This window comes from Gordonia sp. IITR100 (genome assembly GCF_002009645.1).
Lineage (GTDB): Bacteria > Actinomycetota > Actinomycetes > Mycobacteriales > Mycobacteriaceae > Gordonia > Gordonia hongkongensis.
This window is the reverse complement of sequence record NZ_MVKV01000012.1, coordinates 1-114,777: the sequence shown is the minus strand read 5'-3', so window position 1 is coordinate 114,777 and position 114,777 is coordinate 1. Positions and strand designations below refer to the sequence as shown.

Genomic DNA, 114,777 nt, shown 5'->3' with positions numbered 1-114,777 from the left:
CCTGCCCGCCGGTGCCGACGGGCGGACCGCCGCCGCGCAGGACCCGGAACGTCTTGCGGGCCCGGTCGGTGAACGGGCCGCCCTGGGGCAGCGTCCCGGCGGGCAGCGCGGCCGCCTGGATGTCGCCGGTGGGGGCACCGATCGGGCGGGTCTCCTTGCTGATGTCGGTGTTGCGCGCCGCGGAGTCGGGGCTGGCGGCCGCCGCCGGCTCGAGCGCATCGGTCCGGCCGTCCCGGATGGTGACGACGATCAGCGCGATCGTCAGGATCGTGAGCACCGGGATCGCATAGGCACGCCACCCATAGGTCGAGACGAACCGCCCGAGCGCCGACTGCTTCTTGTATTCCGGCTGGGCATCGCGGTCGACGCGGGGACGTCCGCTGTCGTCGGTCGGGTCCCAGCGCGCTCGTAGCGGCTGGTCCGGTCTGGGGCGTCCCGACGATCTCGGGCCGACATCCTTGGCACGCACCCGGCCACGCTCGGACCCGGGGCCACCGTCCTCTGTGCGGCTCACCGGTCAACTTTCTCACAGCAGACCACCGATACTGCGCAGGAAGCTCCGCCGAGTACTCTCTTGGGCATGTCGACCGCAACCAACGCGTCCGCCGTGCCCGGCCGCAGCACTCGCCTGCCGCGCAGCGCACGACGTATGCAGTTGCTCGACGCGGCCAGTGAGATCTTCGTCGAACGCGGCTACCACGCGGCCGGCATGGATGAGATCGCGGTGCACGCGGGAGTGAGCAAACCCGTTCTGTATCAACACTTCCCGTCGAAGCTCGACCTCTACATCGCGGTCGTGGACAGCCACGCCGAGAAGCTGGTCAGCGACGTCAACACCGCCCTGCGGACGACCACCGACAACCGCAAGCGCGTCCGTGCCGCGGTCCAGGCCTTCTTCGACTTCATCGATCAGGACAACTCGGGCTACCGGTTGATCTTCTCCTCCGACGCCTCCGATCCCGCCGTCATCCGCCGGGTGGAGGGCGCGACCGAGGCGTGCGTCGACGCCGTGTACGGCTTGGTCATGCACGATTCCGGTCTCGATCCGTACCGTTCGCGGATGCTCGCGTCGGGGCTCGTCGGTGCCAGCCAGGTCAACGCCCGCTACTGGCTCGAGGCCAAGCGCCCGGTCGACAAGCAGACCGCCGTGGACACCACGGTCGCCCTCCTCTGGGGCGGGTTGTCGCACTTCCCGCGACAGACGGCGTCGGCTGACGCGCAGCCGGTTGTCGAGCCGAGTGTGGCCGACGCGCAGCCGGATGCGACCGGCGCCGGGAGCGAAGCGAGCGGGCCGACTGTCAACGGCACTGCCTGAACCACTTGCGACACGAGAAGGGGCCTGCACGCCATCCGGCGTACAGGCCCCTTCTCGTCGATCTGGTTGCGCGGCCGGTCAGGAACCGAATCCGACGCGGCGGTTCTCCGACGCACCCACCTCGACATAGGCGATCTTGGTGACCGGGATCAGGTAGCGGGCGCCCTTGTCGTCCACGAGGGACAACAGCTGCTGCTTGCCACCCAGTGCCGCCTCGACCTCGGCGAAGGCCTTGTCGCTGGTCAGGGTCGACGCGATGGTCAGCTCCCGCGGGCTGTCGGTGATGCCGATCTTCACTTCCACGGCCATGTGCCGCCCTCCTCGGTGTCTGTCAACGCTTGCCGCACAAGGCTAGTGCAGCCGGGGTGCGGCGGGACAGCCACTCCGCTCAGAGCGAAACACCGTCGGCCTACTCCGCCGTGGTCAGGTCCGGCTCAGGCTAGGCCGAGGTCGGCCATCCGCTCGGCGTGTTTGCCGGCGACGACGTCGAAGAACCCGGCGACGCCGGTCAGCGAACTGGCCCCGGCGAAGAGCAGATCGGTGACCTCTTCCTCGGCGGCGAGAACCCACTGCGCATGGGTGATGGCCTCGCCGAGCAGCCGGCGGCCCCACAACACCAGGGCCGATTTGATCGACGGGTCGGCCTCGACGGCCGCCCGGACCTGTTCACGGGCGAACTGGGAGTTGGCGGTTTCCGACATCACCTCGGCCATCACGGCCTGCGAGTCCGGCGGCAGCATGTCGGAGAGCTCGGCGTAGAAGTCGGCCGCGAGTCCGTCGCCGACATACGCCTTGACCAGCGCCTCGTACCAGGTCTTCGGCGTCGTCGCGCGGTGATACTGATCGAACACCGAACGGTAGCGCTCGACGGCTTCCGCGGCGCCGAGGCCGGTCATCGCCTCCACCCGCTCGGCGAGCCGGTCGAAGTGGCCGACCTCGGAGGCCGCCATCCGGGCGATCGCGATGCGGCTGGGCACATCCGGCGCCATCGCCGACTCCTCGATGAGCCGGTGGAACGCGGCGAATTCGCCGGCGAGCAGCACGGCGAACAGCTTCCCGATCGCCGAATCCCGCATCTCGGCCGACGCCACCGAGGTGGACGTCGCAGGTGACGGGGTCGACTCGGACGGGTCGGATGCAGGCGCCATGAGGTGATGGTAGCGGGCCGCCGCGGGGCACCAAGTACACTCGACGGCGGTGCACTCCGACGGGACCCCCCGTCGCTTGCCCGCTGAGCTGCGCGTGGAGCGCGTGCTCGCCGGCGCGAGCGTGTGGATGTGACGACGGCGTTGCTCGCCGAACTGCGAGTTCCTCGCGATACCCGGTCACATCCCCGGTGCCACTACGACATATGCGCGTGCACTTTCGAGCCTTCTCCGTGCGCGCACCGAAACACATCGCGCGCAGACCGGCCCAGAAAGGCACACAACCGCACATGAGCGATTCCGCCGTGCAGACGACCATCGTCGACGACACCCACACCGCCCCCACCTTCGCCGAGCTCGGCGTCGACGACCGTATCGTCTCGGCCCTCGCCGCAGACGGCAAGACCCACACCTTCGCGATCCAGGAACTGACCCTGCCGCTGGCGCTCGAAGGCCACGACCTCATCGGCCAGGCCCGCACCGGCATGGGCAAGACCTTCGGTTTCGGCATCCCGCTGCTGCACCGGCTCGCCCATGCCGAGGAGTCCGGGGTCCGTCCGCTGGACAACACGCCCCGCGCGCTGATCATCGTGCCCACGCGCGAGCTGTGCGTGCAGGTGACCGGCGATCTCCAGGTGGCGGCGCCGTCGCTCGAGGTCACCCTGGCCGATGGCACGAAGCGTCCCCTGAAGGTCACCTCGATCTACGGTGGCCGTCCGTACGAGTCGCAGATCGCCGAGCTGCAGTCCGGCGTCGATGTCGTGGTCGGCACCCCGGGCCGGCTCCTCGACCTCGCCCAGCAGGGCCACCTCGTCCTCGGCAAGGTGTCGATCCTGGTTCTCGACGAGGCCGACGAGATGCTCGACCTCGGCTTCCTGCCCGACATCGAGCGCATCATGTCCGCACTACCGACGCCTCGTCAGACGATGCTGTTCTCGGCGACCATGCCCGGTCCGATCGTCACCCTGGCCCGCACGTTCCTGAACCGGCCGACCCACATCCGGGCCGAGAACGCCAACGACTCCGCGGTCCACGACCGCACCAAGCAGTACGCCTATCGGGCGCACGCGCTGGACAAGGCCGAGCTCGTCGCCCGCATCCTGCAGGCCGAGGGTCGCGGCGCCACGATGATCTTCACCCGCACCAAGCGCACCGCGCAGAAGGTCGCCGACGATCTCGCCGAGCGCGGCTTCAAGGTCGGCGCGGTCCACGGCGATCTCGGCCAGGTCGCCCGCGAGAAGGCGCTCAAGCGGTTCCGCGACGGCACCATCGACGTGCTGGTCGCCACTGACGTGGCCGCCCGCGGCATCGACATCGACGACGTCACCCATGTCATCAACTACCAGTGCCCCGAAGACGACAAGACCTACGTGCACCGCATCGGCCGTACCGGTCGCGCCGGGCGCACGGGCATCGCGGTGACCCTCGTCGACTGGGATGAGCTGCACCGCTGGGAGCTCATCGACAAGGCGCTGAATCTAGGTATCCCCGATCCGCCGGAGACCTACTCGACGTCGGAACACCTCCGGTCGGACCTGTCGATCGACGAGTCGAAGACGGGCCGGATCGCCGCCGCCAAGCCGCCGCGCGACCCCGACGAGACGCGGGAGACGCGCGCGGACCGCGAGCCGCGCAAGCGCTCGACCCGCACCCGCCGTCGCACCCGGGGCGGGCAGACGGACGCCACTGGGACGTCCACCGAATCGGCCGCCGAGACCACGACAACCGAGACCACGACGACCGAGTCCGGCGCCGACGCCGGAACGCCTGCCGCTGACGGCACCGCGAAGCCGCGCCGCCGTCGTCGCCGTCGAGGTGGCGCCAACCGCAAGCCCGCCGGCGAGCAGACCGCCGCGTCCGACGCCGGCGCGTCGGAGTCCACAGCAGCTGTCGCCGACTGACCACCGGCTGACCCGCGTGGCACGAGTCAGGCCCGAACGGCGCCGCCCGATCGATCTCGCGGTCACCGCGGCCATCGTGGTCGTCGTCGCGGCCCTGTGCGTCACCGCCTGGGCCCTCAGCCCGGTTCGCCAGACCGCGAGCGTGCCGGCCGCGGCCGAGCCCGCCGCGGTGCAGCCGGCACAGTCCGTGCCCGCGAGTTTCGTCGCGCGCTGGCGGGCCGACTCCGACGCCACCCGCGCCCCGGCGATCGGCACCTCCGCCGTCGTCACCGGGAACGGCGGACGGGTGGTCGGGCACGACCCGGCCACCGGTCGCGAACTCTGGTCGTACAGCCGCGATCTCGACCTGTGTGCGGTCGGCACCGCCTGGACCGGGAGCGCCGATCTGGCGCTGGCCGTGTACCGCAACAGCCGCGGCTGCTCTGAGGTGACCGCGCTCGATGCGGGCACCGGCAGCCGGAAGGGCGCCCGCACCAGCGACGCCGACCCGGAGGTCCGGCTCGCGACCGACTCGGGGTACGTCGTCGCGCAGGGCCCCCGCCGGATGGAGACCTGGGGTTCCAATCTCGTTCGCGGAATCGAATACGGCCGGGTCGAGGCGCCGGTCCGACCGGAGGACGCGCCCGATCGCGTCGACTGCGAGCTGTTCTCGTCGGTGGTGTCGGGAGATCGCGTGGCCGTCGTCGAACGCTGCGCCGACGACCCCGGGTATCGGCTCACGGTCCTCGGCGCGGTACTCGGCGACGACGAGAAGGTCGAACAGTACGGGTCGACCCTCATCACCGGCGACGTGAGCGGACCGCCGCCCGTGGTCATCGCGATGTCGTCGTCGGGGATCGCCGTGTACGACGGTGGCGCCGCACCGGCCGAACCGCCCACGTTCGACGCCGAGAGCGGGCCGGCGATCCGCCGGTTCGACACCGACGCGAACGCGGCGGGGACCAACACCGTCGCAGGCGACTCGACGCCACCCGCCGGCAGCGCCCCGATCTCCTCCGACGGGATCGTCACCTACTGGACCGGGAAGGCGACCGTCGTCCTGAATGCCCAGACACTGAATCCGATCTACCAGGTCCCCGGCACATTGGGACCCGGCCAGACGATGGCGGGACAACTCCTGCTGCCGAGCACGACCGGGATCAGCGTCCGCGATGTCGCGACCGGCCGGGAGATCCGGTCCATCCCGCTCGCCCGGAGCGAAACGGCCGCGCCCGTGGTGAGTCTGCGTGTTCTCGGCGACATCGTCGTCGAGCAGCACGGACCCCGGATCGAGGCGTTCGGTCCGGGCTGACCCCCACGGCCCCCGGACCTCAGACCCGACTCAGACCTCGAAGGTGCCGACCTCGGCGCCCGCCTCCCAGTGCTTCCACAGATTCTCGGCGAGCGCGCGATATGCCGTCGCGCCCTTGTTCTTTCGCCCCCGCATGACCGACGTTCCGGATGCGGAGGCCTCGGCGAAACGCACTGTGCGCGGGATTGGCGGGTCGAGCACCGGCAGGTCGTACCGATCGGCGACGTCGGCGAGAACGTCGCGGCTGTGCGTGGTCCGGGCGTCGAAGAGGGTGGCCACCGCACCCAACATCGTGAGGTTCGGGTTGGTGATCTGCTGGACCTCCCGGACCGTGCGCAACAGCTGCCCGACGCCACGATGGGCGAGCGTCTCGCACTGCAGCGGCACGATCACCTCGTCCGCCGCGGTGAGACCGTTCAGGGTGAGCACGCCGAGCGACGGCGGGCAGTCGACGATGACGACGTCGAAGTCCTCGCTCACCTCCGCGAGTGCACGCTTGAGGGCATACTCCCGCCCCGGGCGCATCAACAGCAGCGCCTCGGCGCCGGCCAGGTCGATGGTCGCCGGCAGCAGGGTGACCTTGTCCTCGGTGTCGAGCAGGACATCGGCGATCTCCTCGTCACCGAGCAACACGTCGTGGACCGAGGAGGTGAGCTGATCGGGATCGTGCCCGAGCGAGAAGGTGAGACACCCTTGCGGGTCGAGATCGACGACGAGGACCGAGACGTCGAGATCGGCGAGGGCGGCACCGAGGGACTCCACCGTGGTGGTCTTGGCGACCCCACCCTTCTGATTGGCAATCGCGAGGATGCGCGTCATGCGCCCTACTGTACGACCGCCCGGGCGTGGATCGTCGGATGAGAGTCCAGCTCGGCTGCGCGGCGTACCCGGACGGAGGAGGACCGGCCGGAGGAGGATGTCAGCGCTCGGGTTCGAGTTCGTCGGCGAGCCACCTCATGGACGCCGGACTGAACAGCATCACCAGGACCGCGAGCGCCGCGAGTGCCAGCGGCACGCCGAACACCGGCCATCCGCTCGTGAACAGGTAATACGCCACCGGCAGCAGCAGGATCTGCGCCACCATGGCGATCGAGCGTCCCCACCGCCGCCCCGAGAGCAGCGCCAGACCGCCGACCAGCACTCCCCCGCCGATGATGCCGAACCAGGCCGCGGTGCCGTAGCCGCTGATGGTGGTCTCCTCGTGCCCGGCCAGGCCGCGCACCACCAGGATCACCGCGACCGCAACACCGGCCAGCCCCTGCAGCGTGGTCACCGCACCCGCGATCTTGATCTGGCGCGGGGTCACCGACGGATCGGTGTCGGACTCCGGACGGCCGTTCTCGGTGCTCACCGTCCCAGGATATTTGGTCCTCTCGCGTGGACCTCCGCGGGTGTGCGCACCGGAGCGATGGCGCCGTACACATCCGCACGATTACGCGCGGGCGGCGACGACCCCATATCCTCGGGTGTCGTGCGTGTCATGCTGATCGTCAACCCGTTCGCCACCGCGACCAGTCCGGCCGGCCGCGACGCGCTGGCGCACACCCTGAGCGCGCATTTCCACCTCGACGTCGAACTCACCACGCACCGCGGGCATGCGTTCGAGCTCGCCGCGCGCGCCGCGGCCGAGGACTTCGACACCGTCATCGTGCACGGCGGCGACGGATCGGTGAACGAGGCCGCCAACGGACTGCTCGACCCGCCGTCGAGCAGCGATCCCGACCGGCGGCGGCCCGCCCTGGCCGTGATCCCCGGCGGTAGCGCCAACGTCTTCGCCCGCACGCTGGGGATCGATCCCGACCCGCTGCTCGCGACACAGCAGATCATCACCCTCCTCGACGCGGGACAGAGTCGCCGGATCGGACTCGGCCACACCGATGACCGCTGGTTCCTGTTCAACACGGGCATGGGCATGGACGCGGTCGTCATCCACGCGATGGAGGACAAGCGGCACGCGGGCAAGACCGCGACGCCGGCCCGATACCTGTGGACCACGATCACCAGCTTCCTGAAGCAGTCCGGTTCGTCGGCCACGTTCGACGTCGAGATCCCCGGCCGGGACCGGATCGTCGGCGCGCGTTACGGTTTCGTGTCCAACACCAGCCCGTGGACCTATCTCGGACCGCGCGAGATCCGCACCAACCCCGGCACCGGTTTCCACACCGGCCTCGGGGTGTTCGTGGCGACCTCCACCGGCGTGTTCCGTAACCTCCCACTGGCGACGCGACTCCTGTCACAGGCAGATCCCAAGGCACGCCACCTCTTTCGGGATGACGACGTCGACGAGGTGTGCTTCCGCGCGGAGGCCCCGATCGACGTACAGATGGACGGCGATTACATCGGGGCGTTCCGCGACATACGTTTTCGTCATCGCCGCGACGCCCTCACGGTCATCGCACCGCCGATCAGCACCGCCGACATCACGACGTAGGGCAGCGCCGCCGCCGCGAAGAGCCCGGCCGGACCCAGCCATGTCGACCCCAGCGCCCAGCCGGCGAAGGCCAGGATCGCGACCACCTCCTCGCCCATCCCGGCCAGCGAGGTGACGGTGGCCCGCGATGCCGCACTCAGATGGTCCTGCAGTTCGGCGTCGGCCACGACCCGCGCCCACCCCAGGATCCCGAACGCCGTCGCGACGCCCGCGGCGCCCACCGGGTGCCCCCACAGCGCCGACCCGATGAGCACGACCGCGCCCACCCCCACCGCCGGCCCGATCGCGTCGACCGACCGGAACCGCCCCGCCGCGAGCGCGCCGCCGATGTCACCGGCCGACACCACGATCATGAGCAGCGCGACCGCCGCCGGATCGGGCTCGGCGGCGGCGTCGACCACGAACGACGCGATCAGCAACGGGAGATACTCGTCGAGCGCCGCGACCCAGGTCAGCGCCACACCCAGCAGCAACATGCGCCGTGCGACCGGCTGCGTCCGCACCGAGCCCCAGCCGTGGCGGACGATCTCCCGCCAACCGAGGTCGAGGTCCGCGTCCTCGGGTTCCGGTGGATCGGCGGCGGCCTCTCGACCCTCGGGCAGCATCGCCGACATCACCGAACACAACACGCAGGCGACGACGCTGGCGGCGCCCGCGGCGTCGTAACCGCCCCACGCGAACAACGGTGCGGCCGCCGCGGTGCCGCCGATCACTCCGATGGCCCCGGCCGCCCGCATGAGCCCGGTCAGTCGGGCGTAGTCCTGCGAGCGCCCCAGCCGGTTCAGCTCGTCGTAGACCAGCGCCTGTGTCGTGCCGGACCGCAACGCGCCACCGAGGGCCCACAGGACGAATCCGGCGGCGAAGGCGACGAACGACGGCGCCACCGTCCACAGCGCGAAACCCGACGCGGTGATCAGCGGACCGGCAACCAGCAGCTTCCGTCGGGACACGCGGTCGGCCAGCACACCGGTGGGGACCTCGACGATCACCGACGACACCGACCAGATGACGAACAGCGCCGAGATCTCGGCGGGCCCGAGCCCGGCGCCCGGGATCCCGGGGTCGGCGAACAGGACGGCGTACAGCGGGTAGAGCGGGATGAGGTCTTCGAGGAGGGCGGAGCCCACCGCCGCGGCTGTCAGCCTGCGGTGGGGCCGCCGGGGCGGTGTGGATCAACATCGTCGGCGCATGTGGTGAACACTACCCTCGGCGTCCGGCCACGTCACGAGCGTTTTCACCGGCGGCGGGGTCGCGACCTGCAGAAAGTCGTCGACAGTACCGCCGCGAGACGCGTAGGCTACAACAAGGCCGTGAGACAAAGTGCCCGGACCCCCCTTCGGGAGTCCGCGACCGGAGTGCTAGGCGGGCGACGTGATGTTGCCCACGTGTGAAGCAAACCCATTGACTTCGGCCCGATTCGTGAAAGTATTCACAAGCAACAACGCGGAAACATTTGGTGCGCCGCGTGAACTGAGAGTTACAGCCGACAATCACCAGCAAGACGATCGAGTGGTGCGAACGCGCCCGAAGGAGTAGTGGAATGGACTGGCGTCACAAGGCCATCTGTCGCGACGAGGATCCGGAACTGTTCTTCCCCGTGGGGACCAGCGGCCCGGCCATCGCACAGGTCGCCGACGCGAAGCTCGTCTGCGCGCGGTGCCCCGTCACCGCCGACTGCCTGTCGTGGGCCCTCGAGTCCGGCCAGGATGCCGGAGTGTGGGGCGGCATGAGCGAGGACGAGCGACGCGCACTCAAGCGCCGTACCGCACGTACGCGTACCCGGAGCAGCGTCTAGGCCTCGACGGCCGGCGTCGTCCCGGACTCGAAGAAACCCGGCCACGGCCGGGTTTTTTCGTGCACTCGTCCCCACTGTCCGGCGGAAACCGCTGTCAGACAATGCGGTCCGCGACCACGGCTCACGAGCGCAGCGGAATGTAGACACCCACTTCGGTCCCCGGGCCACCCGGATTGGACCGGACATCGAGTTCACCGCCCAGTTCGATGGACACCAAGGTCTTGACGATCTGCAGGCCGAGATGGTCGGACGTGGCCAGATCGAAATGCTCCGGAAGACCGGAACCGTTGTCGCGGACCGCTATTCGAAGGCCGCGCACATCCCGTTCGGCGACGACCGCGATCTCGGCGTCATCGTGCGGCGCGCCGTCGAAGCCGTGTTCGATCGCGTTCTGGATGAGTTCCGTGAGGACCATCACCAGCGGCATCGCGAGTTCGGCGGTCAGCACGCCGAGCCGATCGCGGTGGCGCACAGCCACCCTCGCCTCCCCCGACGCGACATCGACCAGGATCGGGACCAGACGATCGACGACCTCGTCGAGGTCGACCTCCTCGTCCACGCTGCCCGACAACAACTCGTGGACGAGCGCGATGGAGGCCACTCGGCGCACCGCCTCGTTGAGCGCCTCGCGGGCATCGGAGTTCGACGTGCGCCGCGCCTGTAGTCGCAACAGCGCCGAGACCGACTGCAGGTTGTTCTTCACCCGGTGGTGGATCTCGCGGATGGTGGCGTCTTTGCTGATGAGTGCGCGGTCGCGTCGCTTGACCTCGGTGACGTCCCGGATCAGGACGACGGTCCCGGTGGTCTCGCCGCGCGGACGGAGCGGCACGGCGCGGATCAGGGCCGTCGCCCGGCGGGCGTCTGCCTCCACCCGCATCCCGATGTCGCGGTAGGGGCCGGTCGGGATCTCGGCCACGCCGGCCGCGATGTCGAGCATCAGTGCGACGTCGTCGGCCTCGAACGGTTCGGTGATGAGTTGCTTGACGACGTCGGACAAGCGGGTGTGATTGAGTTCGGCGGTCCACCCCATCCGGTGGAAGGCCGACAGCGCGTTCGGGCTGGTGTAGGTGACGAGTCCCTGTCCGTCGAGACGGACGAAACCGTCGCCGGCGCGGGGCGTCGACAGCCCGCGCGGATTCCCCTCCTCGTGCGGAAACGTGCCGTCGGCGACCATCTGGCACAGGTCGTCGGCCGAGTCCTGATAGGCGAGTTCGAGCGGCGACGGCAGGCGCGGGTGGGTGAGGTCGACAGCTCGGGTCGCCACGGCGATCACCTCGCCGTCGAAGCCGACCGGAACCGCTTCCTGCCGCATGGCCGTCGCGCCGAACCAGGTGGGGTCCTCGTCGCGCAGGATGCGGGCGGAGGTGAAGGCGCGCAACACCTGTGGATGGGCTTCGGTGTCGATGACGCGGCCGACCTCGTCGGTCGGGAAGACCGTCGAGGCCGTGTTGGGACGGCATTGCGCGACCGTGACGACCGCGCCCGCCTCCGTGCGCACCGACAACAGGAGGTCGGCGAACGAGAGGTCGGCGAGCAGTTGCCATTCGGCGACGAGGCGCTGCAGATGCGCGGCTGCCGAGTCGGACAGCGTGGTGTGTTCGGCGAGCAGGTCGGAGAGGGTGGACATCTCAGGACACGGGGGCGACGACGGGCCGGGGCCGGTTCACTACTCGAAGACGGCGATCACATCGCCGGCCTGGATGACGTCGCCGACCTCGACCTTGACCTCGGCGAGCGTGCCCGGCTCCTCGGCCAGCACGGGGATCTCCATCTTCATCGACTCCAGCAGGACCAGGGTGTCGCCGACCTCGATCTGCTCCCCCGCGGCGACGCGCACCTCGAGGACACTCGCGACGATCTCTGCCACAACGTCTTCTGCCATGCACCCAAATTAGCCCACGGCGTCGTACCCGGAGGTCCCGGTGCCGGGGGCGTCAGCAGAGGTGTTTTTGGTACGTGGGAGAATCCCTGAGACACTGTGATGTCCCGATCACCAGGGATGTCTTCCCCGGATGACACCAGGGATGTCCTCCCCGGCCGATGCCAGGGTTGTCTCAGCACAGCTGAACCAGTACACGGCGGGCCCGGTCCCACGGCGCCCGCCCCGCAATGAAGGAGATGCGTCATGGGAAAGCGCGGACGCAAGAAGCGTGCTCGTAAGAAGAACGCTGCCAACCACGGCAAGCGCCCCAACGCCTGATCACCGCACCACGCGGTCTCGGCGAGCGAGCAAGCCAAAAAGCCCGGGTACGGCCTTCACAGGCCGCCCGGGCTTTTTCGTGTGGTCTCGACGCGATCAGCGATCGGATTCGGAGACCTCGTGCACGATCACGGTCTTGCGGATCTCGATGCGCAGACGGTCGCGCAGGCTCTGCGGCGCCTGGTCGCCGCCGCACTTCCGGTTGACGAGCGCCTTGAGCTGCTGTTCGATGCCGTAGTGCGCCAGGCACGACGGGCAGGAGTCGAGATGGCCCTGGAGTCGTTCCCGGGCGTTCTGGTCGCACTCGTTGTCCAGCAGGAGCCAGACATCGGCGATGACGGCCGAGCAGTCGAGCTGGGTCAGCTCCGGATCGACGTCGCTCATCGCGCCACCTCCGCATCCGCCGCCGCACGTGCGGAACGATTGAACCCGCGCTCACGCGCGACGTCGGCCAGCAGCTCGCGCAGCTGACGGCGACCGCGGTGCAGTCGGGACATGACGGTACCGATCGGGGTGTCCATGATCTCGGCGATCTCCTTGTACGGCAGGCCTTCCACATCGGCGTAGTAGACGGCCATCCGGAAGTCTTCCGGCAATTCCTGCAGCGCGGCCTTGATCTCGTCGTCGGGGAGGGCGTCGAGCGCCTCGATCTCCGCCGACCGCAGCCCCTGCGAGGTGTGCTCGGCGGTCGCCGCGATCTGCCAGTCGGTGATCTCGTCGGTCGGGTACTGCGCGGGCTGACGCTGCTTCTTGCGGTAGCCGTTGATGTAGGTGTTGGTGAGAATCCGGTAGAGCCAGGCCTTGAGGTTGGTGCCCTCCCGGAACGACGCGAACGCGGTGAACGCCTTGATGTAGGTCTCCTGGACCAGGTCCTCGGCGTCGGCGGGATTGCGGGTCATCCGCAGCGCGGCACCGTACATCTGGTCGAGCAGCGGCAGCGCGTCGCGCTCGAACCGCTCGGTCAGCTGTTCCGGCGACTCGTTCGGATCGGCCCGGCGAGGCGCCTTGGCGGTCCCGGTACGGCCGGCATCGGGTGACTCTGTGTCGGATGCTTCTGTGTCGGACACTACGATCCCTTCGATGGGAGGCATCACGGAGATGTTGTCGATCAAGCTTACCGACCCGTCCCCCACCGAGAGAGGCCTCGGTTCGACGCGCTGCGGGAGCTCCATCACGGCCGCTGTGCTCATATGCCTCTGACCTCCTTCGTGTCCGTCTTCATACGTCCGTTGTCCGATCAGTCCCAACAGAGCGCACCGCGCGGTTTGTTCCCGGCCCGCCCCCGCGATCGTCTCGGCCCGGATCACCGCGGCCTCGTGCGCACGCGCGCAGCCGCTACCCCGCTCACGACCAGGAGGTAACCGACCATGGCGTCCACCCCGGCGATCGCCGCGCTCGAACGCGCCCGGATCGACCACTCGGTGCACCGGTACGCGCACGACCCCCGATCGGAGGCCTACGGCGCGGAGGCGGTCGCCGCCCTCGCCGAAACCCTCGGTGTCCGTGCCGAGCAGATCTTCAAGACGCTGGTCATCGAACTCTTTGGCGGGGACCGGCCCGGCCTGGCGGTGGCGGTGGTCCCGGTGCCGGCCAAGCTGTCGCTCAAATCGGCGGCCGCCGCACTCGGCGCGTCGAAGGCGAAGATGGCCGACGCCAAGGCGGTCACCCGGACCACCGGCTACGTTCTCGGCGGCGTGTCCCCGGTCGGCCAGCGGACCCTGTTGCCGACCGTCGTCGACTCCTCGGCCACGCATTTCGACCGGGTGCTGTGCAGCGCCGGCAAGCGCGGGCTCGAGATCGAGCTGGCCCCGGCCGATCTGGTGTCCGTCACCGAGGCCGTCGTCGCCGACATCGCCGTCGGCTGATCGTCGGCTGTCGGAACGGCCACTCATCCCGGTGGCGGGGCACCCACTAGGGCAGCATGGACACCATGTGCGGACGCTATGCGGTGACCACCGACCCGGCGAAGCTGGCAGCCGAGATCGATGCGGTCAACGAGGTACCCCAGCCGGCGGGTGCGGACTCCACCGATCTCGACGCGGCGCCCCGGTCACCGGGCGTGAACTACAACGTCGCGCCCACCACGACCGTGATGACCGTCGTGAAGCGACACTCGCCCGACGATCCCGACGACGATCCGCTGCTCCGCGTCCGCGCGATGCGCTGGGGGCTGGTGCCGCCGTGGGCCAAGGAGGTCGGGAAGGGGCCGCTGCTGTTCAACGCGCGCGCCGAGAGCGCCGCGGAGAAGAGTTCGTTCCGTTCGTCGGTCAAGTCGCGGCGTTGCCTCGTGCCGATGGACGGCTGGTACGAGTGGAAGAAGGGTCCGGCCGACAGCAAGGGCAAACCCACCAAGATCCCGTTCTTCATGTCGCCGCAGGACGGGACCCGGCTCTTCATGGCCGGGTTGTGGTCGGTCTGGCACCCCAAGACCGACCCCGAGTCGTCCGAGAAGGCCGCCCAGCCGCTGCTCAGTTGTTCCATCCTCACCACCGACGCGGTCGGGGAGCTGCGCGACGTCCACGACCGGATGCCGCTGATCATGCCGTACGAGCACTGGGATGCCTGGCTCGACCCGGACGGCCGGGCACCCGATGAGCTGTTCGCCCCACCCGCCGAGTCGCTGGTCGATGCGATCGCGATCCGCGAGGTCGCCCCGCTGGTCAACCGCGTCGCCAACAACGGGCCGGAGTTGCTGAACCCTTCGTGACGCGCCTTCCGCAAGCTCCGGGCGCTCCTCAGGGAGCAAGGGGTGAGGGCGCGCCTTCCGCAAGCTCCGGGCGCTCCTCAGGGAGCAAGGGGTGAGGGCGCGCCCTCCGCAAGCTCCGGGCGCTCCTCAGGGAGCAAGGGGTGAGGGCGCGCCTTCCGCAAGCTCCGGGCGCTCCTCAGGGAGCAAGGGGTGAGGGCGCGCCCTCCGCAAGCTCCGGGCGCTCCTCAGGGAGCAAGGGGTGAGGGCGCGCCTTCCGCAAGCTCCGGGCGCTCCTCAGGGAGCAAGGGGTGAGGGCGCGCCCTCCGCAAGCTCCGGGCGCTCCTCAGGGAGCAAGGGGTGAGGGCGCGCCTTCCGCAAGCTCCGGGCGCTCCTCAGGGAGCTGTCGGAGCGGAGCGCTCAGCTGAACTCGTAGTCGCGCAACGGGAACGAGTCCATCTCGCGGAGAGTTCGCAGCGTCGAGGCCGGGCGGAGCAGCGTCGCCTCGCCGTGCTGGTTGAAGTAGTAACTGCGTGACGTCGCGCAGTCCCCGTTGTAGAACACCGAGGACTGCAGACGATCGGTCACCTCGTCGAGGAAGGCGTCGTTGGCCTCCTCGGTCACCTCGAACGTCCGTTGCCCGCGGCGGCGCAGTTCTCCGAAGAGGCGGGCGATATGCTTCATCTGCCCTTCGATGGTCGTGAAGTACGACAGGCCGCTGTAGGAGTAAGGACTGTTGAGGGACAACAGGTTCGGGAACTTCGGGACGGTGACGCCCTCGTAGGCCTGGAAGCGGTTCTCGCGCCAGAACTCGCCGAGGTTGCGCCCGTCCCGGCCGACGATGTCGAAGGCCGGGAAGTTGGTGTCCCAGAGGTTGAACCCGGTGGCGAGAACGAGGGTGTCGATCTCGGTCCGGGTGCCGTCCGCGGCGAGGATCGCACCGGCTTCGAGGCGGGCGATGCCACTGGTCTGCAGGGTCACGTTCGGCTGGGCGAAGCTGGCGAAGTAGGTGTTGGAGAAGGTGGGGCGTTTGCAGCCGAAGTCGTAGTCCGGGGTGAGCTTCCGCCGTAGTTCCGGGTCGGCGATCTGGCGCCGCAGGTGCGCCTGGGCCAGTCGGGCGGCGAGTTTGTTGCCGGGCTTCACCTGCTTGTAGTGCAGGACGCCGAACACCATCAGCAGTTCGAGAAGCGACGAGTTCACCAGTCGCGCAGCACGCTGGGTGAGCGGGAACCGGCCGAACAGTTGCTGGACGAGCGGCGGGATCGCGAAGTCGATCTTGGGCACCACCCAGATCGCGGTGCGCTGGAAGACGGTCAGGGCCTCGGCGCGGGCGGCGATCTCGGGGATGAGCTGCACCGCGGTCGCACCGGTACCGATCACGGCGACCTTCTTACCGGTGAAGTCGAACCCGTCCTGCCAGTCCGCGGTGTGCAGGATCGTGCCCGCGAAGTTCTTGATGCCCGGGAACTCCGGGACGTGCGGCTGGGACAGGAACCCGGTCGCGGTCACCAGATAACGCGCCGTGCGTTCGGTGCCGGACGCGGTGCGGACGCGCCACAGCTGCTCGTCGGGGTCCCAGGTCGCGGACTCGACGACCGTTCCGAATTCCATGTGCCGCTTGAGGTCGTACTTGTCGGCGACGTGGTGGGCGTAACGCTTCAGCTCTGCTCCGGGGGCGAACAGCCGGGACCAGTACGGGTTGGGCTCGAAGGAATAGGAGTAGGTGACCGACGCGATGTCGACGGCGAGTCCCGGGTAGTGGTTCACGTGCCACGTCCCGCCCAGGTCGTCCTCCCGCTCGAGGATCGCGATGTTGTCCAAGCCCTGTCGCTTCAGTTCGATCGCGGCACCCATCCCGCCGAAGCCGGCACCCACGATCACGACGTCGAGTTCTGGTTGCATCCGACACCCCCCTCTTCGCTCACCCTGAATTACCGTTACCGACAGTTACCGTAACCCAGCACACAGCCGGGAGACCAGGGCCGAACCCTCCCGGACGCGGCGGTAGCGTGTCAGCTGCCATGTCTGACCGTTCGCATACCCCCGCCTCCCCTGCGCCGACCGGCGCATCCTTCGCCGCGGCGGTCTACGCCTTCGCCGTGATCATGCTGGGCACCACGCTGCCCACACCGCTCTACGCGATCTACGGCGAGGAACTCGGTTTCGGCGTGACCACCACGACCGTGATCTTCGCCGTGTACGCGGCCGGCGTCATCGCCGCGCTGATCGGCTTCGGACGCTGGTCCGACGTCATCGGCCGGCGCAAGATGCTCATCGCCGGCGCGATCCTGTCGGCGGTCAGCGCCGTCGTCTTCCTCACGGCGGGCCCGGTCTGGCAGTTGCTGCTGGGCCGGGTGCTGTCGGGTCTGTCCGCGGGTATCTACGCCGGCGCCGCCACCACCGCGGTCATCGAACTGGCCCCCGCGTCGTGGCGGGGACGCGCTCCGGCCGTGGCGACCGCGGCCAACATCGGCGGCCTGGGGCTCGGACCGCTGATCGCGGGGCTTCTCGCGGAGTACGCCCCGTCCCCGCTGCACACCCCGTTCGTACTCGATCTGGCGCTACTGGTGCTGGTCTTCATCGGCATCTGGCGTCTGCCCGAGACGGTGGAGGTCGTCCCCGGCGCCCGGTTGAGCATCCAGCGACTGTCGGTCCCCGCCGACATCCGCGGCGTGTTCGTCCGGGCGTCGATCGCGGCCTTCGCGGGGTTCGCGGTGATGGGCACCTTCACCGGCGTGATGCCGTCTTTCGTCACGAACATCCTCGGCATCGACGACCACGCATTCACCGGTTTCCTGGTGTTCGTACTGTTCGCGTCCTCGGCGGTCACCCAGATCGTCGTGCGCCGGATGCCGACCGAACCGGCACAGATCGCCGGCTGCGCCATCCTCATCCTCGGGACCGGCCTGTCGATCCTGGGCCTGGTCGCCGCATCGACCCCGGCGTTGCTCGGCGGAGCGGTGATCTGCGGTGTGGGGCAGGGTATGTCGTTCAGCAAGGGACTGGCGTCGGTGGTCGCGGCGACCCCGGCGGGACGCAAGGCCGAGGTCACCTCGACCTACTTCGTCGTCGCCTACGTCGCGATCTCGATCCCGATCGTCGGCCAGGGAATCACCGCGCAGCACTGGGGTCTCCGGCCCGCCGGGATCGCCTTCAACATCGGGGTCGCCGTGCTGGCCCTCATCGCACTCGTACTGACCATCGTCTCGGTCAGGAACCTGGCACGCCCGACTCGTTGAGCACCGAGATGAGGCGGCGGAAGCGCACGCTGCTGACGAGGTCCTCGACGAGCACGACGTCGCCCTCCGAATTGGCCAGCGGGACACACCAGTTCGGGTACTGACTGCTGTCGGTACCCGGCTGGTTCTGGATTCGCCGCTCCCCCACCGCATCCACGAGGGCCACGCTCAGCAGTACCGACGGGCTGCGGGCGATCACCGCATACAACGCATCGACGACCTTCGGGTCGGTCAGCGGGGTATCCCGGGACAGCAGGCCGCGTTCGTAGGCGAGTTCGAGGACGGCGTCGCGTTCACGCGCATCGCGCGCCCGCTCCGCGTCCTCCCCGGAGGCGAGCAGTCCCAGCCGCGATCGCAGCGTGATGTGGTCGCCCGCCAGATATCCCACGGTCGGGGGCAGATCGTGGGTCGTCACCGAGGTCAGACACAGCTCGCGGTAGTCCTCGGGCGGGGTCGCGGCGTCGGGCCCCTGTTCGAACCACAGGATCGACGTGCCGAGGATTCCGCGTTCGCGGAGTGAGTCCTGCACCGACGGTTCGAACACCCCGAGATCCTCGCCGACGACCACCGCGTCGGCGCGCTGCGCCTCGAGCGCCAGGATGCCGATCAGCGCCTCGCTGTCGTAGTGCACGTAGGTGCCCTGGGCCGGGCTGCTGCCGTCGGGTATCCACCAGAGCCGGAACAATCCCAGGATGTGATCGACGCGCACACCGCCCGCGTGTCGGAGGACGGTGCGGATCATGTCGCGGTAGGGCTCGTAACCGGCCTCGGCGAGCCGTCGTGGATGCCACGGCGGTTGGTCCCAGTCCTGGCCCTGCTGGTTGAAACCGTCGGGCGGCGCCCCCACCGTCGCGCCTGTGGCGAGCACGTCACCGAGGGCCCACGCATCGGCGCTGTGCCGTGCAACCCCGACCGCGAGATCGGCCATCACACCGATCTCCATTCCGGCCGATCGAGCCGCGTGCGCGGCGGTGGCCAGTTGTTCGTCGCAGATCCACTGCAGCCACGTGTGGAAGTCGATGCGTCGGGCCATCTTCCGACGCTTCTTCTTCATGTACGCGGGGTCTGCGAACTTGCCCTGCCAGCGCGGGTCGTCGGCGTCGTACCGCTCGGCCAGCGCGCACCACGTCGCGAAACGCTTGAGGCCTTTGCCCTCCCGACGCCGGAAAGCGCGGTAGGCGTGCGCCCGAGCCGGGGCGAGCGGGACGCCGTAGATGAGTTCGAGCGCTTCCAGCTTGGCGCGGAACGCCCTGTTGCGCCGGATCTTGTCGGTCGCGGTGTTCTCGTCGAGGAAGCTGCGCCCCAACGCCCTGACCCACTTGCGCTGCGACTTCGACAGCCCGTCCAGCTCGGGGATGTCGGTGATCCGGATGTAGAGCGGATTGACGAAACGTCTCGTCACCGGCAGGTACGGCGACGCCTCGATCGGCGCCTTCGGCTGGGCGGCGTGAAGTGGATTGACCTGGACGAAGTCGGCGCCGTACGCGCTGGCGGCCACCTCGCAGATCCCGGCGAGATCGGCGAAGTCGCCCACGCCCCACGAGTCAGCCGATCGGATCGAGTACAGCTGCGCGGCGAGTCCCCATCGCTTCCGGCCGATCAGCCGGTCGGCGGTGTGCAGTCGGCGCGGCGTCACGATCAGGGGCGCGCTCGAGGCCGATGAATCGTCGAGATCGATCGCCTTGATCTGGTGATATCCGGTGGGGAGGTCGTCGGGCACGGCGAACGTCGCACGGCCAATCAGCACGCCGTCGACCTCGCGCGGCTCGACCCAGACATCGAGTTGGGGGGCCGCGACGTCGTCACCGGTTTCGCTGACCACCCACACCTTCACCAGGTGCCCGTGCGGAACATGCACGGCGAACGTGGCTCCCGAGCCCTCGGTCACGACTGTCACGGCCGGGACGAACTCACGCCACGGTTGCTCGTCGATCTCGCGAATCGAGTTCTCGATCTCCTCGGGCGAACCCGCGGGGACGTCGAGCGCCCGGAGCGCCGCGACCAATGTGTCCTGGTCCACCTCGTGCCGCTCGTCACCCCAGCCGACATAGCTGGAAGCGACGCCGTAGCGATCCGCCAGTGCGGTCAACCCATCGAGGTTCACATCAGCCACCCGTGCATGATCGCAGGATTTCCGTGCGCCCGCCGCCCGCGCCGCCGGGTTCGGTCCACCGGTTCGGTCCTCACGGAAAGATCACCCCCGGGTTCAGGGTTCCCCGCGGGTCCAGCGCGTCCTTGATCGCGCGCATGGTCGCGAGGTCGGTGGCGTCGCGGCCAAGGTGCGTCCAGGCCGACTTCGCGCGGCCGATACCGTGCTCGGCACTGATGCTCCCGCCGTTGGCGGCCACGATCCCGAACACGTGGTCGGTGACCGCGCCGGCCTGCGCCGGCGGGACGTCGAGCAGGTTGACGTGAATGTTGCCGTCTCCGACGTGTCCGAAAAGAATCGGGCGACAGGGGAATCCGTCCGCGACACCCACGCGGGACAGTTCGGCGAATGCCTCGGGCAGTGCCCGGATCGGAACCGAGATGTCGAGCTTGACGACCGGCGTCGCGCTCGACCGGGCGATGGCCTCGGTGTGGCCCTCGCGACCGGACCACAGGGCGCGAGCCGGCGCCCGTGCGAGCACGGCGTCGATGATCCCGGTCGCATCGCCGAGCAGCTCGGCGGTCGCGGTCTCGATGTCCCCGGTCCCCGACACCTCGAGAAGGACGTAGAACGGTCCCGGCGTCGCCGTCGGGCGCCGGTGCCCGTAGTCGGCGACGAGCGCGACCCCGGCCTCGGTCATCAATTCGGCGGCCTCGACGGTCAGTCCCGCCGCCGATGCGGCGCCGATCAGCCCGACGGCGTCCTCGACGCGCTCGATCGAGGCGACCGCGACGGTGGCGGCCGAGGGCGGCGCGACGAGTCGGAACAGGACCCGGGTGATCACCGCGAGGGTTCCCTCGCTGCCGGCCAGGAGAGCTGGAAGGTCGTATCCCACATTGTCTTTGACGAGGGATGTCCACCGGCGGAGCGTGCGGCCGTCGGCCAGGACGGCCTCGATCCCCGCTATCTGCGACCTCGCGTTGCCCCGCCGGATCATCCGCGTCCCACCGGCATTGGTCGACACAACCCCGCCCGCGGTCGCGCTCTGGCGGGAGGCGAGGTCGATACCGAACGACAGGCCGTGCGCCGCGGCGCGGAGGTCGATGGATTCGACGGTCGCGCCGGCCTGGGCGCCGACACAACGACCGACGGTGTCCACCTCGTCGATGTCGGTCATCCGCACCGTCGACAGCACTATCCAGCGCTCGCCGACGGAGGCGGCCGGTGGCACCGAGCCGCCGACGAGTCCGGTGTTGCCGCCCTGCGCGCAGACCCGGATGCCCGACCGGTCGCATTCGGTGAGCACGCGCGAGACCTCGTCGGTGGTGCGGGGCCGGACCACCGCCTCCGCCGCTCCGCGATACCGCCCGGTCCAGTCGGTCAGGAACCCTGCCGTGGCGTCCGGGTCGGTGAGGACATGCGCGTCGCCGACGATCGCGCGACAAGCCGCGATAACGGCGGCAAGAGGGGAATCCGGCTCCTCAGGACCGTGGGAAGGCATCGAGGATCGGGGTGTCGCCGTCGTTGAACTCGATCACCTCGTGCACCGCCGCCGGATGGTCGAGAACGGCCGCCGCGACCTGGGCGACGTTGTCCCGGCTGACCTGGTCACCCTCGACCCGGTCGCCGCCGAGCGTGATGCTGCCGGTGCCGTTCTCGTCGGTCAGCTTGCTGGGTCCGAGGATCGTCCAGTCGAGTTCCGTGGACTTCAGGTACGTGTCCGCAGCCGCCTTGGCCTCGGCGTAGGCGTGGAAAGAGTTGTCCTCGGGCACACCGTGATCGGGTCCGGCGCCGAAGTAGGACACCATCACGTACCTGCGGACTCCGGCCCGCACGGCGGCGTCCATGGACCGGATCGCGGCATCGCGGTCCACGGCGTACGTCCGCTTCGGATCGCCGCCGCCGGCCCCCGCGGTCCACACCACCGCGTCGTGGCCGGAGATCGCGGTGGCGATGCCGGTGGTGTCGAGGGTCTCGACGTCGGCGACCACGGGAACGGCCCCGGTGTCCGCGACGTCTTCGGCGTGTTCGGGATTGCGGATGATCGAGGTCACCTCGTCGCCGCGTTCCGACAGAATCCGCGCCAGCCGCAGCGCTATCTTGCCGTGTCCGCCGATGATTGCCACTCGAGTCACTGGATGCTCACTTTCGGTTGCTCACTTGTGCGGTCGCCACTCTCGTACCCAATCCAACGTACGCACATGCGCGCACCGGACACGGCCGAGACACGACTCCGCCCCGGCCCGACGTTCGATGCGAACGTCGAGCCGGGGCGGAGTTGAGTCGGACGAATCCGGTGGACCTCAGACGCGGGTACGACCGCGGCCGGTCACCAGCTTCACGAGGAACAGCAGGATGCATGCGCCCGCCAGGCAGGTGATGAAGCTGAAGATCCAGCCCCCGCCCTCGACGTCGACGCCGAACAACGTCAGCAGCCAGCCGCCGAGAAGGCCGCCGATGACACCGACGACGATGTTGAGGATGATGCCCTGCTGCGCATCTGTCTTCATGATCTTGCTGGCGATCCAGCCGGCCAGGCCGCCGATGATGATCCACGCGATGATGCCAATTCCCAGCATGTCTGCCTCCTATGGTCGTCGTGATCCGTTGTGCAAATCGTTAGAGATCGCGAAGACCTCTCGAATCGCTACGAATCGGAACGTACCCAGACCGACAGAGCGTCAAACAGTGTCCGCGGAAAATGTGTACACATCGAGACCGGACCGGTCACCGGACCGAGACCAAGCGGGGAAACGGGATCAGGGGCAGGTCACCTTGATCTCGTAGGACTTGGTCACGGGCTCGGTCGGATTGGCGGGATCGATCCCGGATGCGTCACCGGTGACCGTGTAGGTGTCCCCGTCCTTGGTGACCTCGCCGCTGCCGCCGCCGGCACCCTTCTGATAGGCCAGCACCACACCGTCGAGCGAGCCCAGCCCCACAGACTCCACCTCGGGCGAGTCACCCGACGTCAGGACGACGCCGATACCCGAGCCCCCACCCGATCCGATCCCGATGGTCACCTTGCCCGCGGCGTCGGTGCACCCGACCGTCTTGTCCGCCAGTTCCAGTTCCTGACCGTCGACGGTCACGGTGGCCTCCGCGTCGGTGCCACCCGACGCCGAGTCATCGGAACCGCACGCCGTGAGGGCGACGGCCAGTGCTGCGGCGCCGAGAACCGAGGTGATGTGCACTTTGCGCATGATGGGAGCTCCTGAGGAGTCGAACGAGGCGCCACCGGTCGGCGGCTGAGATGAACTTAGACGCCTGAGCTGCGGTTCGGCGTCGGTCGATCGAATGGGCCGCGGGAACTCGGAACCGCCCCCGAGAGTTCGGCCCGAGCGAGTTCGGCCCGAGCGAGTTTGGCGTCGGCCTCGACCATCACGGCGCGGGTCAGATCGCGGAACTGTTCGTAGTGGCCGTGGTAGCCGTACTTCGCATGCAGGCTCGGCCAGGTTGCGAAGTCGGCGGCGGCACCGATCGCGTTGCCCTCGTGCAGGTAGGTCGGGAGGACGTTCTGGATCGAGGTGTCCCGCCTCAGTCGTCGCACCGTGTCCTGATGGAGGGTCGACGCCGCCCGGTACTTGGTGATCACGACCCCCAATTCGACGATTTCCCGCCCCAATTCGGTGCCGAAATCGGCGACTGACGCTGGATGTGCGGAATCGCATATGTGGACAGGACATCCGGGATGGTCGGGATCAGATATGCGGCGGCCATCGCCAGCCCGTTGAGGCTGAACGGTCCGACGTTGGGCGGGCAGTCGACGAGGATGTAGTCGTATTGCCCGGCGATCGGGGCCAACGCGTTCGTCAGGACCTCGACGGCCGCCAGATGGTCGTCCGCAGCAACCCGGTGAGCACTGAGCTCCTCGGCCAGTTCGATGAGGTCCAGGGACGACGGCAGCAGGTCGATCCCGGTGAGCCCGGCCACGGTCGAGACATCGCGCTGCACGCTGCCCTCGAGGTCGAACGATTCCGTGCCGTCGAGCAGGTCGGTGAAGAGTGTCGCGACGGTGTGCCGCCGGGCGTTGCACGTCAGCCAGTGTTCCTGCCCGATCATCATCGTCGTCAGGTTGGTCTGGGCGTCCAGGTCGACGAGCAGCACCTTCCTGCCGAAGACGCCGGCGAGGAAGTCGGCGAGGCCTCCCGTGAGCGTGGTTTTCCCGACCCCGCCCTTGAGACTGATGGTCGCGATCACCGTCGGCATGGCGTCCCCGGTCTGTTCGGTCGCCCTGCTGTTCGGGCGTCCTGCGTCGCGAGTAGATTACCGAGCCGACGCGTAGGCCACCGGGTGTTCGGTGGCGCCGCGACGGCCACCCGGCCCACTCACCCCGGGGAATCCGACGGCGAATGTCTTTCCACCCTCATTCTGCGGGCATTACCCATATCTGTAAGAATGGCCGAGTCGAGCATTGACCGGAGATTTCTGTCGATTCGGTCATGTAAATACCAGCCGGGTGAAGAACGATATAACAATCGTTGACGAGAATCGAACGAAATGCGAACTGCCGTCATTTCCCGACGACGGTGCAGCTTGTTTGTCCTGGTCGGAACAGAAAACCCATGTGGAAGGACACCCGTATGAGCAACCGAGTCCGGACGGCCACCGTCGGCCTGGCGGTGTGCGCCGCAGCGGCGTTCGGAGCCGCCCTCGCGCCCGTCGCCACCGCCGCGCCGAGCGATGTGACCGCGACACCCTCGGTGTCCGGCAACACCGTCACCCTGACGGTGACGAACAACGCCGCGAAGCGCATCGGCTGCGAGATCGTCGGCGTCCCGGCCGGCGGAGCCCCGACCAATGTCGTCTTCGGATATCAGACGCCGGAAGAGCTCGGTGCGCTCATCTCCCCCGGCTCGTCGAAGTCGTTGCCGCTGCGGATCTCTCAGGGCACGCCGCCGACACCCAGTGGGACGACGACGATCCCGGACGGCACGTACGACATCTACTGGGGATGCACCACGATCACGCTGCCACCGGGCACCGGAGCAGCCGAAGAGTTCTGGGGCACCAACCCGCCGGTGACAGGGACGACCCCGACGGTCGCCGCGCCGCTGCGGGTGACCGTGCCGGGCGGGGCGGCAACGCCACCGGCCCCGGAATCGGAGGCCCCGGCGGCGCCCGGATTGCCGAGCATTCCGGGCCTGCCCGACATCCCCGGCCTCTCGGGGATCGAGCTGCCGGAGGAGATCTGCACGACGTCGTCGTGCGTCCCCATCGGATGAGCTGAGCGGGCCGTTCACCGCGCGTGATCGCCGTTTTGCCCAATGCACTTCCGGGACCCGGGTGCGGTTGTGCATACTTCGACCATGTCAACAAGCGATGTCACGCGCGTCCATCTCGCCGCCGAGGGTGGTGGAGCGGCACTCGACCAGGTCTTCCTGATGTCGGCGGTGGCCGCCGTCGTGTCGGTCGGCCTGCTCTGGATCGGTTACCTGCACCGCACGCGCAAGATCACGTGGCTGACCACGCTGTCCGAATGGGCCGCCCGCCGGGTGAATCGCCCACCGTGGGCGGCGCTGCCGATCTTCCTGTTCACCAGCACGATCATCTGCGCGCTGTTCGGCTTCCTCTGGGATGTGAGCCTGCACATCGGCGACGGCCGCGACGAGGGGCCGCTGGCGAACCCGGCGCACTACTTCATCCTGGTCGGCCTGTTCCTGCTGTTCATCTCCGGCATGCTGTCGGTGTTCCTCCCCTTCGACAAGCCCGGGCGCTCGGCGATCCGGATCACGCGTCACTGGTACGCACCGGTGGGCGGAATCCTGTTGGCGGGCTGCGGTTTCTACGCACTGCTGGGGTTCCCGCTCGACGACGTCTGGCATCGGATCTTCGGCCAGGACGTCACCCTCTGGGGCCCGACCCACCTGATGCTCATCGGCGGCGCGGGCCTGTCGCTCATCGCCGTCGTGATCCTCGACCGTGAGGGCCGGGCCGCCATGGGTCCCGACGCCCCGGACGACGGCCGGAGCCAGTGGCTCGTGCGCTGCCTGGCCTTCGGCGGGCTGGTGATCGGCATGTCGGTGTTCCAGATCGAGTACGACTTCGGCGTCGAGCAGTTCCGGCTCGTGCTGCAGCCGATGATGATCGCCGGGGCCGGGGCGTTCGCCCTCGTCGCCGCGCGGATCTGTCTCGGGCCGGGCGCAGCGCTCGTCGCGGCCGTCTTCGCGATCCTGCTGCGTGGTGTCGTCGCGGTCGTCGTCGGGCCGGCGCTGGGTGCGCCGATCAACGTCTTCCCGCTCTACCTGGGCGCGGCCGTGGTCATCGAACTGCTCGCGCTGACCCCGCTGCTCAAGCGCCGCGTGCTCTTCGGTGCGGTGGCCGGGCTCGGAGTCGCGACCCTCGGCCTCTGGATCGAGTCCTGGTGGATCGCCGCGGCCTACCCCTTTCCGTGGGTCACCGGCATGTGGGGCGAGGCGTTGGCGATGGCGATTCCCGTGGGCATCGCGGCCGGTGTGTGCGGCGGGCTGCTCGGCCTCGTCAGCGTCGGCGAACGCCTCCCGACCCGTTGGGTCAGCATCACCGCGGTCGTGCTCTCCGTCCTGGTGATCGGCGGGGCCGTCGCCAACGGCCTGCGGGTCTCGGTCCCCGCGGATGTCACCGCGCGCGTCGTCCTCACCCCGGCCGGGCCGAACGAGGCTGCCGACGAGAACGTGACGGCCGAGGTCTTCCTCGACCCCGCCGACGCGCTCAGCGACGACCCCGAGTGGGTCACGCTGATGTCGTGGCAGGGCGGGATCGACAATGACCGCGGCATCGTCATCGACCGGCTGGAGCGCGTCGGTCCCAACCACTTCCGGTCCACCGAACCGATGCCGGTGTCGGGATCATGGAAGACCATCCTGCGCGTACAGGACGGCACCACGATGGCGGGCGTGCCGGTGTATCTGCCGGCCGACCCGGCGATCGGCGCGGAGGGCGAGCCGGCTCAGCTGACGTCGACGAAACCGTTCGTCGCGGAGATCTCGATCCTGCAGCGCGAGCGCACCTTCGACTACCCGTCGTGGTTGTTCGGCGCGGCATCACTGGTGGTGCTCGTGTGTTCGCTGCTGCTCATCGCGGCGCTGTCGTGGGGAGCCGGCCGGGTGAACGCCCGGGAGGCGACATCGGGCGCGCGGGAGCCTGAACTCCAGCCGCAGCCGTGATCGCTCTCGCTGCCGACCCCGGCGTCCACCACCTGGCGACGCATCCGCTCGTGCTGGCGCTGCCGGCCGTGATCCCCGCGTTCCTGGTGGTGGGCGTCATCGTCGCGATCGCGATCATCGACCGTCGACGCGGGGACGACGAGGACGACGAAGGCGACGCCGACGACGCGGCAGGCCGCCCGGGCGAGGCCGGCCGCACTGCCGCCGAGCCGGCAGGCGGCGACCCCGATCCCACCGATCCCCCGACCCGAAACGAGGCCGATGACCCCGCCCGCGAGGCCGACTGACGTTCTGCTCGCCCACGGACTGGGTGGTTCGGAGTACCTGCCCGTCCCGCTGACCGCGGTGTTGATCGGCGGCGCCTGGGCGCTGACCATCTCGTTCGCGGTCATCGCGTTCGCTTGGCGTACACCACGATTCGGTCGGCCGGACGCCGGCCGAGAGCTCCCGAGATGGGTGACGGCGGCCGTCGACAACCGGTGGGTGCGCGGCGTGATCAGCGGCGCCGCAGTGGTTCTCACCGCATGGCTGATCGTGGCCGCCGTCGGCCCCGACAACGACGAGAACCCCCTACCGGGCGCGTTCTATGTGCTGCTCTGGGTCGGCATGACCGTGCTGTCGGTACTCCTCGGACCGGTGTGGCGACTGCTGTCCCCGGTCCGCACCCTGTTGCGGGCCGCCCGAGGTGTCGGAGGCCCGCGGGTCGTCGGCCTGCGGGGATATCCGCGTCGGCTGGGCTGGTGGCCCGCGGCGTTGGGCCTGTTCGCCTTCGTCTGGCTCGAATTGGCGTCGCCCGACCCGAGTTCGGTGTCATCGGTGCGGATCTGGCTGCTCTGCTACCTGGTCATCACCCTCGTCGGCGGCGTGGTCTTCGGGTTGCGGTGGACCGCGGACGCCGACCCGTTCGCGGTGTACAGCACCGTGGCCTCGCGCCTGTCCCCGTTCGCGCGCAACAGCGCCGGCCGGGTGATCCTCCGTAGCCCGATGAACTCGCTGCCCACGCTCCCGGTGCTCCCGGGTACCGTCACCGTTCTCGCGATCCTGCTCGGCTCCACCGCGTTCGACAGCTTTTCGGCGATCGCGTTCTGGCAGGACCTCGTCGCCGACGGTGCCGGTGACAGCCGGGCGGCCGCCACCGTGTACTCGACCGCGGGCCTGTTGGTGTTCATCGGCGTCGTCGTGGTGACGTTCTGGACGGCCGCCCGCGCGGTCGGCGGTGTGCAACCGGACCTCCGGCGCCGCCTCCCCGGCCTGATGGCGCACTCGCTGGTCCCGATCGTGATCGGTTACATCCTCGCCCACTATCTGCAGTCACTCGTCGAACAGGGACAAGAAGCCGTCCTCGCGCTCGGCGATCCGCTGGGGAGGGGATGGAATGTGTTGTGGCTCAGCGATGCTCATCCGGTGTACGTGATGAGTGACCACCCGACGGTCACGGTGACCCTGAAGGTGGCGTTCGTACTCGGCGGCCACCTGTTGGGGGTGGCCGCGGCGCACGACGCATCGTTGCGTCTCCTGCCCCGCCGGCATCAGCTGACCGGGCAGCTCACCATGATGGTGCTGATGGTCTTTTACACGTTCCTCGGGCTCTGGCTGCTGTTCGGCGGGTGACGCCCGGTCAGTAGGTGGTCGGGGGCGTGTTCTTCTTGTTCGAACGGAACAGCATGTAGCCGCCGTAAAGGGCGAGTGCGACGAGGGCGATCCAGAAGAGTCCCTCGAGTAGCGGGCCGAGGACGGCCAGTGCGATCAGCGCGACCGCGATGACGCCCAGGACCTTCCAGAAGGTCATGCCGGTGGTGTTGTTCGTCGATGTGCTCATGAGCCCAGTCTGCGCCCGCCGAAGCCGGAAAGCGATGCTCGGCGGCACTTCTGGGGCGAACTTCAGGGACTTCCCTGAGGGACCCCCTACCGCTGGAGCCCCTACCGTCGGAACCACGCCTCGGCGTTGCCGGCCAGCGCCTTCTCGATCCGCAGTGCCGACGTGTCGGTCAGGTCGGACGGCAATGCGTCGGGCGCGAACCACGCGACGTCGGAGTTCTCGTCGTCGGCGGCCCGGGGATCGCCGTCGACGTGGCGCGCGAGGAAGCAGACGTCGAGATAGCGGGTCCGGTCGCCGTTCGGGTAGGTGATCAGCGGGGTGACGTCGATGCTGGTCAGTCTGACGATCTCGGCGGTGACATCGGTTTCTTCGCGGACCTCGCGCAGGGCCGCCCGCGCCGGCTCCTCTCCCGGTTCAAGGACGCCGGACACGACGGCCCACTGTCCGTTGTCGACGCGGCGCGTGAGCAGCACCCGCCCGGCGTCGTCGCAGACGACGACGCTGACGCCGGACAACCAGAGTTCGCGGGTACCGACCTGGGCACGCAGATCGCGGATGAATTCGGGAATGGGCACCCCCACATCCTGCCTGCCGGTGCGCGTCGCCGCCGGAGAGGTGGGGTCGGGTGCCAGATATCCCGACGCGCACAATGTCACCCATGAAGATCTCCCGACGGGCCGAAGGGATCGCGCCGTTCCAGGCGATGGAGTTCGCGAAGCGCGCCGCCGAACTCGAGGCAGCTGGTCATTCCGTCGTGAAGCTGAACATCGGTGAACCCGATTTCGGGGCTCCGCCGGCGGTCCTCGCCGCGGCCCGCGAGGCGACCGGGCGTCCCCTCGCCTACACCGGCGCCCTCGGCCTCCCGGAGTTGCGCGAGGCGATCGCAGACTTCTACGGCCACCATTTCGGGGCGTCGGTGGATCCCGCGCGGGTGGCGGTCACCGCCGGCGCGTCGGCGGCCCTCCTGATGGCCTGCGCGGCGTTGATCGACCCGGGCGACGAGGTCCTCATCGGCGACCCGTCCTATCCGTGCAACCGCCAGTTCGCGCACGCCTTCGGCGCACAGGTCCGGCTCCTGCCGACCAGCCCCGCCAACCGGTTCCAGCTCACCGCCGCCGAAGTCGACGACGCGTGGACGGACGCGACCCGCGGCGTCATCGTGGCGACCCCGTCGAACCCGACCGGCACCTCGATGCCGTATGAGGAACTCGTGACCATGTGCGAGCTCGCGGCGGCCCGGGACGGCTGGTCGATCGTCGACGAGATCTACCTCGGGCTGTCCGACCCCGGACCGGACGGTCGGCCGCCGCGCAGCATCCTGGCCGCCGACTCGCCGGGCGTCGCGGAGACGGTCGTGATCAACAGCTTCTCCAAGTACTTCGGGATGACGGGTTGGCGGCTGGGATGGTGCATCGTGCCCACGGAACTCGTGGGGGTGCTGGAGCGGCTGGCGCAGAACTTCTACGTGTGCCCGCCCACGCCGTCGCAATACGCGGCGCTGGCCTGCTTCACGCCGGATTCCCTGGCGGTGGCCGAACAGAACCGTCGTGAGTTCGCGCGACGCCGGCAACTCGTCGTGGACGGGCTCGCGGACATCGGACTCGACGTGCCGGTCATCCCCGACGGCGCGTTCTACGTCTACCTCGACGTCGGCTCCACGGGCCTGACGTCGGCCGAGTTCTGCGACCGGGCGCTCGCCGAAGCCCATGTCGCCCTGACCCCGGGCCACGACTTCGGGGTCGCGGGCGCGGACCGGTACGTCCGTCTGTCCTACGCCGCATCCACCGACGACCTCACCCTCGCCATCGACCGACTCCGGACGTTCGTCGGGGCCGGTCACGTTCCACTTCGATGAGGAGAGACCATTCCATGACCTCTGCGGGACCAGTCCGATCCGAACGCCTCGCCAAGGAGGTGACCCCGATCCTGACCGCCCGGACCGAGGGCGCGCCGCGGGTGCCGGGGGTGGTCGCGGGCGTCACGACCGACGAGGAGACGGTCTTCCTCGGTGCCGCGGGGGTGCGTGCGCTCGACGACGAGCAGCCGATGACCGTCGACTCCGTCTTCGCTCTGTTCTCGGCGACGAAGGCGGTGACCGCGACGGTCGCGTTGCAGCTCGTCGAGGAGGGCGCCTTGGACCTGCACGCACCGGCCCGCACTTACGTCCCGGCGCTCGGCGAGCTGCAGGTGATCGAGGGCTTCGACGACGACGGGCGGCCGCGCCTGCGGCCACCCGCCTCCGATGTCACGACCCACCAATTGCTCACGCACACCGCCGGTTTCGGTTACGACTTCTTCAACGAGACCTACCGTCGACTGACCGCGGACCACGGTGTGCCCGCCGTCGCCACGGCCACGAGGGCCTCGTTGCGAACCCCGCTGCTGTTCGATCCCGGCACGGAGTGGGAGTACGGCTCCGGGGTGGACTGGGCCGGCCAGGTCATCGAGGCCGTCACCGGACGCCGTCTCCGCGAGGTGATGGACGAGCGGGTCCTCGACCCAATCGGCATGTCCGACACCGGATTTGCGCTGTCCGACGGCGCCCGGCGTCGGCGAGCGGTCCTGCACATGCGCAAGCGGGGCGAGCTCGTCCCCAACCACCGCTGGGAACAGCCTGCCGATCCCGAGATCGACATGGGCGGGCAGGGCCTCTGGTCCACCGTCCCCGACTATCTGACCTTCCTGCGAATGTGGTTGCGCGAAGGCCGCTCCGACCGCGGTCAACAGATCCTGCGCCCGGAGACCGTCACCACGGCGTTGCGCAACCAGATCGGCGATCTCGCGGTGCGACGGCTGCCCGGAGTGATCCCGCCGCTGAGCCACGATGTCGAATTCGATCCGGGGACACCGAAATCCTGGTCGTATCCGTTCATGGTGAACGACACCGACACCCCCACCGGCCGCAAGGCGGGTTCGCAGTCGTGGGCCGGGCTGGCCAACCTCTACTACTGGATCGATCCCCACACCCGGATCGGCGGCTTCTGGGCCACCCAGATCTTCCCCTTCGTCGACCCCGCATCGATCGACGGGTACCGCGACTTCGAGGCGGCGACGTACCGAGCGTTGGCGGACTGACCTACGGCGCGTTCGTCATCAGGCAACGCCGAGCAGTACCCAGTTGCTCTGCCCGGTGAGATCGCGAAAGCACCGACCCGGTAACGGCATTACGCAGAGATCGCTACCTCACAACGCCGCCGACGACCATGCCGTCGTCGACCACTCCTGTCCGGTGCACTCCAGTCCGTTGCACTCCGAGATCCCCACCGATGAACGCGAGGGTGTAGATGTAGGCGATCGGCGGGGGCACTGGCTGATCTGTCGTACCGGTCTCACCCCATCCATGGTGGCGGGCGCCCGCTGCTCGACCGTCGCGGTCGAGCGGTTCAACCGCGCCCCGGCCCGTCGCAGTGCTCCCTCATCGGTGGTCGACGACGGACTCAGCCAGGGCACGCCCCGAAAGTTCCGCGGAGTGTGGCTCGAGGGCCCGATTGCTGCCGAACGGGGGCGTTGCGTGTTCGTCCGACACCCCGTTCCCGCGACGGTGATCCGCTGCGGTAACGGAGTACGGAGGGGCAGCACTGTGGAGTTGTCAAGGGACGGAAGCGGTCCCGGGTACGGTCCGGGTGCAGAAGGTGCTACGCGAAAGTGTGACGGAGGGCCGGTCAGGCGGCGTCGTCGAGTCGCATGGTGCGTCGGTTGTAAGCGGGTAGTGGTCGACGATGCGGGTCGATGATCGCGGGTGGGACGAGCCAGGGGTGTCGGTCGAACCCCATGACGATGTCCCAGCCGTGGTGGTGAACCTGGGTGTGGCAGCGTTGGCAGAGCAGGCAGCCGTTGTCGAGGTCGGTGGGTCCGCCGTCGGCCCACGACTTGATGTGATGCACCTGTGTATGGGACGGCGGTGCACCGCATTTGATGCAGCAGGCGTCACGCACGATGATCGCTTTGCGGAGGTGTGCCGGATACAAGCGGTGGGTGTGGCCCATCTGCAGCGGTACGCCCTCACTGTCGAGGATGATCTCCGTCAGCGAGCCGTCGCACGACGCTTGTTTGGCGGTGGCGTGGCTGACCGTCCCGGTCCACGGCAGTGTCGCGAGGTCTCCGGTCGCGGGGATCGTCAGCATCAACTGGGTGCGTGGGCTTCCGACGGTGTCGATGCTCGCGCCGATCGCGGCTTGGTCGAGGATCAGTTCGAAGGCGTCGGCGCGGCGTTGCTCGGCGGTGCGACGGTCCTCGGCGCCGTCGGGTTCGGGCCGTGGGCAGGACCGTTCGTCGATCATGGCCAGGAACTTCTCACCCACGACCTGGGTGAGGTCGGCACGCACCTCGACACGGCCGTCGTCGGTGGTGTGCGCGTTCACCGAGTTCAAGCGTGCATCGTCCGACGCTGGGGTTCCGGCGTCAGAGGCGTCGGCGAGGGCGTTGCTGATGGCGTGAGCATGCTTGAGCACTTCGGTCGGCGTAGCACCGGATAGTGCTTGGGCGATGAGTTCGATCTCATACCGGGAGCGTTCTCCCTCGGAAAGAGCGTCACCACACCGTTTTTCGATCTCGTTCATGCCGCGGACGATGGCATCGACGACCTCACCGGACAGCCGCCCGTCAGCGGCATGACGAGACAGCGCAGGCAACCCCGGCAACGCATCGACGCTTCGCATGGTGCGGTGCGCGGCGGCCGGTGCGTGGCCTGACTCGATCAGCAGTTTCTTGGTGGTGCTACCGGCCTTCTGTGCGACACCGAGTTCGTCGAGTTGCGCTGCGTGCGCGACGATCTGATGATCGGCAAGATTGCGGATCAGGCGCCACGTGTCGAGGGCGTCGAATGTTGCTCTGCCCGTCGGGTCGTCGGTGGGCGGGGTGGTCTCGATGAGTTGATCGAGGAGCGTGGTGAGCTCTGGCATGACTCCAAGGTACCGGAACATTCGTTCGACTACGAGGAGTTTCCACAGGCTCAGAAATCTCGAAACTGTCGACTGTGCAGCGTTTTTCGTCGACTGTGCGTCGATTCGCGTTGATTGTGCGTGAATCGTTGACAGAGGTGAACTTCAGTCACATCTGTTACGGATTCTGGGTGAAAAGTTGCGAGTCTGAAGTGGACTGAAGATCCCGCGAAGTCGCTCCCCCGGGGCGCATCCGCAACCCGCCGGGCGTGTGGGGCTGGGTCCGCAGGGGTTGTGCAGCGGCGTCGGGTCACCAAGTGGCTTCGACTCGGCGCCTCGACCTCGACGCGCTCCTTCGTCGCTTGCTCGGCCCGGCGGCTCCGCTCGGTGCCGGCTCAACCAGCGGGGGTCGGGTCGACCGACGCCCCCCAGACTTCTGGGACGCACACGAACCCAGAACTCTGGCACGAGCATTTCCCGCGTTCGAGGGATGGCGGGAACAAAAGGGCGTCGGCCACTCTGAGTCCCATCGAGCCGCCGAGTCCGGCGGCCCACCACAGCAGCACCGACGCTCGAACCCGTTCATCCGCAGATCATTACGAAGGAAGCATCGTGTCCATCACCTCCGAACCCATCGACTTCACCGACTTCGACGCCCTGCTCTCCGCGGTCAGCGGTCCCGTTCTGACCCCGGCCGACGAGGGCTACACCGCCGAACTGACCGGCTTCAACCTCGCGGCGATACCCGCCGCTGACGTGGTCGTCGGGGCGACGAACGCTGCCGACGTCGCCGCCGCCGTGCGATATGCGCGCTCGAACGGGATGCGGGTCGGTGCGCGGGCGACCGGGCACGGATCGCCGATCGAGGGGCGCGGCACGGTCGTCGTCACCACGTCCCGGATGGCGGGGGTGAGTGTCGATCCGGTGACCAGGACCGCGCGCGTCGAAGCCGGTGCGCGGTGGCGCGATGTGGTCGCCGCGACCGCTCCGCACGGCCTCACCGGGCTCGTCGGCTCGTCGTCGTCGGTGGGTGTCGTCGGGTACACACTCGGCGGCGGACTGAGTCCGTTGGGTCGTCAGTTCGGTTATGCCGCCGATCATGTCCGGTCGATCGAGCTCGTCACCGCCGACGGTTTCGTCCGCACGGTCGACGCATCCGCGGGTTCGGACCTGTTCTGGGCACTGCTCGGCGGACGGGACGGCTTCGGCATCGTCACCGCACTCGAGTTCGAGCTCTTCGATCTGCCCACGGTCTACGGCGGCGGGATCTTCTTCGCCGGCTCGGCGGCCGCCGACGTCCTGCACGCCTGGCGCGAATGGGCGCCCTCCCTGCCCGAGGAGGCCGGGACCTCGGTGGCGATCCTCCGCCTCCCGCCGGACCCCAACCTGCCCCCGCCCCTACAGGGTCAGCTCGCCGTGCACGTCCGCTACACCCACACCGGGGACCCGGCCACCGCCGCCGCGGTGCTCGCACCGATGCGGTCGGCGGGTCCGATCCTCCTGGAGAACATCGACGTCCTCCCGACCGCTGCGCTCGACGCGGTACACATGGACCCGCCCGGGCCGATGCCGAGCGCCGAACGCGGCTGCGTACTCGCCGATTTTCCGGCATCTGCCGTGGATGCCCTGCTCGCGGTAGCCGGGCCGCAGGTCGCGAGCCCGCTGGCCATCGTCGAGGTCCGTCTCCTGGGTGGCCGATTGCGGTCGCCACAGCGCGTACCCAACGCCGTCGTGGGACGCGACGGCACGTTCTCCGTCCTCGCCATCGGCGTACCCGCCGGCCCGCTGGGCGAACAGGTCGGTGAGCATCTCGCGGCCGTCACCGACGCGGTGGCCGCCCACTCCTGTGGAGCGCTGCTCAACTTCTCCGGGCGGACGGCAACCGAACGCGACGCGCTGTGGTCGACCGACCAGCGGACGCGCCTCGAGACCATCCGACGACGCCACGATCCGGCCGGTGTCCTCCGTCCGGGGGACCCCACTATTGTGGGATAGACATCCGTGCAGCTCATGCCCACAATTGTCGAATGACATCGAGTCTGACCGCCGAGCGTGTGCGCCGCGACATCGAGGTCGTGGCCCACGCCGGCCTCGGTCTCGACGACTTCTTCGCCGAGACCGTCGCCTCCCTGAGCCGCGCGGTGCCCGTCGACGCGGTGTGCATCGGCACCTTCGATCCCAACACCGTCCTGCTGACCAGCGCCCGCAAGTACGGATCACTGCTCGGCGAGGATCACCGGGACCCGGACTGGGGTCTCCTCGAATACGGGCAGGTCGAGCCGACGGCATACCGCGAGATGGTGGCCGCCAAACGCGATGCGGTCGGACTCAACCTCCTCAACCGGGGCGCCACCGAACGGTCTAATCGTATGTCGCAGTTGATGATTCCCGAATACTGCTTCCACGACGAGGCCCGCTTGGTGCTGCGTGACGGGGACCGGGCGTGGGCCGGGATCGCGATGTTCCGCAGCGGGGCCGGATGCCGGCCCTTCGACGCCGACGAGATCGACTTCCTGGGTTCGCTGTCGCGCACTCTCGCCTACGGCGTGCGCGTGGGGTTGCTGAGCAGTGTGGTCGCCGGCGGGGCGAGTGCCGCCGCCCCTGCCACCGTCGACGCGCCGAGTCCGCCACCGCCGACCGGCCACGGCCCGGCGGTGCTGATCATCGACCGCAGCAACGAGATCGTGCAGATGAGCGCCGGCAGCCAGGAGCGCATCGCCGACCTCGCGTCCGGTCCGAACGGCGCGGCGGTGATGAACCCGATCTACGGCCTTATCGGAGCCGCACGCCGTTACGGCTCGGGTGAGTCCTCCGTCCCGCCGCGCCTCCGGGTGCGCGGGGCGTCGGGCATGTGGCTCGTCATCCACGCGTCGCCGCTGTCGTCGGCCGACGGCCGGGTCGGCGAGGTCGTGGTGACCATCGAGGAGGCCCGCCCGCCCGAGATCATCCCGCTGGTCGTCGAGGCTTTCGGGCTCACGGCCCGTGAACGCGACGTCACCCAGATGGTGCTGCAGAGTGTGGCCACCAAGGACATCGCCACCGCCCTGCACGTTTCCGCCTACACCGTGCAGGACCACTTGAAATCCATCTTCGACAAGGCCGGCGTCCGCAGCCGGCGCGAGCTGATCGCGCGGATCTACTTCGACCAGTACGCCCAGCGTCTGAACGATCCGCTGCTTCCGTCCGGGTCGTTCGCCGCCGCGGATCGCGAACTGTAGCGGTCCGTCACCACCTCCGAACCCGCCCCGGCGCACCGCACCGGGCGGGTTCTCTGTCGTCGTCTCACAGTGAGACGTTTGTAATCCACGTCACAGGGTTGTATCGAAGTCGCTCCAGTCCATGCGGGCCGGCAATCCGCCGGCTCTCCACCGAGGAGGCGCACTTTGAGCAGGCAGAGCTTGACAAAAGCCCATGCGAAGATCACCGAGTTGTCCTGGGAGCCCACCTTCGCCACCCCGGCCACCCGGTTCGGTACCGACTACACATTCGAGAAGGCCCCCAAGAAGGATCCGCTGAAGCAGATCATGCGGTCGTACTTCCCGATGGAGGAGGAAAAAGACAACCGCGTATACGGCGCCATGGACGGCGCCATCCGCGGCAACATGTTCCGCCAGGTGCAGGAACGCTGGCTGGAATGGCAGAAGCTGTTCCTGTCGATCATCCCGTTCCCCGAGATCTCCGCGGCCCGCGCGATGCCGATGGCGATCGACGCCGTGCCCAACCCGGAGATCCACAACGGCCTGGCCGTGCAGATGATCGACGAGGTTCGTCACTCGACGATCCAGATGAACCTCAAGAAGCTGTACATGAACAACTACATCGACCCGGCCGGCTTCGACATCACCGAGAAGGCGTTCGCCAACAACTACGCCGGCACCATCGGCCGCCAGTTCGGCGAGGGGTTCATCACCGGTGACGCCATCACCGCGGCCAACATCTACCTCACCGTGGTCGCCGAAACCGCCTTCACCAACACACTTTTCGTCGCGATGCCCGACGAGGCCGCCGCCAACGGCGACTACCTGCTGCCCACCGTGTTCCACTCCGTCCAGTCCGACGAGTCGCGGCACATCTCCAACGGCTACTCGATTCTGCTCATGGCTCTCGCCGACGAGCGCAATCGCCCACTACTGGAACGTGATCTGCGGTACGCATGGTGGAACAACCACTGCGTCGTCGACGCCGCGATCGGCACCTTCATCGAGTACGGCACGAAAGACCGTCGCAAGGACCGCGAGAGCTACGCCGAGATGTGGCGTCGCTGGATCTACGACGACTACTACCGCAGTTACCTTCTGCCGCTGGAGAAGTACGGGCTGACCATCCCGCACGACCTCGTCGAAGAGGCGTGGAAGCGGATCGTCGACAAGCACTACGTCCATGAGGTCGCGCGGTTCTTCGCCACCGGCTGGCCGGTCAACTACTGGCGCATCGACGCCATGACCGACAAGGACTTCGAGTGGTTCGAGGAGAAGTACCCCGGCTGGTACAACAAGTTCGGCAAGTGGTGGGAGAACTACAACCGGCTCGCCTACCCGGGACGCAACAAGCCGATCGCCTTCGAGGACGTCGATTACGAGTACCCGCACCGCTGCTGGACCTGTATGGTGCCGTGCCTCGTCCGTGAGGACATGGTCACCGAGAAGGTCGACGACCAATGGCGCACGTACTGCTCGGAGACCTGCTACTGGACCGATGCGGTGGCTTTCCGGGGCGAGTACGAGGGCCGAGAGACCCCGAACATGGGTCGTCTCACCGGTTTCCGCGAATGGGAGACGCTGCATCACGGCAAGGATCTCGCCGACATCATCCAGGATCTGGGTTACGTCCGAGATGACGGCAAGACGCTCATCCCGCAGCCGCACCTCGACCTGGACCCGAAGAAGATGTGGACGCTCGACGATGTCCGCGGCAACGTCTTCAACAGCCCGAACGTGCTGCTCAACGAGATGTCCGACGAGGAACGGAACGCCCACATCGCGGCGTACCGCGCCAACACCAACGGGGCCGTACCGGCCTGAGTCGCGTCGACCCTTCGTGACGCGCTCTCCGCAAGCTCCGAGCGCTCCTCAGGGAGCAAAAGGAACGCGCTCTCCGCAAGCTCCGAGCGCTCCTCAGGGAGCAGAAGGAAACGCACTCAGCGCGAACTCCGAGCGCTCCTCAGGGAGCAGAAGGAAACGCACTCAGCGCAAGCTCCGAGCGCTCCTCAGGGAGCAAAAGGAAACGCACTCAGCGCGAACTCCGAGCGCTCCTCAGGGAGCAGAAGGAAACGCACTCAGCGCGAACTCCGAGCGCTCCTCAGGGAGCGGGTGATGTCCCGCAAGCCATCCCCCTGCTCCCTGAGGAGCCAAGCGTCACCCCTGCTCCCTGAGGAGCGGAGCGCAGCGGAGCGTCACGAAGGGTCCCCGCACCCGAAGTCCGAACTGGAGAAACAGTGGCCGACACACATCGCATCAACTTCGCCCCCGTCGACATCGAGATGGAGGTCGGCGAGGACGAGACCATCCTCGACGCCGCATTCCGGCAGGGCATCCACCTCATGCACGGGTGCCGGGAGGGCCGGTGCTCGGCGTGCAAGTCCTACATGCTCGACGGTGACGTCCAGATGGACGACTACTCGACCTTCGCCTGCAACGACGCCGAGGAGGCCGAAGGGTATGTCCTGCTCTGCCGCACGTACGCCTACAGCGACTGCGACATCGAACTGCTGAACTTCGACGAGGACGAATTGCTCGGCGGCGCACCGATCCAGGACGTACGCACGCGGGTCACCGCGGTCGAGCCGATGACCAAGGACATCGTGTCCCTGCGACTCGACGTGGTCGAGCCGGCCACCTTCGAGTTCAAACCCGGTCAGTACGTGGACCTCTCGATCCCCGGTACCGAGGAGAAGCGGTCCTTCTCGATCGCCACCACCCAGTCGACCCCCGACAAACTCGAGTTCCTGATCAAGAAGTACCCGGGCGGAGTGTTCGCCGGCATGCTCGAGAACGGACTCGAACCGGGCACCGAGATCATGGTCAACGGCCCGTACGGGTCATGCACCCTCCGCAACGGGCACGTACTCCCGATCGTCTGCATCGGCGGCGGCGCCGGAATGGCACCGCTGCTGTCCCTCCTCCGGCACATCAGCGAGTCGGAGATCGTCCGCCCGGTGCGCTTCTACTACGGTGCCCGCACCGCGGCCGATCTCTTCTGCCTCGACGAGATCGCCTCTCTCGGCGAGAAGATCGCCGACTTCAGCTTCACCGCATGCTTGTCCGAGTCCGCCGCCGACGCACCCGCAGGCGTCTCCGTGGCCGAGGGCAACGTCACCGACATCGTCAACGGATGCGAATCCGATCTGTCCCGAACGGAGGTGTACTTCTGCGGACCCCCGCCCATGGTCGACGCGGCGTTGGCTCTCGCCGAACAACATTCGGTGCCCCGTGACCAGATCTTCTACGACAGTTTCACCAGCCCGGCATTCGACTAGCCAGCTCGACACCCCAACAGCCGCCGAACGAGGAGGAGCGCGCAGTATGTCCGCACCCACCGCCCCCAGATCCAACCAGCGAGAACGCAGTTTCCCGTCCATCGAGTTCACCGACGCCGAAGCCGGCGCCAAGGATTTCCCGAGTTCCAAGAGCCGCAAGTACAGCTACTATCAGCCGGCCAAGAAGCGCGCGACGATGTACGAGGACGTCACCGTCGACGTACAGCCCGATCCCGAACGGCACCTGAGTCAGGGCTGGATCTACGGCTTCGGCAACGGTCCCGGCGGCTACCCGCAGGAGTGGACGACGGCGAAGTCGAGCAACTGGCACGCCTTCCTCGACCCGAACGAGGAGTGGGACCAGACGATCTACCGGAACAACTCAGCGGTCGTCCACCAGGTCGACCTGTGCCTGCAGAACGCCAAGCGGGCACGCGCGTACGATTCGTGGAATTCGCCGTGGCTCAAGTTCATCGAGCGAAATCTCGGAGCCTGGATGCACGCCGAGAACGGGCTGGCACTCCACGTGTTCACCTCCATCCAGCGGTCGGGCCCGACCAACATGATCAACACCGCCGTGGCCGTGAACGCCGCACACAAGATGCGCTTCGCCCAGGATCTCGCGCTGTTCAACCTCGACCTGTCCGAGGCCGAGGAGGAGTTCGACGGCGAGGCACACAAAGAGGTGTGGCAGGCAGCACCGGAGTGGCAGCCGACCCGCGAGGTGGTCGAACGGCTGACCGCAGTCGGTGACTGGTGCGAGCTGCTGTTCGCCACCAACATCGTCTTCGAGCAGCTCGTCGGATCGCTCTTCCGCTCGGAGCTGGTCATGCAGGTCGCCGCGCGCAACGGCGACTACATCACCCCGACCATCGTCGGCACCGGTGAGCACGACTACGACCGCGACCTGGCCTACACACGCAGCCTCTTCCGAATCCTCACGCGCGACGAGCAGTTCGGCGACGAGAACAAGGAGCTGTTCGGCCAGTGGCTCGCCGTGTGGGTCCCCCGGTGTCTCGACGCAGCCCGTGCCTTGCAACCGATCTGGTCGCAGCCGGCGGACAAGTCGATCACGTTCGCCACCAGCCTGGACGCGGCAACCGCCAAGTTCACCGACCTGCTGACATCCATCGATGTCGCCATCCCCGAGGAGTTGAGCAAGTGACCATGCAATTCGGCGCGGAGACCGAGTTCTCCAACATGTGCGGCGTGACCCTGATGAACACCCCGATCGGCCGGGTCGTCGCCGACGTCATGGGAGCGAAAGACGGGGTCGAACTGACCGAATACCCGTCCATGATCCGCGTGGACGGGGTCAACCGGCTCGAGTTCGACTACGACGAGCTGACCGACGCACTCGGCCAGGACTTCGACGGATCGATCTTCGAGGAGATCAGCTCCACCCACTACGGACGGATGGTGCACCTCGACGACCGGACCTTCCTGTTCGCCAGTCCGGAGGACGCTGCCGAGTACATCGGGTTCGACCTCACCGCCCAGGGCTGACGCTCGAACCCGAGCCCACCAGGCATGCGTCGTGGCCGCCGGCGGCCCGTTCCCGGCGGCCACGACGTACACCAACCCCGCACCACCCCGCCCACCACCGAGAACACCTCCCCGCCCATCACATCCGAGACAACCCGGCCCCGCCCGCCGAGACCACAGCCCACGATCGTCAGGAGCACACGATGTACGAGAAGAACGGCGACAAGTACTTCATCGTCGACGCCCACGTCCACCTCTGGGACGGACGCGAGTCCAATCAGAAGAACATCCACGGCAAGCAGTTCATCGATTGCTTCTACGACTATCACCGCAACCTCAGCCCCGAGGACAAGGTGTGGGACTACGACACCTACACCTATTACGGCCCGGACCGCCTGATGCGAGACCTCTTCGAGGAGGGGCCGGCCGACCATGCCATCTTCCAGGCCACCATCCTGAAGGACTTCTACGTCAACGGTTTCGCCCAGGTCGACGACTCGCTCAAGCTGTGCGAGGACAATCCCGGCCTGCTGACCTACAACCACGCCTACGATCCCCGCCACGGCGAGGCCGGTCTCGAGCAGCTGCGGCGCGACGCCGAGACGATGAACCTCAAGGGCGTCAAGCTCTACACGGCCGAATGGTTCGGCGACTCACGCGGATACAAGCTCGACGACGCCTGGTCGCGGCGCTATCTCGAGGAGTGCATCAAACTCGGCATCAAGAACGTCCACATTCACAAGGGCCCCACCATCCGGCCGCTGGACCGTGACGCTTTCGACGTCGCCGATGTCGACAAGGTGGCCACCGACTACCTCGACCTGAACTTCGTCATCGAGCACGTGGGCCTGCCCCGGCTCGAGGATTTCTGCTGGATCGCAACCCAGGAGTCCAACGTGTTCGGCGGTCTGGCCGTGGCGATCCCGTTCATCCACACGCGGCCGCGATACTTCGCGCAGATCATCGGCGAGCTCCTGTACTGGATCGGCGAGGACAAGATCCTCTTCGCCAGCGACTACGCGCTGTGGACCCCGCAGTGGCTCGTCGAGAAGTTCGTCGACTTCCAGATCCCCGAGGACATGACCGAGTACGCACCGATCACGGTCGAGCAGAAGAAGAAGATCCTCGGTCTGAACGCGGCCGCGCTGTACCCGCACATCGAGGTGCCCGAGGAGCTGCGGTTGCCGACCAGCGCAGCCGATCCGGATGCCGAGGTGGCGGCCGGGGCGAAGGACGCGGTGAACGCATGACCGCCCTGGACGATCGGCCGGCACTCGGCGTCGACCGGGCGAGCCGCCTCGAGCGCGACGTACTCGCTGCGCTGGACACGGTCCTCGATCCCGAACTCGACGAGCCGATCACCGATCTCGCCTTCGTCCGGTCGATCCTCCTCGAGGACGCCGGGGTGACGGTCCATCTGCGACTTCCCACCTCGTTCTGTTCGCCGAACTTCGCCTACCTCATGGGTTCGGACGCCCTCGATGCGCTCGAGGACATCGACGGGATCGGTCAGGTCCGCGTGTTGCTCGACGATCATCACGACAGCGACAAGATCAACACCGGACTCGACGCGCACGCGGGCTACAAGAGCACGTTCGGGGTGGAGGCACTCGAGAGCCTCGACGAGCTCCGACTCACGTTCCGGCGCAAAGCACACACCGCCGCGATGGAGCGCTGCGTCGCGGCCGAGCTCACCGCCGGACGCGTGCTCGTGTCCGAGGTCGACCGCCTCGCCCTGCGGGATCTTCCGCGCGGCCACCGCAAGTCGGCGCTGCTACGACGGCGGATGGAGTTGGGGCTCAGCGTGTGCCCCAACAGCCTCGTCGTCGTCGACGAGGAGGGCCGCCCGTTGCCGGCCGAACAGGTGCCGATGCGCCTGCGCTTCGCGCGCTCGGTGCGCATCTCGATGGAGGGGAACAGCCACTTCTGCCGCGGCCTGCTCGCCACCCGTTACGCCGACGACACGGCCTGCGACGGCCGGAGCGGACCCGTCATCACCGACCTCCGGACCACCCGCGACGCCATCACCCGAACGGAACAGGAGTAGACCATGCGCGCAGTCCAGGTCGTGGGTTACCACGACAAGTTGCAACTCAACGAGATTCCCGCACCGGAGGTGACCGGTCCCTTCGACGTCATCGTGAAGATCGGGGGCGCCGGCGTGTGCCGCACCGACCTGCACATCCTCGAGGGCCAGTGGGAGGAGAAATCCGGTGTGGCGCTGCCGTACACGATCGGCCACGAGAACGCGGGTTGGGTCGACGCGGTCGGGGACGCGGTCACGAACGTGGCCGTCGGCGACAAGGTGATCCTGCATCCGCTCATCACTTGCGGTCTCTGCCGGGCGTGCCGGTTCGGCGACGACGTCCACTGCGAGAACAGCCAGTTCCCGGGCATCGACACCAACGGCGGATATGCCGAATTCCTGAAAACCACCGCCCGCAGCGTCGTGCGGATCGACGATTCCCTGGAACCCGCCGACGTCGCCGCACTCGCCGACGCGGGACTCACCGCGTATCACGCCGCCGCCAAGGTCGCGCGCATGACGCGTCCCGGGGACACCTGCGTGGTGATCGGCGCCGGAGGACTGGGGCACATCGGGATTCAGGTTCTCGCGGCCATCTCGGCGGTCCGGCTCATCGTGGTGGACCGTAATCCGGACGCCGTCGAACTCGCCCAGCAGATCGGGGCCGACATCGGGATCGTCGCCGACGGTTCACATGTCGAGAAGGTTCTCGAGCTGACCGGTGGGCACGGCGCCGAGGCAGTGCTCGACTTCGTCGGCGAGGGCGGGGCCACCGCCGAGGGTACCGCGATGCTGCGGCGCGCGGGCAGCTTCTTCGTCGTCGGATACGGGGAGAACATCAACGTGCCGACCATCGACGTGATCTCCACGGAGATCAACTACATCGGCAACCTCGTCGGGTCGTACAACGACCTCGGGGAACTGATGGACCTCGCCGCGCGGGGAAAGGTGAAGCTGCACACCAGCACCTACGCCCTCGACGACTTCCAGCAGGCGCTCGACGACCTCGACGCCGGCCGGGTCCGCGGGCGGGCGATCCTCGTGCCCTGACGTCGCCGACCCTTCGAGGCTCGTCGCTTGCGCTCCTCGCACCTCAGGGAGCAGAGAAGGCAGCCCGCTTGCGCTCCTCGCACCTCAGGGAGCAGAGAAGGCAGCCCGCTTGCGCTCCTCAGGGAGTAAGGACGGCGACCCCCCTGCTCCCTGAGGAGCGAGCTTGCGAGCCAACCCCCGCTCCCTGAGGAGCGAGCTTGCGAGCGTCACGAAGGGTCTTGGCGAGACGAGTTGCGAAGACCCTTCGTGACGCGCCCTCCGCAAGCTCCGGGCGCTCCTCAGGGAGCAGGGGGTTGGCCGCCCTCCGCAAGCTCCGGGCGCTCCTCAGGGGGCAGGGGTGGGCCGCGCCGTCGAGGTGCGAGCAAAGGGCGAGCAGCACAACAGATTTACCGCAGTACACAGCCGAGAACACCGAACGAAAGGCAGGACGACCATGGCCAAGGAGTTGCGCTACAACGCCGAAGCGCGGCTGCGGCTCGAGCGAGGGGTCAACGCACTCGCCGACGCGGTCAAGGTGACGCTGGGACCGAAGGGACGCAACGCGGTCCTGGAGAAGCTCACCGGCCCTCCGACCATCACGAACGACGGGGTGACCATCGCCCGCGAGATCCAGTTGCGCGACCCGTTCGCCAACATGGGCGCCCAGCTCGTCAAAGAAGTGGCGATGAAGACCAACGGGGTGGTCGGCGACGGCACCACCACGGCGACCGTGCTGGCGCAAGCAATGGTCCGTGAAGGTCTACGGGCGGTCGAACAGGGCGCCAACCCGATGCGGGTGCGTCGAGGCATCGAGCGTGCCATCGCCACCGTGATCGAGTCGCTGTCCGAGCAGTCCGTCGCACTCGGCGGGCGCAGCGACCTCGAGCGGATCGCCACGCTGGCCGCCAGCGACGACGAGGTGATCGGCTCGGCGATCGCGGCGGCCGTCGAGTACGTGGGTCGTAACGGTGTCATCACCACCGAGGAGAGCGACACGCTCGGGCTGGGCGTGGACGTGGTGGACGGCATCGAGTTCGACCACGGGTACATCTCCGGCTACATGGTGACCAATCACGAACGCATGGAAGCGGTTCTCGAGAACCCGGTGGTCCTGCTGACGAACAAGAAGATCACCACCGTTCAGGAGATCATGCCCAGCATCGAGGCGGCCAAGCGTGCCGATCGACCCCTGTTGGTCCTCGCCGAGGACGTCGACGGCCCGGCCCTGCAGCTCCTCGTCGGCGGCAACATGCACAAGACGATGCAGTCGGTGGTGGTCCGGGCCCCGGGCTTCGGACATCGGCGGGTGGCCGAACTCGAGGATCTCGCCGTCGCCCTGGGCGGTCAGGTGATCGCGAAGGACACCGGGCTGGAACTGTCGGAGGTCTCCGTCGAGCAGCTCGGCAAGTGCGACCGGGTGACCATCACCGAAGATGCGACGACGATCGTCGGCGCGCGTGGCGACCAGGGTCTCGTCGACGCGCGGGTGGCGCAACTCGAGGCCCAGCATGCCCGCGCCCGCATCGACGCCGACCGCGACAGCCTCGAACTGCGGATCGCGCGGCTGACCGGCCGGGTGGCCGTGATCCGGGTCGGCGGGGTCACCAGCGTCGAACTCAAGGAGCGCATGCTCCGCGTCGAGGACGCGCTGGCAGCGACACGCGCGGCGGTCGAGGACGGCATCGTCTCCGGCGGCGGAACGGCTCTTGCGCAGGCACATCGGGCGCTCGAGTCGCTCGCCGAGGTGTCCGGTGACGAGGGCGTCGGCATCGACGTCGTGCGTCGATCGATGGCCGAGCCGCTCTTCTGGATCGCCACCAACGCCGGGTTCGACGGCGACGAGGTGGTCCGGGTCGTGAGCGGCCTGCCGCTGGGGCACGGTTTCAACGCGATGACCGGTGGCTACGGCGACATGTTCGACGAAGGTGTCATCGACCCGGCGAAGGTCACCAAGGCGGCACTGGAGAGTGCCGCGTCCATCGCCGCCCTGCTGATCACCACCGAGACGGCTGTGGTCGAAGAGGTCCTCACCCACCCGGGCGCCATCGAGGCGCCCGGCTTCGGCGACCTCGCCGAGGGCATGGTCCGACCCTCCAACATCTACTAGGCCGGCCTTCATCAGGCCGCCACCGGCCGGCCCACACCGGCCGGTGGCCATCGACCCCGGCGGGGACGTCACCGCACGACGGTGACGGGGGCCGGTCGCGATCGGAATTCGTTCTCGGCGTCGATCGCGGCCGGCCCACCGCCGAGCCGTCCCGACAGGCGGATCCCGGCGGGTCAGCACGGTCCGTTTCGTCCGGCTCGACCCACCCCCGCCACCAGCCCGTTGTTCTGTACACTGCTGATGATGTGAGACGTACATCACAGTAGGGAGTTGTCTACCCCGGTGAATCATCAGCCCTCAGCCCAGGCCCGGAATTCGATCGCTTACGTCGCGCGGGCGCGCGAACGTTTCCTCAGCGACGACGGCGTAGCCGACGACCGTTTCGGCGGCACCGTCCGCGACGCGATCTCCACCTCGTGGAGACGGTCGCGGTCGTTCAAGGTGCAGGCGGACCGACTCGAACTCCCCTTCGTCCGCGAACCGAACACGGACAGCCCGTTGATGAGCGCGGCCCGTCCGGTGCTCGACCAGCTCGCCGTCGACCTCTCGGCGGAACCGGTGAGCATCATCCTCACCTCCCCCGACGGCGTGGTCCTGTCGCGCGCCACCGGCAGCCGGGAACTCCTCGGCCAACTCGATGCCGTCTCCCTGGCTCCCGGGTACAGCTACAGCGAAGAACACGCCGGCACCAACGGGATCGGCACCGCACTCGAGACCCGGCAGGCCACACTCGTCACCGGCGCCGAGCACTACGCCGGCTGCCTCGCTCAGCTCAGCTGTGCCGGTGTCCCGATCCGAAACCCCTTCTCCGGCGGCATCGTCGGCGCACTCGATCTCACCGGATGGGTGGAGGAGGGGGGTTCACTGCTGCTCTCCCTGGCCAAGTCGGCCACCGTCCAGATCGAGCAGCAGATGCTGACGAACGCCAGCGAGCGCGAATCCCGGCTGCTCGCAGCGTATCTCGCCACCTGCCGCCGTGCGCCGCAGATGATGGTCCTGGCGCTGGCCGCCGACGTCGTGCTGATGAACCGGCGACTGCGCCAGAGCATCGATCCGCAAGACCAGGTGTCGATGCTCGAGCACGCCGTGGACCAGACCCTGGACAATTCGTCGACCCGCCGGGTCAACACCCTGCCCAGCGGACGCGCGGTCCGACTCGCGCCGGTCGTCGAGTTCTCCGACACCGACGCCGGCATCGCGGTCTTCCACGTACACCTGATGGATCCCGGTCCGGCTCCGGAACCGCGACGCCGTCCGACGGCCGCGGCGACGCTGCCCGGCATCGTCGGCCGCAGTTCGTCGTGGCGGGAGTGTTGTCATCGCATCGCCCAACATGTCGGCGCGGGCCGATGGATCGCGGTATCGGGCGAACGCGGGAGCGGCCGGGCCGCGGTGTTGCGTGCGGCCGCCGGCCAGTACCGCCGCGGCACCATCCGCGTCTTCTCCGCCGAGGACTTCTCCGACGCCGACACCCTCGACACCTTCACCGCCGAGATCGAACGCGACGACTTCGCGATCATCCTGCGCGACATCGACGAGTTCGACGACGACATGTTGTTCGACGTCGCCGACGTGCTGCAGGGTCGCGAACACGCGGGCTGGCTCGGCATCACCCTGAGCACCGTCGACACACTGCCAGCGCTCGGCGCGACGCTGCTTCCGTTCTTCTCCCACACCGTCGAGGTGCCACCCCTCCGGCACCGCATCGAAGATCTACAGGTCCTGGTGCCCGCGATCCTGCGCCAGCTCACCCGCGGCAAGGAACTGCCGGTGGCGCCGGACGCGATGCGCCAGCTCAGCAAATACACCTGGCCGGGCAACGTCGCCGAACTGCGTCAGGCCCTGCGCGACGTGGTCACCCACCACCGTTCCGGGACGATCACCGTCACGCAACTGCCCCCGACGTATCGGGCGCAGAGCCGTCACACCCTCACCCGCATCGAGGCCCTCGAACGCGACGCCATCGTGCGCAGTCTCGAGGAGAACGGCCACAACAAACTCGCCGCCGCCCACGCGCTGGGCATCTCGCGCGCGACGATCTATCGCAAGATCAAGGAATTCGGTATCGACGTCTGACCACGCCGGCCGTGTCGCCGCTCGGGACAACCCACTGGCGAAACCCGGGTCGGGGCGAGCCCTGATGCCGGGGCATGATGGACGGGCGACGGACATCCGCGTACCAGCGTCCGCCCACCTGAACGACGAGGAAGTGCGATGACCACACCCATGTCCCGGCGGGACCTCGAGTTCCTGCTCTACGAATGGCTCGATGTCGAGACGCTGACCTCGCGGGAACGCTTCTCGGCACACTCACGGGAGACCTTCGACGCCGTGCTCGAACTCAGCGCCGACATCGCGATGAAGTGCTTCGCACCCGCCAACAAGATCGGCGACGCCAACGAGCCCTACATCGGTGACGACGGCAAGGTCGTCCTGCCCGACGAGATCGTCGCCGGCCTCACCGAGTACCGCAAGGCCGGTCTCATCTCGGCCTCCTTCGACGACGAACTCGGCGGCATGCAACTGCCCACCGTCATCCGCCAGGCCTCCGCCGTGTGGTTCCAGGCCGCCAACGCCGCGATGTCGTCGTACAACTTCCTCACCGTCGGCAACGCGAACCTGCTGGCCGAGTACGCCACCCCCGAGCAGCGCGACACCTGGGTCCGTCCCCTCGTCGAAGGCCGCTTCTCCGGCACGATGTGCCTGTCCGAGCCACAGGCCGGCTCGTCGCTGGCCGACATCACCACCAAGGCCGAACCCGCCGGCGACGGCACCTACCGCATCACCGGCACCAAGATGTGGATCTCGGGCGGAGACCACGAACTCACCGAGAACATCGTCCATCTCGTCCTGGCGAAGATCCCCGGCGGCGGCCCCGGCGTCAAGGGCATCTCGCTGTTCATCGTGCCCAAGTACCTCGCCGACGGAACACGCAACGACGTCGCGCTCGTCGGCCTCAACCACAAGATGGGCAACCGCGCCACCACCAACACCCTGCTCAACTTCGGCGATGGCACCTTCCCCGCCGACTCCACCCAGACGGCTCCCGGCGCTGTGGACGATCAGCCCGCTCGCTCCGCTCCCGGCGCTGTGGACGATCAGCCCGCTCGCTCCGCTCCCGGCGCTGTGGACGATCAGCCCGCTCGCTCCGCTCCCGGCGCTGTGGACGATCAGCCCGCTCGCTCCGCTCCCGGCGCTGTGGACGATCAGCCCGCTCGCTCCGCTCCCGGCGCTGTGGACGATCAGCCCGCTCGCTCCGCTCCCGGCGCTGTCGGCTACCTCGTCGGCGACGAACACCGCGGCCTGTCCTACATGTTCCACATGATGAACGAAGCGCGCATCGGCGTCGGATTCCTCGCCACCGCACTGGGTTACGCCGGGTACCGGGCCTCCCTCGACTACGCGAAGGTGCGTACGCAGGGCCGACCCGTCGACCACAAGGACCCGTCGACCAAACCGGTCCCGATCATCGAACACGCCGACGTGCGTCGCATGCTGCTCGCCCAGAAGTCCTACGTCGAAGGCTCTCTCGCGTTCGGGTTGTACTGCAGCACCCTCGTCGACGAAGCAGCCACCACGACCGACCCCGCCGAACGCGACCGGTTGAACCTGTTGCTCGAGGTGCTCACCCCGATCGCGAAGAGCTGGCCCTCCCAGTGGTGTCTCGAGGCGAACAGCCTCGCGATCCAGGTCCACGGCGGATACGGTTACACCCGCGAGTTCGACGTCGAGCAGTACTACCGGGACAACCGGCTCAACCCGATCCACGAAGGCGCCCACGGCATCCACGGCTTGGACCTGCTCGGGCGCAAGGTGATCATGCAGGGCGGGGCCGGTCTCGCCGCGCTGGCCGAGACGATCGAGGCCACCGTCGCCCGCGCACGGACTGTCGACGGACTCGACACCCTTGCCGACACGCTGCACGCGGTGGTGGACCGGCTGGTGAAGGTGACCGCGCACATCTGGTCGGCGGGCGACCCGAAGCTGTCGCTGGCCAACGCCACGATCTACCTGGAGACGGCTGGCCACATCGTGATCGCCTGGATCTGGCTCGAACAACTCCTCGCCGCCGACGGCCGGACCGGTGACTTCTACGACGGCAAACGCGCTGCGGCACAGTATTTCTTCCGGTATGAACTACCCAAGACCGGCCCACAGCTCGATCTGCTGACCGCACTCGACCGCACCACCCTCGACGTAGAACCGTCCTGGTTCTGACGCCGATTCCGACTCGACCGGCGCCCCGCGTCGGTCACCGTGCTGAGTACTCAAGGGAGACAACGATGTCCGTGATGGATCTGTTCGACACCACCGGCAAGGTGGTCATCGTGACCGGTGCCTCGTCCGGGCTGGGGGTCTCGTTCGCCCGCGGTTTCGCCGAGGCGGGCGCGGATGTCGTACTCGCCGCGCGCCGGGCGGAGAAGCTCGCCGACACCGCTGCCGCCGTCGAGGAACTCGGCCGCAAGGCGCTGGTGGTCCCCGCAGATGTCGCCGACCCCGAGCAGTGTCAGCGGGTCGTCGACGCCGCGATGGAGACCTTCGGCAAGGTCGACGTGCTCATCAACAACGCCGGCGTCGGGACCGCGTACCCGGCGACCCGCGAGACCCCCGAACAGTTCCGCGGCGTCATCGACGTCAACCTGAACGGCTCCTACTGGATGGCCCAGGCCTGCGGGCGGGTGATGCAACCGGGTAGCTCGATCATCAACATCTCGTCGATCCTCGGCATCACCACCGCCGGGCTGCCGCAGGCGGCGTACGCCGCGAGCAAGGCCGGCGTCATCGGCCTCACCCGCGACCTGGCCCAGCAATGGGGCGCGCGCAAGGGCATTCGCGTCAACGCCATCGCCCCCGGATTCTTCGAGAGCGAGATGACCGACACCTACCAACCGGGATATCTCGACTCCCAGATGCCCCGGGTACTCCTCGGCCGGACCGGACACGGCGAGGAACTCGCTGCCACCGCGATCTGGTTGTCCTCGGCCGCAGCCGGATACGTCACCGGCCAGACGCTGCCCGTCGACGGCGGCATCACCGTCACCTAGCATCGGGGAATCCACCCCTAGACTGGCGGCAATGGAGCCCTCATCTGATCCGACCGTGCCGGTGCACCCCACCCTGCGTGACCCGGTCAACAGTGTCGATCCACGCGCCAAGACCCTGTGGCGCATCGGCCCGCTCGTCCTCGGGGTCCTGGGCGTGGTCGCCGCCGTCGTGGTGGCCGTCGTCGTCGACCAGACGCGATGGATCGCGGTGCTCGCCGCGGTCGCGGTGGTCGTCGTGACCGTCGCCTGGGTCGCGATTGTCCCGCAGTGGCGTTACCGCTTTCACCGCTGGGAGGTCAGCGACGACGCGGTGTACTCGCAATCGGGCTGGTTCGTCCGGCACCGCGTGATCATCCCGATCGCCCGGATCCAGGTGGTCGACACCGAGGCCGGGCCGATCGAACAGTTCCTCGGGCTGGCGACCCTCACCGTGACCACGGCGTCGTCGGCCGGGACGATCCACATCGCCGGTCTCGACGCGGAGGTCGCACGGACGACCGCCGCCGATCTGACCATCCGCACACAGGCTTTCACCGATGACGCGACCTGAGCCGTTCGCCGTCGACGGGCCGGAGGACTGGCACCGGTTGTCGCCGTGGATGATGGCCGTCAAACCCGTCGAGCTCCTGCCCTCACTGATCCCGGTCGTGATCGCGCTGGTCTTCGCCGGCTCGGGCGCGCCGCTGTTCACCCTGATCGCCACCGCGGTCATCGTGCCCTTCGTGACGGTGGTGCCCTGGCTGACCACGCGCTACCAGGTCACCGATGAGCACGTCCGGGTGCGCAGCGGGCTCGTCACACGCAAGGTCGCGACCGCGCGCCGGGACCGCATCCGCAGCGTCGACCTCACCGCGTCCCCGGTTCACCGCGTGCTGAAACTGCAGAAGGTCAAGATCGGCACCGGAGGGGACGACGAGTCGTCGGCGGTCGTCCTCACCGCACTCACCGTCGACGAGGCGCGGGCGCTGCACGACAATCTGATGGCCACGCGCATCCTGCGGGGACCGTCGGCGCCCGCCGGCACCGACCCCGACGACCCGACCGCCCCGGTGGCGGCCGAGGACCCCACGGTCCTGGCACGGTTCCAGACCTCGTGGCTGCGCTACTCCCCCTTCTCCGTCGCCGGGCTCGCACTGGCCGCGGGCGCCGCCGGCCTCGCCGCGCAGATCGCCAACGACGCCGGGGTTTTCACGGAGGGGATCGGATTCGCGCGCGACGCCGTCGACTCCATCCGCGAGACCGCGATCGGACTCGTCGTGCTGGGTGCCTGTCTGCTCGTGATCGTCGTCGGCGGCATCCTGTCCGTTCTGGGGTACGTCCTGAATTACTGGAACTTCCGGCTCCTCCGCTCCCCCGACGGGACCCTGCGCACCGAACGCGGACTGCTGACCACCAACGCGATCAGCTTCGACGAACGGCGCATCCGCGGCAGTCACCTCACCGAGCCGGTCCTCATGCGCCCACTCAAAGGCGCTCGCCTGCAGGCGATCGCCACCGGCAGCACCAAGCACCCGCTTCTGCTGCCACCGGCACCGATCGACGAGGCGATGCGGGTGGCCGGTCTGGTCACCGACGAACGCACCGAGCTCACCACGCCGCTCGTCGGACACGGCGTCACCGCCGGGCGACGTCGGATCAACCGCGGATTCCTGTCCGGCGCAGTGGTGTTCATCGTCATCTGCGTCGCGATACTCACGCACGCCCTCCCGACACCATGGCTGGCGGTGGGGGTCGTCGCCGTTCTCGGCTCGACCGCGCTCGGTGTCGTCCGCGCCCGGCACCTCGGGCATCGGCTGACCTCTCGCTCGGTGGTCATCGCACCGCCGAGCGTCGCGCGGCAACGCATCGTCGTCGACCGGGACGGTGTGATCGGCTGGGCCAGCCGTACGTCGCTCTTCCAGCGCCGGGCGGGCGTCACCACACTCATCCTCGCCACCGCGGCGGGCGCCGAGCACTACCCTCTCGTCGACGTCGACGAGGAGACCGCGGCCGGCGTCGCCCGTGATGTCTCGCCCGACTGGATCCGCCCGTTCCTCGTGCCCTGACGACACCCGTTCAGGTCAGGGTCGTTCAGGTCAGGGTCGTTCAGGTCAGGGTCGTTCAGGTCAGGGGCAGGCCGACGGCGGCGGCGAGCAGGCCGAGCACCGCGCAGATGCCGAGGGTCCGGAGCACCGACTGCTTGAGCGGATAGATCAGGACGAAGGCGATCACGGTGATCACCACGGCCAACGGACGCAGGGTGTCGAGATGCGGGACCGCGAGGTGCAACGGCCCGGCGGTGACGACCGTGGTGTCCCGGAACAGCGTGTGCAGTGCGAAATACAGTGCGAGATTGGCGATCACGCCGACCACCGCGGCGGTGACGCCGTTCAGCGCGGACGTCAGATGCCGGTTGTTGCGGAGCTTCTCGATGAACGGCGCGCCGAGGAAGATGAACACGAAACTCGGCACGAACGTGACCCAGGTGGTCAGGAGTGCGCCGATGGTCGCCGCGACCCAGGGGTCGAGACCGCCCGGATCGCGATAGGCGCCGAGGAACGCGACGAACTGGACGACCATGATGAGAGGGCCGGGGGTCGTCTCGGCGAGTCCGAGTCCACGCACCATCTCACCCGGCGTGACCCAGCCGTAGACCTCGACCGCCTGCTGGGCGATGTAGGCCAGGACGGCGTAGGCGCCGCCGAAGGTGATGAGGGCGGTCCACGTGAAGAACGTGCCCTGCTGGGTGAACACACTGCCCGTCCCCGTGGTCGCCACGACGATGCCCATCGGGATGATCCAGGCCAGCGCACCGACACCGAGCACCAACCCGGCGCGACGCCAGCTCGGGGATGCCGTGTGGATCGCGTCGTCGGCGATGATCGGCGCGGGCCCGTCGTCGGCGACCTCCTTCTGGGCGGCGACGACACGGCGGCCGGTCAGCCAGCCCAGGACGCCGGCCACAGCGATGACTATCGGGAACGGGACAGCGAAGACCGCCAGGGCGATGAACGCAGCGACCGCGATCGCGATCTGCACCGGCCCGGTGAGCGCCCGTTTGCTCACCCGCGTGACCGCCTGGGCGACGATGGCGAGCACCGCGGGGCCGATGCCGGCGAACAGGGCCGCCACGATGGTCGTCGCGCCGAAGGCGACGTAGATCGCCGACAACCCGAGTATCGCGATCACCCCGGGCAGGACGAACAGGATGCCCGCGATCAGCCCACCGGCGGTTCCGTTGAGCAGCCAACCCACGTAGATGGCCAATTGCTGGGCTTCGGGCCCGGGCAGCAGCATGCAGTAGTTGAGGGCGTGGAGAAACCGGCGCTGGCCGATCCAGCGCCGGTCGTCGACCAGTGCCCGCTGCATCACCGCTATCTGACCCGCGGGACCCCCGAAGGTCTGCAGCGAGATCAGGAACCACGCGCGGGTCGCGGTCCGCAGCGAGACCCCCGCGGTCGGGTCGACGTGGTCACCCGACTCGACGGCCGCCGTCCCTTCGGTCTCCGGCGGACCGTCCGCACGTCTCGACGCATCCGAACTCCCGGGTCGACCGGATCTCTCCGACATCACCACTCGCACCCCTTCCACCACGCACCAACGTGCCCACGTCGCCGCGGTCGTGCGGCTCCCAGCAGATGCAACCACGAGGTCGGGTCGGCCGCGCCCACCAACCCGGCCGAGTTCGAACGCATCCGCGCCGAACTCCAGTCGGCCCGCGAAGCCGAGTACGCGGACATAGTCGACGAGGCGCAGCAGGCGGAAGACCATGCCGACCCCGCGAAACAGCTCGGCGTCCTACGTCGCAGGTTCCGTGAGATCACCCGACGGGACCACTTTCCGACAGAGTCGCGCGAGACCGCCCGACAAGCACTTCGCACACTGGCCGACCGACTCCTCGAGACCGAACCGGCGAGGCCGTCGTGAGGTGGGCGACCCGGTCTTGTGGGCGATCGCAGAGATCATCCACGAAGCCGACATCGAAGACGACCGCTACGACGCTCCGGAAGCGCCGGGCCTCGATGTCGTGTTGCGCGGCCTCTCCCTCATCGGCGACGACGAACACACGCTGTCGGTCTCGGATGCGTTTTCGACGGTTTGCACGAGTACTTTCGCCAACGCACCCTCACCGGCCGCGAACCGTCGTAGGCAACCGCGGGGCGCGTCGGAGCACCCCGTGAGACGATTCGCCAAAACCGTCCGACCCACTTTGACGCTGTGGTAGACATCACAGCAGATTAGTCAACGCTGACTGTTCTCCATCGCCGCGGACAGTCGTCGACAAAGGGGTCATGGGGATGTCGGACGCCACTTCCACTTCGAACAGCAACTCGCCGAACAGCTTTCCGCGCCGGTCCATGCTGCGCGGATCGGCTGCCGCCGCAGTCCTGGCCGGTACCGCAGTGGCCCTACCGGGCGTCACGGTCCCCTCGGCGCGGGCGGTGCCCCGCTCCGGCGCCGGCCGCGGCCGCGACGTCGCGATCTTCGGCGGCGGGATGGCCGGCTTGTCCGCCGCGCACGAACTCGTCGAGCGCGGCTTCGGGGTCACGGTCTACGAGCCGTCGCGCCTCGGCGGCAAGGCCTACAGCCACGACGTCCCCGGCACCGCACGGGGTGGTCGCCTCGCACTCCCCGGCGAGCACGGTTTCCGGTTCTTCCCGGGTTGCTACCAGCACGTGCCGGACACCATGGAGCGAATCCCCGTCGGCAACAGCAACGTTCGTGACCGTCACCTCATCGACGTCGAGTCGGCGGTCATCGCCTTCGACGACGCCGGGTATGCCCCGACCACCGCTCCGGCATCGATCATGGGTTTCGTCCAGCACGCGAACGAGATCGTGACGCTGGACAACCTGCGCAACGCGTTCATGACCGGACTCAAGTTCGTCGTCGATGTGCCGCCTCCCGAACTCGCGTTCTTCGTCACCCGCGAGCTGATCATCGCGACCAGTTGCACCGAACGTCGAATCGGCCAGTGGGAGAATCAGTCCTGGATGCAGTTCGTGAAGTCCAAGGGCAAGTCACGGGCGTATCAGCGATATCTCGTGGGCGCCCTCACGCGAGCGCTTGTCGCCGCGAAACCCGACACCGCCTCGGCACGGACCATCGGCCAGATCGGACTGGCACTGGCCACGTCGGCGACCGGATTGATCAGCGGATACGACGCCGGGCTCGTGCACGGCGGCGTCGACCGAATCCTCAACCGCCCCACCAATCATGCGTGGATCGACCCGTGGGTGGCCCACCTCCGCGGTCGCGGCGTCCGCTTCGAGATGGGGACCGGCCTGGCGCGACTGAATCTGGCGCGCGGCCGGATCAGTGGAGCGCAACTCACCTCCGGCGCTCCGGTCGATGCCGATTGGTATGTCGCCGCCATGCCCATCGATCGCCTCCGTCCGTTGTTGTCGCCCGAGTTGGTCACGGCCGACCCGTCGCTGGCCGGTATCCACGCTCTCAAGGACGACTGGATGGTCGGCATCCAGTACTTCCTGTCCCGGCGCGCCGACATGCCGCCGAGCCACATCGCCGCGCTGGGTACCCCCTGGGCTCTGACCGGCCTGTTCCAGGCCCGCCCCTGGAACGTCGACTTCGCGCGCACCTACGGCGACGGGCGGGTGAAAGATTGTCTGTCCATTGACATCTCGGAGTGGGAGAAGCCAGGCATCCTCTACGGCAAACCCGCCAAACAGTGCACCCGGCAAGAGATCGCGCGGGAAGTGTGGGCCCAGATGAGCCGAGCGATGAACTCGGGGGCCCGGAAGCTCCTGCGTTCGGAGGAGATCGTCACCTGGTCCCTCGACCCCGGGATCACCTGGTCGCCGTCCATCGCCAACGCCACACCGCTCATGGTCAACACCGCCGGCTCGTACAAGAACCGGCCGAACGCCTACACGTCGATTCCGAATCTGTTCATCGGCGGCGACCATGTCCGGAGCAACATCGATCTCGCGACGATGGAGGGCGCCAACGAATCCGGCCGCCGGGTGACCAACGCGATCATCGCCGCGGCCGACAGCCCCGCCCGCGCGGCGACCGTCTTCCCGCTCTGGGAACTGCCGATGCTCGAGCCGCTCAAGCAGATCGACCGCGATCGCTACCGCGCGGGCCTCCCGCACATCCTCGACGTGTGAGGCCGCGGGTCACCCGCGCCGCGCCGAACTACGATCCTCGTGTGACCACCTCTCCCGGCGCCCCGCGCGCGCGGCAGCAACGCAGCGGGGTCACGCAGACCCGCATCCTCGATGCCGCGATCCGAGTCCTCGTCGATCGCGGATACGCCGCCGCGAGCACGGTCGCCATCCAGAACGAGGCGGGCGTGAGCCGGGGCCGGTTGTTGCACCACTACCCGTCGCGGGACGTCCTGCTGATGGCGGCCGTCGGACACCTCGCCCGCACCCGCATCGCCGAACTGCCCAGCCACGTCGAGTGGCCGGGCGATCCGGTCGAGCGCATCGCGCTGGCCACCGATGTCGGCTGGTCGACGTTCCACCAGCCGTACTTCGTCGCGTCGATGGAGTTGTGGGTCGCGGCGCGGACGAATGCCAATCTGCGGACGGCATTGCTCCCCACCGAACGCGAGATCGGCCAGACCGTCCGACGCGCGGTCGCCGGGTTCCTCGGCCCCGAGCTGACCGCGTCACCGCGATACGCCGCCCTCTACCCGCTGCTCCTGACGAGCATGCGCGGCGCGGCGACCACCTACCTCATCGACCGGCGCGACCCGCTGACCGACCCGCATCTCCCGCTGTGGCGAGACCTGACGCGCACCTACCTCCTCGGTGACGCCGGGTCCGCGGACCCCAGCGCCTCGAGCAGACGGTCGACGAACGGAACCTGAGCGGGGTTGAGCCGGGTCCGCGCGAGATCGACGGAACACCATTCGGCGCGGTCGATCTCGGGGAACGCCTGCATCCGTCCCGACCGCGGCGGCCACATCAGCTCGAACGTGTTGCTGACGACCGACACGACGTCGAGGTCGCCTTCCACGGCGAACCCGATGACCCGCTTACCGCTCTTCAATCTGACCTCGCCGAGTTCGATCGGCGGGGCGTCGGGCACCGGGCTCCCGATCTCCTCGGCGTACTCACGTCGCGCGGCGGCCCACTCGTCCTCGCCCGGTTCGACGAGCCCCTTGGGCACCGACCACGACCCCGCGTCCGGTTTACGCGCCCAGATCGGACCCCCGGGGAACACGAGGAGAACTTCGACGGCAGCGGCACCGTCGGCCGACGTCGTCCGGCGATAGAGCAGGATTCCCGCGCTACGGCGGGAGGCGGTGGCCATCACGGATATATCTTGGCGGAAACGTCGCGGATACACGCTCGCGCCTTCGCGGAAACGTGCGAACCGTAGAACTGACGACCATGTCGGTTCTCGATGTCGTCAAGAACGGAACGTCCGCCGCACATCCGGTGGACGAGATCCCGCCGTTCATCAAGCTGTTCCCGCTCGGCCTCCAGCACGTCCTGGCCATGTACGCCGGGGCCGTCGCGGTACCCCTCATCGTCGGCGGCGCGATGGTCGGCGCCGGCCAACTCGAGCAGGGTGACATCGTCCACCTGATCATGGCGGACCTGTTCGTGGCGGGCATCGCGACGATCTTGCAGGCCGTGGGGTTCTGGCGGTTCGGGGTCCGACTCCCGCTGATGCAGGGCGTCACCTTCGCCGCGGTCGGCCCGATGATCACCATCGGGACCTCGTACGGCATCACCGCCATCTACGGGTCGGTCATCGCGTGCGGGTTGTTCATGATCGCCGTCGCACCGATCGTCGGGAGACTGATCCGCTTCTTCCCGCCGCTGGTCACCGGGACGATCATCCTCATCATCGGGGTGTCCCTGATGCGGGTGGCGGCCGGCTGGTTCGGCGGCGGCACCGCCGCGGGTCCCGACTTCGGCGACCCGAAGAACATCGCCTTCGGATTCCTCACCCTGGCCGTCATCATCGGCATCGAACGATTCGCCCCCGCGGCGATCCGCCGGGTGTCGATCCTGCTCGGCCTGGCGGTCGGCACCCTGATCGCGATCCCGTTCGGCATGACGCACTGGGATCAGGTCGGCGAGTACCCGTGGATCGGCATCCCGCAGCCGTTCCAGTTCGGCGCACCCACCTTCGAGGTCAGCGCCATCATCTCGATGATCATCGTCGGCGTCGTGATCATGACCGAGACCACCGGCGACATCGTCGCCGTCGGCGAGATCGTCGACAAGAAGATCACCCCGCGCAAGCTGGCCGACGGAATGCGCGCCGACGGCCTGGGCACCGCACTCGGCGGCGTGTTCAACACGTTCCCCTACACGGCCTTCGCGCAGAACGTCGGCCTCGTCGCGATCACCGGGGTCAAGACCCGCCACGTCGCGACCTGCGCCGGCGTGATCCTGGTAATCCTCGGCCTGCTGCCCAAGATGGCCGCCGTCGTCGAGGGCATACCGCTGCCGGTGCTCGGCGGCGCCGGAGTCGCCCTGTTCGGCATGGTCGCGGCCAGCGGCATCCGGACGCTCGCGAAGGCGAAGCTGAACAACACGAACATCCTGGTCGTCGCGATCTCGGTCGGTGTCGCCATGCTGACCGAGGCCAAGATCTACTACACCGACCGCGATCTCGGCGAGGCGCCGGTCAACGTGGTCCTGGATCTCTACGCCCAGTTCCCCGACTGGTTCCAGACCATCTTCCATTCGGGGATCTCCGCGGGTGCGCTCACCGCGATCGTGTTGAACCTCCTGCTGAACACGCGCAGCGTCTCCGCCGATCCGGTCGACTACCACAACACCGGCGACATCGCGGTGGTCGGTGCACCCGACGGTTCAACCGACCTCTCCGGCGCCGACGGCGTCCGCGCCGCCGCCTTCGACCCGCGCGACGCGTTGGCGGCCGCCGACCCCGACACCCCGCCGGACACGCTCCGCTATCTGGCCGACCACGACGCGTCGCTGCACCCGTTCATCGTCACCAATCCGGCCACGCCCAAGGACCTGGCCGATCACATCAAGAGCCTCGGCGACCCGAAGGTGTTGCGGCTCTTCGACACCTGGGACGGCTACACCTCGGGCGGGTTCTCGCGGCGCGGTTCGTGACGGGCTCGGCTCGGACCGTGGTCGGCGTCACCCGGTCTGCTGTTTGGCGTAGTTGCTGGCGCCGTAGAAGTCCACGAGCACCACGGGTTCGTCGCCGACCACCCAGGCGTCGTGGCCGGACGGCAGGGACGTGATCGATCCCGGCCCGGCGTCGAACTCGGTGCCGTCGGCCATCACGATGTGCAGGACCCCGGAGACGTGATACTGGAAATGCGGTGCCTCACACAGTTCGGTACCGGCGATCGGTTTGACGTCGACCGACCATCGCCAGCCGGGCTCCAGGGTCAGCCGGCCGATGTCCGACGTCCCAACGGTGAGTAGCTCCACCTGCCCGTGCCCGAAGGTGCGTACCTCGTCGGGTTCGGCGAAGTCTCGGTGCTCGGTCCGGTGCTCGATGCTGGTCATGATTCCCTCCCGGTGATCGTGCGGTAGCCCGACCACGACAACGCTAGGCCGCTGATCTTGCGGTTGTACTGCGACGACCGCACGATCGCGCAACGGTCGGGCCGCTCCCGAATCCCGCGCACCGCGCCCGGTTCGGCCTATCGTGGAACCCATGTCCCCCAGTTCTTATCCCGAGCCGATCGACGACGACGGGCGCATCGTCGACCCCGACCTCCCGCACGAGTGGCCGCACGATTCCGCGTTCGCGTTCGGCGATTCGACGCCCATCGGCGAGACGGAACGGCTGGCCCGCGAACGGGCCGCGTACGAGGCCGCGAGCCACGGGAGCGACCTCAACCGCGGACACGCCCTGGGCGGCTCCGCCGGCACCACCGAGGGGCAGTAGATGGAGGTCCTGGCCAGCCGGGTGCTCCTGCTCTCGGCCGATCCCGAACGCCTGCAGTCGTTCTACCGCGAGCGGCTCGGTCTGCCGGTCCACCGCGAGTATCCGGGTGGTGTCGTGTTCTTCGCCGGCAACGGGCTCATCGAGATCTCGTCGCACATGAAGACCGACGAGCCGGCCCCGTCCAGCGATTCGGTTCTCTGGCTTCAGGTCCGGGACGCCGAGGCCGTCGCCGACGAGTTCCGCGACCGCGGCGTTCCCGTGACCCGCGAGCCGCGCACCGAGCCGTGGGGTCTCATCGAGATGCACGCGACCGATCCCGACGGCCGGACCCTGATCGTCGTCCAGATCCCCGCCGATCACCCGCTGCGCAAAGACACGCGATAGATCGGGAACCCACCGCCGTGGACGGCCCATCGGCGGCGGGGAACGTGAGCACCCCATGACAGACTGGACGCCATGAGTTCCTGGAACGCGCCGACGATCACCGAGGGTGGCTTGGATGCAACCGCCGGAGGCGGCCTGGATGCAACCGTGGAGTTGCCGGGTTCCAAGTCGATCACCAACCGCGCTCTCGTCCTCGCCGCCCTCGCCGAGGGGCCGTCGACCGTCCGTGGAACCCTCCGGAGCCGCGACACGAACCTGATGCTCGCCGCGCTCGAGGCCCTGGGCGCCGAGATCCGCATCGACCCCGCGAGCGAGACCACGGTCTCGATCGTGCCCGGACCCCTGCGGGGTGCCGCGATCGACTGCGGCCTCGCCGGGACCGTGATGCGGTTCCTGCCGCCGGCCGCGGCCCTGGCCACCGGGCGCGTGGTCTTCGACGGCGATCCCCACGCGCGCGAACGGCCGCAGACCACCATCCTCGACGCGTTGCGCGGGCTGGGTGTCGCCGTCGACGGCGATCGATTGCCGTTCACCATCGACGCCACCGGCACCGTGCCCGGCGGCGAGGTCACCATCGACGCATCCGGGTCATCGCAATTCGTGTCGGGGCTCCTGTTGTCGGCGGCCCGGTTCGAGGCCGGCGTCGTCGTCCGGCACGTCGGCGCGGCCGTCCCGTCGACCCCGCACATCGACATGACCGTGGAGATGCTGGCGACGGCCGGCGTCGTCGTCGACACCTCCGAACCGAATGTCTGGCGCGTTGCTCCCGGGCCGATCGCGGCCGTCGACTGGACGGTCGAGCCCGACCTGTCGAACGCGGCCGCGTTCCTCGCCGCGGCAGCCGTCACCGGCGGTACCGTGCGGGTGCCGTACTGGCCCGCCGTGACCACCCAGCCCGGTGCACGGATCGCGGACGTCCTCGCCGCGATGGGGTGCGCCGTCGAGCATCTCGACGGCACGCTGTCGGTTCGCGGACCCGCGGTACTCAAGGCCGTCGACCTCGACCTCCGGGACATCGGCGAGCTCACCCCCACCATCGCCGCGCTGTGCGCGCTCGCCGACGGGGAGTCGGTACTGTCCGGGATCGCCCATCTCCGCGGCCACGAGACCGACCGGCTCGCCGCGCTCACCACCGAGATCACCCGCCTGGGTGGGACATGCGCCGAAACCGGCGACGGGCTGCGCATCACCGGCACCGCCGGCTCCCCGTTACGCGGGGGAACCTGGGAGTCCTACGCCGACCACCGGATGGCCACCGCCGGAGCCATCGTCGGCCTGGTGACACCCGGTGTGGTGGTCGCCGACATCGAGACGACGAGCAAGACGCTGCCCGACTTCCCGGGGATGTGGCAGCAGATGTTGGGGCGCGCATGAGCGCTCGAGGACGGGCGCGCCGTTGAGTCGCCGCGCGGCGAGCTACGACGAATCCGACGTCCGGGTCCGTCCCGGGAAGGGCACCCGACCGCGCACCAAGACGCGACCGTCGCACGACGACGCCGAGCAGGGCATGGTGGTCTCGGTCGATCGCGGTCGCTGGGGCGTGGTGCTCGACGGCGACCCGGATCGGCGCGTCGTCGCGATGCGCGCCCGAGAGCTGGGTCGCACCCCGATCGTCGTCGGCGACGACGTGTCGGTGGTGGGCGACCTGTCCGGCCGGCCCGACACGCTGGCGCGCATCGTCCGGGTGGCCGATCGTCGAACGGTGTTGCGCCGCACCGCCGATGACTCCGACCCCTACGAGCGGATCGTCGTGGCGAACGCCGATGCGCTCCTCATCGTGACCGCCATGGCGGATCCGCCGCCGCGCACCGGATTCGTCGAACGCGCACTGGCCGCGGCCTACGTGGGCGGCCTGTCCCCCATCCTGTGCCTGACGAAATCGGATCTCGCCGATCCCGCCGAATTCACCGCGGCCTTCGCCGATCTCGACTTGCCGGTGGTGTGCGCGGGCCGCGACGACCCGCTCGACGAGATCCTGTCGACGTTGCGCGGTCGGATCACCGCATTCATCGGCCACTCCGGGGTCGGCAAGTCCACTCTGGTCAATCGTCTCGTGCCGGACGCATATCGGGCGACCGGCGTGGTGTCGGGAGTGGGCAAGGGCCGGCACACGTCCACCCAGTCGGTGGCGTTGGCCCTGCCCGATGACGGTGGCCCGCGTGGCTGGGTCATCGACACCCCCGGCATCCGGTCGTTCGGACTCGCGCACGTCGGACCCGACGACATCGTCGCCGCCTTCGACGATCTCCACGCCGCCATCGAGGAATGTTCCCGCGGCTGTACACATCTGGGCCCACCGGCCGATCCCGAGTGCAAGCTCGACGAGCTGACCGGTCACTCGTATCGTCGCGCGATGGCCGTGCGCCACCTCTTGGTGGCGGTCAGCGGCGGTGAGGGTGACGCGGCCGAGGAGCCACGGACGGCGGAGTGACCGCGTGCGTGCTACCCCGCCGGCGACGCCGGGCGCGCAGCTCGCGGATCGCGCTCTTGAGGCCGGCGGCGCGGGGGGTCATCCCGGCGAAACGCTTCTCCGACGCGGTTTCCGGGGCATCATCGGCGGTGTCGCGCAGAAACGAGTCGGGCAGGGCCAGCTTGTTGATCGTGCGCAGCGTCTGAAGATACTGCACCACAATCGATCCCGTGGTGTAGGGCAGATCGTACTTGTCGCAGAGCGCGCGTACCCGCACCGCGATCTCGGCGTACCGGTTGCTCGGCAGGTCCGGGTAGAGATGGTGTTCGATCTGGTAGCAGAGATTTCCGCTGAAGAAGGCCATCGCGGGCCCGGCGTCGAAGTTGGCCGTGCCGAGCATCTGGCGCAGGTACCACTGGCCTTGGGTCTCGTTCTCGAGCGACTCCGCGGTGAACTTCTCCGCGCCGTCCGGGAAGTGCCCACAGAAGATGACGACGTAGGCCCATACGTTGCGGATCAGATTGGCACTGAGGTTCGCGGTCAGCGTGTGCTTGAAGTTCGGTCCCGACAGCGCGGGGAACAGGACATAGTCCTTGGCCAACTGCTTGCCGACCTTGCGCGCGAACACCTTCAGCTGCGGGATCGCGACCTCTTTGGGTTTCTTCCCCGAGATGACGTCCTTGATGGAGAGGTCGTGCAGACCGATCCCCCACTCGAACAGCGCGGCGAGCAGGATGTTGGTGACCGGCTGGAGGAGCTGCTTGGGCTTCCACGGTTCGTCCCGTGTGACCCGGAGGGTCTTGTAACCGACGTCGTGGTCCATGTCGAGGACGTTGGTGTACTTGTGATGGATGTAGTTGTGGGAGTGCTTCCAGTGCGGCGAGGCGCACACCATGTCCCATTCCCAGGTGGTCGAGTGGACCTCCGGGTCGTTCATCCAGTCCCACTGCCCGTGCATCACATTGTGCCCGAGCTCCATGTTCTCGATGATCTTCGACAGCGCGAGCGCTCCGGTGCCCAGCAGCCAGAGCGGCCGGGAACGGCTGCCCATGAGAGCCGCGCGGCCTGCGACCTCGAGAGCACGGTGCGCCAAGATGGTGCGCCGGAGATACCGGACGTCGCGCATGCCGCGGTCCGCCTCGATCTCGCGGCGGAGCGCGTCGAGCTCGGCACCGAGTGCTTCCACGTCGGCGTCGGTCAGGTGCGCGTACTCGTTGATATCAGTGATTGCCATTGCGCCTCATTATGCCCCTGTCGAGGCCACTGCCTTGGTCTCGATGTGTGCCGGCCGTCTGACCTGCGCCGATCAGGCGGCCTGCTCGTCGGAGCGGGTGGCCGACGAATCGGCGCCGATCCGGGAGCGGAGCGAGCGAGGCGCAGTCCGGTCGCGCCGCCGGGAGCGGAGCGACGCGATGGCCGAGCGGAGTCCCCGGCGCGCGCCGGTGGTCTCGTCAATCGTCGCCTGCAGACGCGCGCCTTCGGGCAGGCCCTGCTTGAAGCGGCGTTCGGAAGCGGTCTCGGGTGCGTCGTCCGCGGTCGCCGACAGGTACTTGTCCGGCAGCGAGAGCTTGGCGATGGTCCGCCACGCCTTCGCGTACTGCACCGGGAACGGACCCGAGGTGTACGGGAGGTCGTACTTGTCGCACAGCGCGCGCACACGTACCGCGATCTCGGCGTACCGGTTGCTGGGGAGATCGGGGAAGATGTGGTGCTCGATCTGGTACGACAGGTTCCCGCTCATGAAGGCCAGGGGGAATCCGGCGTCGAAGTTGGCGCTGCCGAGCATCTGGCGCAGGTACCACTCCGCCTGCGTCTCGTTGTCGATGTCCTGCTTGGTGAACTTCTCCGCGCCGTCCGGGAAGTGCCCGCAGAAGATGACTGCGTTGCTCCACACGTTGCGGATGACGTTGCCGAGCGCGGTCGCGGTCGCAGCCTTGGCATACGCGCGGCCGTAGCCGACCTTGTGCCCCGTCGCGGCACTGACCAGCGCGGGATAGGCGAGGTAGTCCTTGGCGACCTGCTTGCCGATCTTCGACAGGACCTCGTTGCGATTGCGCCGGAACTCTTCCTGGGCCTCCGGGGTCTTGCGCTTCTTGCCCAGCTCGAGGTGCTGCACGGCGACCCCGTACTGGAAGGCGAGCGCGAGAATCGTGTTGTACACGAGATTTCCGTAGTTGAACGGACGCCACCGCTGATCGCGCGTGACGCGCAGCAGTCCGTAGCCCACATCGTCGTCCATGCCCAGCACGTTCGTGTACTTGTGATGGATGTAGTTGTGGGTGTGCTTCCAGTGCGCCGACGGGTCGGTGTTGTCCCACTCCCAGGTGGTGCTGTGCACCTCCGGGTCGTTCATCCAGTCCCACTGCCCGTGCATCACGTTGTGCCCGAGCTCCATGTTCTCGACGATCTTCGCGACGCCGAGGGCGCACGCACCCGCCCACCAGGCCGACTTCCGAGTCGAACCGAACAGCAGGGCGCGGCCGGTGACCTCCAGCCCGCGCTGGAATCGGATCGTGTTGCGCAGGTACCGCGCATCCCGCTCACCACGGTCGGCTTCGATGTCGGCGCGGATCGCGTCGAGTTCGGCTCCCAATGCGGCCACGTCGGACTCGGTCAGGTGCGCGTATTCGGGGATGTCGGAGATCGCCATACGTGTGGTTCCCTTCGCCGGTGGTCGGTCGATGGCGCGACTTCGAGGTGCGCGTGTCAACCGCTGCCTACGCCTACGTTTCCGTAACTTACGCAAGCGTAGGTTGGCGACGGCGTCGTGTCCAGTGAGTGTGACGAACCGGGACTCAACCGATCAACGGAACGGGTTCCGTGCCGGCGAGGAAGCTGCACAGTCGACGCGAGACAGTGAATGGTCGACGGGGCGAAACTAGTCAGTCCTTGCGGTCGGCCTCGTAGTCGTCGCGGAACAGCTCGAATCCCACGAGGTCCTCGAAGACGCCGTCGGACCGGGCGGCGAGTTTCTGTGTGCCGAACTCGCGGAAGCCGGCGATGCGGGCGAGCTTCTTGCTGCCCTCGTTGCTGTCGGCGGCGAAGAGGGTGAGGCGGCGGAACCCCAGCTTGTCGAAGGCGTACCGGACCGCAGCCGGAAATGCCTCGCCCAGAACGCCTTTGCCGCGGGCCTCGGGGTGCGTGTAGAAACCCGCCTCGGCGCCGGTGACCTCGTCGATGTGCAGCAGGGTGATGTCGCCCAGGTAGTCGTCGGTCTCGCGATCCGCCACCGCCCAGGTGCATGTCGTGCCCTGCGCGGCCGTCCACCACTTGCGGAGGCGTTCGGCCGCGGCGTGTTCGAGTTCCAGCGGATCGGGGCGCGCGAACAGGTACTTGCGCGACACCGGGTCGTCGAGCGTCTCCCGGATGCGCGGGTCGTCGGTCTCCGCGAGCGGCCGCAGGCGGAACCGCTCGGTCTCGAAAACGTCTGTCCGCCAATCGGTCTTGGGATGCTGAGGATCGCCTGCGTGCAGCGATCCGACCCAGGCGTCGCGGATGTGACCGCGGACCTCGATGCCGTTGGGAACCGCGGCGTCAAGACGGAATCCGCAGGAGTGGGCCACCCGCAGCGCGTCGATGTTGCCGGCGACGGTCGTCCATCGGACGACCTCTTTGTCCGCTTCGGAGAATGCGTAGTTGACGGCCAGCAGGACGGCGCGCTTCATCACGCCCCACCCGCGGGCGTCGGGGTGCAGGTCGTAGCTGAGTCGGGTGAGCGGGCCCTCGCCCTCGATGTCGACGGTGCCGACGAACCGGCCGTCGAATTCGACGGCCCACAACATCCGGGTGCCCTTCGCCCAGCTGCGCGGCGCGTAGTCGAGGGCGAAGCGCTCGGCTGCCGCACGACTGTACGGTGCCGGGATCGGGGTCCATCGCATCATGGCCGGATCCGCCGCGAGTTCGACCATCCGGTCGAGGTCGTGGGGCTCATGCGGCCGCAGGGTGACGCCTCCGTCACTCAGGACGGGGATATCGCTGGGGGCCGGGGCCTCAGCGGTCACTGGTGCCTTCGCCGGCGTTTCCACAGAACAGATTCCTCTCGCCACGCACGTCGTTCACCCTACCGGCTCACCGATGGGCGCGAGCCACACGAGACGAAGACGCTGCTCAGACGGCGAGGGTGCAGTCTCCCGCCGCAGCGGAAACACAGGTCTGGATACGTTCGCCCTCGACGTGTTCGACGCCCGAGCGCAGGTCGCGCACGCATCCCTTGTCGAGCATGACCACGCAGCTCTGGCAGATCCCCATCCGGCATCCGAACGGCATCATCGCGCCCGCGGCCTCCCCCGCCTCGAGCAGCGTGGTCGCGCCGTCGACGACCGCCGATTTCCCGGACCGGGAGAACGTGACCGTACCGCCCTGTGCCCCGACGACGCCGCGTTCGAGGGCGAACCGCTCGATGTGCAACTGCTCGGTCAGGTGCGCCTCCGCATAGAGGCGCTGCAGGCCGTCGAGGAACCCGGCGGGTCCGCACGCCCAGGTCTGACGTTCGCGCCAGTCGGCGCAGAGGGACGGCAGCACGTCGGGAGTGATCTGCCCGTCGGTTCGCGTGTACTGCACATGCAGGTCGACGACGCCGCTGTCCGCCAGGTCCCGGAGTTCGTCGGCGAAGAGCAGATTGGCCGGCGTGGGCGTCGAGTGCACGAGTGCGATGTCGGTGCGCTGGTCGCGGTGTCGTGCGGTGCGCAGCATCGAGATGATGGGCGTGAGTCCGCTTCCGGCGGTCACGAAGAGAATCTTCGCCGGCAACGGGTCCGGCAGCACGAACTCCCCGCGCGGTGCGGCGAGCCGGACGACCGTGCCGGGCCGGAGACCGTTGACCAGGTGACTGGACAGGAAGCCCTCGGGCATCGCCTTGACCGTGATCGAGATCGTCTTGTCGTTCGCCGACGAGTCGGGGGTCGAGGTCAGCGAATAGGAACGCCACGCCCAGCGGCCCTCCATCAGGACGCCGATGCCGATGTACTGACCCGGGGCGTAGTCGAACGAGAAGCCCCAACCGGGCCGGATGCGGATCGTCGCGGTGTCCTCGGTCTCCTTGGTCACCGAGACGACCTTGCCCCGCAGCTCGCGGGCCGACCACAACGGATTCGCCAGGTGGAGATAGTCGTCGGGCAGGAGTGGCGTCGTGATCCGGGTGAGCGCGGCGCGGGCCCACTGCGAGCCGCGGCTGCGGGCCGCGACGCCGGAAACCGGTTCCTCGAACCTCTCGAGCAAACCCATCTCACTTACCGCCTTCGACGTCGGGGAACGTGTCGGAGCCACCATAACCTACGCAACCGTAGGTTAGTGGTTCGGTTCAGAGCAGCTCGAGGAGGAATGGCAGTTCCTGAGTCGCGTACCACGCGAGATCGAAGTCCTCGACGTCGCCGACCGCGAGTTCGGCGTCGAGATCACCCATGTCGGCGGCGTCGATGACCACCACGGCCGCACGGACCTTCGGCTCCGCCTCGGCGACGTCGACATGCACCGACGCGATCGCCGACACCGGGACGGGCCCGGAGATCTTGACCACCGCGTCGTCCAGGTCGGGACGCAGTGTCACGTCCTCCACGTCGGCCGCGACGACCACGCGCCGGGGCGGCAGACGCGGGGTGTCCGCGGGGTCGGTGACCGCCTCGTCGGCGACCAGTTCGGACTCGGACTCGCGGTCGCCGGCCTCCGGGGCCTCCCCGGCGAGCAGGCGCAACGACGCACGCGCGGCCTCGCGCAGCGCGACCTCGGACAGCTCCTCGTCATCCCCGGAGACGAAGGCCTCACGCAGCGCGGGCGTCAGGGCGAAACCCGTGCCGCCCAGCGGACGGAACTCGCCGTCGGTATCGAGCCGCAACAGCATCGCCAACGTCGCCGGCAGGTACACCCTCATTCGTCAACTACTCCCGTTCGGCCAGCGGTGGGGCTGGGTCAGCTCATCTGGTCAGCTCTTCTGGGTCAGCTCTTCGTGGGACTCGAAGACGTAGTCGGCCATCGCGGGCAGATCGGCGATGACCCCGCGGTCGGCGACGAAGGCGAAGTGCAGATGGTCACGGTACTCGACCACGCTGATCGCCAGCGCACGCTGCGACACGAGGGTGGGAATCGAGAAGACCTGGCGCACCGGTGCGCCGAGGACGAAACGGTCCGGCACCGGCGACGTGCTCATCGCCACCGGCACGTTGTAGGCACGGCTGTTCAGCGACCGGAACGCCCGAGAGCTGATCTCCGGGAACGGCACCACACCCAGTTCGGGGAAGAGCGGGCTGGGACCGAGAGTCATCCGGCGCGGCGACTGCGCATATCGGTCGGCCAGACCGGCCACCTGCGCCAGCCGAACGGCCGGACTGCTCTCCCCCACCGGCAGATCGGTGACGAAACTCGGTTTGCCGACCCCGATCCACCCGGGTTCCGGCTCGGCCGCGCGCTCGACACCCGGGTCGCGTGCCGACAGCGGCACGACGACCCGCACGGTGTCGGCAGGGACCTCGGCCGGATCGAACGACAGCATCCACTTGCGCATGACCCCGGAGATGATGGCCAGCTCGACGTCGTTGATGGTGCAACCGTGATGCTCGGCGACCTTTGCGCAGCCCCGTCGCGGCAGCGCGACGGTGGTGAAGGACCGGGTGGTGGTACCCGCGTTGTTCAACGGACTGCGTGGCGCCGAGTCGGTCAGCTGCGACACCACGTCCCCCACGCGCCGCACGGTCGTGCCGACGGCGGACCGCATCTCGGACACGATTCCGTTGCCGTGGAGCACCGTGTCCACGAGGTCGCCCGGACGCGCGAGCGCCTCGGCGAGGGCACCGGCGACGAGATGGGTGCCGCCCGGCGGCCTGCCCGGCATCCACAACTCCTCCGGCAGCAGTTCCGCTGTCTCGGTGTCGTCGCAGATGACCTCACTGATCTCCCGGCTGCCCGCATCATCGATGAGGCATCGGTGCGACTTGGTCAGGATCGCGAGTCGGCCGTCGGCGAGACCCTCGATGAGATACATCTCCCAGAGCGGTCGCGTGCGGTCGAGCGGCCGCGACATCACCCGGGCGACGAGTTCGTCGACGTCGACGGCTCCACCGGGCCGCGGCAGACCCGCGCGACGGATGTGGAAGTTGATGTCGAAGTCGGGGTCGTCGACCCAGACCGGGCGCGCGAGCCCGAGCGTCACCTCGCGGACGACCTGGCGATACCGCGGGATGAGTTGAAGGCGGTTCTCGACCAGCGACACCAGACCCGCGTAGTCGAGCGTCGACTGCCGGGACGCTCGCCTGGCCGCATCGGACGCTTCGGATCCGGTGTCGCCCGGTTCGGCGTTCTCCGAGGTCGCCTGCGCGGCCGCGGGATCGACGATCAGCAACGCCCCGAGGTGGGTCGTGGACCGCGAATCGTCGAGGAAGTAGTACATCGCGTCGCGGGGCGACAGACGGGTGACCACGACGCCGATCGTAACCGCCGACGCGGATTTCCGTGGTCTGCGCAGGAGCTATCCGTCAGCCGAACTCGAGGGCCACCAGCTGCCACCGGTATTCCACTCGACCCAACGATCGCCGGCCCGGGTCCGCGGCGCCACGGACCCGGATCGGCTTGCGCTCGATGCGGCCCGCGAACGCCCGGGTCCGCCCACCTCCCTCGTACGAGCCGAACACCTCTGCGGCGCTGGGATCGCACACCTGGACGTGCACGCGCCGCAGCACGTTCCCGGTCGACATCTGCGTCGCCGCCGGCGTCGATGCGGTCCCTGGCGTCCCGGTTCCGGTCGGCTCCGGAATCCGAAAGGCGTCGTGCCGGACGAGGGCTGCGACCTGGTCGGCGATCGCCGGCGACACGACGTCGCCGAGGTGCGCGACCGAGCGACGCCGATCGACCACCTCGAACAGCAGCCGGGACACCGCAACGGTGAAGCGGCGGGCCTCGGCCGCGGCGACCGCGGTCTTGCGCGCCGAACCGGCACCCGGAGCCGACCCCGGGAACGGCCGGATGGCCGTCGGAGTCGCGAGGCCGTGCGGTGCTGCCACCACCGGACCGGCGGGCTCGTACGGCGGCGCCGGACGAACCCGGACCCGCGGTGTCTGCTGCGACGGCCGCGATCCGTGCGGCCGCGACGTGCTCGTGGGTGCGAGTTCAGGACCCGCCAGGAGTGGACGCATGGGATTTGGACGCACGGGGCGGCGTCCCGGTTCCATCGAATCCGAGAAAAACGTCGACGGTCGGTCCCGGACATCTCCGGGACCGACCGTCGGCGGTCACTGCTGGTGGCGGCACCCGCTTGGGGCGCCGGTCAGCGGCGCTGCTTCTTGGACTTCGGCGGCTTCGGCCGGGACCCCTTGGTGGTGGCGCGGGCCGCGGCGCGGCGCTCGCGACGGCTGGCGGATTCCGCGGCGCCCGAGAGCTCCTCCTCCTCGGAGTGCACGACCGTACCGCCGCCCTCGCCCGGGCCCGAGTATGTGACCGCCGCGTCCGCCGACTGAGTCGGGGCCCGCAGGGCGGCCGGGGCCTGAGCACCGGAGTCGGCGGCCGGAGCGGGAGCGGGCACCGGTGCCGGGGCACCCGCGCCCACGGCCGCGCGCAGGTCGGCAGCACTCGGGAGCGGTTGCTCGGCCGCCGGCTGCTGTGTCTGCACCTGCGCGTTGAACAGGATACTCAGCGTCTCTTCCTTCAAGCCCTCGAGCATGCCGTGGAACATGTCGAAGCCCTCGCGCTGGTACTCGACGACCGGGTCTCGCTGGGCCATCGAACGCAGGTGGATGCCCTCGCGCAGGTAGTCCATCTCGTACAGGTGGTCGCGCCACTTGCGGTCGAGCACGCTCAGCAACACGCTCCGTTCGAGCTGTCGCATCGCGCCCTCGCCGGCGATCGCGTCGATCTGCTTCTCACGGGTGTCGTACGCGGCGCGCGCGTCGGCGACGAGCTTCTCGCGCAGCTCGTCGGCCGAGATGTCATCGCGCTCACCGTATTCGGACTCACCGACGACATCCTTCGGATCGAGCTCGATCGGGTACAGCGCACGCAGTGCGGTCCACAGCTCGTCGAGATCCCAGTCCTCGGCGTAACCCTCGGCGGTCGCACCGTCGACGTAGGCCCCGACGACGTCGTCGACCATCTGCTTGACCTGCTCGTGGTGATCCTCGCCCTCGAGGATGGTGCGGCGCTCGGCGTAGATGACCTTGCGCTGCTCGTTCATCACCTCGTCGTACTTGAGCACGTTCTTGCGCATCTCGAAGTTCTGCTGCTCGACCTGCGTCTGCGCGCTGCGGATCGCCTTGGTCACCATCTTCGCCTCGATGGGGACGTCGTCGGGCAGCCGGTTCATGATCGCCTCGAGCGCACCGCCGTTGAATCGACGCATGAGCTCGTCGGCGACCGACAGGTAGAACCGCGACTCACCCGGGTCGCCCTGGCGGCCGGAACGGCCGCGCAGCTGGTTGTCGATACGGCGTGACTCGTGGCGTTCGGTGCCCAGCACGTACAGACCGCCGGCCGCGCGGACCTCCTCGGCCTCCTTCGCGGCGTCGGTGCGGGCGACCTCGATGGCCTCGTCCCACGCGGCCTCGTACTCGTCGGGGGTCTGCACCGGGTCGAGACCGGCCTTGCGAAGCCGGGTGTCGGCGATGATGTCGGGGTTGCCGCCGAGCACGACGTCGGTACCGCGACCGGCCATGTTGGTGGCCACGGTGACCGCGCCGAGCCGACCCGCCTCGGCGATGATCTGCGCTTCCTGCTCGTGGAACTTCGCATTCAGGACGCTGTGCGGGATCTCGCGCTTCTTGAGCTGGCGGGAGAGGTATTCCGAACGCTCGACGCTGGTCGTACCGATCAGGACAGGCTGACCCGTCGCATGGCGCTCGGTGACGTCGTCGACGACCGCGGCGAACTTCGCCTCCTCGGTCTTGTAGATCAGGTCACCCTGGTCCTTGCGGATCATCGGCTTGTTGGTCGGGATCGGCAGCACCCCGAGCTTGTAGATCTGGTCGAACTCGGCGGCCTCGGTCTCGGCGGTACCGGTCATCCCGGACAGCTTCTCGTAGAGGCGGAAGTAGTTCTGCAGTGTGATCGTGGCGAGCGTCTGGTTCTCGGCCTTGATCTCGACGCCCTCTTTCGCCTCGATGGCCTGGTGCAGGCCCTCGTTGAAGCGACGCCCGTCGAGCACGCGGCCGGTGAACTCGTCGACGATCATGACGTTGCCGTTGCGGACGATGTAGTCCTTGTCGCGCTGGAACAGCTCCTTGACCTTGATCGCGTTGTTCAGGTAGCTGACCAGGGGCGAGTTGGCGGCCTCGTAGAGGTTGTCGATGCCGAGGCGGTCCTCGACGAACTCGACGCCGGCCTCGTGGACACCGACGGTCTTCTTCTTGATGTCGACCTCGTAGTGCACGTCGCGCTCGAGCAGCGGGGCGATCCGCGCGAACTCGGTGTACCACTTGCTCGACCCCTCGGCGGGGCCGGAGATGATCAACGGGGTACGGGCCTCGTCGACGAGGATCGAGTCGACCTCGTCGACGATCGCGTACGAGTGGCCGCGCTGGACGAGGTCCTCGAGCGAGTGCGCCATGTTGTCGCGCAGGTAGTCGAAGCCGAATTCGTTGTTCGTGCCGTAGGTGATGTCGGCGGCGTAGGCCTCGCGCCGCGCGGCCGAGCTCATGCCGGTGAGGATGACGGCGGTGTCGAGACCGAGGAACCGGTGCACGCGGCCCATCCACTCGGAGTCGCGCTTGGCCAGGTAGTCGTTGACGGTGACCACGTGCACGCCGTCGCCGGAGAGCGCGTTGAGGTAGGCCGGGAGCACACAGGTGAGCGTCTTGCCCTCACCGGTCTTCATCTCGGCGATGTTCCCGTAGTGCAGCGCCGCCCCGCCCATGATCTGCACGTGGAAGTGCTTCTGGTCGAGCACTCGCCACGCCGCCTCGCGGGCGACCGCGAAGGCCTCGGGCAGCAGCTCGTCGAGCGACGCCCCGTCGGCGATGCGCTCTCTGAACTCGTCTGTCTTGGCACGCAACTCGGCGTCGGTCAACGCCTCGACGTCATCGGACAGCGTCTCGACGTGCGATGCGATCGCATCGAGTCGCTTGACCATGCGGCCTTCGCCGACACGCAACAGCTTGTTCAGCACCGTGGATCGAGTCCCTCACCTGTAGAAAACACACGGAATCCGGCCCGCGCGAACGCACAGACCGGATCCCATGGTACCGAGGTGAGCTGAGCAGACCCTGATCGGATCGTCGGACATCGACCGGATGACCGCCTGCGGGGCCCGCTCGGGCGTCAGGTCAACCTGATGAGCCCGTAGTCGAAGGCGTGCCGGCGATAGACGACGGACGCCTTGTCGGTCTCCTTGTCGTGGAACAGGAAGAAGTCGTGGCCGACCAGTTCCATCTCGTAGAGCGCGTCGTCGACGGTCATCGGCACGGCCGTGTGCTCCTTCACGCGGACGATCTGACCGGGTGTGTATTCCTCCACGCCGTCGTCCCACTGTTCGGCGGAGTCGGCCGCCGTCGAGTTCGAATCACCGACGAAACCGTCCACGGAGAGCTGGTTGTCGCGGAGGGGCGGCGCACCGATCTCGGTGGCTTCGGCGACCGAGAGCGGCCGACGGTTGCCGTGATGGACGCGGCGGCGGTCCTTGACGCGGCGCAGCCGGGACTCGACCTTGTCGAGCGCGTGTTCGAGGGCGGCGTAGAAGTTCTCGCCGCAGGCCTGCGCCCGGACGATCGGCCCCTTGCCCGTCGCGGTGATCTCCACCTGTTGACAGACCTTGGACTGTCTCCGGTTGCGCTCGTGGTTCAGCTCGACGTCGAATCGGTAGATGGTCGGATCGAATCGCTCGAGACGAGCGAGTTTGTCGCCGACGTAGATGCGGTAGTGGTCGGGGATCTCGACGTTGCGGCCGCTGAACACGACCTTCGCGGTGGGTTCGGCCGGCTCGTCGGCGTCCACCGTTCCCGGTGGGCGGACGAAGGCGAACTCCGGATCGTAGGAATCGTTCTCGGTTGATCGGCGGTCGGGCACGGGACCCTCCTCCACGGTCGGCCGTGGGTCGGCGGTCTTCGGTTCGCGCTGGCCTTTGCGGTGGATGACTGTGGACATTCAACTACCTCCTGAATTGTCCCGAAGCCGGTTGAATCGCCGTGATCTGTTGTCGCACTGGCGATTCGAACGGCACCGAGGATGTGTCCATGTCAGCTGACAGCTGACACTCAAAGACAGGGGCATCACCTCCCGGCAAAAGCGGTCGTGGCCGGCACACCTCGACGGCCTCCGGCAACCTGCTGTACCCCCGACCGTAGCCGCAAGTTCCGGTATCGGCCACGTTTTGCGGCGCGGCGTCGGCATGTCGGGACGAACGGGCACGAGATCCTCCCGCGAGCACCCGTGCCCCGGTTGTGCACAGCCTCGCCCACCGCCCCGCACACCTGTGCGAGGTGCACTACCGTCGGCGCGTGACGTGGCGCCGGCAGGTCTTCGAGGCGGGAACCGATCTGATGTTCCCGATGGTCTGCGGCGGGTGCGGTCGACCGGGTACCCGGTGGTGCCGACGATGCGAGCGCGCGTTGTCCGACGCCCCGATCGCGGCCCACCCGCGGGTCGCGCCCGGCGTCCCGGTCTGGGCGCTGGGCCGGTACCGCGGTCCGCATCGGCAGGCGATCATCGCGCTCAAGGAACACGACCGTCGCGATCTCGCCCGGCCCCTCGGCACCGCTCTCGCGCTCGGTGTCCGCGTGCTGGCCCGGTGGGGTGAGCTCCCCGACGCCGAACGGATGCTGCTGATCCCGGCACCGACCCGCCGGATGACGGCGCGGCGGCGCGGCGGGGACCCCGTCACGGCGGTGGCGGCGAACGCGGCGCCCGCACTGGGCCGACGGGTACGGGTCGCACCGCTGCTGGTGACGTCGGCGACGGCACGGGACTCCGCCGGACTCGACGCCCGGGCCCGCGCCCGGAATCTACGCGGCGCCGTCCGGCTGCGCTCCGGCGCCGTCCCGGCCCCCGGGGCGAGCGCGATCCTGGTCGACGACGTGCTGACGACCGGCGCGACCGTGACCGAATCGGTGCGCGTGCTCGCCGAGACCGGCGTCGACGTCGCGGCGGTCGTCGTGCTCGCAGCTGCCTGACGGTAGCGGCTCGGATTTCAGGGCAGGACCGGGATCGCGCCCTCGATCATCGCCGGCTCGACCTCGGTCCAGTACTGGTCGGGTTGGCCGTTGCTGCTGCCGAGTCGCAGCACACCGCGCTGATCGCCCACGTAGATCGTCGAGGCGTTGGCGACCACCGCCCGCACCGGCGGTGACACGTTGCCGCTCAGCAGGCCGACCGCCGGGGTGCCGTCGATCGACAGTTGCACGACCGGCGACTCGGGTGCCTCGCGCGCGATCATCAGCGTCGTCGGCGACGCCCAGTCCACCGAGACCGCGCGGTTGCCGATGTTGTAGGCCGCGATCCGCGGGCTGGTCAGCGACACCTGGCCCTCGGTGTTGGTCGACAGCACCGCGAAGACGATCTGTCCGCCGACCACCAGTGCGGTGCGCACACCGTCCGGGGCCACCTGCATCTCGGTGATCGCGCCTCGCGCGACCGTAGGAATCGCCGAAGCCTCGACGGGCACGGTGGCGGTGCCGTCGTCGTCGCGTTGCCATTGGATCGGTTTGCCGTCGACGACGACCCACACGGTGTTCTCGTCGGAGCCGAACGACGGCCGGGTGATCGACGACCCGCCGACGATCGGTCCGACGTCGCCGCCGTAGTCGCCGATCACCAGTTCGAGCCTGCGCTCGGGTCCGGACAGACTCCGGACCGCGGCCACCCGCGCCCCGTTGTCGGAGATGGTCGCCGACCGCAGATCGCGCGCCGACCCGAGCGGCCCCTGCACCGGCACGGTCGCGGTGTCGGTCACCGCTCGCAACGCGCCGCCCGTGACGATGTTGAGCCCGACATCGGTGGTCGTCACAGAGTTCGGATCGAAGGCCCGCACGTCGGTGGTCTGCCATCCGGAGGCGCGTTCGGCGGCCAGCGGCGCGCCGTCGGCGTCGATGACGTAGGGCCCGGATATGTCGGCGCCGTCGAGCGTCCAGATGATCTGCGCCGCCAGCAGGTTGCGATCCCGCGCGGGGGCGCTCCCGATGCCGTCGAGATCCACACGCACGCCGCCCCCGGCGAGGCCGACGACCGGACCCCGCAGCGCGGCTCCGTTGGGGAAGCCGCTGTCCACTGCCGCCGCGAGGTCCGACGCGGGTCCCGCGATCAACCGGTTCACCAGCACGGTCGGGTCGGTCGCCTGTCCCGCGTAGAGCCAGCGCGGGTCGGGGACGAGCCGGCGCCCGGTGCGGTCGCTGTAGTACAGCGAGACCGGCCGGTAGGTGCTGTCGAACTGGTCCCGGTCGATCATCGTGCCGTTCGGCAGGGGCCCGTCGATGCGCCACTGGTCTCCCGAGCGGGTGAGGCTGATGCTGGTCTCGACCCGTCCCGAGGCCGGCAGCAGCTGACCGTCGGACTTGAGGGTCCCGACGTTGTCGCCGATGAGCCGCATCCGCACCGAGTCCTCGTTGCGCTGGTCGACGAAGGTGTTGATCTCGTCGACGATCAGCGCATCGCCGCGGTCGTCCCACTGCTGCGAGGCGACCGAGGTCAGGAAGGCGCGCGCCGAGCGGTGCGCCGAGTCGGGATCGACGGTGGACTTCAGGAAGGCCCGCACCAGGGCCTCGGGATCCATGTCGGCCTGGGGCACCGGGACGGCGTTGGTCGCGCCCTCCCGTTCGAACGATTTGATCGGCTGGGGAGACGAGTCGTTGGGGATCGCCCCGCACGCGGTGACCAGCAGCAGCGCCGCGATGCCGAGCGCCAGCGCCAGGACGGCGCGGCCGGACCGGGATGACCGCATCATTCGGCACCCGCTCCCGGGCCCGCGGCGCGCCCACCCGTCCTGGGCGCGGATGTGCGCTGCAGGGTGCCCACCGACTTCAGGGGCAGCGGCGAACCGAGGACCTTGTGCCCGCGCACGAGCGGCAACGTCAACCGGAAGCACGCGCCCTTGCCCGGTTCACCCCACGCCTCGAGGCGCCCCTGGTGCAGGCGGGCGTCCTCGATGCTGATGGCCAGGCCGAGGCCGGTACCGCCCGAACGCCGGAATCGCGACGGGTCGGATCGCCAGAACCGGTTGAACACCAGCTTCTCCTCCCCCGGCCGCAGTCCGATGCCCTGATCGCGCACGGTGATGGCCACCGCGTCACCATCCGAACGCATGGTGAGCGTCACCGGTTTCCGTTCGCCGTGATCGATGGCGTTGGCGAGCAGGTTCCGCAGGATGCGTTCGACGCGACGCGGATCGATCTCGGCCAGGACGGGTTCGGCCGGGAGATCGAGGACGAGCTCGGTGCCGGTCTCCTCGGCGAGGTGACCGACGGTGGCCAGGGCACCGTCGATCGGGATGGCCATGTCCATCCGCTCGGCGGCCAGTTCGGCCATGCCGGCGTCGTGACGCGAGATCTCCAGGAGCTCGTTGAGCAACGTCTCGAAGCGGTCGAGTTCCTTGTCCAGCAATTCCACCGACCGCTTGCGGACCGGGTCGAGATCCTCGCGGCCCTCGTAGAGCACGTCGGAGGCCATCCGCACGGTGGTCAGCGGTGTGCGCAGTTCGTGGCTGACGTCGGAGGTGAACTGCCGCTGCAGTCCGCCGAACTCCTCGAGATGGGTGATCTGCTTGGACAGGCTCTCGGCCATGTCGTTGAAGGACATCGCGAGCCGGGCCATGTCGTCCTCACCGCGGACCGGCATTCGCTCCTTCAGCCGGCCGTCGGCGAACCGCACCGCGATCCGCGACGCCGACCGCACCGGGATGACGACCTGACGCGACACGAGCCACGCGATCGCGGCCAGCAGACCGAGTAGCACGATGCTGCCCGTCAGCAGCGTGCCGCGGACGAGGTCGAGCGTGTTCTGTTCCGCCGTCAGCGGGAACACCAGGTACAACTCGAGGCCGGGCACCGAGGCGTTCGTGGGACTGCCGACGATCAGCGCCGGCGCCCGACCCCCCGTCCCGTCGGGGACCTGGGTGTACTGGTATGCCACCTGACCGCCGCGGACCATGTCCCGCAGGTTCGACGGCACCTCGGCCGTCGGCCCGACGCCGCTCGCGACCCCGTTGTCGGACCCGCCCGGCACCAGCAGGACGGTGTCGAAGGCACCGACGGCACCTGACGCCTGCCCGGTGTCGGCGTCCCGGTCGGTGAGCAGGGACCGCGTCTGACGCAAACGGTTCTGGACGGACATGTTGCCCGCGCCGCTCGACAGATCGCGCTCCACCGAGATGCGGGCGCGATCGATCTCCTCGGTCGCCGCCGCCAGCTTGACGTCGAGCAACCGGTCGGTGATCTGGGTGACGAGGACGAAGCCGAGAATGAGGAGAACGACGACCGACAGCACCAACGTGGACACCACGACCCGCAACTGCAGCGAGCGCCGCCAGATGTGCCCGAAGGCACGTCCGACAGCGCCGGCGGTGCGGGTGAAGCGTCCGAGAGTGCTGTTGACCCGTCGTCGAGATCGACCGATCACGGCGGGCCGGCCTTGTAGCCGACCCCCCTCACCGTCAGGACGACCTCGGGATTCTCCGGGTCGGTTTCGACCTTCGCGCGTAACCGCTGGACATGCACGTTGACGAGTCTAGTGTCCGCCGGATGCCGGTATCCCCACACCTGTTCGAGGAGGACGTCGCGGGTGAACACCTGACGGGGCTTGCGCGCGAGCGCGACCAGCAGGTCGAACTCGAGCGGGGTCAGCGAGATCGGCACGCCGTCGCGGGTGACCTTGTGCGCGGGCACATCGATCTCCACCGGGCCGATCGACAGCAGCTCGGCCGGTTCCTCGTCGGTCCGGCGCAGGCGCGCACGCACCCGGGCGACCAGCTCCTTCGGCTTGAACGGTTTGACCATGTAGTCATCGGCGCCGGATTCCAGGCCCAGCACCACATCGACGGTGTCGGACTTCGCCGTCAGCATCACGATGGGCACACCCGAATCGGCACGCAGCACACGGCAGACGTCGATGCCGTTCATGCCGGGCAGCATGAGGTCGAGAAGCACCAGATCGGGACGGATCTCCCGGACCGCGGTCAGAGCCTGTGTGCCGTCGCCCACCACGAAGGGCTCGAAACCCTCGCCGCGCAACACGATCGTCAGCATCTCGGCGAGTGCGGCGTCGTCGTCGACGACGAGGATGCGGGGCTTCATGTTGTCAATGGTGACATCACCGTGATGAAACCGTGGTGATCGACGCGCCGGGACGGACGTTCTGACCCGATTGGTTCCGTCCACCTAGACTCCCCCGCGTGGGTCAATTGATTGCCGTGGAAGGACTCGACGGCGCCGGCAAGAACACCCTGGTCACCGGTCTGATCGACCGATGGTCAGCGGTCGGACTCCGGGTCGCGACGTTCACCTTCCCCCGCTACGGCCGGTCGGCGACCGCCGACATCGCGGCCGAAGCGCTCCACGGTTCGCACGGTGACCTACGCGACAGCGTCTACGCGATGGCACTGCTGTTCGCGCTCGACCGGGCCGGAGCGGTCGGGGACATCCACGCCGCCACCGAAGCCCACGACATCGTGATCCTGGACCGCTATGTCGCGTCCAACGCCGCCTACAACGCCGCACGTCTGGAGCAGGGCGCCGGCGGTGAGATGGTGCGGTGGGTCGTCGACCTGGAGTTCGGCCGATTCGACATGCCGGTCCCCGATCGCCATGTCCTGCTCGGGGTGCCACCGGAGGTCGCGATGCAGCGTGCTGCGTCGCGCGCCGACCAGGACGCGGCGCGAGCCCGGGACGCCTACGAACGCGACGACGCCCTGCAGCGCCGGGTCGACGCCGTCTATCGCGAACTCGCGGGGGACGGCTGGATGTCGCCCTGGTACCTGTTCGACGGCGAGGATGTCGCGGGCCTGGCCGACGACCTCCGTACCGACCGGACAGCACCGACCGAATGACGCGTCCGATGACCTCGCGGCGCCCTTTCGATAGCCTTGAACCACCGATTCTGAAGGGCGTTTCATGACCTATCAGCCACCGCCACCAGGTGGTGGACCGCCGCCGTACGGTCCGCCGGGCCCCGGCCGGCCGGGCCCGGGTCCTCAGGGTTCGGGCCCGCCGGGTCCCGGCAGGCAGGGCCCCGGTCAACAGGGTCCCGGTCAGCAGTACGGCCCGGGTCGGCAACCAGTGCCCGGTCCGCATCGCCCGGGGGGATACGGCCCTCCGCCCGCCCCGTACGGCCGCCCCCCGTTCGCCCCGGGACAGTACGGTCCCTCCGCGTCCGGGACTCCCGGCTTCGGAGGCCCGCCCGGCCCGCCGCCGCGTGGCAACACCGGGGTGATCGTCGCCTGGGTGCTCGGCGGCGTCGCGATCGTCGCGGTGATAGCCCTGGTGCTCACGGTGGTGGTGACCAGATCGTCGTCGGACGACACCGTGGTCGCCGGTTCGTCGAGCGCGACATCGGGCCCGACCTCCGCCTCCGACGACCCGCCGCCGAGTGAGAGCGGGTCGGAGCCGGGATCGACCGACTACACCGCCCTTTCCGAGATCCGGGCGGCGTTGCTCGCCTACATCACCGCCCGCAACGAGCGCGACGTCGCGCGCATGCGCGCCGCGGTGTGCACCCAGTCCCGAGACCGGATCACCGGCGTACCCCCTGCCGACGGCGGAGACATCGTTCTCGACGGCTTCCTCGACACGGTCTTCGACGGCGACGTCGCCCAGTCCGAGGTCGTGTCCCACCTCGAGAAGGGCACGGAGAGAACGGCATCGGAGAAGTCGAACGAGCGCTTCCTCAAGGAGGAGGGTTCGTGGATCTACTGCCCCGACGCCGAACCCGACATCGGAACCTGACTTCGGGAACCCGGCTTTCGAACCCCCGGTCATAGAAAAGGAGCCCCACCGAGGTGGGGCTCCTTTTCTATGCCGATCGATCAGTAGCGGTAGTGCTCGGGCTTGTACGGCCCCTCGACATCGACGTTGATGTACTCGGCCTGCTCCTTGGTGAGCTTGGTGAGCTTGCCGCCGAGCGCCTCCACGTGGATGCGGGCCACCTTCTCGTCGAGGTGCTTGGGCAGGCGGTAGACCTCGTTGTCGTACTCGTCGTTCTTCGTCCACAGTTCGATCTGCGCGATGACCTGGTTCGAGAAGCTGTTGCTCATGACGAACGAGGGGTGACCGGTCGCGTTGCCGAGGTTGAGCAGACGGCCTTCGGAGAGCACGATGATCGACTTGCCGTTCTCGAAGATCCACTGGTCGACCTGCGGCTTGACGGTGATGCGCTTGGCACCCGACCGCTCGAGGCCGGCCATGTCGATCTCGTTGTCGAAGTGGCCGATGTTGCCCAGGATCGCCTGGTGCTTCATCGCCCGCATGTGCTCGAGGGTGATGATGCCCAGGTTGCCGGTCGAGGTGATGACGATGTCGGCGTTGCCGATCGCGTCCTCGACGGTGACGACGTCGAAGCCGTCCATCAGCGCCTGCAGCGCGTTGATCGGGTCGATCTCGGTGACCTGGACGCGGGCGCCCTGGCCGGCCAGCGACTCCGCGCATCCCTTGCCGACGTCGCCGTAGCCGCAGATCAGCACCTTCTTGCCGCCGATGAGGACATCGGTGCCGCGGTTGATGCCGTCGATCAGCGAGTGGCGGGTCCCATACTTGTTGTCGAACTTCGACTTGGTGACCGAGTCGTTGACGTTGATCGCCGGGAACGCGAGGTCGCCGGCGGCGGCGAACTGGTACAGCCGCAGCACACCGGTGGTGGTCTCCTCGGTGACGCCCTGGACCGACTCGGCGATCGCGGTCCACTTGCCCTTGTCCGTCTCGAACCGCTTGCGCAGCAGCTCGAGGAACACCTTGTACTCGGCGGGGTGGTCGTCCTCCGCGGGCGGGACCACGCCGGCCTTCTCGAACTCGGCACCGCGGAGCACCAGCATGGTGGCGTCCCCGCCGTCGTCGAGGATCATGTTCGCCGGTTCACCGGGCCAGGTCAGCATCTCCTCGGCCGCCCACCAGTACTCCTCCAGGGTCTCGCCCTTCCAGGCGAAGACCGGCACACCCTTCGGCTCGTCCGGCGTGCCGTTGGGCCCGACGACGATCGCCGCGGCCGCGTGATCCTGGGTGGAGAAGATGTTGCACGACGCCCATCGCACCTCGGCGCCGAGCGCGGTGAGGGTCTCGATGAGGACCGCGGTCTGCACGGTCATGTGCAGCGAGCCGGAGATACGAGCTCCCTTGAGCGGCAGCACGTCCGCGTATTCGCGTCGAAGCGCCATGAGTCCGGGCATCTCGTGCTCGGCGAGCTCGATCTCCTTGCGGCCGAAGTCCGCGAGGGACAGGTCGGCCACCTTGTAGTCGATTCCGTTGCGGCTGTCGGCCTTCAGCTCGTCCTGAGCAGTCGTCACTTGATCCCCTTGTCGTTCGCGTCGGGCGCCCGTCGATGCAGGCGCGAATGCGTTCGACCCAGGCTAACCGAACGAGCGGGCGGTTCCGAGGGGCAGGTGCTCCGAGCCTCAGGTGTCGCGCGAAGGGTGGGGCCGGGCCGCGCGGTCGGCGTCCTCCCGGACCAGGTCCGGATCCTCCGCCAAGTCCTCCACCTCGGGCCGACGACGGAGGAACACGATGCTCGCGACGAGCCCACCCCACACGATGGTGATCGACACGATGAGCATGACGATGGCGATACCGCTCATCGGACGGTCTCCTTCGTGGACGGGCCGGAGGTGCGGCCGGTGTCGGCCAGCGGTGGCCACGGTAGGAAGTCCGGTTGATCCCGGCCCTTCCAGGACGGCAGGGTGAGCAGCACCGCAGCCACGACGACCAGCGCGATCGTGCCCCAGCCGAAGACGCCGAGGTACCACGTCGGGTATCCCTCGTATCCCTCGTCGATGACCGACCACACCTTCTGCACCAGCATGATCGTGAGGAAGATCGGCGCCACGACCCCGACGAGCGCCAGCCAGATCTTGCCGACCTTGAACGTCGAGACGGCGTTCAGGTGCTGGCGCAGCATGTCTCCGCGGCGGAGCACCCAGATGAGGATGACCGTCATCATGATCGCCGACGCGACGACGCCGACGTTGTTGGCGAACATGTCCACCGTGTCGAGGGCGATCAGGCCCGAGGTCGTGGAGAACAGGGCGATCGAGATCAGACCACAGATGCCGGAGACGCCGACCGCCGCCTTGGTGCGGCTGATGCCCCATTTGTCCTGGAGCGCACCGGACACACCGATCATCAGCGAGATGAGCGAGGTGAAGCCCGCGATCACGAGCGAGCCGAAGAACAGCGCCCCGAAGAACGCGGCGCCCGGCATCTCCGAGATGACGGCCGGGAACGTGACGAAGGACAGGATCGGACCGGTCAGACCCTCGAGATCCGAGACGGCCACCTGCTGCTGGTAGGCCAGGAAGCCGAGCGCCGAGAACACGCCGATGCCGGCGAGGATCTCGAACGAGGAGTTGGCGAACGCGACGACCAGACCCGAGCTGGTCATGTTGGCCCGGCGTCGCTGGAACGAGGCATACGCGATCATGATGCCGAACGCGATCGACAGCGAGAAAAAGATCTGGCTGTAGGCCGCGATCCAGACATCGAGGTCCTTCAGCGCGGCCCATTGCGGGGTGAAGAGGGCGTTGAGTCCGTCAGCGGCACCGGGCAGGGTGATCGCCCGGATGACCAGACCCGCGAACCCGACGAACAGAAGCGGGATGAAGATGATGTTGACCTTCTCGATGCCGTTGGCGACACCGAGGGCCAGGACGGCCAGCACCGCGAGCCACACGATGACCAGGGGCAGTGCGACGCCGCCGACGATGGTCGTCGACACACCCGGATCACCGACCTGGAGGTAGTCCTGGGTGAAGAAGGTAGCCGGGTCGTCGCCCCAGCTCTGGTTGAACGAGAAGACGAAGTAGCTGGCGGCCCAGGCGATGACCGCCGCGTAGTAGACGCCGATGACGAACAGCAGACCGGTCTGGAACCAGCCCAGCGCCTCGACCGGCTTCTTGATGCGTCGGAACGACAGTGGTGCGGTGCCGCGGAAGCGGTGCCCGACCGCGTAGTCGAGGAACAGCACGGGAATGCCCGCGGTCAGCAGGGCGACCAGATACGGGATGAGGAACGCACCACCGCCGCTCTCGTACGCGACGCCCGGGAAGCGCCAGATGTTGCCGAGGCCCACTGCGGAACCGATTGCGGCGAAGATGAAGCCGGAGTTCCGGGTGAACTGCTCCCGACCACCTCCGACGGTCTTGGCAGATGCCACCGCTTACCTCCTCGTCGAGATCTGCGCCCTCGGGGCACGGGTGCCGCGAGGTCTGTAGACGTCGACGCTATCGCACGAAGCGGGACTCCCGCGGGCGTTGGCAGACGGCGCGCCCGAACGCGAACGGGGACCCCGGCGCACGGCCGTGGGGTCCCCGTCCTGACGTCGGGCTACGTATCGGTCGGCGGTCAGACGAGACCGCGGAAACCCGTTCCGATCGCTGCGTCGGTGTCCTGCATGACGCGGCTGGCGTTGCTGACACCCTGCTCCAGCGCGGTCAGCGAGTCACGGGACTGGGTGAAGATCCGATCGAAGGCACCCTGCGCGTCGACGTAGGCGGCCTTGGCCTGCTGGGAGTTCCAGTTCCCGTCAAGGGCGGCGACCTGCGCCTTGAGCTGCGAGTTCAGGTCCTCGAGCCGGGTGAAGGCAGCCCGGAGGCCGCCGCTGAGATCGCCGAGAGCGGCGAAGTCGTAATTGATGGAGCCGTTCATGGTGGGTTCCTTTCGCAGAACGTGAGGTTCGGGATGCGGACCGGTGTCAGACGCTGGTGTTGAGTCCGCGCGCGGCAGCCGCGTCCTGGTCCTCGTAGCCGGCGAAGCCGTTGGTGAGCTGGGTCTTGATCTGCTCCAGCAGCTGGTTCATGGTCAGCGCGGCCTTGTTCCAGTCGGTGTGCGTGCCGTCGAACGCGACACCGGCCGAGCCCTGCCACGTGGGTGTGGCGTTTCCGGCGTGCTGGGCGATCTGGTTGATGACAGTCTTCATGTCCTCGACGAGACTGCCGACCTTGGCTGCGGTGGCCTGTCCGTCCGCGACGTTCACGGTGACGCCGGCGCCGCCGCCTGCTCCGGGCAAGTTCAGCATGAGTGCTCCTCCTGTGTAACGGCACCGTTTGGCGATGCCCCCGTTGGTATCCGTGACACAGATACCCCTGACAGTTGATTCCCGCGGCGGTCTGTTCCGCGGAATCCCCCGATGCGGATCATGGCATCCATTTCCCGTCGGGCAGGGTCTCTATCAACAGGCTGACCGCCTGTGCGATTCGATGACCCGTTCCCGGCGAGAAGGTGGTCCACACCCGACCGTCCGGGGACTTGCTGGGACTGGACACGATTCGACCCCGTTCGGTGTCGAAAATCGCGACAGCTCCAGAAGATTGAGCGAATCGTCCGTCCTCGTTCATCGAGGCGACGACCTCGGTGCGGGTCCGGCACGACGCGAACCCTGCCGAGACGACGACGGCATCGGCCGGTGCGGCGCCGAGCGCGTGCAGGGCGTCGGTCGTCTCGGTGCCCGCCCGACAACGGCCGAGCCGGTCGACGACCTCGTCGGACGGAGCCGAGAAGGCCGTGAATTCAGCTGGCGCCGCACCGGATTCGAGAGCGTCGAACTGCGCCCGCACGACCGCGGCGAGGGCCTCGACGCCGGCGACATCGACGACCGTGACGTCGACGCGACGGCCCGTCCGCGTCACGAGTACGTGGTCGTGGCCGTTGCGCGCCACACAGATTCGGCGAACCGCGTCGTCAGTGTAGGAGCGGATCTCGATCTCACGCTGCGGTTGCGCCAGCACCCGTAGCACCGTCGACGCCCATGGTGTGGGCTCACCGTGCTCGACGAGTTCGAGCGCCGCGATCACCGCGTCGGGGTCGGCTTGAGTGACGTTGGCGGAGTCATTCCCGGTGTCGGACTCCGCGGCAACGTTCCCGAGGTCGAGGACGACCGGCCAGGTCTGGACTCCGAAACGTTCGCCGAGCCGGCACAGGACTGCGGCATCGAACGTCATCCCGGCGTCGTGCACGATCGGCATCATCGGCGTTCACCCGGGTTGCCGAGCATCAGCGTCTCCGACAGGTAGCGCGGATCGACGTCGGGCATTCCGTGCCCGTCTGGCGCCGAGACATAATGCGCAGCAGGACGATCCGACGTGGCCAGCTCGGCCCAGGTCGTCTGTTCCGTGGATTCGGTCGCCACCGAGGGCGGAGGGTCGGACGAGTCCAGTTCGGCGGCGTCGGCGCCGACGGTGCGGACGACCGAACCGCGGTCCGCCGTGGCGACACCCGGGGCCACCGGCGGCGGTACGCCGGGGCCGGTGCCGGGGGCCGACGCCCCCGGAGCGCCGCCGGACGTCGTGGCGGGGACCTGCGATGGTCCGCTCGCGACGATCGTCGGTGCGTACTTCAGCTTCTCGGGCGGCGGCAGGAACACTCCCCCGATGCCCGCGGGCATCGCCGCACCCAGAGGCGCGGCCGGCGCCGGGGTCGGAGGTGGCGCGGCGGCCGCGCGGGCCGCCGCCGCCCGCTCGGCGGCGAGCGCGTCACCGGACACGAGCCCCGGTGCGGGTTTCGCCGATTCCCACGGCGCGGCAACGGGTTCGGTGGCATTCTCGTACGTCTGCATCACACGGGCAGCCCGCATTCGCTGGTGCGCGACCGCACGCTCGGCATGGGCGGCCGCACCGGCGATGATCGGTGCGACCGCGGTGGCGGTGGTTGCGATCTCGTGCAGTTTCTCGACGACGTCGACCTCGGCGAGGTCGGGCATGTTCAACCGCGCGACCGTGATCGCCGCGGCCTGGGCTTCGGCGCGTGTGGCATTCTCGGCCGCCTCGGTCGCGACTTCGGCGAACCACGGGGCCAGCCGGGTCAGCTTCTCGAAAGCCGCACTGGTGTGGGCGGACTGCCAATGTGCCCCCAGGCGTGCCAGCACGGCGGCGTACTCGACACCGGCTTCCCCGACCTCCGCGGCGAGAGCGGCCCAGGCCAGGCCAGCTTCCGCCAGCGGCGCGGGCCCGGGACCGGCGCCGAGGTCGGCGGCGAGCTGTTCGGTCGGGCGGGTGTCCCAGTTGACTCCGGTGAAGCCGATCACGAGCGCCTCCCTTCGATGCCGGCGGATTGTGGATGTGTGAGCGGAATGATGTTGCTACGCAGGCGGTTCGCGCTCTGCTACAGCGCCACCCGGAAGGCGTCCGACGCCTCGGCATCGCCCTCGATGAAGCCGGCGGCCTGCGCGCGGAGTACGGCGGCGATCTTCCGCATCTCCAGAACTCCCGTCGCCGCGTCGGTTTCGAACTTCTCGGCCACCGTCGTGAAACTCTCGGCAGCTGCGGTCGAGACCTCATCGCGACCCTGCGCGGCCACGGGCAACGCCCGACCGGCGGCGGTGAGCGCGTGCTCCAGGCGATCGGCGATCCGGTCGAGGTCGCTTGCCGCCGAGACCAGTTCGGCGGGTTCGACGCGGAGTTGCGAGTTGCTCATACTTCCTCGTTTCGTTTCGGACCGGGCACGCCCAGTCGCAGTTCGATGTCCGGGCTGGGATCGGGTTCTGCGGCTTCCTCATGGCCGATGACCGCTGGCGCGACCTCAGGCGACTCACCGACCACGCGACGGCCGTTGTCCTCGGTGACCAGATAGTCGGGTACCGAGTGCTGGTCGTCCGCAGCGCCCGCGCCCCGCGCGCCGGCGGCACCCATCGGGGCACCGCCCATCGGTGCGCCACCCATCGGCATCGCGGCAGGCGCCGTCACAGGCCTGGCGGTCGTCGATGCGCCGAGCGCGGGTTCGCCGAGGGTGAAGTTCGTCGGGACGGTCGGCCGCGAAGCACCCAGCGGCGTCGCTATTCCGCCCACGCCTCCGATGCCACCGCCACCGCCGCCTCCCCCGCCACCACCACCGCCGCCCGCGCCCTTCGACTTCGGCGACAGCGCAGCCGGGACGACGGCAGGTGAACCGTGTTCGACGTTCAGCATCTTGCTGATCGGTTGCATCAGCGAGGTGGGCAGTTCGGTGGCCGTCGACATCGCCGGCGACACGAAGTCGAGGATCGAGCTGGCCAGCGTGAACGGCGATTGTCCCGCGCCCGCGGTGGGTGCACCGGTGACGGCGACCGGGGCACCGTTTACGGCCATAGCCGTCGTCGGGCCGAGTAGTTCGGCCCGGGTCACCGCGACCGCGGCGGTCGCCTGCGACAGTCCGACGGAGGCGAACCCGGCCGCAGCTGCGAAGCCTGCGCCGACCGCCGGTGTCATCATCATCGGTACCGCGAAGCCGGTGATCTTCGCGACCGTCGCCGCGATGATCCCCTGCACCACTGCCAAGCCCTTTGCCACGATCGCGGCCGCCGTCTTGGTATCCAACGAGATCCCCGACCCCTGCGTGGCCAGAGCCGAACTGTTCGCCCCCGCCTCGGCGGTCTTGGCGCCGGCGCTCACCGCGCCCTGCCCTGCCCACAGCTGGTCGGCGAGTTTGAGTGCGCTCTGCCCCATCGTCATCGACGTCTCGAGCACCTTGGTGAGGCTCTCGAAGATGACGGTCGGGTCGAATCCGCCACCCGAGAGATCACCGGTGCCGAAACCACCCAGCAGATCGGTCATCGGTTTGATGAACATGTCCAGGTTCGGTGGCTGCAGCGGTGGCAGTCCCGGCATCGGCGGCAACGGGGGCAGCACCGGCAGCGGAGGCAGACCCAGTCCGCCCAGGACGTCGGCGACCGTGCGGTCGAGGATCGGGCCGAGCGGGGTCGCCTCGATCATCTCCTGCACCGTCATGTGATTCAGGGCAGGCACATCCGGGATGCCCGGTAGCGGTGGAACCGTCACAGCACCGAACGGATGGCTGCGGCGCTGGCGGCGTCGGTGCCCTCGAACTCGGCGAGACCCGCCGCAGTCGATGCCGCGGTGGCGGCATGCACGGCCGCGAGTTGCCCCACGGACATGAGGTGACTGGCCTGCGCAGCGATGAAGGCGGCGAGGAACTCCTGCCCGATGAGCCCGAAGACGGGGACCATCGCCGCTGTGTTGGCCGCGGCGTCGATCGACCCGGCGGTGCCGACGGCGGTCGCCATCGCGGCGTTCGTGGCGGCGAAGCCCTCGAGCACCTCCGGCGTCACCTTGACGTTCGTCATTCTCGAACCCCCTCGTGGGTGTCAGTCTGATGGATCGGTGTCATGTCGGCCGGGTCCGTCATTCGGCCGGACGAGCGGCCAGCATGTCGCCGAACGACTCGTTGAACTCCTCGGTCACCGCGGCGATCCGGGCGTAGACCTTCTGTGCGGCCAGCGCGGCGGTCGTCACGACCTGGTCGGCCAGCCGGCTCGCACCGAGTTCGTTGGCGCCGTAGGCGAATTCGAGGTCGATGAGCGCGCCCTTGCCGTCCACCTCGGCGGTGACCAGCCCGTCGGACGACGTCTCCCGGACCGAGATCGCGCGTAGCTTCTCCTGAAACCCGTGCAGGCCGTCGAGCTGCCGTTGCGCGCGCGCCTCGAGTTCGTCCATTCCCCAGGTCATCGCTGCAACCACGACGCGGGCGCGTCGGCTTCCTCGTCGTCGCGCCACTCGGCTCGTGCGAGATCGTCCGGGCGGGGCAACTGCATCTCCTGCACGAGGTCCCGGTCGATGCCGGCGGCGAGCAGGTTCTCGCGGAGCCGGATACCGGCGGACATCGCCGCCTGCTGACAGAGTCGGAGGATGTCCCCGGCGAGCAGAACCGGATCCTTGTCGAGTTCGGACGCCTCGATACGAACTGCCACCGGAAGACCTTGCGCGGTGGTCCGGACGCCGAGCCCGCCCGACCGTGACCGCGCGGTCACGAACTCGTGCAACACCGCCCACGGGTCGTCGGGATCACAGTCGACGAGATCCCGAGGATCGTCGGAGTAGGTCATGGAAAGCTGCACCCCCTTCACGCCGAATATGACGCAGCCGGGGCCCCTTCCGGTTCCATCGAATTTTCGTTCGACGGAACCAGACCTCCCACATACGGATCCGTGAAGAACCGCGCACCCCGCTGCGCACATGTGTTGAGTGTCTGCATAGTGCCATACTCGGTTCGGCCTCACCACACCAGAGATGCACTATGCCGAACGCGTGTCCTCGAGACGGCTCTGTGGACGTCGTCCGGACCAGGTCGAGGACCTTGGGTAGACTGCCGCAGGACGCAGCCGGGGTCGATCGACAAAACGGGGTGGATCGCTGCACGCCTCGCCGAACTCGCCGCAACGCGATCGGCGCCCGGCCGCTTGACCAGAGGATTCCCCGATGACGTACGAGAACCCGACGAGACCGGACGGAACCGGGCCCGGCACCCCTGATGCCGACGCCCCGGCGCCGCCGCCCTGGCTGCAGTTCGCCCCGCCGACCGCCGCTCCACAACAGCCGCCGGCAGCAGCGCCCGCGCCGCCCGCACCCCGGGGACCGTCCGCACGTCCGGACAGCGGATCACCGGCCCGCGAGACGATGCCCCCGCGGCCGGACTTCGAAAGCCGGTCGGCGCCACCGCCCGACCATCCCGCCGCCGTTCTTCCGCCCGCCGACCACGCCGGCGCCGCCGACCACCCCGGGGCCGCGCCCGCCGATCCGCATCCTCACGGCGGGCCCGTTCCGCCGGAGCCGCGTCCCGAGATCTCACCGACTGAGAACCCGGTCGCTCCCCCGTGGTCGCCGCAGGCCCCTCCCGTCCCAGGGCCGGACCACTTCGGACCCGACAACCTCGGACCCGGTCACGTCACCGGCCCGGCACCGTCATCCGGAATGCCGCCGCACCCCGCCGCGCCGCAGATCGTGCCGCCCGCCCCGCCGGCTCCCCAGTCCGCTCCCGCGTGGTCCGCCCAGCCGGGGATGCCACCGACTCCAGTCGCCGGCCATCACCCTCCGCCGTACGCGGGCCCCGCTCCGATGGGCCCCGGTCCCGCCCCCGCCTTTCCCGGGCAGCCGATGCAGCACGGGTACGGGCCGCCGTCGGGAGGCCCCTCGCTCGACGAGGTGGCCCTCATCCGAAAGGCCCGTCGCGCACCGAGTCGCGGCTGGCGTCGTGCGGTGCACACGCTGTCGGCCGGCGCGATCAATCCCGGTGAGTCACAGGGCGACATCGAATACCAGCAGCTGCTCGAACGGGTGAACCGGCCGGTCCGGGGCGACTATCGGATCGCCGTGCTGTCGCTGAAGGGCGGAGTCGGCAAGACCACGACCACCGTCGGTCTCGGCTCGACATTCGCCTCCCTGCGGGGCGACCGCGTCATCGCCGTCGACGCCAATCCCGACCTCGGTACGCTCGCACAACGCATTCCGCAGCAGACCCGGTCGACCGTCCGCGACCTGCTCGCCGATGAGAACGTCTACCGCTACTCAGACGTCCGGGCCCACACATCGCAGGCGCCGAGTCGCCTCGAAGTCCTTGCCTCCGAACGAGATCCGGCGATGGCCGAGGCGTTCAACGAGGAGGAGTACCGCGGCGTCATCACCGTGCTGCAGCGCTTCTACAACATCATCATCACCGACTGCGGCACCGGTCTGAGCCACTCGGCGATGAACGGGGTCCTCGACCTCGCGAACACGATCATCCTCGTCAGTTCCCCGGCTCTCGACGGCGCCCGCAGCGCCGGCGCGACCCTGGACTGGCTGGAGGCGCACGGTTTCGGGCACCTCGTCTCGCGCGCCGTGGTCGTCCTGAGTTCGTCGCGACCCGGGTCGTCGACCATCGACACCGACCAGCTGGGTCAACACTTCCTCACGCGGTGCCGCGCCGTGCACAAGATCCCGTTCGACGACCACCTCGCCGAAGGCGCGGACGTCGACCTCGAACTGATGTCGAAGCCGACGAAGCGATCGTTCGTCGAACTCGCGGCGACCATCGCCGACGATTTCTCGGGTGGCCCCGGACAACGGGAGGAGCCGTTCCTCCGCTGACCGACCCCTGATTCCGGGCGGCGGAAGGGACCTGGTGAGACGCGGGGCAGACCCTTCGTGACGCGCCCTCCGCAAGCTCCGGGCGCTCCTCAGGGAGCGGCGGTTGGTCGCGCCTTTCCGCAAGCTCCGGGCGCTCCTCCGGGAGCGGCGGTTGGTCGCGCCTTTCCGCAAGCTCCGGGCGCTCCTCAGGGAGCGTGGGTTGGTCGCGCCTATCCGCAAGCTCCGTGCGCTCCTCAGGGACCGGCGGTTCGCCTCAGGGCGTCTCGGCGCGCCGATCGCGCCGCGCGATCCGCCAGCGCCGACCGAAGTGGATGAATGTCGGTATGACGATCGTGCACACGGAGGCGATGATGAAGATCTCGATGTTGTCGCGGATGACCGGGATGTTGCCGAGGAAGTAGCCGAGCAGGATGATCCCGGCCGCCCAGGTGAAACTGCCGAGCACGCTGAACAGGGTGAACGTCCGATGTGGCATGCCGCTGAAGCCCGCCACCAGCGGGGTCAGGGTGCGGACGATCCCGATGAACCGGCCGAAGAACACGGTGAGCGGCCCGAAGCGGTCGAAGTACTGGTTCGTCTTGGCCAGATACTCGGGTCCGATGGTGCGCATCAGTTTGCCCTCGACCACCCCGCGCCCCACACGGCGGCCGATGAAGTAGCCGCACTGGTCGCCGATGATCGCCGCCAGCGGCACAGCCAGGCACAACAGCCACAGCGGTGCGAAGGGATCGGGTTGCGCGGCGAACACGCCGGCGGTGAAGAGCACCGAGTCGCCGGGAAAGATGAACCCGACCAGGATGCCGGTCTCCACGAAGATCAGCACGCAGAGTCCGATGAGGCCACCGGTGGCCACGAAGGACTCGATGTCGAAGGGGTTCATCGAATCCAACACTAGTGGCGCAGCGACCCGCCGGGGCCCGGTGACCGTCGCGACGTGGCAAAGCGTCGGCAACCATTCAGATCCCGGCAACCCAGGTCGCAGCCGGCACCCGGCACCCGCCGCGCACGACGACCGGTGATGCGGTTTACTCGACGCCTAGCGGGACAACGCCCAATGCCATCCACCGCTCCGTCGCGAGGACGCGACCGACACCGCCCGAGCGACACCGAGGGGAGAGACAGTGCCCACCAAGCACCGGGATCCGTCCCCGACAACGACGTCCGGTCCGACGCTGCGTCCGGTCTCCGACACCGACGTCCGCATCGAGTACCACACCATCCACGGCTACCGGCGCGCCTACCGGATCGCCGGCAGCGGTCCGGCGCTGCTGCTCATCCACGGCATCGGTGACAACTCGTCGACGTGGGACGAGGTCATCCCGATCCTCGCGCAGCACTACACCGTCATCGCACCCGACCTGCTCGGCCACGGGGAATCGGACAAGCCACGCGCCGACTACTCGGTGCCGGCCTTCGCCAACGGCATGCGCGACCTCCTCGTCGTCCTGGGGATCAGCAAGGTGACGGTCGTCGGCCACTCCCTGGGCGGCGGCGTCGCGATGCAGTTCTGCTATCAGTTCCCGCGCTTCGTCGAGCGCCTGGTGCTGGTCGCGGCCGGCGGGGTCACCCGCGACGTCAACCCCGCCCTGCGGTTGTTCTCGCTGCCCGTCGTCCCGCAGGTGCTGTCGGTACTCCGCGTCCCCGGCGTGATCCCTGGTCTCACGACGCTCGCGAAAGCGATCGTCGCCGCGCCGGTGCCGCCCCTGTTCCCGTCCTCGGCCACGCCCGAACATCTACTGGCCGACCACGTGGACCTCATGCGGGTCCTCGGTGGGCTCGCCGACCCCACCGCATCGGCCGCCTTCCTCCGTACTCTGCGCGCCGTCGTCGACTGGCGCGGCCAGTCCGTCACGATGCTCGACCGCTGCTACCTCACCGAGCGCCTGCCGGTCCTGCTCGTGTGGGGCGACCGGGACGTCGTGATCCCCCATCACCACGGCGAACTGGCGCACTCGGCGATCCCACACTCGGAGTTCGAGACCTTCTCCGGCTCAGGACATTTCCCGTTCCACGACGACCCCGAACGGTTCTGCCGGATCGTCATCGACTTCATCGCGCGCCACGCGCCGGTGGAATTCGACCCGCTCAACTGGCGGCATCTGATGTCCGAGGGCGCCCATCCGGAGCAGTTCGTCGGCGACGACGAGACCGTCGACGAGGTGCTCGAGGCCTTCGGAGACGAGCGCAACGCCACCTGACCCGAAACACACTCGCGTATGCCACCATTGCGGGATGACGTACCCGGGGAATGGCAATGACGGCACCCGTCCGTTGCCGCATCAGCCGAACGCCTACGACTCCAGTCCCGGCTTCGTGCCCGCTCCCGCCCAATTCCCGGGCCCCGGCATGGGTTACGCGCCGCCCGGGCCGTTCTTCGACGCGGGTGCCGCAGCATTACCCGAGCCGCCGCTCGTGGTCATCGGTGACATCACGTGCACCCAGCACTACGTGATCACGCCGTCGGGCACGTTCCCGCTCGCGGGTTCGCAGTGGGAGGTCACCGACATGTCCGTGTCCTCCGAACAGATGTCGCAGACGGGCCTGGTGCTGGCGCTCGTCGGGTTCTTTCTGATCTGCTTTCTGAGTCTGCTGTTCTTGCTGATGAAAGAACGGCGCACAACGGGCTTCATCCAGGTACGGGTCCGGGGCGCGGGCGGCGCGATGCACGTCACCAACATCCCCGCCACGTCGCCCTGGACGATGAGCGATGTGTCCGGTCGCGTGTACTACGCACGCGAACTGGCTACCGTCGCCTGAGCCGCCCGCACGTTCGAGATGAGCACGCCGCTCCATCCAGTCACGAGGAGGACCACCCGATGACCACACCAGACAACCCGGGCGACAAGCCCCACGACCCGTTCGTCAAGCAGCCACCGGCCGACGCCTCGCCGTCGTACGGCACCGACCCCGGCCAGCAGCCGGGGGGTTCGGAGTTCGGCACCGCCGGGACCTCGCAGCCCGGCGGCGGCAATCCCCAGTACGGCGACCAGCAGTACGGGAGCCAGCAGTACGGCGACCAGCAATACGGGAACCAGCAGTACGGGGCACCCCAGCAGTACGGCGACCAGCAGTACGGGGGCCAGCAGTTCGGGGCACCGCAGCAGTACGGCGCACCCCAGCAGTACGGGGCTCCGCAGGGCGGGTATCCCGCGGCGCCCGGTTACGGCTACGGCGGCGCACCCGACCCCACTGCTCCCTACGGCCGTGACCCGGCCACCGGCGAACCGCTGTCCGACAAGTCGAAGCTGGTTGCCGGCCTGCTGCAGATCTTCCTGGGCAGCTTGGGCGTCGGGCGCTTCTACATCGGCGACAACACCACCGGCGCGATCCAACTCGGCCTGACGATCCTCGGCTACATCACCGCGATCTTCTTGATCGGGTTCGTCATCATTTTCGGTGTCGCCATCTGGGCGCTGGTCGACGGCATCATGATGCTGACCGGCAGTGTTCGGGACAAGAACGGCCTCAAGCTGGGCAACTGACCGCTGCGCTCGAGGAGGCCCCGGGGATCCGTCCCCGGGGCCTTCTGTGTCACAACAACTCCGGGGACCCGGCGAGACGGCGGGTGGTCACCCACCGCAGCAACCGGTCGACCCGCGCACGTCGCGGGTCACCGTGTTGCGAGCGGCGAGTTCATCGTCGGCGGGATAGTCGACGCCGACCAGGCACAGACCCCGGGCCTCGGCGACGGGTACCTGGCTACTGCGTTCCCGCTCCTCGAGAAGGCCACGGCACCAGTCGATGTCGCGCCTGCCGTCGCCCACACTCGCGACCGCGCCGACCAGCGACCGCACCATCGACCAGCAGAACGCGTCCGCGCTCACCTCGCCGACGAGGACTCCTTCGGCGTCCCGAGTCCAAGAGAACCGCTGCAATTCCCGGATCGTGGTCGCACCCTCCCGCCGACGGCAGAACGCCGCGAAGTCGTTCAGGCCGAGCAACTCCGACGATGCCGCGTTCAACGCGTCGACGTCGAGCGGCCGACGCCATGTCGCGGTCGTCCGCGCGACCACCGGTTCGGCACCCCACCGCGCATCTGTCAACCGGTAACGGTAATGCCGGCGCAACGCCGAGAACCGAGCGTCGAATTCCTCCGGGACGACGCGCACGGCCGTCACCCGGACGTCATCGGGACACATCTTCGCGAGACGCCCGACGAGCGTCGCTGGGTCGCCGGCGATCGATCGGGTCTCCAGTACCGACCGCGGAACCTCGGCGTGCGCGACCTGCCCAGTGGCGTGCACACCGGCGTCGGTGCGCCCCGCCACGGTCAGACGCACCGGCACCCGCAGGACCGTCGACAACCTGGTCTCGAGTTCTTCGCACACGCTGCGCTGGCCGACCTGCCGTGCCCATCCGGCGAAGTCGGTGCCGTCGTACGAGATGTCGAAGCGGAGACGACAGAACCCGCCGGCACCGGAATCGGCGCCGACGGGTTCGGTCTGCGGTTCTCGACTCAGTCGACTACTTCTTCTCACCGTCGACGTCGGCTCCGGCTGCCTCGGCATCGGGAGCGGTCGCGGCGGTGGACTCGTCGTCGACGGCCTCGGCGACAGCTTCGGCGTTGGCGACCTCGGCATCGGTGGCGTCGGCCTCGACGGCCTCCACCACGTTCGCGTCAGCCGAATCGGTATCAGCGACAACCTCTTCGGTGGCGTCGAGCTTGTCCTCGGCGGCCTTCTTGGAGGCGGCGACGCGGGTCGCGCGGCTGGCCTCGCTCGACGCGGTGGACTCGCGCACCAGCTCGATCACGGCCATGGGGGCGTTGTCGCCCTTGCGCGGCAGCGTCTTGATGATGCGGGTGTAGCCACCGGGACGATCGGCGAAGAACGGGCCGATCTCGTCGAACAGCGTGTGCACGACGTCCTTGTCACGGATGTCCTTCAGCACCTCACGGCGGTTGGCCAGCTTGCCGGCCTTGGCGTGGGTGATGATCTTCTCCGCGTACGGACGCAGGCGCTTGGCCTTGGCTTCCGTGGTGGTGATGCGGCCGTGCTCGAAGAGCGAGGTGGCGAGATTCGCCAGCATCGCCTTCTGGTGGCTGGCCGACCCGCCGAGGCGGGCACCCTTGGTGGGCTTGGGCATTGTCTTCTCCTAGGAGGACCCCGCATCACTCGATGCGGAAGTCAGGGTTGGGCAGTGACAGCTACCGCCGCGTCGTAGCGACTACAGCTGCTCGGTCTCCGCGAAATCCTCACCGGAATCGGCGTCGAAGGACGCGTCTTCCGACCACGTGCCGGTGGCCGGGTCGTAACCCGCGACCTGCGACGGATCGAAGCTGGCCGGGCTGTCCTTGAGAGACAGACCGAGCGCGTGCAGCTTGACCTTGACCTCGTCGATCGACTTCTGACCGAAGTTGCGGATGTCGAGCAGATCCGACTCGGTCCGCGCAACCAGCTCGCCGACGGTGTGCACACCCTCGCGCTTGAGGCAGTTGTAGGAACGAACGGTCAGCTCGAGATCCTCGATCGGCAGGCTGAACGAGGCGATGTGGTCGGCCTCGGCCGGCGACGGCCCGATCTCGATGCCCTCGGCCTCGACGTTGAGCTCCCGGGCGAGCCCGAACAGCTCCACCAGGGTCTTGCCCGCCGATGCCAGCGCGTCACGCGCACTGATCGAGTTCTTGGTCTCCACATCGAGCACCAGTCGATCGAAGTCGGTGCGCTGTTCGACACGGGTGGCCTCGACCTTGTAGGTCACCTTGAGCACCGGCGAGTAGATCGAGTCGACCGGGATGCGGCCGATCTCGGCACCCGACGCCTTGTTCTGCACGGCCGGGACGTAGCCGCGGCCCCGCTCGACGACGAGCTCGATCTCGAGCTTGCCCTTGTCGTTCAGGGTGGCGATGTGCAGATCGGGATTGTGCACGGTGACACCGGCCGGGGGCACGATGTCGGCACCGGTGACGGTGCCCGGACCCTGCTTGCGCACGTACATGGTGACCGGCTCGTCCTCGTCCGAGCTGACCACGAGGCCCTTGAGGTTCAGGATGATGTCGGTGACATCCTCCTTGACCCCGGCCACGGTGGTGAACTCGTGGAGGACACCGTCGATGCGGATGCTGGTGATGGCTGCACCCGGGATCGAGCTGAGCAGGGTACGACGCAGCGAGTTGCCGAGGGTGTAGCCGAAGCCCGGCTCGAGCGGCTCGATGACGAACTTCGAGCGGTTCTCGGCGAGGACTTCCTCGGTGAGGGTGGGTCGCTGTGAGATGAGCATTCTGTGGATCTCTCCTTTGGCCGCCCGCTATATGACGGCCTCGAGGGGTGTACCGAACAGCTGTTGCTGTCGGGCGGTGTTACTTCGAGTAGAACTCGACGATGAGCTGCTCGGTCAGCGGGACATCGATCTGGGCACGCTCGGGCACGCTGTGCACGAGAACACGCAGGGTCGACGGCACGACCTGGAGCCAACCCGGAACCGGACGATCGCCGACGAGCTCCTTGGCGATCTGGAACGGGACGGTCTGCAGCGACTTCGGGCGGACATCGATGATGTCGTACTGGCTGACGCGGTAGCTGGGCACGTCGACCTTCACACCGTTGACGGTGAAGTGGCCGTGGCTGACCAGCTGGCGGGCCTGGCGACGGGTACGCGCGATGCCGGAGCGGTAGATCACGTTGTCGAGACGGGTCTCGAGGATCTTCAGCAGTTCGTCACCGGTCTTGCCGGTGCGACGGTTCGCCTCTTCGTAGTAGCGGCGGAACTGCTTCTCCAGGACGCCGTAGGTGAAGCGCGCCTTCTGCTTCTCCTGCAGCTGGAGCAGGTACTCGCTCTCCTTGATCCGCGAGCGGCCGTGCTGGCCGGGCGGGTAGGGGCGACGCTCGAAGGCAGCGTCTCCACCGATCAGGTCGACGCGAAGACGACGAGACTTCTTGGTTGCGGGGCCGGTATAACGAGCCATGTTTCTCTGTTCCTCCCTTTCCCGCTAGACCCGACGCCGCTTGGGCGGACGGCAACCGTTGTGCGGCTGCGGGGTGACATCGGAAATGGTGCCGACCTCGAGGCCGGCTGCCTGCAGGGAGCGGATGGCGGTCTCGCGACCCGAACCCGGTCCCTTGACGAACACGTCGACCTTCTTGACGCCGTGCTCCTGGGCCTTGCGCGCAGCGTTCTCGGCCGCGAGCTGAGCCGCGAACGGGGTGCTCTTGCGCGAGCCCTTGAAACCGACGTGGCCCGACGATGCCCAGCTGATGATGTTGCCGCTGGGATCGCTGATCGACACGATGGTGTTGTTGAACGTCGACTTGATGTGTGCGTGGCCGTGCGGGACGTTCTTCTTATCGCGACGGCGGGTGCCCTTCTTGGGGCCTGCGCTACGTGACTTCGGAGGCATTACTTCTTCTTCCCGGCGATGGTCTTCTTCGGGCCCTTGCGAGTGCGGGCATTGGTCTTGGTGCGCTGTCCACGAACGGGCAGGCCACGACGGTGGCGCAGACCCTGGTAGCAGCCGATCTCGATCTTGCGACGGATGTCGGCCTGCACCTCGCGACGGAGGTCACCCTCGACCTTCACCGAGGCTTCGATGTACTCACGCAGCTTCGAGACGTCTGCGTCGGTGAGATCCTTCGCTCGGAGGTCAGGGCTCAGGCCCGTTCCCTCGAGGATCTCCTTGGAGGTGGTACGCCCAACTCCGTAGATGTAGGTCAGTGCGATCTCCAGCCGCTTCTCGCGGGGGAGATCCACACCAGCAACACGTGCCATGTGGCGGATTTCCTTTTCGATTCTCAGAGGTCTGCTCCCAGTCCGTCCCGCGAGCTGGTGCCGAACCGTGTGTCCGGCCTCGTGGGCTCCGGCCTCTGATCCGGAGGTAGGCGGTGACGCGTCTGTCGCCGCTGGTGTTGGGAGGTCCTGTTGTATTCAGTTGTCGATCTTCAGTTGTTCTGACTCAAGCGACCCGGAGGGTGCGCGTGATCAGCCCTGACGCTGCTTGTGACGCAGGTTCTCGCAGATCACCATGACCCGACCGTTACGGCGGATCACCTTGCACTTCTCGCAGATCGGCTTGACGCTCGGCTGAACCTTCACGTCAATCTCTCCTGCTCGGCTCGCCCGCGCGCACGCCGAAACGGCCGTACACGTGGGTGTCGGTCTCCTCCCGAACGGATGTCCGGGAAGTCTGTCCCCGGCGACGCCGGGAAAGTCCTACTTGTAGCGGTACACGATTCGCCCACGAGCCAGGTCGTAGGGCGAGAGTTCCACGACGACCCGGTCCTCGGGCAGGATGCGGATGTAGTGCTGCCGCATCTTGCCGCTGATGTGGGCGAGAACCTTGTGTCCGTTCTCCAGCTCAATACGAAACATCGCATTGGGCAGGGGTTCGATCACTCGACCCTCGACCTCGATGGCCCCGTCTTTCTTCGCCATGTCCTCCGCGATCCTGGCCGTGACCACGACATCTGGGCGACGTCGCGGCCCATTGGCCGGGTTGAATCAGTGTTTGTCCGTTAGGGTGTGGGCACCGGTCCGCGAGGACCTGCACCCGGTGTGCGCCGACCGGACCCACGTGCTGACACGCCGAGGCCCGGCGCGCGATGCGCACCGACGGTCCATGCTACGCGAACAGGCAGGCCAGGCCAAATGCGTGCGCGGCGTCGCAAGGAGGTCCGAAGCGGATGGGGACGGTCGACGACTATCTCGACGGGCTCGACCCGGACGACCGCGCGGTCATCTCCCGGACTTATGACGTCTCCCGCCACACGGTCCCCGGCACCACGCAGGGCAAGGGCTACGGGATGGGAGGCCCTGACGTATCGCGGTAGCCCGCTCCTGTCGGTGATGCGCACGAAGAATCACATCGGGCTGTACCCGTTCAGCCCCGAGGCGGTCGACGCCGGGCGGCCCTATCTCGCGGGTTTCGACGTCCAGAAGGGCACCGTACGTTTCCAGCCCGAAGCCCCTCCGTCAGACGACGCGATCCGCGCCATGATGACGTTCCGTCGCGATCAGATCGATGGTTGAGGCGAGGGTGCTGGCACACTGTCGCTCATGCTTGCCTTCCTCGTCCGCACCGTGCTGACCGCGGTGGCCCTGTGGGTCGCGACGCTGATCGTGCCGGGCATCGACTTCGTGGGCGGTTCGACGACCGCCGAGAAGGTCGGTATCGCCTTGGTGGTCGCCGTGATCTTCGGCGTCCTGAACGCGATCATCAAACCGATCGTGCAGATCATCGCGATCCCCTTCTACATCCTCACGCTCGGTCTGATCCACATCGTCATCAACGCGTTGATGCTGGAGCTCACCGCGTGGATCACCCGCAACACCACGCACTGGGGGCTCGAGGTCGACGACTTCTTCTGGTCGGCGATCTTCGGCGCCATCGTCGTGTCGGTGGTCGGGTGGCTCCTGGCCCTGCTGATGCGCGACCCGGTCGACCGATGACGAAAACACGCGGCGCCGACACACTGCGCCCCGCACTCCGGACGACATCGGTCCTCGCGGCGCTCGCCGCGGTGGTCCTGGTGGTGGCCGGGTGCGGCAGCGACACCGGCGGGCAGCCACGGTCGGTGACCGTCGTCGGGTCGGGCCAGGTCAGCGGCACCCCGGACACCCTGCGCGCCGACATCGGCGTGGAGGCGACCGCGTCCGATGTGACGACCGCGCTGAACGAGACGAGCGCCAAGGTCACCGCGGTCACCGACGCGGTCGTCGCGGCCGGAGTGGAGCGCAAGGACGTCGCCACGCAGCAGGTGTCGGTGAACCCGCAGTATTCGAGTGCCGCACCCGGCGGTTCGAGCCAGATCAGTGGATACACCGCGACCAACACCATCCGCGTGACCATCCGCGACATCTCTACGGCGTCGACCGTGCTGAGCGCCGCCGCGACCGCCGGTGGGGACAACACGCGCATCAACAACGTCGCCTTCGCCATCGACGACGACTCGGAACTCCTCGAGAAGGCGCGCGAAGCCGCGTTCACCGACGCCCGGGGCCGCGCGCAGCAGTACGCCGGTCTCGCCGGCGACTCGCTCGGCGACGTGCTGACCATCAAGGAGAGCACCAGCGGCCAGGAACAGCCGGTCTCGCCCGGTACCTTCGAACGCGACGTGGCGGCCGCGCCCGTACCGGTCGAGCCCGGCCAGCAGGAACTCACCTTCACCGTCACGGTCACGTTCGCGCTGGACTGAACACCCCGTCCGTGCACCGCACCCGGACCTCCACACCCTGACGATGACCTCCACACCTGATCCGAAAGAACGCCCTGCCCCCTGCTCCCTGAGGAGCGCCCGGAGCTTGCGGAGGGCGCGTCACGAAGGGTCTCCGCAACCGACTCACCAGGACCCTTCGTGACGGCCTCCGCAAGCTCCGGCCTCCTCAGGGAGCAGTGATTGGGCTCGCGCCGAGCACAACGGGTTCTTTCGTAGTCCACGACGGCCGTCAGGCCGCAGATACCGAGAAGGAGGATCGATGCGCGCCGTGCTCCAGCGCGTCAGCCGAGCGAGTGTGAGCGTCGACGGCGAGGTCGTCGGCGAGCTCGACATCCCGCCCGGCGGCGCGGGTCTCGTCGCGCTCGTGGGGGTCACGCACGACGACACCACCGACCACGCGGTCCGGCTCGCCGACAAGATCTGGCGCCTGCGGATCTTCGACGGCGGGGACGGCCCCGAACGCGCGGCCGCCGACCTCGACTCCCCGATCCTGGTGATCAGCCAGTTCACGCTCTATGCCAACACCGCAAAGGGCCGGCGCCCGTCGTGGAATGCCGCCGCGCCCGGGCCCGTCGCCGAACCGCTGGTCGACGCGGTGGTCGACGCGCTCCGGGCCGCCGGCGCCACCGTGGCCACCGGCCGTTTCGGGGCGCACATGGAAGTCGGTCTCGTCAACGACGGCCCGGTCACCCTGGTGCTCGACGTCTGAGACCGCAGCCACGAACAGTCTCAGGACTACCGTGGTGCCGGTGGGACGAATCACCGCACGCCGCCGTGTCACCCGCGTTCGACGCGACGCTGAGCCGACACAGCGCGCGGACACCTTGGCCGTCGAAGAGCCGCTCGAGATCCGGGTCGGCGGGCGCACACTCGCGGTCACCATGCGCACTCCCGGCCACGACTTCGAACTGGTCGCCGGCTACCTGGTCTCCGAAGGTGTGGTGACCACCGGCGCGGATTACTCGACGGCCCGTTACTGCGCAGGCACCGACGCACAGGGCGCCAACACCTACAACGTCATCGACGCGACGCTCGCCCCGCATGTGCCCCCACCCGGTTCCGAGCTGGTCCGCGCCAACCCCGTTACGAGTGCATGCGGCATCTGCGGCAAGGACAGCATCGCCGCGGTCCACACCGCGTCGGTCCATGATCCCGCCGCCGACACCATGAGCGTGGCCGCCGGGACGGTCCTGGACCTCCCCGACCGGTTGCGCGCCGAACAGAGCGTCTTCGACAAGACCGGTGGCCTGCACGCCGCCGCGCTGTTCGACGCGGATGGTCGCATGCTCGCCGTCCGGGAGGACGTCGGTCGGCACAACGCCGTGGACAAGGTGATCGGGTGGGCGGTTCTCGCCGACCGACTACCCCTGTCGGGCACCGTCCTCCAGGTCTCCGGCCGCGCGAGCTTCGAACTCGTCCAGAAAGCCGCGATGGCGGGAATCCCGATGCTGTGCGCGGTCTCCGCGCCGTCGTCACTGGCGGCCGACGCCGCCGACGATCTCGGCATCACGCTCGTCGGCTTCTCTCGCGGCGAGTCGATGGTGATCTACAGCCGTCCCGATCGGATCTCCCTGCCCGAAGCCGCGATCACCGAAGAGGTTTCGGTCCCGCGCTGAGGTCGTGACGACGCGGGTCGTCGAGGGCGACCCCGCTGATCGGATCGAACCAGTACGTCTCGTCGACCTCCGGGGTCAGCCCGATCACGTCACCGACCTCGATCGTCCGGCGATGATCGACACGGATGACGATGCGACTCCCGCGCAACCGGACGTCCGCGCTGCAGTAGACGAACTGTTCGGCCCCCAGCTCCTCGACGAGATCGACCGTTGCGGTGAGGTTCCCGGCCTGCGGTGCAGCCGACACCTGCCACGACTCGGCACGCAGACCGACGACGACGTCGCCCGCGGACGCCGACGACAGCACCGACGGCGGAACCCGGACCTCGGCGCCACCGAGGCGTACGATGCCCGCGTCCACCCGGGCGTCGATCAGACACATCTGCGGTGAGCCCATGAACGACGCCACGAACAGGTTCGCGGGCCGCGAGTAGATCTCGCGCGGACTCCCGACCTGTTGCAGCACACCGTGATCGAGCACGGCGACCCGGTGCCCCATGGTCATCGCCTCGACCTGGTCGTGGGTCACGTAGAGCGTCGTGATGCCGAGTTCCCGCTGCATGGCCGCGATCTGGGCACGCGTGCTCACCCGCAACTTGGCGTCGAGATTCGACAACGGCTCGTCCATGCAGAACACCTTGGGACGTCGCACGATGGCACGACCCATCGCGACCCGCTGTCGCTGCCCACCGGACAGCTTCGCCGGTTTGCGGTCGAGAAGCGGTGTGAGTTCCAGCATCTCGGCGACCTCACCGACCCGGGACGCGGTGTCCGCCTTGCTCATCCCGGCGTTGCGCAGTGCGAATCCCATGTTGTCGGCGACCGTCATGTTCGGGTAGAGCGCGTAGTTCTGGAAGACCATCGCCACGTCCCTGGCCTTCGGCGCCCTTCCGACGACGTCGACGTCGTCGATCAGGATCGCCCCCGACTCGACGGACTCCAGACCCGCGACCATCCGCAGACTCGTCGACTTCCCGCATCCCGACGGTCCGACGAGGACCATGAACTCGCCGTCGTCGACGGCCAGGTCGAGCGAGTCGACGGCGGGTTTCTGGCCGTCGGCGAAGCGCCGGGTCGCGCCGTCGAAGGTCACCGATGCCACGACCGGCCCCCTCGTCGCCGGCCCACAACCGGCCACGCCACGTCGCCCGTCATGACGGGAGCTTCGGCGCGATCTGCGCCTCGTAGATCTGCGCGATCTGGCGCTGGGTGTCGGCGAGGGTCGCGGCGACATCGGCGTTCTGCAGGCCGATGCGCTCGTAACCGGTGCCGATGATCTTGTCGCCGCCGGGGACGAAGACCCGCGCGTTGTTCTGCGGTTGTGTCCGCGGAAGCTGCTCGATGGCGGTGGCGAAGTTCGGGTTCTTCTCCAGGAACGCGACCATCGACGGGTCGTCCTGCGCGGATTTGCGCACCGGCATGTAGCCGACATTCTGCGAGAAGTAGGCGGTGTTCTCGGTGTTGGTGATGAACTCGATGAACTTCAGCGCGTTGACCTTGCGCTCGTCGGACAGTTTGGCCGGGACCGCGAGACCGGCACCGCCCGTCGGGCAACCCGAGACCCCCTGCGGCGCGGGCAGGAAAGCAGTACCGAAGTCGAAGGCGGCGTTCTCCGTGATGCCCGACAGATCGCCGGTCGAGGCGATGGTCGAGGCGATGATGCCGGCGCTGAAGTCGCCGGCGATGTCGTTGGAGATCTTCGCGTACCGTTTCGTGTTGATCGAGTCGCTCAGATATTGCGCGGCCGCAACGGTCTTCGGATCGGTGAACTTCAGCTCCCAGTCGTTCGAGTAGGCGCCGCCGAATGTCCAGGTCGGCCCCTGGAAGGTCCATCCGAGGTAGTCGGTCGCGTTGCCCCAGCCGTGCGCGCGCTTGTCGCCGCCGACCACGGTCTGGATCCGCGGGCCCCAGTTGTCGAACTCGTCCCAGGTCTGCGGGCCGCGGTCGGGCAGGCCGGCCCGGCGCCACACGTCTTTGTTGTAGTAGAACAGCGGAGTCGACCGCGCGTACGGCAACGCCCACGTCTGGTTGTTCCACTTGTAGTCGCCGACCAGCGAATCGACGTAGTCGGCGTTATTCACGTCCGCACGGCCGAAGAGGTCGTCGAGGGGGCTGATCGCGCCGATGAGCGCGAAGTTGAACCACCAGACGTCGGACAGGATCATGATGTCGGGCACGGCGCCGCCGGACAGCGCGGCGTTGAACTTCTGCGCCGCCTCCTCGTAGTTCTTGCCGGCGTCGACGAGCTGCACGGTGATGCCCGGGTTGGCCGCCTCGAATCGAGAGATGAGTTCTCGTTCGACCTCGATGGATTTGCCGGGGTGATTCGACCAGAAGCTCAGCTTCGAGGCGTCGCCCGACGACGAACCGCCGTCACCCGAGGTTCCGGCGCATGCGGCCACCAGAGCACCGGCCGCGGCCGTCGCGGACGCGGCGAGGAACCCGCGCCGGGACATGTTCATCATCTGTCGTCTCCTTCGATCGTCTGTGTGTCAGTCGTTCTCGCGCGGGGGTGTTCTCGCGCCAGGTGTTCTGGCTGGTGGGGTGCCGGCCGGTCAGCCCTTGACCGCCCCGGAGGTGAGGCCCTTGATCATGTGCCGTTGCAGGGCCAGGAAGAGGACGAGCATCGGCAGCATTGCGAGCACGGTCGCCGCCATGACCGGGCCCCAGTTGGTGAGACCGTCGCTGTTCTGCAGGAGGGTCAATCCCACGGGCAGCGTGGCAACCGAGGCGTCGTCGGCCATCAGGAACGGCCACAGGTACTCGTTCCACTCGTTGACGAGGGTGATTGTCGCGAAGGCGACCATCGTCGGGATCGACAGCGGCAGCACCACTCTGGTGAGCAGGCGGAAGTGACCGGCCCCGTCCATCCGCGCCGCCTCGATGATCTCGGGCGGGATGGACAGGAAGTGGTTGCGCATCAGGAAGGTCCCGAATGCGACACCGGCGAGCGGCAGGATGATGCCGATGAAGGTGTTCCGCAGTCCCAGTTGGGCCACCAGGGCGTAGTTGGTGATGACGGTGATCTGGTTGGGCACCATGAGCGCGGCGATGATGACGACGAATACGATGTTCTTGCCCGGGAAGCGCAGGAACACCAGCCCGTACGCGCTCAGCACGCCCAGCACGAACTTGGCCACGCCGAGGATCGAGGTCACGATGACCGAGTTGCGCAGGTAGCTCCAGAACGGTACTGACGTCGTGGCCTCGACGTAGTTCTCTGGACGCCACGTCGACGGCCACCACACGGCCGGTTGCACGTAGATCTCGGTGCGATCCTTGAACGACGCCAACAGGATCCACACCAGGGGCAGCGCGATGATCACCAGCACCACCGTCATCGCCGCGTACCCGCACGCGTCGGCCAGTCGTCGGCGGGTGGCCGGCGTCATCGCCTCACCGTCGGGGCGCCGTCGCTTCTTCTCGGGACCCGCCGGCGGATGTCCGGACTGGTCTGTGTGCCCCGGCGTGGCAACCCGTCTGGACACCGTGGTGACGGGCCTCATCGCGCTCCCCTGTCCATCATGCGCACCTGGATCACGGTGATGGTCAGCAGGACGACGAACATGACGGTCGCGACCGTGGCGCCGTAGCCGGCACGGAAGTTCACGAAACTCTCTTCGTAGACCTGGTAGACCATCGTGGTTGTGCCGTTGCCCAACGGGCCGCCCCGGGTCATCACGTTGATGATGTCGAACACCTGTAACGAGTTGAGCAGCACGGTGATCGACAGGAAGAAGGTCGTGGGCCGCAGTTGCGGCAACAGCACCTTGCGAAAGTAGGTCCACCAGCTGGCTCCGTCGATCGCGGCCGCTTCGTCCAAGTCGGTCCGCTTACCCTGCAGCGCAGCCAGATAGATGACGAAGGCGTAGCCGAGGTTCTTCCAGATGTAGGTCACCGTGATCATGAACAGTGCCCACGACGGCTGCTGGTAGAAGTCAGGTGCAGAGCCCAGTCCGAGGCGCACCATCACGTCGTTGACGAGGCCGAAACTGGGGTCGAAGACGAACTGGAAGGCGATGCCGACCGCCGCCCCGGACAGCACGAACGGAGCAAACGCCGCCGACCGCACCAGATTTCGGCCCCGCAGTGTGCGGTCGAGCAACAGTGCGAGCGCCAGGCCGATGACCATGCTGCCGACGACAGCGGCGACCGTGAAGATGACGGTGTTGGCGACGATCACCCGGGTATCGGCACGGGTGAACCATTCGAGGTAGTTGTCGATCCCGACGAACGTCGCTCCCGCCTCGGCGATGTTCCAGTCGTAGAACGACATCCGGATGTTCTCGACGAGCGGTCGATACGTGAACACGCCGAGGAGGACGAGGTTCGGCACGACGAGCAGGAGGAACAGCCCATAGCTTCGCCAGGGACGCCGCCCCGTTGCGGGCAGCACATGTTCGTCGACCGATGACACTGGCGAAGTCTCGCCGTCGGAGACGACCGGATGGTGAACTCAGGCGGCGATTCCCGTGAACGATGCCTTCACAGCCGGGGCGGGCGGGTCACTCCCCTCGTGACGCCGCCAGCCGGACCAGCTGACCGGTCGTGGCATCCGGCAGGTACGCCCTGGAGATGGCCACACCGATACGCGGCAGGTCGGATTCGTCCCGGAAGGCCAGATACACCGGCTCGTAGCGGGGATTGAACTTCTTCTTGAAGGTGTGCAGTGAGCGGAATCCGTAGTAGGGCTCGAGCGCGGCACCAAGCGTGTCGAGCAGTTTGTCGAGCGGCTCGGCGTCGAAGTCGCCCGTTCGCGCCAGCGGTGCGCCAGACAGCGAGATGAACTGCGCTCCCTCGTCTTTGAAGGCGACTGCCGACGACGCGATGAGATACTCGACGACCGGCCCGAACCCGTCCGTTCGGCGTCGCATGATGTCGAGCGTCCACCCCGCGACGTCGCCACCCGGCGCGTACACCGGTAGCCACGAGAGCACGCCGTGCACGTTGCCCGTCGGATCCACCGCGAGTGCCACCCGGACCGCGGGGTCCATCGCCTCCTCGACACTGCCCAGGGTGAATCCCATCTCGGGAAGGCCCTTGTCCCCCACCCACTCCTCCGAGATCGCGCGCACCTGGGTCCTGACGGCGAACGACTCGTCGGCCAGCGAGACCATCCGCATCGAGATGTCCTGCTTGGTGGCCTTGTTCATCGCCGATCGCACGTGCTGCCAGGGCTTGCCCTTGAACTCCAGACCCGGCAGGTCGACGATCGTGTCCTCGGCGATCTGCACACTGAGCCATCCGCGTCCGGTGACGATCTCCGAGGTCGCCGAACCGATCGAGAACCAGCACGGAGTCGCGCCGGCGCTCTCCGCGAGGTCGACGAAGGCGTCGACGGCGTCGGCCAACCGCTCGGGTGCGCACACCGGGTCGGCCAGGGCCACCATGGTCCCGACGTGCTTTCGGTAGGTCACGACGGACTGGTCGTCGAGATCGCCCGCAGCGCCGGTGAACTGGTAGCTGTTGCCCGGCCAGGTCGTCATCCACGACATCGTGCCGCCGCCGTGCGCGCGCAGCAGTTCCTTGACGCGGGCGACCGGGTCGTCGCCGTCGACGGACGCACCGACCTGACGCACGCGCCACGGCACCGCGAACGCGAACCGGCCGGGGATCAGGATGGCCAGGACCAGCACCCAGAGCAACGTGGTTCCGAGCGTCACGGCGCCCTCCGACGACACGTCGGTGAAGACCACCAGGATCACCGCCAGCAGGGTCGCGATGACGTTGAGCGCACCGAGGACGACGGCCACCCACCACGCCCACCGCTTACCTCGCCGGAGTTGATCGGCGATGAGCACGTTGACGACGAGGCCGATGAGCATCGTGAAGACCGAGTCGTCCCCGGCGTCGGTCGGCCCGAGCGGCCCGCTGCCCGGGAACAGGAACACCAGGAGGTTCGCGCCCGCGATGACCAACAGGGCAGCGCAACCCAGCATGCGGACCTCACGCCGGGTCCGCGGCACCCAACCGTGTTCGTTGGTGGCGAAGAACTTCTCCCCCACGATCAGCATGATGATCGCGGCGAGAACGTACTCGACCGAGGCGAGGGTCCCCTCGAACAGGAACGCGACCGAGACGATGGCGCCCAACAGGACCCGGACACGTAGCCGCCAGGGCGAACGCACGGTCGCCGAGGCCACCGCGACCGCCGAGACCACCAACGCCCCCACCCCGGTGGCGCGCGACTCCGCGAGTTGCTCCGCCCACCGCCACGACGTGACCTCGGAGGAAAGCAACCACAGCAGCAACACCGTCAGCAGGGATGCGATCAGGTGGCCGCCCACACCGACCAGAACGGCCTTCACGGTGCCCAACTGCCATTCGGCCCAACCCATTCCGACGACGACCGCCACCAGCGCCAGCAGGTACAGCCAGGGTCCGGGCTCGACGAACGCGGAGCTGACCGGCGTCCACCACTTGCCCTCTCGGAGCGCCGGGAGCCCGAAGGCCACCTCGTGATACCACGACTTGTCGTTCGCCCTACCCCACAGCGATCCGGTCGTCGCACCGACGATCAGCAGGGCCGCCGCGAGAGCCACGGTGAACGGAAGCCGCCGCACGACGGTGAGCCAGGAGACGTCGGAATGCATGGTCAACGGTACGACGACACGACCCGCCGCACACGGTCATCGGGTTGATCGGTCACCCGCCAGCGTTGGAACCCACCATTCGTCGTCACGACGCCACAAGACGGGCACATCGTCGATGCGGATGGAACCGGGGTCGAGCCACCACGTCACGTCCGGGCCCCATCCGGCCAGCACCGTGGCCCCGTCCCGCTCCGGGAGTGGGATCTCGATCCCCGCACTCGTCAGATAACCGTTGACGCTCACGTGGACGGCATCGAGGTCGGCGGCGACGGCTTGCCAGTCGGGCACGAACCAGCGGCGATGCCGTCCGGTGGTGTTGTACCAGTCCCATCTCCTCGACGCGGTCACCTCGAGTGGGTAGCGGTCGACCAGCCGAGCCCAGTCCGCGGGTGCCGCGACTTCGTATACCCGCGCGGGTTCGCCGACGGACACCGTCCAGACTCGGGCCTCCTCTCCGATCGAGGTGTCTTCCTCGGCGACGAGCTGCAACGCGCCGAGGCCCGGGCGGGCACGCGTCGTCTGCACCGTCCCCGCGGCTTACGGCGTCGACCACCACTCGTCACTGAACGCGCGGTGAGGATTGCGCTCGAACTCCCGACGCGAGCGCGCCTCGCCGGCTTCGACGTGGGCCCGCCACTCATCCCACCGCACGCGCTCGCTCCGGTATGGCAGGGCGGACTCCGGGAGCGCCTCGCTTCCGAACGGGTAGGCGATCACGCGCTGGAATGCGAGATCGACCGGGTCGTCCCACCATGCACAGACCGGATGGCGGAGCAACACCCCCGCTACCGGCTCGAGGAGCGCAACGATTTCAGGTGCGGCATAGCGGATGTCCTCCTCGTCGGGAGGCTGCCAGTACCGAGCGAAGTCCACCGCGTACCCGAGTGCACCCAGGAGCTCCCATTCATCCGCCGCCACGAGGCCTTCAACGTCGACGCTCCGAATCGCGGCCGAACGTCTGGAGATGCCCGAGGTCGCCGATACTGATCGACCCGTTCACCTGTGGCGTAACGGAATGCCATGTTCGCGCAGAGGAATCGTCCGCGTGGGGTAGCGAGGATCTCTTGGGTGCGGGCCATCTCGCCGACGGTATCGGTGACGGATGCCGCACGCCATGGGATCACTGCTCGCGGCCTACCAAACCGCTGAGATGATGCACTCCGCGCTGTGGCGCGAACCGCCTTACCATCCCCCACCGACAACCGTCCGTCACCCACAAGAAGACGAAATTCGTTGCACACCAACCTAATAGCCGGTAGAGTTGGACCCACATTCGATTCACCACAGGGGGGTGAGGTCGTGTTCGATTCCCAACGAGACGTCGGCACCGACGCGCCGACCCCTCGTGCGGTCGAATTGGTTGCCGATCTCCACCGCACCCTCGACAAGTTGCAGACCGTGGATCTGTCACCGTGTACCGATGCCGAACTCGCCGACGTGACCGCGGAAACCGAACGCGCCATCGCACGGTTGACCGTCGCCGGTGACCGGCAGATCGATCAGGTCGAGGCTCGCGACCTGCCCCGAAAAGCCGGCTGTCGGACCCTGATGCAGTACATGACCCACCGGCTACGAGTGTCGAACCCGATGCGGCGCCGTAAGCAGATGGACGCCACCGCCCACCGGACCAGCCTCGGCGGCGAGGTCCTACCACCCGAACACCCCTGCCTCGCCGAGGCGTTCGCGCAAGGCACGGTCGGCACCGCACACGTACAAGCCACCCTCGACGTCCTCGACCGCATCCCCGGCACCATCGA

The 114,777-nt window shown here is 68.2% G+C and carries 113 protein-coding genes and 1 pseudogene (1 of these 114 only partly in view); 51 read left to right on the top strand and 63 right to left on the bottom strand.

Annotation, left to right across the window (positions count from 1 at the left end; all coding sequences use genetic code 11):
* Positions 1-514: the beginning of a DUF3152 domain-containing protein gene (locus tag B1818_RS16700; RefSeq protein ID WP_055475547.1), read on the bottom strand. Its footprint begins 530 nt before the window's first position; 514 of the gene's 1,044 nt are visible here — the first part of the coding sequence; it begins with the start codon at positions 512-514; its stop codon lies beyond the left edge, outside the window.
* A 66-nt stretch (positions 515-580) separates the two neighbouring features.
* On the opposite strand from B1818_RS16700, the gene B1818_RS16695 reads away from it, so the two are divergent.
* A complete protein-coding gene (locus B1818_RS16695) occupies positions 581-1,315 on the top strand; it encodes a TetR/AcrR family transcriptional regulator (protein WP_058251898.1) in 735 nt (244 codons plus the stop codon).
* 78 nt (positions 1,316-1,393) lie between these two features.
* Here the strand turns inward: B1818_RS16695 and B1818_RS16690 are convergent, their stop codons facing one another.
* Both B1818_RS16690 and B1818_RS16685 read right to left on the bottom strand, forming a co-directional pair.
* On the bottom strand, positions 1,394-1,624 hold the full coding sequence (locus B1818_RS16690) for a DUF3107 domain-containing protein (RefSeq protein ID WP_004023442.1): 231 nt from the start codon (positions 1,622-1,624) through the stop codon (positions 1,394-1,396).
* Positions 1,625-1,749: 125 nt separating this feature from the next.
* Positions 1,750-2,463 (bottom strand): ferritin-like fold-containing protein, encoded by a 714-nt coding sequence (locus B1818_RS16685; protein ID WP_078113366.1) that lies wholly within the window; start codon positions 2,461-2,463, stop codon positions 1,750-1,752.
* A 287-nt stretch (positions 2,464-2,750) separates the two neighbouring features.
* Between B1818_RS16685 and B1818_RS16680 the strand changes: the two genes are divergently transcribed.
* Positions 2,751-4,361 (top strand): DEAD/DEAH box helicase, encoded by a 1,611-nt coding sequence (locus B1818_RS16680; RefSeq protein WP_078113388.1) that lies wholly within the window; start codon positions 2,751-2,753, stop codon positions 4,359-4,361.
* A gap of 16 nt (positions 4,362-4,377) precedes the next feature.
* Positions 4,378-5,652, top strand: a complete 1,275-nt coding sequence (locus tag B1818_RS16675) for a hypothetical protein (protein WP_078113365.1) — start codon at positions 4,378-4,380, stop codon at positions 5,650-5,652.
* A gap of 30 nt (positions 5,653-5,682) precedes the next feature.
* Here the strand turns inward: B1818_RS16675 and B1818_RS16670 are convergent, their stop codons facing one another.
* Together B1818_RS16670 and B1818_RS16665 are read right to left on the bottom strand one after the other, a co-directional pair.
* On the bottom strand, positions 5,683-6,471 hold the full coding sequence (locus B1818_RS16670) for a ParA family protein (RefSeq protein ID WP_055475550.1): 789 nt from the start codon (positions 6,469-6,471) through the stop codon (positions 5,683-5,685).
* A 100-nt stretch (positions 6,472-6,571) separates the two neighbouring features.
* Positions 6,572-7,003 carry a hypothetical protein gene (locus B1818_RS16665; RefSeq protein WP_055475551.1) on the bottom strand — a complete coding sequence of 144 codons (432 nt, stop codon included), beginning with the start codon at positions 7,001-7,003 and terminating at the stop codon, positions 6,572-6,574.
* Positions 7,004-7,132: 129 nt separating this feature from the next.
* On the opposite strand from B1818_RS16665, the gene B1818_RS16660 reads away from it, so the two are divergent.
* Positions 7,133-8,083, top strand: a complete 951-nt coding sequence (locus B1818_RS16660) for a diacylglycerol kinase family protein (protein WP_176455944.1) — start codon at positions 7,133-7,135, stop codon at positions 8,081-8,083.
* Here the strand turns inward: B1818_RS16660 and B1818_RS16655 are convergent.
* Positions 8,020-9,210: an MFS transporter gene (locus B1818_RS16655; protein WP_078113363.1), complete on the bottom strand. Its 1,191-nt coding sequence runs from the start codon at positions 9,208-9,210 to the stop codon at positions 8,020-8,022. The two genes, B1818_RS16660 and B1818_RS16655, sit on opposite strands and share 64 nt — an antisense overlap.
* Positions 9,211-9,623: 413 nt before the next feature.
* Here B1818_RS16655 and B1818_RS16650 point away from each other — a divergent pair, with 413 nt between their 5' ends.
* Complete coding sequence (locus tag B1818_RS16650; protein WP_004023450.1) at positions 9,624-9,878, top strand: WhiB family transcriptional regulator; 255 nt, start codon at positions 9,624-9,626, stop codon at positions 9,876-9,878.
* A 121-nt stretch (positions 9,879-9,999) separates the two neighbouring features.
* On the opposite strand, the gene B1818_RS16645 is transcribed toward B1818_RS16650, so the two are convergent.
* The 4 genes from B1818_RS16645 to B1818_RS16630 all read right to left on the bottom strand — a co-directional run bounded on the left by B1818_RS16645 (position 10,000) and on the right by B1818_RS16630 (position 13,268).
* A complete protein-coding gene (locus B1818_RS16645) occupies positions 10,000-11,505 on the bottom strand; it encodes a sensor histidine kinase (protein WP_065631872.1) in 1,506 nt (501 codons plus the stop codon).
* 39 nt (positions 11,506-11,544) lie between these two features.
* On the bottom strand, positions 11,545-11,760 hold the full coding sequence (locus B1818_RS16640; RefSeq protein WP_033206071.1) for a biotin/lipoyl-binding carrier protein: 216 nt from the start codon (positions 11,758-11,760) through the stop codon (positions 11,545-11,547).
* Positions 11,761-12,174: 414 nt separating this feature from the next.
* Positions 12,175-12,462 (bottom strand): mycothiol system anti-sigma-R factor, encoded by a 288-nt coding sequence (rsrA, locus tag B1818_RS16635; RefSeq protein ID WP_055475556.1) that lies wholly within the window; start codon positions 12,460-12,462, stop codon positions 12,175-12,177.
* Positions 12,459-13,268 carry a sigma-70 family RNA polymerase sigma factor gene (locus B1818_RS16630; protein ID WP_078113362.1) on the bottom strand — a complete coding sequence of 270 codons (810 nt, stop codon included), beginning with the start codon at positions 13,266-13,268 and terminating at the stop codon, positions 12,459-12,461. Before B1818_RS16630 ends, rsrA begins: the two co-directional genes overlap by 4 nt.
* 177 nt (positions 13,269-13,445) lie before the next feature.
* Here B1818_RS16630 and ybaK point away from each other — a divergent pair, with 177 nt between their 5' ends.
* Entirely contained in the window at positions 13,446-13,943 is a 498-nt protein-coding gene (gene ybaK, locus B1818_RS16625) for a Cys-tRNA(Pro) deacylase (RefSeq protein ID WP_078113361.1), read from the top strand.
* 65 nt (positions 13,944-14,008) lie between these two features.
* The gene (locus tag B1818_RS16620) at positions 14,009-14,785 is read left to right on the top strand and encodes an SOS response-associated peptidase (RefSeq protein WP_078113387.1); all 777 of its coding nucleotides are present in this window, start codon (positions 14,009-14,011) and stop codon (positions 14,783-14,785) included.
* Between the two features lie 396 nt (positions 14,786-15,181).
* Here the strand turns inward: B1818_RS16620 and B1818_RS16615 are convergent, their stop codons facing one another.
* The gene (locus tag B1818_RS16615) at positions 15,182-16,663 is read right to left on the bottom strand and encodes an NAD(P)/FAD-dependent oxidoreductase (protein WP_078113360.1); all 1,482 of its coding nucleotides are present in this window, start codon (positions 16,661-16,663) and stop codon (positions 15,182-15,184) included.
* Between the two features lie 119 nt (positions 16,664-16,782).
* Here B1818_RS16615 and B1818_RS16610 point away from each other — a divergent pair, with 119 nt between their 5' ends.
* Positions 16,783-18,000: an MFS transporter gene (locus B1818_RS16610; RefSeq protein ID WP_078113359.1), complete on the top strand. Its 1,218-nt coding sequence runs from the start codon at positions 16,783-16,785 to the stop codon at positions 17,998-18,000.
* Here the strand turns inward: B1818_RS16610 and malQ are convergent.
* The 6 genes and pseudogenes from malQ to B1818_RS16580 all read right to left on the bottom strand — a co-directional run bounded on the left by malQ (position 17,972) and on the right by B1818_RS16580 (position 24,298).
* Entirely contained in the window at positions 17,972-20,104 is a 2,133-nt protein-coding gene (malQ, locus tag B1818_RS16605) for a 4-alpha-glucanotransferase (RefSeq protein WP_078113358.1), read from the bottom strand. The two genes, B1818_RS16610 and malQ, sit on opposite strands and share 29 nt — an antisense overlap.
* Positions 20,105-20,183: 79 nt before the next feature.
* Complete coding sequence (locus B1818_RS16600) at positions 20,184-21,590, bottom strand: FAD-binding oxidoreductase (RefSeq protein WP_078113357.1); 1,407 nt, start codon at positions 21,588-21,590, stop codon at positions 20,184-20,186.
* On the bottom strand, positions 21,571-22,224 hold the full coding sequence (locus tag B1818_RS16595; protein ID WP_165629752.1) for an SDR family oxidoreductase: 654 nt from the start codon (positions 22,222-22,224) through the stop codon (positions 21,571-21,573). Before B1818_RS16595 ends, B1818_RS16600 begins: the two co-directional genes overlap by 20 nt.
* Positions 22,225-22,392: 168 nt before the next feature.
* The gene (locus B1818_RS16590; RefSeq protein WP_004023462.1) at positions 22,393-22,668 is read right to left on the bottom strand and encodes a GlsB/YeaQ/YmgE family stress response membrane protein; all 276 of its coding nucleotides are present in this window, start codon (positions 22,666-22,668) and stop codon (positions 22,393-22,395) included.
* A 180-nt stretch (positions 22,669-22,848) separates the two neighbouring features.
* Positions 22,849-23,292: a lipoprotein LpqH gene (locus B1818_RS16585; RefSeq protein ID WP_058251911.1), complete on the bottom strand. Its 444-nt coding sequence runs from the start codon at positions 23,290-23,292 to the stop codon at positions 22,849-22,851.
* Positions 23,293-23,348: 56 nt separating this feature from the next.
* A pseudogene (locus B1818_RS16580) lies at positions 23,349-24,298 on the bottom strand (ParA family protein).
* 374 nt (positions 24,299-24,672) lie between these two features.
* On the opposite strand from B1818_RS16580, the gene B1818_RS16575 reads away from it, so the two are divergent.
* From B1818_RS16575 to B1818_RS16560, 4 genes are all read left to right on the top strand, one after another.
* Positions 24,673-25,314, top strand: a complete 642-nt coding sequence (locus B1818_RS16575; protein ID WP_078113386.1) for a hypothetical protein — start codon at positions 24,673-24,675, stop codon at positions 25,312-25,314.
* Positions 25,315-25,398: 84 nt separating this feature from the next.
* Positions 25,399-27,234 (top strand): hypothetical protein, encoded by a 1,836-nt coding sequence (locus B1818_RS16570; protein WP_065631870.1) that lies wholly within the window; start codon positions 25,399-25,401, stop codon positions 27,232-27,234.
* Positions 27,231-27,521, top strand: coding sequence for a hypothetical protein (locus B1818_RS16565; protein ID WP_078113356.1), 291 nt, complete (start codon positions 27,231-27,233; stop codon positions 27,519-27,521). Before B1818_RS16570 ends, B1818_RS16565 begins: the two co-directional genes overlap by 4 nt.
* Positions 27,496-28,845 carry a hypothetical protein gene (locus tag B1818_RS16560; RefSeq protein ID WP_078113355.1) on the top strand — a complete coding sequence of 450 codons (1,350 nt, stop codon included), beginning with the start codon at positions 27,496-27,498 and terminating at the stop codon, positions 28,843-28,845. Before B1818_RS16565 ends, B1818_RS16560 begins: the two co-directional genes overlap by 26 nt.
* Positions 28,846-28,852: 7 nt before the next feature.
* Here B1818_RS16560 and B1818_RS16555 read toward each other — a convergent pair whose 3' ends face one another.
* Entirely contained in the window at positions 28,853-29,053 is a 201-nt protein-coding gene (locus B1818_RS16555) for a hypothetical protein (protein ID WP_078113354.1), read from the bottom strand.
* 101 nt (positions 29,054-29,154) lie between these two features.
* Positions 29,155-29,628, bottom strand: a complete 474-nt coding sequence (locus B1818_RS16550) for an NUDIX domain-containing protein (RefSeq protein WP_068971499.1) — start codon at positions 29,626-29,628, stop codon at positions 29,155-29,157.
* 83 nt (positions 29,629-29,711) lie between these two features.
* Here B1818_RS16550 and B1818_RS16545 point away from each other — a divergent pair, with 83 nt between their 5' ends.
* Both B1818_RS16545 and B1818_RS16540 read left to right on the top strand, forming a co-directional pair.
* A complete protein-coding gene (locus B1818_RS16545) occupies positions 29,712-30,908 on the top strand; it encodes a pyridoxal phosphate-dependent aminotransferase (RefSeq protein ID WP_078113353.1) in 1,197 nt (398 codons plus the stop codon).
* 14 nt (positions 30,909-30,922) lie between these two features.
* Positions 30,923-32,128, top strand: a complete 1,206-nt coding sequence (locus B1818_RS16540) for a serine hydrolase (RefSeq protein ID WP_078113352.1) — start codon at positions 30,923-30,925, stop codon at positions 32,126-32,128.
* A 587-nt stretch (positions 32,129-32,715) separates the two neighbouring features.
* On the opposite strand, the gene B1818_RS16535 is transcribed toward B1818_RS16540, so the two are convergent.
* A complete protein-coding gene (locus tag B1818_RS16535; RefSeq protein ID WP_078113351.1) occupies positions 32,716-33,975 on the bottom strand; it encodes an HNH endonuclease signature motif containing protein in 1,260 nt (419 codons plus the stop codon).
* A 570-nt stretch (positions 33,976-34,545) separates the two neighbouring features.
* Here B1818_RS16535 and B1818_RS16525 point away from each other — a divergent pair.
* From B1818_RS16525 to B1818_RS16450, 15 genes are all read left to right on the top strand, one after another.
* Entirely contained in the window at positions 34,546-35,928 is a 1,383-nt protein-coding gene (locus tag B1818_RS16525; protein ID WP_078113349.1) for an FAD-binding oxidoreductase, read from the top strand.
* A 32-nt stretch (positions 35,929-35,960) separates the two neighbouring features.
* Positions 35,961-37,151, top strand: a complete 1,191-nt coding sequence (locus B1818_RS16520) for a helix-turn-helix transcriptional regulator (RefSeq protein ID WP_078113348.1) — start codon at positions 35,961-35,963, stop codon at positions 37,149-37,151.
* Positions 37,152-37,316: 165 nt separating this feature from the next.
* Positions 37,317-38,954, top strand: a complete 1,638-nt coding sequence (locus B1818_RS16515; protein ID WP_078113347.1) for an aromatic/alkene/methane monooxygenase hydroxylase/oxygenase subunit alpha — start codon at positions 37,317-37,319, stop codon at positions 38,952-38,954.
* Between the two features lie 413 nt (positions 38,955-39,367).
* Complete coding sequence (locus tag B1818_RS16510) at positions 39,368-40,408, top strand: 2Fe-2S iron-sulfur cluster-binding protein (protein ID WP_078113346.1); 1,041 nt, start codon at positions 39,368-39,370, stop codon at positions 40,406-40,408.
* Positions 40,409-40,454: 46 nt separating this feature from the next.
* Complete coding sequence (locus tag B1818_RS16505) at positions 40,455-41,573, top strand: aromatic/alkene monooxygenase hydroxylase subunit beta (protein ID WP_078113345.1); 1,119 nt, start codon at positions 40,455-40,457, stop codon at positions 41,571-41,573.
* Between the two features lie 2 nt (positions 41,574-41,575).
* Positions 41,576-41,914 carry a propane 2-monooxygenase effector subunit MimD gene (mimD, locus tag B1818_RS16500; RefSeq protein ID WP_176455943.1) on the top strand — a complete coding sequence of 113 codons (339 nt, stop codon included), beginning with the start codon at positions 41,576-41,578 and terminating at the stop codon, positions 41,912-41,914.
* A 182-nt stretch (positions 41,915-42,096) separates the two neighbouring features.
* Positions 42,097-43,143, top strand: a complete 1,047-nt coding sequence (locus B1818_RS16495; protein ID WP_078113343.1) for an amidohydrolase family protein — start codon at positions 42,097-42,099, stop codon at positions 43,141-43,143.
* A complete protein-coding gene (locus tag B1818_RS16490; RefSeq protein ID WP_078113342.1) occupies positions 43,140-43,940 on the top strand; it encodes an iron-sulfur cluster assembly protein in 801 nt (266 codons plus the stop codon). Before B1818_RS16495 ends, B1818_RS16490 begins: the two co-directional genes overlap by 4 nt.
* A 3-nt stretch (positions 43,941-43,943) precedes the next feature.
* Positions 43,944-44,969 (top strand): NAD(P)-dependent alcohol dehydrogenase, encoded by a 1,026-nt coding sequence (locus tag B1818_RS16485; RefSeq protein ID WP_078113341.1) that lies wholly within the window; start codon positions 43,944-43,946, stop codon positions 44,967-44,969.
* Positions 44,970-45,402: 433 nt separating this feature from the next.
* The gene (gene groL, locus B1818_RS16480) at positions 45,403-47,055 is read left to right on the top strand and encodes a chaperonin GroEL (protein WP_078113340.1); all 1,653 of its coding nucleotides are present in this window, start codon (positions 45,403-45,405) and stop codon (positions 47,053-47,055) included.
* Positions 47,056-47,337: 282 nt separating this feature from the next.
* A complete protein-coding gene (locus B1818_RS16475) occupies positions 47,338-49,131 on the top strand; it encodes a sigma-54-dependent Fis family transcriptional regulator (protein ID WP_171011682.1) in 1,794 nt (597 codons plus the stop codon).
* A 138-nt stretch (positions 49,132-49,269) separates the two neighbouring features.
* On the top strand, positions 49,270-51,273 hold the full coding sequence (locus B1818_RS24490) for an acyl-CoA dehydrogenase (protein WP_254859728.1): 2,004 nt from the start codon (positions 49,270-49,272) through the stop codon (positions 51,271-51,273).
* A gap of 65 nt (positions 51,274-51,338) precedes the next feature.
* A complete protein-coding gene (locus B1818_RS16460; protein WP_065631863.1) occupies positions 51,339-52,100 on the top strand; it encodes an SDR family NAD(P)-dependent oxidoreductase in 762 nt (253 codons plus the stop codon).
* A gap of 31 nt (positions 52,101-52,131) precedes the next feature.
* The gene (locus B1818_RS16455) at positions 52,132-52,650 is read left to right on the top strand and encodes a PH domain-containing protein (RefSeq protein ID WP_078113338.1); all 519 of its coding nucleotides are present in this window, start codon (positions 52,132-52,134) and stop codon (positions 52,648-52,650) included.
* Positions 52,637-54,145, top strand: coding sequence for a PH domain-containing protein (locus B1818_RS16450; protein WP_078113337.1), 1,509 nt, complete (start codon positions 52,637-52,639; stop codon positions 54,143-54,145). The genes B1818_RS16455 and B1818_RS16450 overlap by 14 nt, the downstream gene beginning before the upstream one ends.
* Before the next feature lie 55 nt (positions 54,146-54,200).
* Here the strand turns inward: B1818_RS16450 and chrA are convergent, their stop codons facing one another.
* Positions 54,201-55,655 (bottom strand): chromate efflux transporter, encoded by a 1,455-nt coding sequence (gene chrA, locus B1818_RS16445; RefSeq protein ID WP_078113385.1) that lies wholly within the window; start codon positions 55,653-55,655, stop codon positions 54,201-54,203.
* A gap of 352 nt (positions 55,656-56,007) precedes the next feature.
* Here chrA and B1818_RS23975 point away from each other — a divergent pair, with 352 nt between their 5' ends.
* The 3 genes from B1818_RS23975 to B1818_RS16430 all read left to right on the top strand — a co-directional run bounded on the left by B1818_RS23975 (position 56,008) and on the right by B1818_RS16430 (position 58,917).
* Complete coding sequence (locus tag B1818_RS23975; RefSeq protein WP_254859726.1) at positions 56,008-56,304, top strand: chromate resistance protein ChrB domain-containing protein; 297 nt, start codon at positions 56,008-56,010, stop codon at positions 56,302-56,304.
* A gap of 73 nt (positions 56,305-56,377) precedes the next feature.
* Positions 56,378-58,210: an FAD-dependent oxidoreductase gene (locus B1818_RS16435; RefSeq protein WP_139363037.1), complete on the top strand. Its 1,833-nt coding sequence runs from the start codon at positions 56,378-56,380 to the stop codon at positions 58,208-58,210.
* Positions 58,211-58,251: 41 nt separating this feature from the next.
* The gene (locus tag B1818_RS16430; protein WP_078113384.1) at positions 58,252-58,917 is read left to right on the top strand and encodes a TetR/AcrR family transcriptional regulator; all 666 of its coding nucleotides are present in this window, start codon (positions 58,252-58,254) and stop codon (positions 58,915-58,917) included.
* Here B1818_RS16430 and B1818_RS16425 read toward each other — a convergent pair.
* Complete coding sequence (locus B1818_RS16425; protein ID WP_139104680.1) at positions 58,848-59,366, bottom strand: NUDIX domain-containing protein; 519 nt, start codon at positions 59,364-59,366, stop codon at positions 58,848-58,850. The two genes, B1818_RS16430 and B1818_RS16425, sit on opposite strands and share 70 nt — an antisense overlap.
* A 77-nt stretch (positions 59,367-59,443) precedes the next feature.
* On the opposite strand from B1818_RS16425, the gene B1818_RS16420 reads away from it, so the two are divergent.
* Positions 59,444-61,153 carry a nucleobase:cation symporter-2 family protein gene (locus B1818_RS16420; protein ID WP_078113383.1) on the top strand — a complete coding sequence of 570 codons (1,710 nt, stop codon included), beginning with the start codon at positions 59,444-59,446 and terminating at the stop codon, positions 61,151-61,153.
* A gap of 27 nt (positions 61,154-61,180) precedes the next feature.
* Here the strand turns inward: B1818_RS16420 and B1818_RS16415 are convergent, their stop codons facing one another.
* The gene (locus B1818_RS16415) at positions 61,181-61,558 is read right to left on the bottom strand and encodes a cupin domain-containing protein (protein WP_078113335.1); all 378 of its coding nucleotides are present in this window, start codon (positions 61,556-61,558) and stop codon (positions 61,181-61,183) included.
* Positions 61,559-61,709: 151 nt separating this feature from the next.
* Between B1818_RS16415 and B1818_RS16410 the strand changes: the two genes are divergently transcribed.
* The 4 genes from B1818_RS16410 (at position 61,710) to rsgA (ending at position 64,758) form a co-directional block, all read left to right on the top strand.
* Positions 61,710-61,943 carry a hypothetical protein gene (locus tag B1818_RS16410; protein ID WP_078113382.1) on the top strand — a complete coding sequence of 78 codons (234 nt, stop codon included), beginning with the start codon at positions 61,710-61,712 and terminating at the stop codon, positions 61,941-61,943.
* Entirely contained in the window at positions 61,944-62,327 is a 384-nt protein-coding gene (locus B1818_RS16405) for a VOC family protein (RefSeq protein ID WP_058251932.1), read from the top strand.
* Positions 62,328-62,399: 72 nt separating this feature from the next.
* A complete protein-coding gene (gene aroA / locus B1818_RS16400) occupies positions 62,400-63,701 on the top strand; it encodes a 3-phosphoshikimate 1-carboxyvinyltransferase (RefSeq protein ID WP_078113334.1) in 1,302 nt (433 codons plus the stop codon).
* Between the two features lie 22 nt (positions 63,702-63,723).
* Entirely contained in the window at positions 63,724-64,758 is a 1,035-nt protein-coding gene (gene rsgA / locus B1818_RS16395) for a ribosome small subunit-dependent GTPase A (RefSeq protein WP_078113333.1), read from the top strand.
* Here rsgA and B1818_RS16390 read toward each other — a convergent pair.
* From B1818_RS16390 to raiA, 9 genes are all read right to left on the bottom strand, one after another.
* A complete protein-coding gene (locus B1818_RS16390) occupies positions 64,709-65,971 on the bottom strand; it encodes a fatty acid desaturase (RefSeq protein ID WP_078113332.1) in 1,263 nt (420 codons plus the stop codon). The genes rsgA and B1818_RS16390 overlap by 50 nt on opposite strands.
* 72 nt (positions 65,972-66,043) lie before the next feature.
* Positions 66,044-67,387 (bottom strand): fatty acid desaturase, encoded by a 1,344-nt coding sequence (locus B1818_RS16385; protein ID WP_078113331.1) that lies wholly within the window; start codon positions 67,385-67,387, stop codon positions 66,044-66,046.
* A gap of 232 nt (positions 67,388-67,619) precedes the next feature.
* Positions 67,620-68,762, bottom strand: a complete 1,143-nt coding sequence (locus B1818_RS16380; protein ID WP_139363036.1) for a GNAT family N-acetyltransferase — start codon at positions 68,760-68,762, stop codon at positions 67,620-67,622.
* A gap of 82 nt (positions 68,763-68,844) precedes the next feature.
* Positions 68,845-69,960, bottom strand: a complete 1,116-nt coding sequence (locus tag B1818_RS16375; protein ID WP_078113330.1) for a ferredoxin reductase — start codon at positions 69,958-69,960, stop codon at positions 68,845-68,847.
* A gap of 76 nt (positions 69,961-70,036) precedes the next feature.
* Complete coding sequence (locus B1818_RS16370) at positions 70,037-70,603, bottom strand: hypothetical protein (protein ID WP_078113329.1); 567 nt, start codon at positions 70,601-70,603, stop codon at positions 70,037-70,039.
* A gap of 51 nt (positions 70,604-70,654) precedes the next feature.
* Positions 70,655-72,145, bottom strand: coding sequence for a wax ester/triacylglycerol synthase domain-containing protein (locus B1818_RS16365; protein WP_078113328.1), 1,491 nt, complete (start codon positions 72,143-72,145; stop codon positions 70,655-70,657).
* A 55-nt stretch (positions 72,146-72,200) separates the two neighbouring features.
* Positions 72,201-72,725 (bottom strand): Rv3235 family protein, encoded by a 525-nt coding sequence (locus B1818_RS16360; protein WP_307814767.1) that lies wholly within the window; start codon positions 72,723-72,725, stop codon positions 72,201-72,203.
* A 263-nt stretch (positions 72,726-72,988) separates the two neighbouring features.
* A complete protein-coding gene (secA, locus tag B1818_RS16355; RefSeq protein WP_068970072.1) occupies positions 72,989-75,817 on the bottom strand; it encodes a preprotein translocase subunit SecA in 2,829 nt (942 codons plus the stop codon).
* Positions 75,818-75,969: 152 nt separating this feature from the next.
* Complete coding sequence (raiA, locus tag B1818_RS16350) at positions 75,970-76,791, bottom strand: ribosome-associated translation inhibitor RaiA (protein WP_078113326.1); 822 nt, start codon at positions 76,789-76,791, stop codon at positions 75,970-75,972.
* A 395-nt stretch (positions 76,792-77,186) separates the two neighbouring features.
* On the opposite strand from raiA, the gene B1818_RS16345 reads away from it, so the two are divergent.
* Positions 77,187-77,816, top strand: coding sequence for a ComF family protein (locus B1818_RS16345; RefSeq protein ID WP_139363039.1), 630 nt, complete (start codon positions 77,187-77,189; stop codon positions 77,814-77,816).
* A 17-nt stretch (positions 77,817-77,833) separates the two neighbouring features.
* Here the strand turns inward: B1818_RS16345 and lpqB are convergent, their stop codons facing one another.
* The 3 genes from lpqB to mtrA are packed head-to-tail and all read right to left on the bottom strand — an operon-like array spanning position 77,834 to position 81,935.
* A complete protein-coding gene (gene lpqB / locus B1818_RS16340; protein WP_078113325.1) occupies positions 77,834-79,582 on the bottom strand; it encodes an MtrAB system accessory lipoprotein LpqB in 1,749 nt (582 codons plus the stop codon).
* Positions 79,579-81,252 (bottom strand): MtrAB system histidine kinase MtrB, encoded by a 1,674-nt coding sequence (gene mtrB / locus B1818_RS16335; protein ID WP_058251944.1) that lies wholly within the window; start codon positions 81,250-81,252, stop codon positions 79,579-79,581. The genes lpqB and mtrB overlap by 4 nt, the downstream gene beginning before the upstream one ends.
* Entirely contained in the window at positions 81,249-81,935 is a 687-nt protein-coding gene (gene mtrA / locus B1818_RS16330) for an MtrAB system response regulator MtrA (protein ID WP_091344371.1), read from the bottom strand. Before mtrA ends, mtrB begins: the two co-directional genes overlap by 4 nt.
* Before the next feature lie 89 nt (positions 81,936-82,024).
* On the opposite strand from mtrA, the gene B1818_RS16325 reads away from it, so the two are divergent.
* Positions 82,025-82,678 carry a dTMP kinase gene (locus B1818_RS16325; protein WP_078113324.1) on the top strand — a complete coding sequence of 218 codons (654 nt, stop codon included), beginning with the start codon at positions 82,025-82,027 and terminating at the stop codon, positions 82,676-82,678.
* A gap of 379 nt (positions 82,679-83,057) precedes the next feature.
* On the top strand, positions 83,058-83,573 hold the full coding sequence (locus B1818_RS24485; protein ID WP_139363035.1) for a hypothetical protein: 516 nt from the start codon (positions 83,058-83,060) through the stop codon (positions 83,571-83,573).
* Between the two features lie 80 nt (positions 83,574-83,653).
* Here B1818_RS24485 and ahcY read toward each other — a convergent pair whose 3' ends face one another.
* The 12 genes from ahcY to B1818_RS16260 all read right to left on the bottom strand — a co-directional run bounded on the left by ahcY (position 83,654) and on the right by B1818_RS16260 (position 92,643).
* Positions 83,654-85,123 (bottom strand): adenosylhomocysteinase, encoded by a 1,470-nt coding sequence (gene ahcY, locus B1818_RS16315; RefSeq protein ID WP_058251947.1) that lies wholly within the window; start codon positions 85,121-85,123, stop codon positions 83,654-83,656.
* 108 nt (positions 85,124-85,231) lie between these two features.
* Positions 85,232-85,411, bottom strand: a complete 180-nt coding sequence (locus B1818_RS16310; RefSeq protein ID WP_058251948.1) for a methionine/alanine import family NSS transporter small subunit — start codon at positions 85,409-85,411, stop codon at positions 85,232-85,234.
* Positions 85,408-86,985 (bottom strand): sodium-dependent transporter, encoded by a 1,578-nt coding sequence (locus tag B1818_RS16305; RefSeq protein WP_058251949.1) that lies wholly within the window; start codon positions 86,983-86,985, stop codon positions 85,408-85,410. The genes B1818_RS16310 and B1818_RS16305 overlap by 4 nt, the downstream gene beginning before the upstream one ends.
* A 188-nt stretch (positions 86,986-87,173) precedes the next feature.
* On the bottom strand, positions 87,174-87,476 hold the full coding sequence (locus B1818_RS16300; RefSeq protein ID WP_058251950.1) for a WXG100 family type VII secretion target: 303 nt from the start codon (positions 87,474-87,476) through the stop codon (positions 87,174-87,176).
* A gap of 46 nt (positions 87,477-87,522) precedes the next feature.
* Complete coding sequence (locus tag B1818_RS16295; protein WP_065631840.1) at positions 87,523-87,846, bottom strand: WXG100 family type VII secretion target; 324 nt, start codon at positions 87,844-87,846, stop codon at positions 87,523-87,525.
* Between the two features lie 118 nt (positions 87,847-87,964).
* Entirely contained in the window at positions 87,965-88,795 is an 831-nt protein-coding gene (locus tag B1818_RS16290; protein WP_078113322.1) for an ESX secretion-associated protein EspG, read from the bottom strand.
* On the bottom strand, positions 88,792-89,850 hold the full coding sequence (locus tag B1818_RS16285) for a PPE domain-containing protein (protein WP_078113321.1): 1,059 nt from the start codon (positions 89,848-89,850) through the stop codon (positions 88,792-88,794). The genes B1818_RS16290 and B1818_RS16285 overlap by 4 nt, the downstream gene beginning before the upstream one ends.
* 77 nt (positions 89,851-89,927) lie before the next feature.
* Complete coding sequence (locus B1818_RS16280; RefSeq protein WP_065631837.1) at positions 89,928-90,239, bottom strand: PE family protein; 312 nt, start codon at positions 90,237-90,239, stop codon at positions 89,928-89,930.
* On the bottom strand, positions 90,236-91,528 hold the full coding sequence (locus B1818_RS16275; RefSeq protein WP_254859724.1) for a hypothetical protein: 1,293 nt from the start codon (positions 91,526-91,528) through the stop codon (positions 90,236-90,238). The genes B1818_RS16280 and B1818_RS16275 overlap by 4 nt, the downstream gene beginning before the upstream one ends.
* A gap of 47 nt (positions 91,529-91,575) precedes the next feature.
* Positions 91,576-91,884, bottom strand: coding sequence for a type VII secretion target (locus tag B1818_RS16270; protein WP_058251955.1), 309 nt, complete (start codon positions 91,882-91,884; stop codon positions 91,576-91,578).
* A gap of 58 nt (positions 91,885-91,942) precedes the next feature.
* Positions 91,943-92,254, bottom strand: coding sequence for a YbaB/EbfC family nucleoid-associated protein (locus B1818_RS16265; protein WP_078113319.1), 312 nt, complete (start codon positions 92,252-92,254; stop codon positions 91,943-91,945).
* An 8-nt stretch (positions 92,255-92,262) separates the two neighbouring features.
* Positions 92,263-92,643, bottom strand: a complete 381-nt coding sequence (locus tag B1818_RS16260; RefSeq protein ID WP_078113318.1) for a hypothetical protein — start codon at positions 92,641-92,643, stop codon at positions 92,263-92,265.
* 373 nt (positions 92,644-93,016) lie between these two features.
* Between B1818_RS16260 and B1818_RS16255 the strand changes: the two genes are divergently transcribed.
* Positions 93,017-94,663 carry a MinD/ParA family protein gene (locus B1818_RS16255; RefSeq protein WP_078113317.1) on the top strand — a complete coding sequence of 549 codons (1,647 nt, stop codon included), beginning with the start codon at positions 93,017-93,019 and terminating at the stop codon, positions 94,661-94,663.
* A gap of 253 nt (positions 94,664-94,916) precedes the next feature.
* On the opposite strand, the gene B1818_RS16250 is transcribed toward B1818_RS16255, so the two are convergent.
* The gene (locus B1818_RS16250; protein ID WP_078113379.1) at positions 94,917-95,543 is read right to left on the bottom strand and encodes a DedA family protein; all 627 of its coding nucleotides are present in this window, start codon (positions 95,541-95,543) and stop codon (positions 94,917-94,919) included.
* 241 nt (positions 95,544-95,784) lie between these two features.
* Between B1818_RS16250 and B1818_RS16245 the strand changes: the two genes are divergently transcribed.
* Genes B1818_RS16245 through B1818_RS16235 form a run of 3 tightly spaced genes read left to right on the top strand, consistent with a single transcriptional unit; the run spans position 95,785 to position 98,145 of the window.
* A complete protein-coding gene (locus B1818_RS16245) occupies positions 95,785-96,861 on the top strand; it encodes an alpha/beta fold hydrolase (protein ID WP_078113316.1) in 1,077 nt (358 codons plus the stop codon).
* 34 nt (positions 96,862-96,895) lie between these two features.
* The gene (locus B1818_RS16240; RefSeq protein WP_065631832.1) at positions 96,896-97,420 is read left to right on the top strand and encodes a hypothetical protein; all 525 of its coding nucleotides are present in this window, start codon (positions 96,896-96,898) and stop codon (positions 97,418-97,420) included.
* A 59-nt stretch (positions 97,421-97,479) separates the two neighbouring features.
* Positions 97,480-98,145, top strand: a complete 666-nt coding sequence (locus B1818_RS16235; protein ID WP_078113315.1) for a TM2 domain-containing protein — start codon at positions 97,480-97,482, stop codon at positions 98,143-98,145.
* Between the two features lie 87 nt (positions 98,146-98,232).
* Here the strand turns inward: B1818_RS16235 and truA are convergent, their stop codons facing one another.
* The 8 genes from truA to infA form a co-directional block, all read right to left on the bottom strand.
* A complete protein-coding gene (gene truA, locus B1818_RS16230) occupies positions 98,233-99,171 on the bottom strand; it encodes a tRNA pseudouridine(38-40) synthase TruA (protein ID WP_078113314.1) in 939 nt (312 codons plus the stop codon).
* Positions 99,128-99,748, bottom strand: coding sequence for a 50S ribosomal protein L17 (gene rplQ / locus B1818_RS16225; RefSeq protein WP_065631830.1), 621 nt, complete (start codon positions 99,746-99,748; stop codon positions 99,128-99,130). Before rplQ ends, truA begins: the two co-directional genes overlap by 44 nt.
* Positions 99,749-99,829: 81 nt before the next feature.
* Complete coding sequence (locus B1818_RS16220) at positions 99,830-100,882, bottom strand: DNA-directed RNA polymerase subunit alpha (RefSeq protein WP_058251963.1); 1,053 nt, start codon at positions 100,880-100,882, stop codon at positions 99,830-99,832.
* Between the two features lie 79 nt (positions 100,883-100,961).
* Complete coding sequence (rpsD, locus tag B1818_RS16215; protein ID WP_058251964.1) at positions 100,962-101,567, bottom strand: 30S ribosomal protein S4; 606 nt, start codon at positions 101,565-101,567, stop codon at positions 100,962-100,964.
* Between the two features lie 24 nt (positions 101,568-101,591).
* Positions 101,592-101,999, bottom strand: coding sequence for a 30S ribosomal protein S11 (gene rpsK, locus B1818_RS16210; protein ID WP_004023536.1), 408 nt, complete (start codon positions 101,997-101,999; stop codon positions 101,592-101,594).
* A complete protein-coding gene (gene rpsM, locus B1818_RS16205) occupies positions 101,999-102,367 on the bottom strand; it encodes a 30S ribosomal protein S13 (RefSeq protein ID WP_004023537.1) in 369 nt (122 codons plus the stop codon). Before rpsM ends, rpsK begins: the two co-directional genes overlap by 1 nt.
* 210 nt (positions 102,368-102,577) lie before the next feature.
* On the bottom strand, positions 102,578-102,691 hold the full coding sequence (rpmJ, locus tag B1818_RS16200) for a 50S ribosomal protein L36 (RefSeq protein WP_005207978.1): 114 nt from the start codon (positions 102,689-102,691) through the stop codon (positions 102,578-102,580).
* A 117-nt stretch (positions 102,692-102,808) separates the two neighbouring features.
* Entirely contained in the window at positions 102,809-103,030 is a 222-nt protein-coding gene (infA, locus tag B1818_RS16195) for a translation initiation factor IF-1 (protein WP_004023539.1), read from the bottom strand.
* A 248-nt stretch (positions 103,031-103,278) separates the two neighbouring features.
* Between infA and B1818_RS24480 the strand changes: the two genes are divergently transcribed.
* From B1818_RS24480 to fdhD, 6 genes are all read left to right on the top strand, one after another.
* Complete coding sequence (locus tag B1818_RS24480) at positions 103,279-103,425, top strand: hypothetical protein (RefSeq protein WP_247449915.1); 147 nt, start codon at positions 103,279-103,281, stop codon at positions 103,423-103,425.
* A gap of 16 nt (positions 103,426-103,441) precedes the next feature.
* Positions 103,442-103,624, top strand: coding sequence for a hypothetical protein (locus tag B1818_RS24475; RefSeq protein WP_254859723.1), 183 nt, complete (start codon positions 103,442-103,444; stop codon positions 103,622-103,624).
* A 27-nt stretch (positions 103,625-103,651) separates the two neighbouring features.
* On the top strand, positions 103,652-104,044 hold the full coding sequence (locus B1818_RS16185; RefSeq protein WP_058251965.1) for a phage holin family protein: 393 nt from the start codon (positions 103,652-103,654) through the stop codon (positions 104,042-104,044).
* Entirely contained in the window at positions 104,041-104,790 is a 750-nt protein-coding gene (locus tag B1818_RS16180; RefSeq protein ID WP_078113313.1) for an SIMPL domain-containing protein, read from the top strand. The genes B1818_RS16185 and B1818_RS16180 overlap by 4 nt, the downstream gene beginning before the upstream one ends.
* A 280-nt stretch (positions 104,791-105,070) precedes the next feature.
* The gene (gene dtd / locus B1818_RS16175; protein WP_078113312.1) at positions 105,071-105,520 is read left to right on the top strand and encodes a D-aminoacyl-tRNA deacylase; all 450 of its coding nucleotides are present in this window, start codon (positions 105,071-105,073) and stop codon (positions 105,518-105,520) included.
* 40 nt (positions 105,521-105,560) lie between these two features.
* Positions 105,561-106,427 (top strand): formate dehydrogenase accessory sulfurtransferase FdhD, encoded by an 867-nt coding sequence (gene fdhD / locus B1818_RS16170; RefSeq protein WP_078113378.1) that lies wholly within the window; start codon positions 105,561-105,563, stop codon positions 106,425-106,427.
* Here the strand turns inward: fdhD and B1818_RS16165 are convergent.
* The 7 genes from B1818_RS16165 to B1818_RS24465 all read right to left on the bottom strand — a co-directional run bounded on the left by B1818_RS16165 (position 106,399) and on the right by B1818_RS24465 (position 113,938).
* On the bottom strand, positions 106,399-107,529 hold the full coding sequence (locus B1818_RS16165) for an ABC transporter ATP-binding protein (protein WP_078113311.1): 1,131 nt from the start codon (positions 107,527-107,529) through the stop codon (positions 106,399-106,401). The genes fdhD and B1818_RS16165 overlap by 29 nt on opposite strands.
* 49 nt (positions 107,530-107,578) lie before the next feature.
* Entirely contained in the window at positions 107,579-108,892 is a 1,314-nt protein-coding gene (locus B1818_RS16160; RefSeq protein WP_078113310.1) for an ABC transporter substrate-binding protein, read from the bottom strand.
* Positions 108,893-108,982: 90 nt separating this feature from the next.
* Positions 108,983-109,819, bottom strand: coding sequence for a carbohydrate ABC transporter permease (locus B1818_RS16155; RefSeq protein ID WP_078113309.1), 837 nt, complete (start codon positions 109,817-109,819; stop codon positions 108,983-108,985).
* A 110-nt stretch (positions 109,820-109,929) separates the two neighbouring features.
* Positions 109,930-110,844, bottom strand: coding sequence for a carbohydrate ABC transporter permease (locus B1818_RS16150; RefSeq protein WP_176455940.1), 915 nt, complete (start codon positions 110,842-110,844; stop codon positions 109,930-109,932).
* Positions 110,845-110,932: 88 nt separating this feature from the next.
* Positions 110,933-113,020, bottom strand: coding sequence for a bifunctional lysylphosphatidylglycerol flippase/synthetase MprF (locus B1818_RS16145; RefSeq protein ID WP_078113308.1), 2,088 nt, complete (start codon positions 113,018-113,020; stop codon positions 110,933-110,935).
* 36 nt (positions 113,021-113,056) lie between these two features.
* A complete protein-coding gene (locus B1818_RS24470) occupies positions 113,057-113,545 on the bottom strand; it encodes a hypothetical protein (RefSeq protein WP_249145031.1) in 489 nt (162 codons plus the stop codon).
* A gap of 12 nt (positions 113,546-113,557) precedes the next feature.
* Positions 113,558-113,938, bottom strand: a complete 381-nt coding sequence (locus tag B1818_RS24465; protein ID WP_254859721.1) for a hypothetical protein — start codon at positions 113,936-113,938, stop codon at positions 113,558-113,560.
* Positions 113,939-114,319: 381 nt separating this feature from the next.
* On the opposite strand from B1818_RS24465, the gene B1818_RS16135 reads away from it, so the two are divergent.
* The coding region (locus B1818_RS16135) for a DUF222 domain-containing protein (protein WP_139363034.1) at positions 114,320-114,777 on the top strand (458 nt) is incomplete at its 3' end.

Excerpts from the sequence above, each read along its gene's own strand:
- B1818_RS16435 (WP_139363037.1), top strand. The coding sequence starts at position 56,378 with ATGTCGGACGCCACTTCCACTTCGAACAGCAACTCGCCGAACAGCTTT.
- B1818_RS16235 (WP_078113315.1), top strand. The coding sequence starts at position 97,480 with ATGACCACACCAGACAACCCGGGCGACAAGCCCCACGACCCGTTCGTC.
- truA (WP_078113314.1), bottom strand. The coding sequence starts at position 99,171 with ATGCCGAGGCAGCCGGAGCCGACGTCGACGGTGAGAAGAAGTAGTCGA.
- B1818_RS16295 (WP_065631840.1), bottom strand. The coding sequence starts at position 87,846 with ATGCTGAACTTGCCCGGAGCAGGCGGCGGCGCCGGCGTCACCGTGAAC.
- B1818_RS16615 (WP_078113360.1), bottom strand. The coding sequence starts at position 16,663 with ATGCAACCAGAACTCGACGTCGTGATCGTGGGTGCCGGCTTCGGCGGG.
- B1818_RS16345 (WP_139363039.1), top strand. The coding sequence starts at position 77,187 with ATGTTCCCGATGGTCTGCGGCGGGTGCGGTCGACCGGGTACCCGGTGG.
- B1818_RS16535 (WP_078113351.1), bottom strand. The coding sequence starts at position 33,975 with ATGTTCCGGTACCTTGGAGTCATGCCAGAGCTCACCACGCTCCTCGAT.
- B1818_RS16545 (WP_078113353.1), top strand. The coding sequence starts at position 29,712 with ATGAAGATCTCCCGACGGGCCGAAGGGATCGCGCCGTTCCAGGCGATG.
- B1818_RS16650 (WP_004023450.1), top strand. The coding sequence starts at position 9,624 with ATGGACTGGCGTCACAAGGCCATCTGTCGCGACGAGGATCCGGAACTG.
- B1818_RS24475 (WP_254859723.1), top strand. The coding sequence starts at position 103,442 with ATGCGCACGAAGAATCACATCGGGCTGTACCCGTTCAGCCCCGAGGCG.
- B1818_RS16485 (WP_078113341.1), top strand. The coding sequence starts at position 43,944 with ATGCGCGCAGTCCAGGTCGTGGGTTACCACGACAAGTTGCAACTCAAC.
- B1818_RS16455 (WP_078113338.1), top strand. The coding sequence starts at position 52,132 with ATGGAGCCCTCATCTGATCCGACCGTGCCGGTGCACCCCACCCTGCGT.
- B1818_RS16640 (WP_033206071.1), bottom strand. The coding sequence starts at position 11,760 with ATGGCAGAAGACGTTGTGGCAGAGATCGTCGCGAGTGTCCTCGAGGTG.
- B1818_RS16145 (WP_078113308.1), bottom strand. The coding sequence starts at position 113,020 with ATGCATTCCGACGTCTCCTGGCTCACCGTCGTGCGGCGGCTTCCGTTC.
- B1818_RS16155 (WP_078113309.1), bottom strand. The coding sequence starts at position 109,819 with ATGACGCCGGCCACCCGCCGACGACTGGCCGACGCGTGCGGGTACGCG.
- B1818_RS16240 (WP_065631832.1), top strand. The coding sequence starts at position 96,896 with ATGACGTACCCGGGGAATGGCAATGACGGCACCCGTCCGTTGCCGCAT.
- B1818_RS16410 (WP_078113382.1), top strand. The coding sequence starts at position 61,710 with ATGTCCCCCAGTTCTTATCCCGAGCCGATCGACGACGACGGGCGCATC.
- B1818_RS16555 (WP_078113354.1), bottom strand. The coding sequence starts at position 29,053 with ATGAGCACATCGACGAACAACACCACCGGCATGACCTTCTGGAAGGTC.
- B1818_RS16520 (WP_078113348.1), top strand. The coding sequence starts at position 35,961 with ATGACATCGAGTCTGACCGCCGAGCGTGTGCGCCGCGACATCGAGGTC.
- B1818_RS16585 (WP_058251911.1), bottom strand. The coding sequence starts at position 23,292 with ATGCGCAAAGTGCACATCACCTCGGTTCTCGGCGCCGCAGCACTGGCC.
- B1818_RS16250 (WP_078113379.1), bottom strand. The coding sequence starts at position 95,543 with ATGAACCCCTTCGACATCGAGTCCTTCGTGGCCACCGGTGGCCTCATC.
- aroA (WP_078113334.1), top strand. The coding sequence starts at position 62,400 with ATGAGTTCCTGGAACGCGCCGACGATCACCGAGGGTGGCTTGGATGCA.
- ybaK (WP_078113361.1), top strand. The coding sequence starts at position 13,446 with ATGGCGTCCACCCCGGCGATCGCCGCGCTCGAACGCGCCCGGATCGAC.
- B1818_RS16560 (WP_078113355.1), top strand. The coding sequence starts at position 27,496 with ATGACCCCGCCCGCGAGGCCGACTGACGTTCTGCTCGCCCACGGACTG.
- B1818_RS16670 (WP_055475550.1), bottom strand. The coding sequence starts at position 6,471 with ATGACGCGCATCCTCGCGATTGCCAATCAGAAGGGTGGGGTCGCCAAG.
- B1818_RS16255 (WP_078113317.1), top strand. The coding sequence starts at position 93,017 with ATGACGTACGAGAACCCGACGAGACCGGACGGAACCGGGCCCGGCACC.
- B1818_RS16590 (WP_004023462.1), bottom strand. The coding sequence starts at position 22,668 with ATGCTGGGAATTGGCATCATCGCGTGGATCATCATCGGCGGCCTGGCC.
- B1818_RS16495 (WP_078113343.1), top strand. The coding sequence starts at position 42,097 with ATGTACGAGAAGAACGGCGACAAGTACTTCATCGTCGACGCCCACGTC.
- rpsK (WP_004023536.1), bottom strand. The coding sequence starts at position 101,999 with ATGCCTCCGAAGTCACGTAGCGCAGGCCCCAAGAAGGGCACCCGCCGT.
- B1818_RS16505 (WP_078113345.1), top strand. The coding sequence starts at position 40,455 with ATGTCCGCACCCACCGCCCCCAGATCCAACCAGCGAGAACGCAGTTTC.
- B1818_RS16695 (WP_058251898.1), top strand. The coding sequence starts at position 581 with ATGTCGACCGCAACCAACGCGTCCGCCGTGCCCGGCCGCAGCACTCGC.
- B1818_RS24480 (WP_247449915.1), top strand. The coding sequence starts at position 103,279 with ATGGGGACGGTCGACGACTATCTCGACGGGCTCGACCCGGACGACCGC.
- B1818_RS16180 (WP_078113313.1), top strand. The coding sequence starts at position 104,041 with ATGACGAAAACACGCGGCGCCGACACACTGCGCCCCGCACTCCGGACG.
- dtd (WP_078113312.1), top strand. The coding sequence starts at position 105,071 with ATGCGCGCCGTGCTCCAGCGCGTCAGCCGAGCGAGTGTGAGCGTCGAC.
- rpsM (WP_004023537.1), bottom strand. The coding sequence starts at position 102,367 with ATGGCACGTGTTGCTGGTGTGGATCTCCCCCGCGAGAAGCGGCTGGAG.
- B1818_RS16280 (WP_065631837.1), bottom strand. The coding sequence starts at position 90,239 with ATGAGCAACTCGCAACTCCGCGTCGAACCCGCCGAACTGGTCTCGGCG.
- B1818_RS16685 (WP_078113366.1), bottom strand. The coding sequence starts at position 2,463 with ATGGCGCCTGCATCCGACCCGTCCGAGTCGACCCCGTCACCTGCGACG.
- B1818_RS16540 (WP_078113352.1), top strand. The coding sequence starts at position 30,923 with ATGACCTCTGCGGGACCAGTCCGATCCGAACGCCTCGCCAAGGAGGTG.
- B1818_RS16390 (WP_078113332.1), bottom strand. The coding sequence starts at position 65,971 with ATGGCAATCACTGATATCAACGAGTACGCGCACCTGACCGACGCCGAC.
- B1818_RS16660 (WP_176455944.1), top strand. The coding sequence starts at position 7,133 with ATGCTGATCGTCAACCCGTTCGCCACCGCGACCAGTCCGGCCGGCCGC.
- B1818_RS16310 (WP_058251948.1), bottom strand. The coding sequence starts at position 85,411 with ATGAGCGGTATCGCCATCGTCATGCTCATCGTGTCGATCACCATCGTG.
- B1818_RS16610 (WP_078113359.1), top strand. The coding sequence starts at position 16,783 with ATGTCTGACCGTTCGCATACCCCCGCCTCCCCTGCGCCGACCGGCGCA.
- B1818_RS16300 (WP_058251950.1), bottom strand. The coding sequence starts at position 87,476 with ATGAACGGCTCCATCAATTACGACTTCGCCGCTCTCGGCGATCTCAGC.
- B1818_RS16645 (WP_065631872.1), bottom strand. The coding sequence starts at position 11,505 with ATGTCCACCCTCTCCGACCTGCTCGCCGAACACACCACGCTGTCCGAC.
- B1818_RS16630 (WP_078113362.1), bottom strand. The coding sequence starts at position 13,268 with ATGAGCACAGCGGCCGTGATGGAGCTCCCGCAGCGCGTCGAACCGAGG.
- B1818_RS16370 (WP_078113329.1), bottom strand. The coding sequence starts at position 70,603 with ATGAGGGTGTACCTGCCGGCGACGTTGGCGATGCTGTTGCGGCTCGAT.
- B1818_RS16490 (WP_078113342.1), top strand. The coding sequence starts at position 43,140 with ATGACCGCCCTGGACGATCGGCCGGCACTCGGCGTCGACCGGGCGAGC.
- B1818_RS16220 (WP_058251963.1), bottom strand. The coding sequence starts at position 100,882 with ATGCTCATCTCACAGCGACCCACCCTCACCGAGGAAGTCCTCGCCGAG.
- rpsD (WP_058251964.1), bottom strand. The coding sequence starts at position 101,567 with ATGGCTCGTTATACCGGCCCCGCAACCAAGAAGTCTCGTCGTCTTCGC.
- B1818_RS16620 (WP_078113387.1), top strand. The coding sequence starts at position 14,009 with ATGTGCGGACGCTATGCGGTGACCACCGACCCGGCGAAGCTGGCAGCC.
- B1818_RS16570 (WP_065631870.1), top strand. The coding sequence starts at position 25,399 with ATGTCAACAAGCGATGTCACGCGCGTCCATCTCGCCGCCGAGGGTGGT.
- lpqB (WP_078113325.1), bottom strand. The coding sequence starts at position 79,582 with ATGATGCGGTCATCCCGGTCCGGCCGCGCCGTCCTGGCGCTGGCGCTC.
- B1818_RS16160 (WP_078113310.1), bottom strand. The coding sequence starts at position 108,892 with ATGATGAACATGTCCCGGCGCGGGTTCCTCGCCGCGTCCGCGACGGCC.
- B1818_RS16385 (WP_078113331.1), bottom strand. The coding sequence starts at position 67,387 with ATGGCGATCTCCGACATCCCCGAATACGCGCACCTGACCGAGTCCGAC.
- B1818_RS16415 (WP_078113335.1), bottom strand. The coding sequence starts at position 61,558 with ATGACCAGCATCGAGCACCGGACCGAGCACCGAGACTTCGCCGAACCC.
- rsrA (WP_055475556.1), bottom strand. The coding sequence starts at position 12,462 with ATGAGCGACGTCGATCCGGAGCTGACCCAGCTCGACTGCTCGGCCGTC.
- B1818_RS16185 (WP_058251965.1), top strand. The coding sequence starts at position 103,652 with ATGCTTGCCTTCCTCGTCCGCACCGTGCTGACCGCGGTGGCCCTGTGG.
- B1818_RS16690 (WP_004023442.1), bottom strand. The coding sequence starts at position 1,624 with ATGGCCGTGGAAGTGAAGATCGGCATCACCGACAGCCCGCGGGAGCTG.
- B1818_RS16450 (WP_078113337.1), top strand. The coding sequence starts at position 52,637 with ATGACGCGACCTGAGCCGTTCGCCGTCGACGGGCCGGAGGACTGGCAC.
- B1818_RS16460 (WP_065631863.1), top strand. The coding sequence starts at position 51,339 with ATGTCCGTGATGGATCTGTTCGACACCACCGGCAAGGTGGTCATCGTG.
- B1818_RS16405 (WP_058251932.1), top strand. The coding sequence starts at position 61,944 with ATGGAGGTCCTGGCCAGCCGGGTGCTCCTGCTCTCGGCCGATCCCGAA.
- B1818_RS16275 (WP_254859724.1), bottom strand. The coding sequence starts at position 91,528 with ATGACGGTGCAGGAGATGATCGAGGCGACCCCGCTCGGCCCGATCCTC.
- infA (WP_004023539.1), bottom strand. The coding sequence starts at position 103,030 with ATGGCGAAGAAAGACGGGGCCATCGAGGTCGAGGGTCGAGTGATCGAA.
- raiA (WP_078113326.1), bottom strand. The coding sequence starts at position 76,791 with ATGTCCACAGTCATCCACCGCAAAGGCCAGCGCGAACCGAAGACCGCC.
- B1818_RS16375 (WP_078113330.1), bottom strand. The coding sequence starts at position 69,960 with ATGGGTTTGCTCGAGAGGTTCGAGGAACCGGTTTCCGGCGTCGCGGCC.
- B1818_RS16680 (WP_078113388.1), top strand. The coding sequence starts at position 2,751 with ATGAGCGATTCCGCCGTGCAGACGACCATCGTCGACGACACCCACACC.
- B1818_RS16270 (WP_058251955.1), bottom strand. The coding sequence starts at position 91,884 with ATGACGAACGTCAAGGTGACGCCGGAGGTGCTCGAGGGCTTCGCCGCC.
- B1818_RS24490 (WP_254859728.1), top strand. The coding sequence starts at position 49,270 with ATGACCACACCCATGTCCCGGCGGGACCTCGAGTTCCTGCTCTACGAA.
- B1818_RS16420 (WP_078113383.1), top strand. The coding sequence starts at position 59,444 with ATGTCGGTTCTCGATGTCGTCAAGAACGGAACGTCCGCCGCACATCCG.
- B1818_RS16260 (WP_078113318.1), bottom strand. The coding sequence starts at position 92,643 with ATGACCTACTCCGACGATCCTCGGGATCTCGTCGACTGTGATCCCGAC.
- B1818_RS16265 (WP_078113319.1), bottom strand. The coding sequence starts at position 92,254 with ATGGACGAACTCGAGGCGCGCGCGCAACGGCAGCTCGACGGCCTGCAC.
- mimD (WP_176455943.1), top strand. The coding sequence starts at position 41,576 with ATGCAATTCGGCGCGGAGACCGAGTTCTCCAACATGTGCGGCGTGACC.
- B1818_RS16600 (WP_078113357.1), bottom strand. The coding sequence starts at position 21,590 with ATGCCTTCCCACGGTCCTGAGGAGCCGGATTCCCCTCTTGCCGCCGTT.
- B1818_RS16575 (WP_078113386.1), top strand. The coding sequence starts at position 24,673 with ATGAGCAACCGAGTCCGGACGGCCACCGTCGGCCTGGCGGTGTGCGCC.
- rplQ (WP_065631830.1), bottom strand. The coding sequence starts at position 99,748 with ATGCCCAAGCCCACCAAGGGTGCCCGCCTCGGCGGGTCGGCCAGCCAC.
- groL (WP_078113340.1), top strand. The coding sequence starts at position 45,403 with ATGGCCAAGGAGTTGCGCTACAACGCCGAAGCGCGGCTGCGGCTCGAG.
- B1818_RS16290 (WP_078113322.1), bottom strand. The coding sequence starts at position 88,795 with ATGATGCCGATCGTGCACGACGCCGGGATGACGTTCGATGCCGCAGTC.